The sequence below is a fragment of the Vibrio sp. 661 genome, assembly GCF_033339315.1.
Taxonomy (GTDB): Bacteria; Pseudomonadota; Gammaproteobacteria; order Enterobacterales; family Vibrionaceae; genus Vibrio; species Vibrio alginolyticus.
In genome coordinates this window covers 605,537-720,879 of sequence record NZ_JAWOUJ010000002.1, presented here as the reverse complement: position 1 = coordinate 720,879, position 115,343 = coordinate 605,537, and the positions used below count along the sequence as shown (strand labels likewise).

The following is a 115,343-nucleotide window of genomic DNA, read 5'->3' as shown; positions in this document are numbered from 1 at the left end:
TACGCAGATTTGAATTAATCAGAATATCGCCCTGGCTAACACCTGACGACACAATGGCTCCATTGCCATTCACTTGAGAAATCATGACAGGCACCCGTGTGACAATGTCACCTTCTTTTTTCCACACAAAGAACTCATTCCCTTCACTGCCTGCTTGAAGCGCCGTGACAGGCACACTGTAACCATCGATAGAGGTAATGCCCGCCTTCACCATATCGACCAAAACGCTTACGCTGGTTCCCGGCAATATCTCTGTTTTTGGCTGTGGCATCGTCAAGTACATTTCGTAGGTTTGAGTTTCAGCGTTGGGTTCACTTGTGTGCTCTAAATAGTCCAAAGCAAATCTGCCATCGATGCCGGAGAAGGTTGCTTTAGGCTTGTAGCTCATGCTGTCTGAGTTTGGGTCTACCATCGCTAAAACATTGTCGGAAAGCTCAATACGCACGTAAACCAAATCGTTTTGGTATAGGTTTAACACGGGTTCACCAATTGCCACACGCTCAAAACGTTCTTTGAAAACATCAGATACTTTACCGGCGAACGGGGCGAATAAACGGGTGTAATTCAATTGATTGGTCGCGTTATAGAAAGTAGCCTCAGCTAGCTCTTTATTGGCGGTTAGCTCATCAAGTTCCGCTTTTGAAATCATTTGACGTGCATGCAAGTCTTCACCGCGTTTAAGCTGACGAATTGCAAGTGTGTATTGTGCTTCTGCGTCATTCACGGCTTGCTTCTCTTTACTATCATCTAGCTTTGCGATCATTTGCCCCTGCTTCACAACGTCACCCGCTTTAACCAATACGTGCTGAACTTCCCCAGCGCGGCGAAATGCCATTGGCGTTTGCTCTGCAGGCACTACTATGCCTTTGAACGCGCGATGTTGACTTTGTACTGGTGCATCCACCGAGATAGTCGACACAAAAAGTGGCTGCTCGACGATAGCTTGGTTTTCATTTTTGCACCCTGTTAAAACTGCAAGTGCAATCGCAGAGATCGTAAGTAGAGAACGTTTCATTAAATGCCTCCCTCACGAACCCAAGCTTTCACCACTTGTCCTTCAACCAGTCTCTCAACACCAGCAATAACAACGTAATCATTGTTATCAAGCCCGGCTTTCACACCACCTGCTGCGTCAAGTGACACAGTGACTTTATTGACCTGCTGCGTGCTTCTGTCCATTACCCAAACTTCACCTTGCGTCCCATTTTTGTTGACCCAAGCAGACTGAGGTAACGTCATCGCGTCCGATACATGTTGTTTAGCAATGTGTACCTGCCCAGTCATACCTGTCAGCAAATTGCGATCTTCTGGTCGAGTGATGGTCACGATCGCCTCATAACTATTGGTATCGATGTTTGGCTGCGTCGAAATTTCTTTAAATTGCCCAGGGATACGTTTTCCTGGCTCGCTATCCATCGTCACCCACATATCGGAGTTTTGCAGTGACTCAAGTGATACAGATTCCGCATAACTTACTGGCAAGGTGAAAGATACATCCAACGTCGTGTTATCAATGAGATTCAAGATCTCCTGCTTCTCTGCTACTACTTGAAACGGGTTGACATAGGTATATGACACAATGCCATCAAACGGTGCGTGAATTTTGGTATAGCTCAAATCGGTTTTAGCTTGTTCGTAGTTCGCCAATGCCGCTTTATATTGAGTTTCTTTCTGATCGTACTCATCAGTACTAATGAGTTTTTTTCCGTAAAGGTTTTTCGCGCGGTCCCATTGTGTTTTCGCTAACGCGTACTGCGCTTGAGCGGCATCTAACGCAAGCTGAAGATCTTTAGGGTCTAACGTTGCGAGCACTTCACCTTTTTGGACTTTTTGACCCATGCGTACACGTAATTCATCAACCTCTCCACCAACCTGAAAAGAAAGCTGCGCGCGATGTGTTGCATCAATACGCGCTAAAAAGGCGTGCGAGTCTTCAAGTTCTAGGTCTTTCACCGCCAGTAATTTTACAGGTTTGATTAAAGGTTCAGACGGCTCAGAAATGGCTTTATTACACCCAGTTAGCATCCCAGAAAGACTTAATGTCACCACTGCGCCAACTAAAGTGCGCTTTAAATATTGTTTTCGCACCCGCTTTCTCCGTAGGTTTTATATATTACACAGCCGTGCAGTATAAGCAGAATTTGAAATTGATCAACATATTTTCCAGGTGGATAGCAAATTAATTAGTCAAAGCGTTCGGTTTCTGGTAAAAGTAAGCGCGTGATTAATATTCGGGAAAATTCGAACTATGAATGAAAGAAAGCAGGGGCGTAGAAGTGCTGAAGCAGCAGAACAAACTAAGTGTCTGATCCTTAAAGTGGCAGCAGATATGTTTTGTGAACTTGGTTACGAGCGTGTCTCGCTGCGCAATATCAGTGAAAAGGCTGGTGTTTCACATAGTTTGATCCGTCACCACTTCGGCAGCAAAGAGAAAATCTGGCAAGCGGTTAGCGATGCAATGGACGAGTTCATGCAGTGCTATATGGCTGAACTCATCAATGAAATGCCGGAGAACACACCTTCGAATAGAAAAATTTATCTGTTTATGGTTCGCATGCTAGCATTTGCTCTCGTCAATCCTCATCCAGTACAGATGATCGCCGATGCCATTCGACAAGGCGATGACGGTGCTCTGCTGCAGTATTTCTTAAAGTCAAAAGATGAGTTCGCTGCGATATTTACCGGAATTTTCGAGCAGTACAACAGCGAAAACCCTAATGCACAATTTGATCAGTGGGAATCAAAGTGGCAAATGTTGATCTTCGCACATGGTGCTGTCAGTCTCGCGCCAATGATGCAAGAAACATGGCCGGATATTGCAGATAATCGCGAAAAACTGCTGATCAAGCATTGGGAATTGTTTAATACCATTATGGCCTCTCAATTTGGGATCCCAAAAGAAGAGATGATTCATCCGGAAAAGCTTGAAGATATCGTTATTGATATGTGCTGTACTATTGATGAAGCAGTAAACTAAAAGTAAACAAGCGAAAAGAAGACATAAAAAATGCCGAGCTACAAAGCTCGGCATTTTTGTTTCAATTCGTTTTAACCACGGTAGTAGCGTTGTGGTACGAACGGCATTTTTTCAACTGTCATTGGTAGCATTTTGCCACGCACTTCAGCGAACACTTCAGTACCAATCGCCGCCAAATCCGCACGAACATACCCCATTGAGACTGGCTTACCTGCATTCGGGCCCGCCGTACCGCTGGTTACAACGCCAATTTTAACGCCGTCAGCATCAAACAGTTCAACACCTTCACGCACTGGCGCTTTGGTTTGACCTACTAGACCCACACGCTTACGCGCCACATCTTTAGTCTCAATCTGCTTAAGAATAATGTCTGCGCCAGGGAAACCACCTTCACGTTCACCACCAATACGACGAACTTTTTGGATACCCCATAGCAAGCTCGCTTCAACAGGTGTTGTTGTTGTGTCTAGGTCATGACCGTATAGACAAAGGCCACACTCAAGACGAAGTGAATCACGAGCACCAAGGCCAATCCATTCAACTTCATCTTCCGCAGTCAGTTTACGTGCTAGCTCTTCCGCTTTGTCAGCAGGAACCGAGATTTCGTAACCGTCTTCGCCTGTATAACCACTACGAGAAACAATGCACTCGGCGCCTAAAACATCGACTTTACAAATATCCATGAACAGCATTTCAGAAACTTCTGGTGCAAAACGCGCCAATACAGCTGCCGCTTTAGGGCCTTGGATTGCAAGTAGAGCTCGGTCTTCGATAATTTCTAGCTCAACACCAGATGGTAAATGCGCTTGTAGGTGTGCGATATCTTGTGCTTTACATGCTGCGTTCACAACCACAAACAGATGATCGCCTAGGTTAGCCACCATCAAGTCGTCCATGATGCCGCCCTCTTCATTAGTGAAAAAAGCGTAACGCTGTTTACCAGACTCAAGATCCACAATATCCACTGGGACTAATGTTTCTAGGAACGCAGCTGCACCGTCACCAATTAGGCGAAGCTGTCCCATGTGAGAAACATCAAACAGACCTGCCGCATCACGAGTATGTAAGTGTTCCTTCTTTACGCCTAGAGGATACTGAACAGGCATATCGTAACCCGCGAACGGGACCATTTTGGCACCAACTTCAACGTGAAGTGCGTGTAGTGGTGTTTTCAGTAGTTCTTGAGTCATTTTCGTCTCCATTTAGATAGACCCGAGAATGCTATCGGCATTCGATGTGTTTCCAATAATAAACATGGCTCATTCTATTTTGCACGAACAAGACGTAGATCGACTTGCAAAAGTGTGACTCTTAACATTTTAATCACAACAAATCGTACAAAAAAAGCGCTTTAATGAGTAAGCTCTCATCAAAAAAGCGCTTTTTCATCATAACGACCACCAATAGCAATCGTTTGCTTTCACTATAGGAAATTTACAAGTATTTATCACTATTTGGCTGTCACCCACAAAATGAGCGCATCTTCCTCGCTAACACTGGTCAACATATGTCCCATATTTGCATCGTAATAAACGCTGTCTCCCTCGCTTAAAACAACAGGTTCGTAAAACTCAGAATAGAACATGACCTCACCAGATAAGATAAGTAAAAATTCTTCGCCGTCATGACGAACCCAGTCTTTATATTCATCAAAACTACGAGCTCGAATTTGGCTCTTAAACGGCATCATTTTCTTATTGGAAAGTTGTGTCGCGAGCAGTTCATGTTCATAGGTTTGTGTTGGGTGTGGTTTACCTTCATTCTTCTTGGTAACATCCCTGCGCCCTGTCGCTACCTTTTTTCTAGGTGGCTCAAAGAGTTGTGGCATGTCAATTTGTAAGCCTAGTGCCAATTTTTGCATCGCTTGAAACGTCGGGGAGATCTGCTCATTTTCTATTTTGCTCAGTGTAGATCGAGCAAGCCCGGTTCTCTGACTCGCTTCTTCTAATGTGATACCGAGTTTCGAGCGGATATCCTTAATACGCTGGCCCAGTTTTAACGGCTCGATATTTTGGTCATGTTGCTCTTTTGCCAACGTCATCGATGGGTATTCATCGTAAATACTTTCTGCCATAAATCCCTCTATAGATATCCATATTTTTTGTCTTACTCGCATTGTGCATGAAGCACATAGTGGATAGAAGTCCACCAAGTGAATTAAAGCGTGCTCTTGTTAACAAATTTTGAAATCTTGTTTCCTATAGGAAATTTTTGGTTGATTGTTCCCGCCACAGGCGCTATGTTACCAACTTGTTAGATGTAGAGATGCATATTTCCGTAAGAGATTGGTAAAAGAAACACGCAATCCAACGGAGTTTTTGCCCAAATTTAGGGCCGGATGTTCACTCTGTTCTGCTACGCAGTTCAGCTGTTTTTGAGGACAAATGAACCACAACCGCAAATCATAACTCATCTATTGCGGGTTCATTTTCAGATTTGGAAGGTCAACTACCATGAATAAGAGTTACCCTAACCACAGCTTGGAAAACTTTTTCTCTACCAACCTCTCTGCGACAGATGATGCTGTCTTTGCTGGAATTCAAGCGGAATCCGCTCGCCAAAACGAACAAATCGAACTTATCGCTTCTGAGAACATTGTTTCTAAAGCGGTAATGCAAGCTCAAGGCACATGCCTAACAAACAAATACGCTGAAGGGTACCCAGGTCGCCGTTACTATGGTGGTTGTGAGCACGTAGATACAGTGGAAGCCATTGCTATCGAACGCGCAAAAAAACTTTTTAATTGTGAATACGCAAACGTTCAACCACACTCAGGCGCACAAGCAAACGGCGCAGTAAAGCTGGCACTGCTTCAACCTGGTGACACCATTCTTGGTATGTCTTTAGACGCAGGTGGTCACCTGACGCACGGCGCACGCCCTGCACTTTCTGGTAAATGGTTTAATGCAGTTCAATACGGTGTTGATCGCGAAACACTAGAAATTAACTACGAAGATGTTCGTGAGCTAGCACTTGAGCACCAACCTAAAATGATCATCGCAGGTGGTAGCGCTATTCCACGTACTATCGACTTTGCCAAATTCCGTGAAATCGCAGACGAAGTAAATGCAATTCTTATGGTCGACATGGCGCACATCGCTGGTCTTATCGCAACAGGCGCACACCCTAGCCCACTGCCACACGCACACGTTGTTACGACTACAACACACAAAACATTGCGTGGCCCTCGCGGCGGTATGATTCTTACTAACCACGAAGACATCATTAAGAAAATCAACTCAGCCGTATTCCCTGGCCTACAAGGCGGCCCACTGATGCATGTTATCGCAGCCAAAGCGGTCGCATTTGGTGAAGCGCTTGGCCCTGAATTTAAAACTTATATTGATTCGGTGATCAATAACGCAAAAGTCCTAGCGGAAGTATTGCAAACTCGCGGTTGCGACATCGTAACTGGTGGTACAGACACGCACCTAATGCTGGTTGACCTTCGTCCGAAAGGGTTGAAAGGCAATAAAGCAGAAGAAGCTCTAGAGCGTGCTGGGATCACATGTAACAAAAATGGCATCCCATTCGATACAGAGAAGCCTATGATTACATCGGGCATCCGTTTAGGAACGCCTGCGGGTACAAGCCGCGGCTTTGGCGCTGAAGAATTCAAACTCATCGGTAATTGGATTGGTGACGTACTGGACGGTTTAGTGAACAACCCTGAAGGTGACGCAGAAGTTGAAAAACGCGTTCGCAAAGAAGTAAAAGAACTTTGCAGTCGCTTTCCTCTATACCAGTAAACGATTTTTTTGAAATCATAATAATTCCTGACAAGTTATTCGGAGATTAAGCAATGGACAAAACACTGAAGTTTGCAGATAGCCACGAGTGGGTACGTGATAACGGTGACGGCACAGTAACAATTGGTATTTCTGAGCATGCACAAGAAATGCTAGGTGACGTGGTATTCGTTGACCTACCAGACGTAGAAGACGAAGTTGAAGCAGGTGAAAGCTTCTCTCTCGTTGAATCTGTAAAAGCAGCGTCAGACATCTACGCACCAATCACTGGTGAAATCGTAGAAATCAATGAAGAACTAGAAGACAGCCCAGAGCTAATTAACGAAGAGCCGTACGAAGGTGGCTGGATCGTAAAAGTGAAGATGTCTGATGTATCTGAACTAGATAACCTGAAAGACGCAGACGAATACCTAAACTCTATCGAAGAAGAGTAATTAGGATGTGACGAAAGCTGTTCCCTAGCCTGTTTAGAGAACAGCTTTTTTTCTAGGTTCGGACGTATAATTTAATTTATCAGTAACGCAAATCCGTTACCCGAACCAAGGAGTAGGTAAAGGACAATGACTGAATTACTTCAAAGCCTCAGCACACAAAACGAGTTCGTTGCTCGCCACAATGGACCAAACAAATCTGACCAACAGAAAATGTTGGAAGCGATCAACGCAGTTAGCCTAGATTCGCTTATCGACGAAACCGTACCAGCACAAATTCGCCTAGAGCAACCAATGAGCTTGGCAGAAGCGAAAAGCGAAGCAGACATGCTGGCAGCCATGCGTAAGTTCGCCGATCAGAACCAAGTTAAACGTACATTCATTGGTCAGGGTTACTACAACACCTTCACGCCGAACGTGATTCTACGCAACGTGATGGAAAACCCGGGCTGGTACACTGCTTACACCCCTTACCAACCAGAGATCTCACAAGGTCGTTTAGAAGCACTTCTAAACTACCAACAAATGGTGATGGATCTTACTGGTATGGAAATCGCGAACGCGTCATTGCTCGATGAAGCAACGGCAGCAGCAGAAGCGATGACACTTTGTAAGCGTGCGGGTAAAAGCAAGAGCAACGTATTCTTCGTTGCTGACGACGTTCACCCACAAACCATCGAAGTGGTAAAAACTCGTGCGAAATTCATCGGCTTTGAAGTCTTGGTTGGTTCTTTAGAATCACTACCAGAGCAAGACGTGTTCGGTGCACTAGTTCAATACCCAAGTACAACAGGTGAAGTTCGTGACCTAACGGACATCATCGCTAAAGCGCAAGCAAACAAAACACTAGTGACTGTAGCAACGGACCTTCTTGCTTCTACCCTACTTAAACCTGCAGGTGAAATGGGCGCAGACGTAGCAATCGGTTCAGCACAACGTTTTGGCGTGCCGATGGGTTACGGCGGTCCACACGCTGCTTTCATGGCAACTCGTGATAAGCACAAGCGTACAATGCCTGGTCGTGTTATCGGTGTTTCTATCGATACCAACGGTAACCAAGCACTGCGTATGGCAATGCAAACGCGTGAACAGCACATCCGTCGTGAAAAAGCGACTTCAAACATCTGTACTGCTCAAGCACTGCTAGCGAACATGGCGTCTTTCTACGCGGTTTACCACGGCGCAGAAGGTCTACGCACGATTGCTCGTCGTACGCACCACATGACAGCCATCCTAGCCGCTGGCCTAACTAAAGGCGGCTTCGAGCTTGCTCACAACAGCTTCTTCGACACCATTACTATCAACACAGGTGCACAAACTGAAGACCTATACGCGAAAGCACTAGCCGCAGACATCAACCTACGTAAGTTGGGTACTCAGCTAGGTGTGAGCTTCGACGAAACCACAACCGTGGCAGATGTAGAAGCCCTATTCGCAGTATTCGGTGTGAAAGAAGAAGTCGCAGCACTATCAACTGAAATCGCAGGCAACGAGTTTGCAGCCATTCCAGAAGCATTGCGCCGCACAACAGAATATCTAACACACCCTGTGTTTAACACGCACCACAGCGAAACACAGATGATGCGTTACCTAAAACAGCTAGAGAACAAAGACTTCTCACTCACGCACGGCATGATCCCACTGGGCAGCTGTACGATGAAGCTGAACGCAGCAGCAGAGATGATTCCAGTAACTTGGCCTGAGTTTGGTTCGATCCACCCGTTCGCACCAGCAGAACAAGCAGCTGGTTACGCAGCACTCGCAAAAGATCTTAAAGAAAAGCTATGTGAAATCACTGGCTATGACGCATTCTCACTACAACCAAACTCTGGTGCATCGGGTGAGTACGCAGGTCTTATCGCGATTCAACGCTACCACGAAAGCCGTGGCGAAGGTCACCGCAACGTATGTTTGATCCCAAGCTCTGCGCACGGTACTAACCCTGCGACAGCATCTATGGTGTCAATGAAAGTGGTTGTGGTTAAGTGTGATGAAGAAGGCAACATCGATATCGACGACCTAGCAGCGAAAATCGAGAAACACAAAGACAACCTATCAAGCATTATGATCACTTACCCTTCGACGCACGGCGTTTACGAAGAGAAAGTGAAAGAAGTGTGTGAAATGGTTCATGCCGCCGGTGGTCAGGTTTACCTAGACGGCGCTAACATGAACGCGCAGGTTGGTCTAACATCACCAGGCTTCATCGGTTCAGACGTTTCTCACCTAAACCTACACAAAACCTTCTGCATCCCGCACGGTGGTGGCGGTCCGGGTATGGGTCCTATCGGTGTGAAATCTCACCTAGCTCCTTTCTTACCAGGGCATATTGAAGACGGTGTAGAAGGCGCAGATTTCGCAGTATCAGCAGCAGATATGGGTAGCGCTTCTATCCTACCTATCTCTTGGGCTTACATCGCAATGATGGGCGAACCTGGCCTAACAGATGCAACAAAAGTAGCAATTCTGAACGCAAACTACGTGATGGAAACACTTCGCCAACACTACCCTGTTCTTTACCGTGGCAAAAATGGCCGCGTAGCGCACGAATGTATTATCGACATTCGTCCGCTGAAAGAAGAAACAGGTATCAGCGAAGAAGACATCGCGAAGCGTCTAATGGACTACGGTTTCCACGCACCAACTATGTCGTTCCCTGTAGCGGGCACGCTAATGGTTGAGCCAACGGAATCGGAAGATCTAGAAGAGCTGGACCGCTTCTGTGATGCGATGATCGCTATCCGCGAAGAAATGGAGAAAGTGAAAAACGGTGAATGGCCACTGGATAACAACCCACTTGTTAACGCGCCACACACACAAGTTGATCTTTCAGCTGAAGATTGGGACCGCCCTTACTCTCGCGAGATTGGCTGCTTCCCGTCTAAAGCGACCAAATCTTGGAAGTACTGGCCAACGGTAAATCGCGTGGATAACGTATACGGCGACCGTAACCTAATCTGTTCATGCCCAAGCATCGATAACTACGAAGATTAATTTTTGTAGAATCTAAATAAACAAAGGCGAACCGATTGGTTCGCCTTTGTTTTTGGTGTGCCGCCCTAACACTTGTTGATACATCGAGAAGGAATGATGGCTAGTTATTGTTTGCACAAAAGTGATTTAGAAATACAGTAACTTCTGAGAACCTTTGAATTAGCACTAATATCTCAGAGCCTTAAAGGCTTGTTGGAAACTCCTCATGAACACTATGCTATGCAGGTGCTATGTAGTTTCTAGTTCAGTTGCAGTAAGTCCCATTTATTACCATAGAGATCTTGGAACACCACCACTGTCCCGTATTCTTCTACACGAGGCTCTTCATTAAATACAACACCATTTTTCTTCATCAACTCGTAGTCACGCCAAAAATCATTAGTTTGCAGAAACAGGAAAACACGACCACCTGTTTGATTTCCTACTGCATGCGTTTGCTCCGGTGTACTCGCTTGAGCTAAAAGTAGGTTTGTACCATTGGAGTTTGGAGGAGAAACTTGAACCCAGCGTTTACCACCACCTAGGTTGGTATCTTCAACCAGAGTGAATTGAAGTTTTTGAGTATAGAATTCGATAGCATCGTCGTAATTTTCAACGACTAGAGCAATGTTTCCGATTTGCTGCTGAACAGTTTTGGCCATGATGATTTCCGCTGTGTCAAAACGCTAATTGTACTCTATTTTGAGACTTTTCTAGAAAGCACATAACGCCTTGCAAATGTGTAAGGCACACAATACGAATGCTTACGCACGGCGCCTTTGTCACTAGAACCGACAAACAATATAGCTGCCACCAGTGTCGAATCTTGATTGAGCAACTTATTAAAGCCTTAGCTATAACTCAAGAGCAAATCTCTAACCTAATAAAGAAGGCTGCTCGTATACCACGGTATTATAGTTCTTCTAGTTTTCCCTTAGCTAAATCTTCTTGTTGCTTAAGGAACATGAAGAAGTTTGCCTCACTGATAAACGGGTTACCGCTTGTGCCGAGCTTCTTCCTATTTTCAAAAAGGAAATTTTTATGTGGATGGTTCGAAAGGTTAACGTTCACAATAGGTGCCTGTAGTGAAATTTTTCTAATTTTCTCCATGCTAGTCAGGAACTGGCCAATAACTTCTGGATCATTGCTACTTACGCTATGCCCACCAACGATAAAAGCACGATATTGTTCGCCATTATCTTCAACAGTGAAGTCTAAGGAATAATCACCTTCCGTGTGGCCAGGTGTGAGATAGAACTTAAACTCATGTCCACCAATAGCCATAGAGCTATCGCTTTTTATCTCTATGTCTAAATTTGGAGGAAGGAACTTGTTCTCACCTTCGCTTTTGTTTGATTGCTGTATAGCTAGTTCATGAGCGCTTTTGGTCATCACGACTTTGGAACCATACTTCTCTTGAAGTAACTGGGCGCCTCCAACGTGGTCAGAATGCCCATGAGTTACCAATATGTGCGTTATTGGCTTATCTTTTAGCCCTAGCTTCTCTAGGTTGATAGGTATCCACTCAGAGTAAGGGAAGTCAAGCGTATCAATGATAACGAGTCCGTCGTCTGTAGCAATGGCATATGATGAGACCCACTTGTCTCCTACATAATAGACATTATCAAACATTTGAAATGGTTCTACATAACCGTTCTTATCATTCATTGCTGGAACATATTGACTTAAGGAAGCAAAAGACGAAGCACTGAAAAGTAAACCTACAATAATTTTTTTCACGAAATCACACACAAATATATCCTTAATAATTTCTTATAGAACCTCGCGGATGAGAAAGCTCTAAACGATTTTCAGAGGCAAATACAACTGCAAATACTTTCTACTTAGCTTGAGTTTTAGCTGACCGAATCACTTGTAAACTCGAATCCTATTAACTGCCTATGTATTCATGATTCTTTTAGAGGTTAAATAAATGAACTCAATTGAAGCAGAGTCATGAAGCTTCACTTGAGGTTAGCGGCACAGCACAATGTGATAAACCTCTTTCAAGCAAACATTTGAATGCGATTTTTCCAATTTAAGACATGTTCAATAAATGCATCAACTCTTGCAGGCCTTTTATCGCGGTCTCGATACATAATGAATACTTCTTTACCCGAGCATTGCCATTCTGGCAACAAAGGCAGCAGGTTATGTTGATCATGATTTAGCTCATGAAAGTAATAGGTTGGAATCCAAGCAATTCCTAAACCATGGATGACGGCGTCTCTAACTAGTAGTACATCATTTGAAGTGAATTGAAACTTTAGCGGACGATCAAATGTTTCATTGGTGATTTGATTAACTAATTTCCATTGGCTGTCGTTGTTTACCGTAATTAGGCGATGATGAACAAGTTGTTCTGGATGGGTAATCGGTTGGTGTTGTTCTAAATAGCTTCGTGATGCACAAAGCGCAAATGGAATCGACCATAATTTCTGAGCAATCCAGTCTTGTTCAATAAGATCACCAAGACGAAAACTAACATCGACACGGTTAGATACAAGATTGATTTTTTCATTCTGTACATCTAAATCGATACATATCTTCGGATGTTGCTCTGCAAATTCATAAACGCACCGCTTTAACCACATCTGTGTCATGTTAATTGGCGCTGATATTTTGATCGTTCCGCTTAAAGACTGACGCTCAGTCGCAATTCTCGATGTCACATTATTTAAGCTAAGAAGTAACGGCTCACAGAGTTGATAATATTTTTCGCCATCAGTTGTTAACGCAAAGTGGTGTGCACTGCGGTTAAATAGTCTGCAATTTAAGTTTGTTTCCAGCCTTTTTAACTTCCGGCTTAGCGTGGCTAACGGGACATTAAGACGCTCAGATCCTTGTGTTAGGCTTTGATAGCGAGCAACAGAAACGAATAACAAAAGGTCATCCAAAGAGTGACGTTCCATATTTGGGATTAACCCTCTTAAATTTGGCTATTAAAAATCAAATATGAAATATATAGCATTATCGCGTCAAGTTAATTTTTATCAGGAAGATCTATGTCTAAGCATTTATCAATTTGGTGCGGTGTTGTTGTCGCTATCTTTTTTTGGTCTAGTAACTTTAACGTAATAAAGGCTATTAATAGCGATGTCTCTCCTTTGGATTCAGCGACGTTACGATTTTCCGTTGCAGCTTTAATACTCTTACTGATAAGAGGTACTAAACGCTCTCCATATGGAGCCAAACTCACACGAAAAAGTATGTTGTCGTTGTTTGTTATAGCAACCGTGGGTGTAACTATCCAAAACTTCTCTATTTTCTCTGCAATGAGATTTACTACCCCAGTTAACGCAGCGGTTGTTCAGGCAAACCTACCACTTGTCACTATCTTGTTGTCGGGCGTTATTCTCAAGACTTCCATTTCGGTTAAAACTATTTTAGGTGCACTAATCAGTTTTTGTGGAGTGGTAATCGTCATTACAGGGGGAAATATTCATTCTATTAGCAGCAATAGTAATATTGGTGATCTATACATGTTATTTGCTTTAATTAGTGGGTGTTTATACACAATTCTAGCGAAGCGTTTAACATCTCATATCCCAGTAACTCAGCAGTTACGTTGGGTGTTAAGTATTGGTGCCATTCAAATGGTCGCTATAGCGATGTACCACGGCGACTTTAGCCGTAGCTTAAATGCCATAACATTTAAAGACCTAGCATTAATAGCTTACATGAGCCTGTTTGGAACTTTGATTGCTTATTACTTTTGGATGAAAGGCGCTATCGTTCTTGGTCCAGATAAGATGTCTCCATTATTTAATATTATGCCGGTATTCACTCTACTGATTTCGTTCATTTCTGGTGAGCAGGCTCAATGGGAAAATGTTTTAGGCGTCTTTATCGTTGCGGCTGGTGTGTATATAGGTAACTCAGCACCTTTTGCTCGTTTACGGAAGGTGGTGGAGTAAAAATAGACGCCAACCTTAAGTCGCATTATTTATGCGCAATACTTTGTTAATTGGCATGAGTTTTCTTGGTTTCCAATAGGTACACTTTTTCGCTTTCGTCGTTCACTCTTTTATCTAACTTTATTGAGTGCATGTCGAAAATCTTCAATCTTTTGCTAAGAGCGTTTTTTACTATGTAAAAAACAAAGGAGAATGACCATGAAAAAACGACTCTACTATATTGAAGTAGCGCCAAAGGCAATAGAAATCCTGTACGCTCAGGAAGCTTACTTCCATGAACAATTTAGCCAATCAGAAACCATGAACATGATCATATGGGAACTGGTTAAGTTACGCATATCGCAAATCAATCAATGTGCATTTTGTATCGACATGCATAGTAAAGATGCGCTTAAGTTAGGTGAAAAGCCGGAACGCATATGGGGGCTTAGTGCATGGAGAGATATGCCATTCTACAGCGATGCAGAACACGTTGCACTAGGCTGGGCTGAATTACTAACTGCTGGCCTACCAGTAGATGATGATACCTATCAGCTGACCTTGAATACCTTCGGAGAAGAAGCTATGGTCAACCTAACAATTGCGATCAACGCGATCAATAGTTGGAACCGAATAGTTAAGGCATTTAAGCCAAAGGTTGGAGACTATAAGCCTAGATAATTCTATCTGACAGTTTTTACTTATAAGTCACTGCTTATACCTCAACTTAATATGATGAAAAGTACATGTGTATCACTATCTCATTTTAAGTTGAGGTTAAATAGGATGATTCATTTGAACTTAGAATTTGATATTTTAAAACCTCAAAAGGCTTTAGCTGGCTATGTTCAAGCCATTTGGTCAGCATCCGTCAAACCTGATACGACGCAAGCCGTACGTAAACAATTACTCAGTGATGCTGGTACAGGTGTGGTATTCATTTTACAGAATGAAGTACAAATGGATGGTGAGTGGCAAACACCAGGGGTTGTCCTACTGCCTATAAGCATTCTGGCACATCAGGTCTGCCTACCGCCAGGCGCGGTGATGACTGGCGTACGCTTTCATCCTGCTGTTGGTTATCAACTATTTGGTAAACGTCTAGAACAGCTATTGCGGATTCAAGACGACCACCCTTTGGCTTCTTCTGCACTAGCAACATTTGAGTCTCTGCAAACAGCGCGTTCGCCATATGCAAGGATTTCTACGTTATATCGCTGGGTTCAAACACTGATTGAGGAATATGAACCGCAGTATGTCGGCCACATTATTGACCAACCGACAGGGACCATCAGTCAGCGCCAGAGAGAGCGCAATTTTCAGAAATGGTTGGGGATTACTCCTAAACATTACCAACGCATTAAACGAGTGAAGCACACTTTAGAGCAACTCCGAGCGCAACCCGATCTTACTTTATCGGAGTTGGCGCTGGAGCAAGGTTTTTCCGATCAAGCACACATGACTAGAGAGTGTAAGCAGATTGCGCGCATGACACCGAAGCAGTATGTCCGAAAGAGAAACCTCTAAACCTTATTAGCTTTCTACATCAAACCCCATTGATTCAGAATCGACCATATACTTGTTACAATGTTCGATCATATATCACCTACTTTTTCGATCGCTCATTCCAGCTTGATGTGAGTTGGTTAGCTCGCTTTTGATGCCGCGTGCCGCTCTACCATAAACGCGATCACTTCTTCGCTTAAGCAAGATTTGCTGATGTATTGGCGTTGTTTACCAAGGTGAAGGATAAAGCCCAAATCAGTTTGTTCGAGTTGGTCGATTTCATTGATAGCTAGGTAGAGTTGGTAATCATGCTGTTCAACACGGCCACAGTATTCAGTGCCTCGGTCAGTCAAAATTCTCAGTATTAGCATAGGTCGAGCTCCAACGTCGAAGTATTCTCTCTGAGTGCTTTTCTAAGGTTGTTAGGACTTTTCTTACTGGCTCTAGTCAACTAAAGCTTGTACTTGCCTATCTGTCATCGGACTCTCAGCATCCTTTAACACCGCCCAACGAAGAGCTTTTTGCATGTCATTGTTTTTCGAGCGTCATCAACAGCTCGTGTAAATAAATACACTACATGGAACCAGTCGAGAGTAACATCCGCTTTCGGAAGCTCATCTTTGACACCACTCCAACCTGCCCAGGCACATAGATGAGCTTTATAGTGAACTCGAGGTATTTTCGCTGTGATATAGCAATGGTGCTGAAAAAAGTTGAGATGGCGCCATGTTTTATCGGTTATAAAAAAACAACCATTTTCGCGGTGGCTATTGTTAACTGATCTTCATGATAAGAATTCAGAACGAGACAATGAGTATGCAAGCTTACGAAATGGACGTGGATAAGTACTTTAACGAATAGCTCGGTATTTTTTGCCAGAGGGAGTCTACTTATGTTTAACCCATGAAAGTAATAGACATGTCATTTACATTATTTTTTAAAGTATGCCTAGATATAAGCTTTGACATGACTTATTTTTGAGAATTGGGGCGGTTCTAGGCTAGCACTTGAGAGCATTAGGACATAGTATCGTCTCACGCGTGGATATGGGTTGACCTATGTACAATATTGGCAAACAAATGACTAAAATACTGGTTTCCCTTATGAGTGCCACAATATTATTGCTCTCAACAGGTTGTAACGCAGATATGTTTAATTTCTTCAAATCAAAAAAGTTTCAATACATACTTAGCTCAGAGATCACTGGTCGCTTATACTTAGACGGGAAAGCGTTTACTAGCGAGGTAGTTTATCTACACACGGCTTTTTCTAAAAACCGTTATATTACCGAGACAATTACGTCAGAAAATGGTTATTTTCATTTCGAACCTACATACCACTATCAGACGTTTAAAGAACCTGCCCTTCATGAATCCTCTAGCTACATTGGTATTTACATTTTTGTAGATGGCAAAAAATACTACTTACTAGAGGCTCGCTTTTCTGACGTGAAACCCTATGAATTTATTTCAGATAATCTTCTTGATTTAAGTTGTGAGATTAATTCGGACGAATATCGTTACTTTTTTAAAAATAAATTTGTTGAGAATGGCCTCGATCTTGAAATTATTAGTAGGTGTGATTTGAAAGGATTTTCTGAAAAAATATTACTAAATAAGGACACGTAATGGCAAAGTTAACACCAAAAATGGCTTCAGAAATAGCGGATATTCCTTACAAAGCTTATGAAAATAATGGCCGTTTTATCATGCCGGGCAAAAACAGTTTTTCAAATCACTTTTCTTTTTCTGAAAACGATGTATTTGATGGTTTTACAGGCGGTGTAGCGGGTTTATCCAATGTACCGGTATTGCGTAAAGTTATCCCTGGCTTGATGAGAACTTCAGAGGCGTTTGCAGTGGTTGGCACTGGTAAAGGTTCTACATTTGAGAATGAAATTGTCATTTCAATTCGAGGAACACAAAATGCTAATGATTGGATCACAAATGCGAATATAGGGGTGAAAGGATCACCAAACGGTTCGCCCGCTCATGCTGGTTTCAACAATTGTTTTCAAAGTCTTAGCCCCAAGTTGAAGCAGTATATTATGCAGATGAATCCTAAACCAAAACGTATACATTGCGTTGGGCACAGCTTAGGTGGAGCGCTCGCATCACTTTGCGCTGATTGGGTGCGTAGTGAGATGAAGGTCAGAACCACCTTATACACCTTTGGCGCTCCTAGAGTTGGTCTGGAAGCATACGCACGCTCATCGGAAAAGCTAAACGATGGTGTTTATCGATGTACGCATGGTGCTGATCCTGTACCAAAAATACCGCTTTGGCCATTTATTCATGCTCCAATCTCAACAGGCGAGTACCGCTTGGACTCTGGCACTGGATTAAGCATATCAGCCCATTTGATGGCAAGAAACAAAAATCCGGGTTACTTAAACACTGCTTCCTCGGATTCTTGGGGAGCGTTGAAGAGGAAATCGAATGACCACTTATTTACCCCTATCCGTCTAAAGTATGAGCAACGAAATCAAGCTTCTTTTTCGGAGTATTGGGCAGATAGAATACAGGGCGCACTTATCACCTATTTGAAAGATGTGGCTCTTTTGTCAACGGTAACGATTCAAGCAGGCGTGATTGCTGGCTTGACCTTTTATGATTGGCTTTCAAGAAAGCTAGAAGCCGTTGCTAAATCATCTAAGCGCAATGAAGAGCAACTAAAAGGCTTATTAGGCCATATGCTTGTTTTTGCCGGTCACTATGGGACCATCATTGAGGATCTATCCGCCCGATTCATTAGATGGGTTTTCGAAAGAACCATTGGACGACTAGTCAGAGTATCTAAACAAGCGATATCGTTGCTAAGTTAACCTAACCATTGCAATGGCATAGTAACGTGATTGCTTAGTTAGAGGTGAACTCATCACCTCATAAGTTAACTGGTGACATTGACATAACGCCGCTAAATGGGATTCTTATTAAGCACTTTTTAGATGAAACTTTCTAACCAAATCGGGGCGCGATTTATCAAAACGAATTTGAAAATAATGAATTTTTCACTATTTTCAAATTCGTGATTAGGATCCAAAATGTAGGTTTACAGTTTCAACTGTTTTTGGATTTCTGTTGGAAAAGTAACTTAAACAATTGACATTAAATAGATTTAATGGGAAATAGCTCTTACAAAACCCGAACTGCGCCCCCTTCCAAGCTGATGATGATGTAGGTTCGATTCTCGCTGTACACTCCATTCTCATAGGCTACTTTCCCTAAAACTTCGAACGCCTCCCATGGGGCTCGAATCGCAATTCCATGGATAGCCCCCTCAAATCGAATAAGTTTCTTCCGCATAGAAGTTACCTTTAGACGCATAAGTCCAACACTGGCCACATGAACTTTATTAGGGAAAATCCAACAAACTAACGAATGTCAAACCTTTGCCGAACATAGTAATCGAGCAAAAATGCTTTAGAAGTTGGCGTCATCACTGTAGGCTCACAATAAACTATCTCATTGTCACTTTTTTGGTTCAGTTTACACACTAACTCCGCAGCACACTTAAGGAGTCCATATACTGGAAAGACGCAACCAGAAACACCGAGTGTAGTGGTTCAGATTTTGAGTCTGAATCAGAGCTACCCCATAAGCATCAAACCCTAAGATCAAAAAAGCAAACCCACGGACTCGCTTTTTTTGTTAGCTCGCTTTTGATGCTGCGTGCTGCTCTACCATAAACGCGATCACTTCTTCGTTTAAGCAAGATTTGCTGATGTATTGGCGTTGTTTACCAAGGTGAAGGATAAAGCCCAAATCAGTTTGTTCGAGTTGGTCGATATCATTCCAAGCGAGGCTGCGGTCAACTTTACCGCTTTTGTAGCGTACGCCATCTGCATTCACTTCAAACACCACTTTACTGCCGCGGCTTGAGCTGATGGTTTGACGCCACAGCCACCAAGTTCTTTTGAAGTAAACGCTGCACGCTTCAATCACACTCAATACGATAAAGAACCAACCGACGTAACCGTTAGGTAGCAGTTCAAACTCCAATAAAACCACACCAAAAATTAGAAAGAGGATCCCTTTCAAATACGCTTGCGGGAACTTAACTGGCTGGCTAGTTTGATCATAACACTCAGCAAAAAATGGCTTGTCGAGTGTGTATTCTGTAGTGAATTCGAAATCTTTAGACATGTATGGTTACTTCAAGGCTTCTGTAAATGAGTATTCTTGGTTGCACTCTTGCAACGCGAGCATTGTAGCGCTTCTCTGGCTTTATCTTTAGCCCTTTTGATGCTGTTTTGTAAATCAATGATAACGAAACATTAGAAGGCCTCGGTGCACTTGCCAAGATCAGACAAGGCGAACCACCTGGCTCGCCTTGTGAATTAATGACCTATGTAACTTCTTGAGGTTTTTACTTTAGAGGGTCGTTGTCTGGCAACGCACTGTGTATCCATACTGCCAGTCGGTGTTTGATGCTTGCGCCGTCTAGCTTACTTTCCGGCAATGGCGTGATCTGTTTTGCATCGACCAAGAATAGGTAAATCGCTTTTACTCTTAGAGGTTGTGGTGACTGAGGAAGGTCAAAACCTTGTAGCTTCGCCATCTTCCCACCAATCTCTAGTGCCTTCTTAACCAGTTTGTCTTCATTGTGAAGCTTGGAGCTTTTTGACATTGATAAATCCTCTTCTTCGCTTCAATTAAGAATACATGAAGTGTCACGTATGGCGTGTTAGTAAGCTCGCATATTGATAAGTTTATGCCTTCTTACCGAGTAACTGATTGAAAAACGACCTTAATTCGTCATCACCAAGATTGAGCAGGTAGTCACCAACATACCATTCAACAATCGATTGATTTGGATGTGCCGTGACTTGCGGGTTACCAAACCAAATGCCCTTTTCCGTGGCAAACGTGTATTGGAGTTCTTTCAACTTTTCACAGCTGAAAGGTAGGATCAGGTACAACATGTTTGCTCGAGGTGCTGCCGAACGGCATTGCCGCAGACACTACATAAGGTGTTCTATTAATGATTTATTTAGAACAGAGATCATGCTCACCGTAAACGAGCCACTTTGGCAAATATGCGGTTTCTGGAATTGTCCAGCCATACTTATCGTATGCCAATGCAGCAAGACCAATCAGTTTCAAAGAAACATTCCCTTTTGGCGAATAGCGAACATCTTCATTCATGTAGAACTGGTAATGCGCCTCTAACGCATCCCTCAGTGCTTCTTGATAATGTGCCTCATCGCCATCGATAATGGCAACAAACACATTCACAAATGGAATAAACAAAGAGTGTACATATGGCACCCTGGTTGATTCTAAATATTGTGGGGAGGATTTCTCCATCACCGTTTGCAATAACTCAGGTAACGCTGATGAATTGCTAAATACACCGTTAACGAACTCGACCAGCGCAACATCAAAAGGATCTTTTAAACGCACTAATGACTCATCCATGATGGTCATCAGCTCTATGCAGCGCCAATCTCTCGCGGCCATCGCTAAACAGATTTCATCCAACCATGCATCCATTGTTCCTTCTGCAATAGAACGGTTACCCACTTCCGAAAAGTGTCGGTGCCCAACGGAAAATTCAACCACTTGGTCTGAATGATTGGCCAGCAAGTACACGTTATTCAGTAACTCAAGCGCTCTTGTTATATAAGCTGGCGAGACCTGATGTTGTCCGTATTTTGAAGCAGTGAAGAATGAATCAAGCGAATACCAAGCGTCGCCTTTCATTCTTTTGAGAGGTTGCTGATAAAAAGATTGTTTTTCATCAAGCATTTCTTCCCAGAAGTTGTAAAAATCTTCATCTTCCTCACGAAAAATACGCAATTTTCTTTCTTCAGGTATCTCTAAATAATGATTCTTCATTGCTTCCATCGTTCCCTAGCCTCGCATTATAAGTTGTTCTAATTTTTTGCCGTGATGATATTCATACTCAAAATCAAGCCGTGAATGATGCCGAAGTTAATTTATAAAATCAATTTATAATCAGTATGCTGTATCGAAAGTTAATGCTTAACTGAAATGAATCGAAAAGCCGAAAAACATTTGAAATATAAGGCTACCGCACAAGCCGCGATGGGTAAGCCAGAACGTACCTGTCCATAAACAGTGGACGACGAACACTGACTTTGTGGAGTAAAGATAGACAGATATTCACCATTGTGTTCGCCTTTCTTTTTCTGTCGCTTTCGATAATACTCTTGCGCAATATTACTCAGCTGGAAAATTTTATGCCTCAAGCAAACTCTGTGGTCGTACTCGACTTTGAAACCACAGGTCTCTCTCCTACTTTAGGTGATCGCGCAATAGAAATTGGTGCAGTAAAGTTAGTCAATGGCGAGGTTGTCGATAGTTTTCAGCAACTCATGAACCCCGGTTTCAGAGTGAGTTCTTTCATTGAGAACTACACCGGCATTACCAACAATATGTTGCGATCGGCACCAAGCTGCGAAGAGGTAATGGCGTCATTTAGTGAGTTCATTGCTGGCGAGAACCTTATCGCTCACAACGCGTCCTTCGATAAACGATTTTTAGATGCAGAGCTTGAACGAATCAACTGTGGTTATTCGGGTGAGTTTGCTTGCTCCTTACTGGTAGCAAGACGGCTCATTCAAGAAGCCCCATCACATAAGCTAGGTGAACTTGTTCGCTATAAAAATATCGACAACGACGGTGTTTTCCACCGTGCACTAGCCGATGCGCAAATGACAGCCAAGCTTTGGCTCTTAATGGTCGAAGGGATAGAAAACTCAGGCGTCGAAAAACCAAGTTTTCAGTTGATGCAAACGGTCAGTAAAACAGCTAAAGGAAAAGTCGACCTGCTACTCGCCAAAAGCCGTGCGTAACACCCTCCGAACTAAAAGCGGATTCTAGTCTCTTCGACGTTTAAGTGATTTTCGATATACATGCGATATTGGCTATATCTGTCAATATCGCAGTGCTTCTTATTCAAAACAAAGATCGCCTGGGTCACTCTATCCTCCAAAACTTCTAAAAAAATCGTGAATGATGTCTCACCGATTTAGATACTCGCTATAGTCACTCGAGACAATACGCAACAATTCGAGGTGTATTCACTGACTACTGATTTGTAAGCGATGATCAACAACGTTTTTCTGTTCTTAGAACAGTTTGCAGCTTTACTCATACTCGTACTGATTTCTGTTTTTGCTGTTGGCTTTTTATTTTTTGGTAAGGAAGCTCAAGAGTTTACACCAAGCATAAAAGGACGTATTACGAAGAACGATACCCCCATAAAGAATGCAAATGTAGTACTTACCATTCGGTCAGAAAATCGTTCTTTCGAACGTAGCTTCACCACGAATACAAATGGGGAATTCAAGTTTGATCCTGTTTTCAGAAAAAGGAATAAAGTTCTAAGTATTTTCGACGGTCTATTTCAAACAATATGCAGTGTAGAAGTGACCACAACCGTTGCCAATCAAAAGGTTGTTATTTGGAAAGGAGTTTTCAGGCATCATGTCATCGGTATGAAGGAAAGAGTAAATATGTCTAATTTAAACTGCGAAGCCACCAACCCCATCAGAAAGTTTGAATTTCAATCCCATGGGGATTCCGTAAGTAGTCAATGTGACTTAAGTGATTACTTAAAAGTAAACAGATAGAGTAATGTTTACTCTATCAAACTCCTCAACTTCCTGATCCGAAAGCGGTAGTTCGCTGGTCTCATCAACCAAACTGGCTTACTATGCCAGGTACCTAAAACGCTTTGTGAGTCACTCATGAGCAGAAAAAATAACAAAAATCTCAGCATTCTTCTTAAACTCAGCACCTTTATTGCACCTTATAAATGGCGGGTTGCGGCGGCCTTGGTTGCCCTTGTCGCGACAGCAAGTTTGACGTTATCCGTTGGCTATGGAGTGCGCATTCTTATCGACCAAGGCTTTGCTCAGCAATCATTGCAAGAGCTCACCAATGCGATTCAGTTTATTGTCGGTGTCACATTGTGTATTGCCATTGGGACTTTCTTTCGCTTTTACCTTGTCTCTGCCGTAGGTGAGCGCGTTAGTGCGGATATTCGCCTTGCGGTGTTTAACCATGTGATTACGCTGCATCCGAGCTATTTTGAGACTAACAGTAGTGGCGACATAATGTCGCGCCTGACTACCGATACCACATTGCTGCAAAGCATTATTGGTTCATCGTTCTCGATGGCGATGCGTAGCGCTTTGATGTGTTTTGGTGCCATCATTATGTTATTCGCTACCAACGTTAAGCTCACGCTGATTGTGCTTGCTTCTGTGCCTTTGGTTCTGGTTCCGATTTTGTTTTATGGACGACGCGTGCGTGCTCTCTCTCGCCAAAGTCAGGACTCAATGGCCGATGTCGGAAGCTACGCTGGAGAAGCGATAGAACATATTAAAACCGTGCAAAGTTTTAGCTCAGAGTCGCATGAACGAGCGGCTTTCGCTGTCGAGGTGGAAAAAGCTTATGAAGTAGGCAGACAGAGAGTAAAACAGCGCGCGATCCTGATATCAGGCGTTATTGTGATTGTGTTCAGCGCGATTTCAGGCATGCTTTGGATAGGCGGCAGCGATGTGATTCACGGAAAAATGTCTGCGGGTGACCTAGCCGCATTTGCGTTTTATGCCATTATGGTTGCCTCATCGACTGCAACCATTTCCGAAGTCATGGGTGAATTGCAAAGAGCCGCAGGTGCTACCGAACGGCTGATTGAGATCCTTCAAGTAGACAGTGATATTAAAGCGCCAAGCAACTATTTGCCTGTCCGTTCCGACATGCCTGCTGAGGTTAACTTTAATTCGGTGAGTTTCAACTACCCTTCTCGACCAAATCAACCAGCAATCAAAGAATTAAATCTAACTGCTGAACAAGGAAAAGTGTTGGCGTTGGTCGGCCCTTCTGGTGCCGGTAAAACAACACTATTCGAACTGCTGCAACGCTTTTATGATCCGCAAAAAGGGCAAGTGTTGTTTGGTGGTGAAGATATTCGACAGTTCGATCCAAACGAGCTTCGACGTCAAATGGCGCTCGTACCACAACAACCAGCGCTGTTTAGCCATGATGTTTTCCATAATATTCGCTACGGTAATCCTGAAGCGACGGATGAACAAGTTATCGAAGCCGCGAAAAAAGCCCATGCCCATGAGTTTATTGAGAAGCTTCCCGAAGGCTATCACAGCTTTTTAGGGGAGCGCGGCGTTAGGCTATCGGGCGGACAAAAGCAGCGCATTGCGATTGCTCGCGCGATTCTAAAAGATCCAAAAATCTTACTGCTAGACGAAGCTACCAGCGCCCTTGATAGTGAAAGTGAACATCACGTTCAACAAGCACTTGAAGCTCTAATGAAAGGACGCACAACGCTGATTATTGCTCATCGTCTTTCGACTATCCAACATGCGGATAAAATTGCGGTGCTCGACAATGGCGAGTTAGTCGATGTCGGTAACCACCAATCATTAATGCAAAGCTGTGAGTTGTATCAGCGACTTGTGGCATTGCAATTTAAGCACTTGGAGTAACGCCTAGTTAAGCGTTCAAAAGTAAGCAAAGGCGGACCAAATAATTTAATAACAGGAGTTTAACGATGTTTTTGTGTCAGTCCAGCGAGCCTTGGCGAGACTAAGAATCTAGCTCTGAGTGGTTAATGAGATAATTTAGACCATGAAGAGCTAGGATAGAAGATCCCACATCATGTCCCATCGTCGCTGTACAAGGTGACGAAATACAAAAGATGCCACTCGCAGTTAAACGAGCGGCATTAAACCAAGCAGCTCGCCTTTTAACAAAGGAATTCCAGTAAGAATCCAGTAACCAGCGTATTCTCCCTTCAACTAGAAATACTCGTTCACAACTACCATATAAAACCCAATCAACTTCATTTGTAACAATTCAGGTTTCAAAAATAGGAAATCATTACTGAAAAAGTTTACCGCGTTTTGTGTTGCTATCTATGGTTACAATGTTTGAGACATCAATGCCTTCAAACCAAGCAACACAAAAGCGGCACCGATATGAACAGCGAAGCGAAACAACTATTTTCTTATCTATGTCAGCGATACGATGCGCTTTCTCAAGAGCTTGAGTCTCGCCCTTTTCCTGAATTTTCTGAGACTATTACTCATCCTCTTGGGCACTGTTTAGTCCGTTGCCCAGCAGGTAGCCAACGCTTTTCTATTGTAGCAGTCAACTTTGCACCCTCCGTTCGCGGGCAAGGCGTGCTTACTGCATTTATCGACTACATCAAAAGCAATCCTTACCACTACCAAGGTGTTGAGGTTGCAATCATTGAAAACAAGAACTTAGCTAAACGGCTTTTGTCTCTTGGCTGGAAGTACAAGTCCCTGTTTGGCAAGATTTTCTTCGCTAGCAAGCCGACCCTAGTAAAGGACTTTCAGTCTGCGTAATAGTTATTACGAAACCGCATCGACATCCAAAGTAAAACCATCACTCAAAATCCGTAAGCATGTTGAAAAAAACTTGGCGATCTTCTGCAGTACTTCCTCGATGAGCAGTGTATTCAACGTGCGCGTCTGCGCTGGCTTTTGGGGATAGATTGATGCCCCATAACGCATTAATTTGGTTTGGTACGATGGAATAACGCATATCAACAATTCGCATTTCATTATTCGGATCCGTCGCTACAAAACCGTTTGAAAACCAACGGAAACGTTCGATGTCTCTTGCTTGTTGCGATTGCGGGTTTAGCCACGGAAATTGCTCTTTTATATTTAACTTTGGAGTTGATTCGCCAGGGTAAATTTTTATTGAACGCCCCACCCTTACGGCATCTACATAGTAGCTCTCTTCCGTTTCATAAATTAGTTTCCAAACCAAAAGATTGCTGAAACTTGGTTTGGCTTTTAATTGTATAGCGTTGTGTTGTCGCTCTTTGACGATTTCCCAACCAGCTACTTCTGCTCTATCTCGCTGGATCATTCCAAGACTTAGGTAAGCCAGGCACCATAAAAATGCAATGCGGGCATAGTTTGGGCTTCGCTTCAGTGCAACAAACAAAAGCAATATTAAAATAGGGAGTGTGAAAGCGGGGTCGATTACCGAAATAGTGTTCCAAGCATAACGCGTGTTGCTTATCGGCCATAGAAGCTGTGTTCCATAACTGGTGCATGCGTCTAATAACGCATGGGTACTATAACCAAGCGCGCAGTAAAACCAACTCTGCCGGAAGCTTAGTCCTCGCTTTTTTGCGAACAATGGATACAACACCAAAGCACAAATGAAACTACCAAACGGGATAAACAAGAGCGAGTGAGTAAATTGGCGATGGTATTCCAAATACAGCAAAGGATCAGTTGAAGAACGGATGAGCACATCTAAATCCGGAGCCATCCCAGAGACCACGCCCAACACGCCAACAACTGCAAGGTTTCGCTTGTTGCTCACGGCCAGTGGCAAAGCTGCACCCAATAAACCTTGCGTTAACGGATCCATCGTTCACTTCCTTTAGATAGATGAAGCTCAGCTGGAAAGCGTACACGCTCAATAGTCGGTTCCAATTTAAAAACCAGAAGGTTCTTCGACATAAATTATCCGCATTTAAGTGGAAAACAATACACGACTTAGTCATGCATTTGCTTGTTTAGCAACAAACACCTTGATTTAGTGTAAGAAGGAATCACGCCGTTCGCTAGTGAACGAACAAATCTGAGTCTAGGCTTGTTTGGTATTTCAAACCCGAAGGTTTATCTGACGCGAAAAAACAAGGCGAACCAAATGGCTCGCCTTGTTTCTAATTTACTGAACGATAAACGACAGGTGTTTAGTCTTGAGGATTCTCTTTCGCGTTGATTTCAGCGTAAGTGTGCAGCAGCTCCGTCAATGTTTTTACCCACGCAAAAACATCCGAAGGTGCATTTTCGATTAGTTTTTCCACTAGAGCACAGTGTGTTTCTAGCGTGATGGCCTCTTCCAAACGGAATGAGATCGCGTAGAAATGCCAAAGCACCAATCGCGTCATTCGCTCGCTATTTTGCTTTGCGTTGTCTGAGTCATCAAACGCTTGTTGAATTTCACTCAGTGCGATTGCTGTCATGCGTAGCATTGCATCAAGACGTGCAGACAACATGCGGTCTTCACTATCCACTTCTTCTTGATCAAAAGTGAACAGCTCATTCATCACGTCTTCTGGCACCATTTTACTGATCATACGAGCACTAAACTCTTCCAGCTCATGGCGAGGCATAGTTACAAGACAATCGAAGGTGTAATCACGAAGCATAAAATCACTCTAGGTTAGAAATCAATTTCAGCCTCGTATTCTAAATATTGAAATTTCAATTGCCAGTGTTAATTTCTATCCATCTACGAAAAACTACAAAACACCGTTGATTGCAATACCAACACCAATCCGCTGCTGATTATGATCATAGTCGATCAAGCTCTTACCATAACCCGCTGAGTATTGTGCGTACCCCTGAACTTTGCCCCAAATCGGAAATGACACACCCAGTTCTGCAAAACCCTTATGTGTTTGAAAGTTCTGGCGACCTAAAAAGGTAAACTCGTAACCATTCCACTTGTAAGCACTCGATAGCTCAAAGTGTCCCATATAGTCTTCGATATCCGGGTTATCATCACCTTTGGGATCATTAGGCGATGTCTTTTCATCTTCAGGTATACGCCACCAAGGCTGGATAGAAACCGCAAAATTGTCTTTTGCAAAGGTTAAGTTGGCATAGACACGGTTCCAACTGCGCGATAGCTCCTGTCTCTGACCGTTAGACTCATGTTCAATACCAAAACCTAACCAAGTCGAACCATCAAGTGGTTTCCAGTCTGTTGGGGTGTAGTAAAAAAGCTCTGGACGATAATTGGTTTCACGGAATGGACGAGATGCTGCACCCGTGTATACCTGCCAAAATGATTTAAGAGTCATTCCAAAAAACAGACCATCGCCATCAAACAACAAGTCATCATAGTTCATTGGTACTTTAAAACTGATTTGGAACTCCGCCTCTTCCTTACGCAGTTCATCGCCGTATTTGGTGTCGGCATACGCGCGTTTATTTACACGATCACTGTATGTAAACGGAAGAATATAGTTAACGCGATGCGCGACCAGACTAAACGGTTCGAACGCGTTTTCTCGTTCTGATTCCAAACGCTTGTCGACCAAACTTTCCTGAAGTTCTTCAGGCTCTTCAATTTCTGGATCAGCGGGCACTGTGCTGGTTACTGTGTCAAGCTCACACTGCGCGCGAATGCTCTTTATGGTTTCTTCACCTTTGCTTTGCTTTATTTTGTCTAGCAAACATAAATCATAAGCACTGGCTGTTTCTCCCATCGCAACTGGCGCTGCCAATAAACTCAGTATTGATATCCCTGCCACTTTTGAAGCCATCTGAAACCCTTAATATTCTTTATGTCAAACCAGATAATTTTAGTTTTTCTTGGTAAACCGCTTGCCATTCTGACGTTAAGGCAATGTTAAATGTCCGCCGACTTTACGTCTTGGATAAATGCAACAGACTTTAGACATATCGGTCAACTATGATCAAAGCGCAAAAAACAACCAAGAGTTGAGCATCATAGATAAAAACCACTCGTTTGCATGATGCTCATTTTATCTATGCAAAATACTGGCTCGTAACTTTGATTGCAAACCCGGCTATGAATAAACCCAAACCATAACCCAAATGCGCCAATGTGCTAAGAAAACGGGCTTTCCAAGGTGTTGGGGTTTTACTCGCAGCAAAACCAAATCCTAGACAAGGTTGAATGACCAAAAATGGGAAGATCAACGTTACCACGCCTGTAATTAAGCTGGGCATTAGACTGGGCTCTACCAACCAATGATGACCAAAAACAGTAACGTGAGCCAAAGCGAAAGTAACGCCGATGGCATAATGCAAAAACCAGCCAAGTGACTTTTCTCCCGGCATCGCCTCTGACGCCATAATTGGCGCATGCATAAGCTTTCCTTGGGGCATGTACAAAACCCAGCGCGCAACCAACGCATAGTTTAATGAAGGAATACCAAACACTCTCCTTTGTAACCATGCCCATAAATCCATTATCAAAGTGGCACCAATCCCTATTAGCACCGCTTGCAATCCCATTAAAAGCAGCATTTTTCTCTCCTCATGTTTTTGATTTGTTAAGGTCTTAGTTGCATGCTACAACTTAAAGCCAACTTGAAGTCAATGGGGAATAATATGGATATTGCAGAAGTGGTTAGAAAATCAGGATTGCCGACTTCAACGCTCAGGTACTACGAACAGCTGGGGTTAATTCGCTCGATAGGAAGGAGTGGATTGAGACGCCAATATTCACCAGAGGTACTCAATACACTCAATTTAATTAGTTTGGGGCGTATCGCTGGAATATCGCTTAACGAAATGGCAGAAATGTTGAATCAATCAGAAGTTTCAAAGCCATATATCGATCGTGACTTACTAACGAAAAAGGCACTTGAGATTGATGAGCAAATAAAACGTTTGAAAGCGGTGCGAGACAGCCTCAACCATGTCGCCACCTGCCCTCATGAGTCACATATGGACTGTTCTTCATTTCAGAAGCTTATGAAGGTCGTAAAGCGTTATGTCCCCCAAAAGCAGAGATGAACCGCTCTCCCTACCTTCCTATTCTTGATTTAAAAGGAAGTAACTCGACATGGAGGGTTACTTCCTCTCATATTACTTAGCTTTCGCTTTTACGTACTTCTTCACTTTTTTCATCGCCATTTTTTGCTTCAGCGGTGAGAGGTAATCAATGAACAAGTTACCCGATAGGTGGTCAATTTCGTGCTGCATCACAATCGCCAAGAACTCATCGCTCTCGATTGTAATCGGGTTGCCATCACGGTCTAGTGCAGACACAACAACTGACGTGTAACGCTCTACATCTGCGTAGTACTCAGGAACAGAGAGACATCCCTCTTGACCAAGTGCTTTGTTTTCTCCGCTCACCACTTCTGGGTTAACCAAGATTAAAGGGTCATTGCGTTCGTCAGAGATATCGATGACAACAACCGCCTCTTTTCTGCCTACTTGGGTTGAAGCTAAACCGATACCATTGCCCGTTGCGTAAAGTGTTTCTAGCATATCGTCTATCAGCGTTTGTACTGTCGATACATCAGTGACTTTTTCTGCTTTTACTTTAAGCCTTGGGTCTGGAATGGAGAGAATTTCGAGGACTGCCATACTTACCTTTCATATCTATAAATCGTAATTCGTGGCGAATTATACACACGTTTCTTGATACATAAACCTGCTAAGCTATCTTGCGCACAAGGCATAAACCATTAACTCAAACTACAACACAATCAATGGGTTTGCCTTTTAGACAAAAAATCCTACAAACAGGAAACTAAAACGCCAGCACATTATGGCTGGCGTCTTGTCATGATCCTAATTGAATCGTTTGTTGTATTTTATCTACTGACTTTCCTTGGCTTTGAGTAACACTCTAATCGCCATTTTCTCACCACTTTTTAAAATTAAGTAGGCGATGCCAATCGTTATTAGCATTATGATAGCAATAAAAATACTTACCCCACCGAGCTCAGATAATAAATAAAACGGAGAAATATCTAACGACATTAAGATAAGAGAGAACACTACCAAACTTGCTAAAGTCCACAGTAAAACAGCATACCATCTTGTTTTTGATGGCATTACATCTCCAGTCTTGTAGCCGAAGTAATAACCAACACTCATGGCTGGGATTAACGTGCTAAGAAAGCCTGTACCACTCATTTCTATCCCAACAATATATTCAATGGCCAACAGCAATGCAGCCCAACAAACGGACGCCAGACACAACAGAGACGTAACAAGAAGTACCGATGGTGGCTGGTTTATTTCTGATTCTGAATAGTTATTTTTTAATTCCACTTTCATTTCTTTCCATTTATTTGAATAAAATAAGCGTTTTAGATCATGCTTCCGCTTGGACAACCTAGAGAAACAACACCGCCATAACTCGTTGTTGGCGTAACTACCATGACTAAATCAACAGGAAGAAACACAACGTCCGTTGCTAAAGACAAAGGAATGTCAATCAATGATAGTGGGTATAACGCGATAGAAGTAATATCAGCTCTTAAATAGCAAGGTTGTCGTGCGACTGATAACGCGGTGCCTGAAAACGGCTTTCCGTATCCGCCACCAGCATGCGCATCTATAGACGAACACCCCACCATTAAAGATGCTGACACCACAAGAAATACAACTTGTAGCTTTTTAAATAGTTTTATTTTCATTTAACCTAGATTCCAACTAACTATTATTTTTACAACTAAACCCTCTCTCAAATTGTATGTTCAATGAATTTACTCATATGGGCCAAGTGCAACCATGTTAATACGTTCTATGTATTAGAAACAATTCATTTATTTCCAATGACACTAGTGAGATCATGCGACGTGATTGGAATCTCACTTAAGTTTTCATGGATCTATCGCGCTGAAAATTGAAGCCTCTACCTGTCATAGAATAAAAAGCCGTCAAAACCAGTGGTTCTGACGGCTTTTTGTAAGCGCCCTGTGGGCAATACCTACACCATTACTGCTTGAAGCTTATCTAGTGACAGACCTAGATAGCTAATAGTCGCACTTGCTGTCGGAGGATTTTATTGGCTTTTACGCGGACTTTAACCAACACATCACCATCGACCAACCTAAGGTCGAATATTGGTGAATGTCGCGATGGTGACTCCATCACTTTGTGACGACAACGATTTTACGTCTGCGCTAAAGTAATACGGATTAAGTGGCATTTTACTCTCGGCTAGTCGCGCGTAGTAAAGCTTGGCGGGCTGTTTTGCCATTTGTTGCGCGTACAAATACCCGACCAACGCATGTTCAAACTGGTGGTAACCATTTCCCCAATGGAACGCTTTGGTTGATTTAGGACTCAGACCGACTCCTCCATATTGATGATCCACCCATACGTCCATAAAAGTGGGTAACGTGTATTGAAGCGTTTCTTTCATCGAACCATCGACAAGAGAAACTGTCATTGCCGCTTGATCGAGCTCTGCCCATTCCCAAGACGAGCTATAGTGCTTGTATGGTCTTGATTGCCAAGCAGGAATGCTCTCTTGCGTCCATTTACTCTGCCATTCTGGTGAGAAAAGCGCTTTGACTTGCTCAAAGTTTTGCTGGTATTGCGCTTGCTTAAGCGTGTGTTTCATTCCTTTGAAACCAAACTCTGTCCACTTTGAATTTTCCAACAACTGACCTGTCAGATACGTCATCCAATACGCCTTGATGGTGTGTCCAAAATCATTGTGTTTCGCATCTGGCATCATTACCGCTTTGTGGTGTATCGCGCCATAAAAGCGCTGCTCTTTGACGGAATGGTAGTTATCTATCATCACTTGCGTCAGCCATTGCAGATCTTGCTTCCACTTGGCTTGCGCTGGCGGTGGTAAAAGTGGCGCCGTTAACAACAGATAGCCATTGATCTGGTCAAGTTGAGCGACTAGCTCTTGCTGCTTCGCACTTTCCCCATCACCGTCTTTCAAAACCCACGCCAGACCGCGATCATCGCTTCGTCGGTATTGTTTAAATATAAACGCTTGCTGGTCGATAAGCGCTTGTTCGACCTTTGGATCTTGAGTCAAGTAGTAGTACATCGCCAAACCCACTAAGGCGTATGCTTGGTCTTGAGAAGTTCGTTGTTGCCACTCCATCCCCGGTTTCCCACTACGCGTAAAGCTCACAAAGCCGCCGTTTTTCTCATCTTGTAGATGATCAATCAGGTAATAAGCCCCTTTCTTTGCCAGCTCTAATGCTTGCTTGTCACCCGTAAGATGAAAAAGCACGCCATAAGCGTAAATTTGGCGCGATTTCATGCGGGTGTATTCGCGATCGAAGTGCGGGCTAATCCACCCTTCGTTTAATTCTCCACACGGCTTTTGTGGGTCGAGAATGACACCGTTATCACAACGAAAAGTCGGAAAATTCCCCGCAGGTTGTCCATGCGCGCTTTCCATCATCCAATATGGGGCTAGGCCATTCGTCACATGGTTTAACCAATCATCCCCCGAAGGCAGGCCTACATCAGCAAAGCTGCTCATGCTCGTCGTTGCGAGCAATAAGGTAAGATATTTAAAAGACATAACACTCAATTAAGTTATTGAATTTTATCCAGTATAAATAACTCCCTTTACGCATATTGTTGTCGTGCTCACAATAGCCTTACGCATTTGTTTGCATCAATCATCTTTCAGCCTTGTTCGATGACTGAGCCGAGAATAAACGCTACTCTGTCTTCGACTGACATTTTGGGCACTTCGATCAATTGATAACCAAATTTGTGATAAGCGTTGACCATCTGTTGATACGTAGCCACCGTTTCAGAAAAATCTTGCTTTCGCTCTTCGTCGTTGCTGAATATCGACGTCCACGGTGGAAAAATGAATACTTGAGAATGATAACGAAGCATCTGGCAATGCGTGATGAGCTCATGCGAGATTGGAAGTTGTTCCAACTTACTGTAGCCATATACGTCCACAATACTGCGATCAAAAAACACGTCCCCTTGGTGGGCATTGAAAGCTCGGTAATTACTCACTTCTGCCTTCATCATTTCGTCTCGAAAAGCTTGTTTGTCATTCCAAGGTAATGCTGAACCGTGATTGGCAACCTGCGTTTGTATTATTTGACGGCCGGTTTCTGGCGCGCAGATAAAGCCTTGTGTTTTTAGTTGTTCGATAACCGAGGTTTTTCCTGCACCGGGACCACCAGTGAATACGATGAGTTTGTTCAAAATCTTTTCCTTATTTTTTGTTTGAGTGAAGTAATGCGTGTACAGCCAAGAAAATTGGCATCATTTGGCGTTTGAAATTGGCATGGCATTTGGCACGCCAGCGTTAAGCGAGATCGTTAGTGGAAAGTTTTGGGGTAGAAATGAGCAGTGAAAAATATTGATGAAATGAAAGCTTAAACGGCGTGTTCAGCGTTTATGAAAAACGGAGGAATTTTGAGCGAACCAAACGTACCCAAAATATTGGGTTAGGAAATGGTGCGATTGGTTCTGCTGGTTAACACGTCAATTGGATATCTATATCAAGAAAATGGCACCTAAGCCTAAGAACGCAAAGAAACCGACGACATCGGTAACGGTCGTCAATACTACCGAGCCAGCCACGGCGGGGTCAATGTTAAACTTTTTCAACGTGAATGGTATCAACGTACCCGATGCCGCGGCCGCCAAACTATTGAGGAAAATGGCACAGCAAATAATAAGCGCCAATGGCAAAGAGTCAAACACCATGTAAACGACACCCGCGATCACCAATCCCATAATTAAACCATTAATGGTGGCGATTTTTAATTCCTTATTCACCAATAGCTTCAAGTTACTTTGGTGCAAGTGGTTCAATGCGATACCCCGAATGGCCACCGCTAAGGTTTGGCTACCTGCGATGCCGCCCATACTCGCCACAACGGGCATTAAGATAGCAAGCGCAACGACTTGCTCGACCACATTATCAAAAAGCCCAATAATGGCGGAGGCTACGAAAGCGGTCAGCAAGTTAATCACCAACCAAAGTGCTCTTAGCCTTGTCGCCACGCTTAATGGTGTGAACAAATCTTCTTCGCTTCGTACGTTTTCTGCCACTACAGCTTGTAGGCTGAGTTCGCGCAACGTAATCGCAATGGTCGCCATCGACAAGACGCCCATAATTTTGCCACCAGCCATGATAGGAAACCAATGTGCTCCACCATCAATCGAGACTTGTTTGCTGACGCTTTGAATCGTTTGAATATCTTCTAGAATTGGCGTAACTACGGTCAAGTCGGTAAGTTTGATATGATTTTCGTGCAGCAACAGGGTATGCGGCTCTATCGTACCAATCACACCACTTGCATCACGCACAATAATCAACCGCACAGGACTTTGCCCGCGTTTTAGCAGCTCGGTTTTTATGCCTCCTACGCTGTTTTTAGGGTTTGCGACCAGAAAGTGAGGCTCGGCATAACGTCCAACTTTGTTGTCTTCATACGACAATGCTTGTTGGATATGCGCGACAGACTCTTCACTTTGATCAATAAGGTATTCATCTACAAATTCGGTCGGTAGAAAGTCCGCAAAGATGATCAGTTCTGAATCCGTTATGTACGCCAAGCGTTCATGTTGTAATTCTTTATTGAGTGATTGATGAATGTGCTTGGCGGTGTCGTATCGGAGCAAATTTAATACCGTCCAATACTTCTCAGGCGGCACTACTTCTATGACACGTTTACGGTAAGCAATGTTGACCGATTCCAAAATGTTCGCAATCTGTGCTTCTTGATAGTCTTTCAAAAAGCTCAAGTCTTCGGTCGATTCTATCGCTTTAATGATCTCAGCAAGCAAATGTGGCACTTTGCGGTTAATTTGCAATTGGTTGGAATCTATCATTACTTTTACCTATAGCTTTCACTACCACATTCGCCGCATTGACGATATGTGCTATCCGAAGGCATGAATTCTTGATGTTAAAATTCTAGGCGATAGTTGACTTAATTGCGGAATTTATATTTCGCTCGCAGAAACAAAACGCCTCTGCATCAGTTCATGGTATAGACTTGAATGTGTGTCAGGCTCATTCGCCTTGTTTGATAATGGAGTAATCAATGGCACCTGTATTTTTTCTGACTCAGCAGGCCGCCTTACCAAGTCGTAAGGTGCTTCGTAAAGTGATTCAATTTTCGACAGCGTTGGCTCAGCCTATTGTGGTTTTAGTGGAAGACCATCGCCGAAGTGAAGATCACGCATTCGCTCATTTTCTCAGTTTCAACTCTGACCATATAGAAAAAAGACAAGCTGAGTTTGAAGCTTGGACCTTAAAGTTCAACGCATTAATTTTCGAACTTTGTGAAGAAGAAGAGCTTGAAACACCAACGCTCTCTTACGAGCATTTCAAAGGGAGCCATTGGGTTGAGCAAGTTGCGAAACGACTTGTTGACCACACTGACTTACTGCTCGTGGGACACTTTAACAAACACGAGATTCAAACGATGCTCACAGAACTAGCACAACAAGATTGCGACTTGTTGCTACTGAGTGAGCGGTCATGGCCTTCTCACGCCAACATGCTTTGTGCAATCGACCCACTTCATCGAGGGGATGAAAAGTCGATAGTAGATAAAGCCATCGTCTCGCGAGGCTCAAAATTAGAACAAACCTTAAGCGGGAAAATGACGCTCGTTTACTGCCGATACGTCGCACCATACCTCTCTCGCTATCGTGCAGAGATATTAAGCAATCAAAAAGCAGGCATTACAGATTTTATTAGTGCGCAAAAGTTAACGCGAGTTCCATTACTATTACCGGAAGGAAACCCTGAAACGGCGTTACCAAAAGCAGTTAAGCAATCACAAGCAACGATTTTGATTATGGGGGCATGTAAACGAAGCATGTCATCTCAATTTTGGTCTGGCAGCACTGTAGACACGTTACTTGACCAACCACCTTGTGACCTACTGTTGGTCAACAGTTCCAAGGGCTGACTAGGTATTCCCTATTAACCAACCCTTTCAATACCAAGCGCAGTTATTGGCTCTTTACATCTTCTAACTGCGCGGCTTCATGCTCTGCGTTCAAGGCTTGTTTCTGCTGCTGTTTTATCTCATCCCAACTGCGTCCCGACTCAATCGCAGATACACGCTGATCGTATTTGTTGCAGGCTCTTTCGAGTACTTTCTCAGGATCTATGCCCTTTTCTCTTTCCAGCGCTTTTAATACGTTAAGATAGTTCCACAACACATCGCCTAACTCGTCTTCCAAATGACAAAGGCGATCCTCACGAATCTCTTCGCGGACTTCATCAACTTCTTTGCCAATGGCCTCCAGATAAGTCTCTACGCCTTTAAACCAAGTGTTGGTTTGGTCATATTGAGATTTTCTCGTCGCAATTACATACAGCTCATCAAATTTCTTCATTGCCTCTCCGTAGAACACGTTTTTATTTATGCCTTTTTAGGACGAATAAACTTCCCTTTAGCCGTCACTCTAACTTCGCTTTCGACCCGCAATTGAGCCACCAGTTGATATATACCGCGTCGTTCACCTTCACAGTGTGCAGTAATCGTGACTCGATCATCTAACTGAATAGGTGCATGGTAGCGCACATCCAACTGCGCCGTAAGGGCTTGAATGTCTCTAGATAACAAACAATGCGTCATTGCACCATCGAGAAGCGAACTGGCAATACCACCATGCAACAGGTCTGTGTAACCTTGATGACGCGGTAAAACGTGAAACTCTCCGACAACAGAACCATCGGCTAGGTATTGGTAGTTCACGGCCAAAGAGTTCGGATTCACATTAATTGAAGAATAAACCGCACATTGATGATGAGATTCGTGAGTGTAATGACAATAGCTGTTTGTAGACATGATAGTTACTCGGTTTCTCAAAAGAGTAATTAGCATATGCCAACAATTAAAAAGAAACGGCGAGTAATCTTTGTTTGCATGTTGCAGGGCCAGCAACCTCGCTTTTCATAACACTAAATAATCATTTTAATAATTAACGATAATTTCCAGTTTATTTAGAGTGGCGATATGGTTTGCATAGTGATTACGCAACGTTATGAAAAGGCGACTTATGAAGTTTCTCCACACGATGATCCGTGTAGCTGACCTAGACAAATCTATCGAATTTTATACAAAAGTTCTGGGAATGAGTGTTTTGGATCGTTTTGAAAACCAAGAATACCGTTACTCACTGGTGTTTGTTGGTAACACTGATCAACCAGATGGCGCGACCATCGAGCTAACTTATAACTGGGATACCGACAGTTACGACTTGGGTAACGCATTCGGACACATGGCACTGGGGTCTGAAGATATTTACGCCGCTTGCGAAAAAATTAAAGCGCTTGGTGGCAACGTTACTCGCGAGCCAGGTCCAATGAAAGGCGGAGAAACTCACATCGCCTTCATTAAAGATCCCGATGGTTACCAAATCGAACTCATCCAAACTCAAAAATAACGAGGTTTCCTATGACAGACGCATTATTTCAACCCATTCAACTTGGCTCTCTCTCATTAAAAAACCGTATCGTTATGCCTCCGATGACGCGCTCTCGTGCTTCTCAACCAGGTAATATCGCTAACGATATGATGGCGACCTACTATGCTCAACGTGCTGAAGCGGGCCTAATCGTTGCTGAAGGCACACAAATTTCGCCAATGGGTCAAGGCTATGCATGGACACCAGGCATTTACAGCCCAGAGCAAATTGCTGGCTGGAAAAGGGTAACTAATGCGGTGCACGAGAATGGCGGCACTATCTTCGCGCAATTGTGGCACGTTGGTCGCGTGACTCACCCTGATAACATTGGCGGTGAGCAACCTATTTCTTCTTCTGCGCTAAAAGCAGAAAACGTGAAAGTATTTGTCGATAACGGCACAGACGAACCGGGTTTTGTCGACGTGGTTGAGCCACGTGAAATGACCAAACAAGACATCAAGAACGTTATTGAAGAGTACCGCCAAGCCGCCCTAAACGCGATAGAAGCCGGATTCGATGGTATCGAGCTTCATGCAGCGAATGGCTACTTGGTTAACCAGTTTATCGATTCTGAAGCGAATAACCGCACCGATGAATACGGTGGCTCTATTGAAAACCGTCTGCGTTTTCTTGGTGAAGTGATAGAAGCGATGACGCAAGCTATTGGCGCTGAGCGTGTTGGTGTTCGTCTTGCACCATTCACTTCGTTAAATGGCACCGTTGATAGTACGCCAGTCGAAACCTACACCGCCGCTGCAGCGCTGCTTGATAAACTCAATGTGGTTTACATTCACATTGCAGAAGTAGATTGGGACGACGCGCCAGACACTCCGCACAACTTTAAAACCGCAGTTCGTGAGGCGTACAAAGGTACACTGATTTATGCCGGTCGTTACAACGCTGAAAAGGCGCAACACGCGATCGAAAGTGGTTTAGCTGACATGATTGGCTTTGGCCGTCCGTTTGTTGCAAACCCAGACTTACCAAGCCGCATCAAACATGGCTATCCACTGGCAGAACATGACCCTGCCACATTGTTCGGCGGCGGTGAAAAAGGCTTAGTGGACTACCCTGCGTATCACGCGGGTTAATTCATCTACGTAAAGCTGATTCGCAACTCGCGACAAACCAATAGCTAACCCAAAAGAACCTTGCTCTTCCCCCTGTGACGCCAAGATGCAGGGTTCTTTTTAGGCAAGCCACCAGAATTAACGTCTTTGACAAGATGTACAACCTCGGCACGCAGAGCGCGTCGTTTTACTGAGCAAACGGCGTTGTACTTTACAGTAAGCATTTTTTAAAGCACGACGACCTGAAAACCAATCATCCGGTTTAGTGAGGATTAAGTAGCCGTTAAACCTCTTAACCAACTCGGTTCGGTTGTTTTCGATAAATCGGCTATCAAACTCGATGTCGAAGTAATCCAAAGCCTCTTCGATACAAGTAAAGCTGGCAATTTTTTCCTGAATCGTATTCTCTGTCATCGTTTCTTTAGCGTAATCATTTTCAATGAAGTCTAAGTGCCTCGCGCTTTACGTTCTTTGATTTAGCGCTTCTTAAGATCATTCTTTATGGGTTTTCCATATTGAAATTCAATTTGGGAATTCGTTAACCCACCTAGCATTTTCATTTTGACAATCACTTTAAGGCACTGATTTAAATAAACATTATTTCTGGTTCATATTTTGCTCTACTTCATTAAACGGAATGTTGGAGCAACACGATATGACTTACAGAGCAGAAGTAGACGGATTAAGGGCGATTGCTGTCACGTTGGTGATTTTGTTTCATGCAGGAGTTGAGCAATTCGCTGGTGGCTTTATTGGCGTCGACGTGTTCTTTGTGATCAGCGGCTATTTGATCACTACCATCGTGATTAACGACTTAGAAAACCAGAAGTTCAGCCTTGGTGATTTTTATGAGCGACGCATTCGTCGCATACTCCCCCTCTTACTGGTGGTGATCGCCGTCAGCTATTTGATGTCTTGGTGGCTATTTTTGCCGCAAGCACACAAAGACGTTGGTCAGTTCGCAGTGTCTTCCATTCTTTCCGCATCCAACATTCTTCTGTATTTGAAAGGCCACAATTACTTCGGTTTAGAAGATCAAGCCAACCCGCTGTTCCACACATGGAGCTTGGGCGTTGAAGAACAATACTACATTGTCATTCCTTTGCTACTCATGCTACTCGCTCGTGGAAAAAACGCGTTTTACCTAACTTTTTTCATCGTGGTATTTGCGCTGAGTTTGATGACTATTGTCTACGCGAGCAACGATCCTGATTTCACTTTTTACATGATCTTCTCTCGTGCTTGGGAACTGGCAACCGGTTCATTACTCGCATTAGTGATGAGAAAAGTCCAAGTTCAATCTAACGATACGCTAGCAACCATTGGCATCGTTTTGATATTGGCTTCCGCGCTTTTGTTTGAAAAATCGCAAGATGGCGCGGGCATTACGCTGCTGGTGCCGGTCATCGGTAGCGCGTTGGTGATTTTGTTTGCCTCTAAAGACAATGTCTGCGGTAGATTACTGAGCCTAAAGTGGGTCGTGTTCGTCGGCTTAATCAGCTACAGCTTATACTTGTGGCACATTCCATTATTTGTCTTTTACCGCTACGTGTTGGACACAACACAAGACATCAATATCCCACTTTACGTTGTCACTCTTTTTGTACTTTCTTACTTCACTTGGCGCTTTATTGAAAAGCCGTTCCGTAGCCGAAAAGCCATGAGCATGCGCACTGTGTCCGCGGTTATTGTGTTGTTGACGCTGCCCTTGCTAACGCTCGGCGTTATCGGTCATCAGAACGGTGGTTTTCCAGAAAGAAGCGCATTTTTCGAGGCCATGCGCGTTAACAACGGTTATGGTTTAGATTGCAACGGCAACACCAACGTTAACGATGTGTGTTCGTCTGCGCCGCAGCCCGCCATCGCTGTGTTAGGCAATAGTCACAGCATGGTTTACGTGAAGCGTCTATCCGAAGTAACACCAACTGGCGTGGTGCAACTTACTCAAGATTCCTGTGCGGTCGGTTATGTCGACATCCTAGAAGCTGCTGGCTCAATTTCTTGCCGACAGTTCTTCAATGAGGCTGTCGATACCATTCTAAGTACCCCTTCCATTCGTCGCGTTGTTATCTCTTCTAATTTCAATAAAGAGCTTTCACAAGCCGATTATGAAGCATCATTAACCAAATTATTGAATGAACTGAAAGGAAAGGAAGTGGTCGTTTTCGGTCCAACCCCTTCTGCACCGTTTGCGGTAGGAGAATGCCTTTGGAAAGCGCGTTTGTTTGGCGAGACAGAAGAGTCTGCCTGCGACTTTTCTCCCAAACAACATCACCCTCAAAACGTGGCGAAGTTAGTGAACTACTTTGAGCAATTTGAGCACGTTGAGTTTGTCGACTTGACCGATGCCATTTGCAGAAATGGCGTATGTCGAATGAGAGTTGGAGCAAACAATGCGATGTATACGGATGACAGCCATTTATCTTACAAAGGTGCTGAGTTGGTGCTTGGGCATTACCACAACAGTACAAATGAAGCGCAACAGTTCACTTACGACCGAATAACCAAGGGAATAAACTTTTATGCTTCAGCGCTTATCTCAGGTAAGCGCTGAATGCTTTAAAGCAAGACAAAGCTAGGCGTCTATTTGAAAATGCGCGGATCAAACGCGAAATCGAGCTTTTCGGCTTTCTTGATGATCTCTTTCATTTTGGGATGATTTGGATTCACCACGTAGTTTTTATCACGAGGTGAAATCGTTGAAGGCACTTGCAGCGCGGCAAACTCTGGATGAGGATCATTGAGAAACTGATCACCAATGTACTGCGTAGACTCGCTCGCCGGTATTGCCCGCCACGTCACAGGGAGATCTTCTTCATCTAAGGTGGCGATGAGGTATTCTGGCATTTCAATACGATATAAATCGTAAAGTTTGGTGATAGCAGGATCGTTGTTTACGTGAACAAATACTTCCAACGAGCAAAGGGATTCCGATTCAGAGAAGTAGAGGGCTTCGGTTCCTTTTGAGTTCCATCGCCCTCCAAACAACTTTGCGCCAACGGGGCTGAATGGCGTGTCAGCAAATTTCTTTTGTGTGAGACGATAGAGCTTCATATTACGAGAATACCCCGTGCTCTAAACGGCCGATCAAATCTTTTACGATTTCAAAATCCACCGTAGTCGAGACCATATCAAGTGGACGTTTTCCACCTAAGCCGTACACATTCTCTCTCATCCATTTTAACGCGCGCTCTTCGTCGTCAAACAGTTCTGTCGCGAGTTTCAATAACATCGCTAATCGATAGATTGCATCACTTTCTTGCGTATTGAAGCGCTCATCGTTTTTTAGACGACGCTTGATCGTGCTAACAGGTATCAATGTGACGTTTTGAAACTCACTCTGAGAAAGCTTCACACGCTCAACAATATTGCGATACACCTTTGGCTCAAAGCCTTTGTGAACCGCATCAGTGCGACCTGTTTCAGCGTCTTCAATACCCAACATAAACCAGAAATTGGCTTTATGAGGTTGTTTCGGTTTGAAGCTTTTTAATGCTGCAGTTGCCATATCAAGCTCCTATGGTTCATATGGTCCAGTTATTATGGTTCAAATGAGCTTAACTTTCAATCAAAGTAACAATCAAAGTAAAAAGATAGGTAAAGAAAAAGGCGAGCTTTTCGCCCGCCTCTCTTACTTATTCATCAACCCATTTACCGACGGGCATCGTTTCACTTATTGCAAGTCAAAACGATCCGCGTTCATGACTTTCGTCCATGCGGCGATGAAGTCATGGATGAATTTTTCCTGATTATCATCTTGCGCATACACTTCCGCATACGAACGCAGGATCGAGTTTGAACCAAAGACAAGATCCACTCGAGTAGCCGTCCACTTCACAGCGTCGGTTTTACGATCACGGATTTCATATTGATTAGCACTCACTGGTTTCCACGTATATGCCATGTCAGTAAGGTTCACGAAGAAATCATTCGACAAAGTGCCTACTCGGTCAGTAAATACGCCCTCTTTTCCACCGCCGTAGTTACTGCCTAGAACGCGCATACCACCGATAAGTACCGTCATTTCTGGCGCCGTTAGCCCCATAAGCTGAGCACGATCTAATAAAAGCTCTTCTGGCTTAACCGCGTAGTCTTTCTTCAACCAATTTCGGAAACCGTCAGCAACAGGCTCAAGTACTTCGAACGATTCCACATCCGTCATCTCTTGGGTGGCATCACCTCGGCCTGGCGCGAATGGTACGGAAACATCATGACCTGCGGCACGCGCAGCCAGTTCAATACCTACGTTACCAGCAAGCACGATAGCATCTGCAACACTACAGCCCTCTTCTGCTGCTATTTTTTCTAACACCGCAAGAACACGTCTTAGACGTTCAGGTTCGTTCCCTTGCCAATCTTTTTGCGGAGCCAAGCGAATTCTCGCGCCATTTGCACCGCCTCGGCGGTCAGAGCCACGGTAAGTACGCGCACTATCCCACGCCGTACTTACTAACTCACTAATGGATAGGCCACTTGCTTCGATTTTTGTTTTTACTAAATCAACATCGTAGTCTGTCTTACCTGCGGGCGTTGGGTCTTGCCAAATAAGATCTTCGCTTGGCACATCAGGGCCGAAATAACATGATTTTGGTCCTAGATCGCGGTGTGTCAACTTAAACCAGGCACGAGCAAAAACGTCATCAAAGTACGCAGGGTCATTTTGGAACTTTTCTGCAATCTTACGATATTCAGGGTCCATTTTGAGCGCCATATCGGCGTCGGTCATGATTGGATTGTAGCGCTTAGAACCGTCTTCAACATCGACAGGCTTGTCTTGTTCTTCAATGTCGATTGGCTCCCATTGCCATGCGCCGGCTGGGCTCTTTTTCAGTTCCCAGTCATACTTAAATAGTAGGTGGAAGTATCCGTAGTCCCATTGTGTAGGGTGTGTTGTCCAAGCACCTTCAATGCCACTCGTTACCGTGTCACGGCCAATACCACGTGTTTTGTGGTTAATCCAGCCAAGACCTTGCTCATGAACGTCTGCTGCTTCGGGCTCTGGGCCAAGGTTTGCGGCATCACCATTACCATGACACTTACCCACCGTGTGACCACCAGCTGTGAGCGCGACGGTTTCTTCATCGTTCATTGCCATTCGCGCAAAGGTCACTCGCATGTCATGTGCTGTTTTGAGAGGATCTGGGTTACCGTCTACCCCTTCAGGGTTCACATAGATAAGACCCATCATTACCGCAGCAAGCGGGTTTTCTAAATCTCGCTCACCAGAGTAGCGGCTGTTATCAGCGTCACTTGTGGCTAACCATTCTTGCTCAGAGCCCCAGTAAGTGTCTTTTTCTGGGTGCCAGATGTCCTCTCGTCCAAACGCAAAGCCAAAGGTCTTAAAACCCATGGATTCGTACGCCATGTTACCGGCAAGGACAATCAGGTCTGCCCAACTTAGTTTGTTGCCATATTTTTTCTTGATTGGCCATAAAAGGCGTCGAGCCTTATCGAGGTTGGCGTTATCTGGCCAAGAGTTGAGAGGAGCAAAGCGTTGGTTGCCTGTAGCAGCACCGCCACGGCCATCCGCAATACGATAACTGCCCGCTGCATGCCATGCCATTCGGATCATTAAACCACCGTAGTGTCCCCAGTCGGCAGGCCACCAGTCTTGGCTATCAGTCATTAAATCTTTTAAATCTTTTTTAAGTGCTTCGACATCTAGCTTTTTCAGTTCTTCTTTGTAATTAAAGTCCTGACCAAATGGGTTGGTTTTGGAGTCGTGTTGATGCAGGATGTCTAAGTTCAAGGCATTCGGCCACCAATCCATCACCGACTTATCTGTAGATGTTTGCCCACCATGCATAACTGGACATTTACCTACCGAACCGCCGTTTGCTTTGCTCATATAATGCTCCTTCGTGTCGTGGTTGTGGTAACCACTCTTTGTTATTCAATAAATCGAATATCCACCTCAAACAGCGTAGTTCATACACTGTTTTTTTAGTTAACGCCAAGTCAAAATTTCAAACATTTCAGCGAATAAATAATTGTTATCAAACATGTACCTATATGCAGAAAATATGGATAGAGATCAGTTTAAGTCCATACCTGAATACTTAATCCCAGACAGCTTCGCCATGTTGTGATCCCAGGTCGCTAAATCATGATGACTAAATTCATTCAGAGCGTGATGACCACACGCCCTCGCCATGACTTTCATGAGCTCGACCGAGGATTCGAAGAAATTTTTCAGTTGCTGGGATGACTTTTCAACGTCGAGACGCTGCCTCAAATCGGCATTTTGTGTCGCAATGCCTGCCGGGCAATTATTGGTGTTGCAGATGCGAGCCGCGACACAACCGATCGATTGCATCGCACTGTTTGCTATCGCTACTCCGTCTGCTCCAAGTGCCAACGCTTTGACAAAATCCGTAGGAACTCGCAACCCACCGGTGATGATTAATGTGACGCGGTCACTTACGCCTTTTTCATCTAAGTACTTACGTGCACGAGCTAATGCAGGGATGGTGGGCACACTAATATGATCACGGAACATAGTTGGCGCCGCACCCGTGCCACCACCGCGACCATCTAAGATGATATAATCAGCCCCAGCATCAAGCGCAAACTGAATGTCTTGCTCAATATGGTTGGCACTGAGTTTAAATCCAATTGGAATACCGCCTGTGATGCCACGAACTCTGTCAGCAAACTTTCTGAAATCGTGAGTAGTGTGAAGATCTTTGAACGTTGGTGGTGATATCGCTGGTTGTCCCTCGGGGATGCCTCTCACCTGAGAGATCTTACCTACATTTTTATTTGCAGGCAGATGACCACCCGTGCCCGTTTTTGCTCCTTGCCCGCCTTTGAAGTGAAACGCCTGAACATTAAGAAGCTTAGATTCGTCGTAGCCAAATTGAGCACTAGCAAGCTCATAGAAATACCGTGAATTGGCGGCTTGCTCTTCCGGTAACATGCCACCCTCACCAGAGCAAATCCCAGTCCCTGCCAACTCTGCACCTTTTGCTAGTGCAATTTTCGCCTCTTCAGAAAGTGCGCCAAAACTCATGTCCGACACCAACAAAGGAATGGCGAGTCTGAGCGGCTTACGCGCGTTTGGTCCCACAATCAACTCGGTAGACACAGGAACGTCTTCCAACAACGGTTGTGTCGCCATTTGCGCCACCATGATTTGTATAGCATCCCAATGTGGTAGCAAATGCCTAGGAACCCCCATTGCAGCCATCGGACCATGATGACCGAGTTTAGAGAGTCCCTCTCTCGCTAATTGGTGGATAAACTCGAGGGTTGGTTCTTCTTGAGTAGCAGACGCCGTTGGTTTGTCTCTTTTCTCTCGCTTTTGTTCCGGTCCCTCTTTACCGACTTGCTCTGCGGTAAATCGCTTGTGTGTACCATCACAAAAAGGAGCATTGGCGGTATGCTTACATTGGCAGAGATAGGCATCTTCGTCTTTTTCCGCACTAAAGCTCATTGGCTTTAAGCCGGTTCCCGAATGAGACCCATCGCAGTAAGGTTGATTTTTAGAACGCCCACATCGGCAGAAGTAATATTCTTGCCCAGCTTTCAACTCTACTTTGATCGGCTTGTTATCAGCGATGATTGGCTTGCTCATGTTGCCCCCTATTTATTATTGTTAACCATGCTTTCTCGCTGGCTTGCAATAAGCGTAGAACAGGAGCGTAAAGAGCGTCAGTGTCGCCGAGTAAAATGCGCGATTGTCGCCCGACTAACCTATACTTTTTATGGGTCTCATACACGTGGAGGCTATATGGCGATTGCAACCCGATTAGATGAATATTTGACTGAGCATAACATTCACTTTCAAACCGTGAATCACAGCCACAGTCATAGCTCGCTACAAAGTGGTGTTGCAGCAGGTGTGCCTTTAATGAATATCGCAAAAGGTGTGATTCTTGAGGATCATGAAGGGCGTCATATGATGGCGGTCTTACCTGCCAACAACAAAATCAGTTTGTCGAGATTAAACGACGAATTTAATGCCACCTTCCACTTGGTGAAAGAGCGTATGGTTTACCGACTCTTCACCGATTGTGAACACGGCGCTATTCCACCGATTGGTAGCCCTTACCACATGTCGACAGTTTGCGATGAAAGACTAGCAAACTTGGAACATGTCTACCTTGAAGCTGGCGATCATGAAACTCTGATTAAGCTGGACCGAAAGGCGTTTAAAGAACTGATGAACGACTGTAGATATCTAAGATTCAGCAGTGAAGTTCTGCATTAAACTTGCCAAGATCTCTCGACACTTCCTGAACAAGGCTCTATCAACAAGAGCCTTTCTTTGTTTTGTTGGTAGCACGCGATGGAAGTTTCTCGGACTTTGGTGCCCAGCGTTTCAGAGCATATAGAAACAAAAAACCGCCTATTCGGGCGGTTTTTTATCAATCAAATCATAATTATTATCGAACAAAGATCTTTTGGATCGCTTTTATCGCCATAGCCCTACGGCGCATTAATACGCTCGTTCTTGGCAACCATTTCGGTGTGTGAAGAATGGTTTTCGCATGACTAAAAGTTCTGAATCCTTCCTCTCCGTGATAATGCCCAATACCCGATTCACCAACGCCACCAAAAGGCGCATCTTCAGCGCCAACATGTAAAACCGTATCATTAACGCCGACGCCACCACTGTGGGTGTTGCGTACAATATGTTTGATAGTCGATTTGTCGTCCGACATAACATACAGCGCAAGTGGTCTTTGGTGCTGATTAATGTAGTCAATCGCTTCATCAACGGCATTGTAGGGCTTAACAGGTAGAAATGGCCCGAAGATCTCCTCTTGCATGATTCGCATATTCGGCGACACATCCGTGACCAAATGAGGATACAGAAGTCGTTCCTCTTGGGGCGACGCCTCAACAGTGTGAAGGTTAGCACCTTGCGCTTTTGCATCCTCAAGTAGCGCAGTCAAACGATCATATTGTCGTTGGTTGACAATATGGGTCAGCTTTTGATTCTTGTTGGATTTTAAATAGAGCTTTTCAAAACGTTTTAAGAATAGCGAAATGAACTCTTCGACACGTTCTTGCGGTACAAATGCGTAGTCAGGCGCGACACAAATCTGGCCTGCATTAATGCATTTACCAAACAAGATAGCATCCACGGCTTTCTTCATGTCTGCATCTTTTGCAATGATCACCGGGGACTTTCCACCCAACTCTAACGTCACCGGGGTAAGGTTTTCCGCTGCCGCTTTTGCCACTGCGCGACCAACACTCGTAGAACCCGTGAACAAAAGGTGATCGAATGGCAGTTGGCTGAATGCTTGTGCGACGTCTGCTTCACCCTCAAAAACTTCGACATACTCAGACAACCCACGGCAAATATCGACGATGACTTTATTGGTTTTTGGCGTAAATTCGCTGAGCTTCATCATCACGCGGTTGCCAGCAGCCAATGCTGTCACTAAAGGCGCAAGGCTCAAAATCACAGGAAAGTTCCAAGGTGAAATGATCCCGACGACACCTAACGGTTGATACTGAACGGTGACTTTAGAAGGTGCGAGCAATAAGCCGGATTCGCGCTTGCTGGGTTTGCACCATTTTTTTAGTCGTTTGAGGGTATAATTAATATGCGAGACCGTTGGCAAAACGTCGGTCATAGCGGTATCAAATTCTGAGCGATAGCCAAAATCGTCACTTAACGCTTCAACCAGAGCTTGTTTGTTCTCAAGCAGCGATTTTTTTAACAAAACGAGGCGCTGTTTACGTTCATCTAAACTAGGATAAGGCTCGGCTGCATATGCCGCTTTTAAGCGTTCGAGGCTTTGCTGTAACAAGTTATCTACTTCAACCTCTGTGATTGCGTTCATGATGCTTCTCCTAGCCTAGTTTCTACCAATGACGCCCCAAGTTAACACGAGCGCAACAATGTTACTATTGTAGCGCTCGTGAAGTTAGAGTTCGAACTCTGATTAAAATATCTCTAGGGTGGATACTACGTCAAACGTAGTTCATAAATGCCTAGTCGTTGAGAGCGGTCAAGCATATCGAACTCATGATCAACGTATTCTTTTAATGTGGCGCCTGCACGCTCAGCAATATTGATGCTAGCGATGTTATCTTCCATACAATGGAACTGAATGAATTGTGCGTGCCCTTCCTTCTTCAAGAAAGGGATCAATACTGCGAGTACTTGATCAATCACACGATGGCCTCGCCCATTGTTAGCAAGCCAGTAGCCAATTTCAGTAACACGTGTATGTGAATCCACACCTTTAATGCCAATAACACCCGTAAGCTGCTCATCAAAATAAATTGCAAACCAGTGGGAATCCAGCGCGTTACTGTTCACTCGCTGGGAAATGTAGTTAACGGCCTCTCTATGATTCGTGACAGAATCCGTCCAAGGTAGATAGCCCTCAAGGCTCTCTCGGTGAGTGTTCACAACTTCTAGTAAAGCGGACGCGTGTTTCGTGTTGAGGGGCTCAATTGAGACCCTTTGCGAGACGGAAAAACGCTTCTGTAAGTGATTTCCTTGATACGTCTCTTGGCATGTGACTTCATCCATAGATGTTATTCCTTTTTATTGTGAACGCTCAGCGCAAATCCTAACGCTTCATTTTATGAGAACAAACCTCTCTATAAAAACTAATCAAAGCCGTTGCCGTTCATTTAGCCCTTTTGATCGATCAGCGTAAATGGCGTTAGTGATGCCACATCTACATAATGTTTCCATACATGTTCATATAGGTGATGCTGATTGGCAAACGGAGCCAGCTGCTTAGCTTCTTCAAGCGTACACCAGCGATACTCTGTATGCTCTTCGTTAAGAACAACTGATTGGTTAGGCGGACAAAATAGCACAAAACATGGGATAACCATGATACGGTTATTTTTTGCTTCGTAGAACTGCTCTAGAAAGTCTGCTGTATGTAACTCAACTTGGTCAATTAGTGTCTCTTCTTTTAACTCTCTTAAAATGGTTTGCCACCCGGCTTCACCCGCTTCGATACCACCTGCAACATGGCACCAATAGCCACCTTTTACGCGTTTGAGTAACAGCATTTTTTCTATGCCATCAATTTTTGAAATGACAACGCCTGAAACATGCGTTGCTTTTATCGGGATCATGTAAGCTCCTTAAATATCGAGTTTTTATTGTTACGCTGAGAGAGGCAGATTAATTGCTACGTATTCTACTGTTTATTCATCTTGTCGACAGAAGTGTTTGAGTTGAGAGGATTTAATCGCTAACTAAGTATGCTAAAGTGAGATCTGTCGCAACAAATGAGCAGTAAAATGTCCAATTCATTCAACACTATGATTCCCATCGGTGTGCGCTTTATGGTGCTTTCCGCGTTCGGCTTTGCTCTGATGTCGGCTACAGTAAAGCACGTCGGCAACTACGGTATCCCCGTTTTTGAAATCGTTGCAGCAAGAGCGCTCGTTTCACTTATCATTAGTTATTTCGATGTAAAGCGAAAACGAATTTCTGTATGGGGCAATAATAAGCCATTACTATTTGCACGCGGTGCTGTGGGCACGATGGCTCTGATGTGTGTATATTATTCAGTGACCACCTTACCTTTGGCAGAAGCGACGATATTCCAATATATTCATCCGGTGTTTACTGCACTACTCGCCGTATTTTTCTTGAAAGAGCGCATCCAGCCGTCAACTTTCCTTTGTATTGCGTTGTGCTTACTCGGCATCTATATCATGGTAAGCCCAGAAACGGGGCAAGGCTCAGATAGCGCTTTACCAATGTTTAGCGTCATGATTGCGATCTTAGGCGCATTTGGTAGCTCAATTGCCTACGTCATTGTCAGAAAACTGAGTCAGACAGAAGACAGCTCAGTGATCATTTTCTATTTCCCGTTGGTTGCTCTCCCCGCTTCACTCTTACTGATTGGCGACGATTTTGTAATGCCCGATCTATATCTGACTTTCATGTTGGTTCTAGTTGGTGTCTTTACCCAAATTGGGCAATTGGGGTTAACCAAAGCGATGCAAACTCAACAAGCGGGTAAAGCCTCCGCTTATTCGTATATCCAGATCGTATTTTCTGTGTTGTTAGGCATCATTTTCTTTGGCGAGGTTCCGATCATTTGGACGTACGTCGGTGGCGGTCTGATTGTTACAGGCGCATTAATTAATGCGTTTGGTCATCACTTACGGTTACCTTTTATTAAGCGCAACGCTTGATATACCTACCCAGAACCGTAAACACGACATTTAGAAAAACAGCCAGAGTGACTCTGGCTGTTTTGTGTTTAGCCTAACGTTAAGCTGATATTTTTAACCCTGCGATACCAGCGACAATCATTAGCAAGCTTAAGGCTTTGATCAGTGTTGCTGGCTCATTGAACAGATAAATACTCACGACTGCCGTGCCTATTGCGCCAATCCCTACCCATACGCCATAAGCAATGCCTAAAGGCAAGGTTCTTAACGCAATGCCAAGCAACCAAAAGCTCAATAACATAAAGACAATAGTGAATGCCGAAGCACCGAATTTGGTAAACCCTTGTGAATATTTAAGACCGACAGCCCATGCGATTTCACACAAGCCCGCAATGAAGAGAATTCCCCAAGCCATGTCACATTTCCCAACGAGATGGGGTCGTCCCCGAGAAAAGATAGAGCGGTGAGGTCGTCCTCACTTCTGATTGACTGCTTATTATATACAGAAATTTAAACATAAAAAATAAAACACGGCGATAAGCATACAACTCAAACATCTCATGTACGCTTAAATTCTACGCTTTTCTTTTTAACGGTGGCGGACTCTCTATTTCGCATCAATAACGACACCGTTTTTTAACAATTTACATATAACCTTCTGGTGTTGAAAGTGTTGCATTTATTGCACAAATCACACAAAAACTAATTGAACATGTAAATATGAAAACGTTTGTGTGACTAATATCGCTTAAAACAATGACTGATGACTTTAATATTCAGCCGAATTAATTATAAGGTATGACGTACCCATGAAAGCAATCAAAACCTCTATCGCTGTCCTTGTTGGCGCCGCTCTACTATCTGGATGTAATGACGATACTGAATACGTCAATGTTCAGCCTAAAGAAGTAAAAATAGCGACTTACAACCTCTCTTTTGACCGCGCTACCTTCGAAACTTTGGTAGATGAAATGCAAATTGAACCAACGCAGCAAACTGCGTTGGTCACCTCTTATTTAGACGGTTCAATCGCAGCCGAAGACAAAACCACTGCGGAAAAAGTCATTCAAATTCGTAACGTTGCAGCAATCATTCAAAAGAATCGTCCTGATGTTCTTATGATGGCGGAATACAACAACGACGGAACAGGCGAAAACGAAGCAGCCATTGAAGGATTCCAGAAGAACTACTTGTCTGTCGCGCAAAGCATCAATGGCGCGGGCGGTGAAGCAAACCTTGAGCCTATTGAATACCCTTATGCTGAATCTTACTCAACTAATACAGGGTTGTTGAGTGAGTTTGATCTCGACAACAACGGAACCGCAGGTCAAATGCCAGGTGATGCATGGGGCTTTGGCATGTACCATGGTCAATATGCATTTGCCCTTATGTCTAAGTATAAAATTGACACAGCAAACACACGTACATTCCAAGCATTTAAATGGAAAGATATGGAAGGTGCGAAAATTCCAACCATTACTATCTGCGATGGTTCGCAAAAGATTCCAGACGGCATGAAGTGTGGTGATGAATGGTACTCAGCGGAAGAATGGGATCAAGTGCGTCTATCTTCGAAAAACCACGTTGACGCACCAATCATCATTCCAACTCGCAACGGCGAAGAAGTTGTACACTTGTTGATGTCTCATCCTACTCCACCAGTATTCGACACCGGTAAAAACAAAGCGCAAAACGCAGCAGAAGTGGAGTTTTGGCATCATTACATTCAAGGCAAAGACTATTTTTACGACGATGCGGGTAAAACAGGTGGCTTAACGAACGGCGCTAAATTCGTAATGATGGGTGATCAAAACCTTGATCCAGTTGCTGGTGACGGTATTAGCTCTGTAATGCAAAAGCTGCACAACGATCCATTGGTTAACCAAACCGTGATGAATGGTGAGCTTTACCCAACAAGCTTTGGTGCAGCTGAACACGCTGTTGACCGCAGTTCAACTCACCCATATCCGAATCGCATCACTTCAACGTTTGGCTTAGGGGTAGACTATGCCTTGCCTTCAGCAAATTTGAATGTAATAGACTCTGGTGTGTACTGGTCAGCGTCTTATGAAGAAGGCCGTAAACTATTTAACGATGCACGTATCGGTAAGTATGGTGATGGTAAGGATGTATCTTCCGACCATCGCATGATCTGGATCAAAGCACAGTTCTAGACTGCATAAAAAAAAGCCAACCACAAGGAGTCGTGATTGGCTGTATATATTTGTGAACAAGATGGTTCACTAACAACGTCAGTTGGCTAGGTGACCCTCGGCTTAGAAAGGGTCACTCAAACTAAAGCATGAGGCGTGCCAACTTTTAAGCGCATAAAAACAGGTTATTATTTAATCACTTTCATTAAAACTTAACCAATAGCTACTGTTTGCTCACCGAATAAATTGCAATTTGCAAACTACCATTGGCATTTCGCAATAAACCTGATCTTTAGCTCTTGCTTTTATTGTTTCCTAGCTAAGTCGCGAGCAAGGATTAACGCAAGTCCGAATACTTGCAAGAAGAGTCCGATATTCTTGTACCAAGCGATCTTTTCATCCTGCTTTGCCATTACCTCATTGAGCTCTACATTCTCAATGTAGTAATTATCGATGCGGTCTCTATACGAAGCTTGTGCCTGATTTATCTTTGACATCAGTTGAGGAAGTTGATCAATTTTTATTTCATCCGACTCGTTGAGAACCCAAGAAGATAAATGCCCTGCTAATACCTCTTCTAGCTCTAAAGGTATCGCTACGCTCTGACTTATGTGCACATGCAGCAGTAAAGCTTCTCTTTTCCTTTCTAGGGTTTCCACACTGTTCCATGCGAGTTGGATGGAATACAAGTTTTTTGCTGTTTGCTCTGCGAGCTGCGATTGCTGTTTACCCAACTTATCAAGGACTAAGCTAGTAACGATGATCGCGCCAATATTCAGTACTAATCCAATCAGAACGAGTACCCAAGGTGGTGGAATGTAACGTCGCAGACTTACCATAACTTATCGTATGGCAGGTAAATCATATTTAACACAACCAATGAAAGTATCACCAGAAATGTCACCTGCATCCCTCTAATGCGCTTTTTCAAGTCTTTTTTCAATATGCCTTTAGCATGAATAACTCGACCAATTACAAAAATAATACCGGTGAGATGTATCCATGTTGGGTAAGCACTATTAAATTCTAAAAGTGCCATTAAAATCAGGGTGATGGGGATATATTCTGTCGCATTACTCTGGGCACTACGAGCAATTTGTAGAGCCTCTACCCCACCATCGGCATAAGCAATTTGATTTAAGCGACGTTGCTTAATTACTTGAACAGCCAACCAAATAATGAGTATTGCGAGAATGTTGGCATACAGAGCAGTGATCATATGTCGTCCTTCTTGATCTGGTTTTCACTTATATAAGCGTGTCACTTGGCTATAACTATAGCGGTATCATTATGATAATGCGTCAAATAATCTCAAGTTATGATTTCTATTCGGGCAAAAAACGAAAGCCAATGCTTCATGACATTAAAAATGCCCTCGAATGGAGGGCATAAGAATAAAGAAGCTAATATGTGAGAATATTGAAACCACTATAAGGGGTGTTTGACCAGCTTTTTGCGCCGATGCCCTTTGATAATACTTTCAAAAATTGTTAACAACAGCCCTACCCAAATAAATGCAAAGGTCACCGCTTTCACTTCGTCAAACAACTCGCCAAAAAACATAACTGCCAACACAAACTGCAAGCTTGGCTCGATGTATTGCATTAGACCGACAGTTGATAAATTAGTTATACGTATTGCGATAGAATAAAATACAAGTGGTAAAAGTGTGATAGGTGCACTGCCAAAATACAAAAGCAATGTTGTGGTATCTGTGCCCGAAGCCAGTTCACCAGTTGCCCATTGTTTATAGAGCAAATAGGCGAGTGCAACTGGAGTCAGTAACAATGCTTCAACAAACAAGGTTGTACTCCAGTCATAATTTATCTTCTTCTTGTACAGCCCATACAAAGCAAAGAACAACCCCATCGTTAGTGCAATAACGGGCAGCTGACCATAGTGAATCACTTGGTACATAACACCAATTGTTGCCAGCACGATTGCAATAAGTTTGCCTTTTGAGAGCTTATCCCCAAGAATAAATACGCCTAGTGCAACAGATACTAATGGCCCAATAAAGAAGCCTAAGCTGGCATCGATGACCCGATGATGGGTCAAAGCCCAAGTGAACGCACTCCAAGAAATACACATCAAACTGCTCGCCACAAACGTGTACCACAAGGATTTTTTATCAAGCCAGATTTCTTTCCAATTCAGCCCTCGACGGCTTATCCCAAGTACAATTAGAAACCCGACAGGTACAGACCCAATGATTCGCCATGCTAGCAACTCATCCATAGAAGCATTTGGTAAATAACGATAATAAATTGGTAGCAATCCCCAGATCACAAAGGAGAATGCTGCCATAAAAGTGCCATAACGAGTGTTATTCATAAAACTATCGCCCATCTAAACGACCAATTTGGCATAAGTAAACAAGTCCGCCATACATAAAAAGGAATGCAATCCCGCAGTGACTTTATGATGCAGATGGCATTATTGGCTCAACGCTTGTACGACGGCGGTAAAGCCACTTACAAAACACAACATAAGTGCCCCAAACCGAATCTTTTCTTTTGGTAACGACTGGGTAGTTTTCATTGCTAGCCAGTAACCAAGCGCCGCAGCAGGTAATAGAGGAATAGTAATGACCAAATGATGCAATGTGAAGAAGCCCACTGGGATTTGTACTATTAGTGAAATAATCGAACTGAAAACAAAAAAAGCCGATAAATTACCGCGTAACTGATTCGCTTCTTGATGCTGCAACAATAACGCCATCGGAGGGCCTCCAATCGCAGAACTGGTACCAAACAACCCAGAAAAGAAACCAGCACATGTCATACGCGAAGGCGTAGGCTCAACCCGAAACGGTAAAACACTCACCACGACTGCAAACAGCACCAACAAACCAATCCAAAGCGTGAGAGTTTGTGTAGATACAAAAAAGAGTAGCAAGCCACCAGCAATTGATCCCGGCACTCGCCCAATCAACGCCATCTTTAAACCGCCGATTTCAACACTACTGCGGTGCTTCATCGCATTCATCAACGAAATAAACAACGCGACTAAACAGATTGGCGCAGGAACATATTCTGGTGCCCAAAGAATCAGTAAAGGTGCGGCAACAATAGCCAAGCCAAAACCGATTGCGGTCTGGACATAAGAGCCAAGAAATATCAAACCTATTGCAAGGAAGTTTATCGAATCGAATTCCATTTAGATTATTCTTATATTTGAAAAATAAACACAAAACCAAAGCACATTCGCATGATGAATACCTCAGGCATACTGCGATATGAATTCCGCGTAGCATTCATCAAAGTGAATAAAAAGACAATCCATTTGTGCGGTTCGCCCTCATTTGCATTTTGTATTTCATTCCGCTGATGTACATGTTTGCTTACATCGAAGAGGATTCATGCTCGCCTGTTCACGCAGCATTTCTTCAGCGGAATTAATGACCTCTTAAAATCTAGCCGAATTAGACCCGTGAATTCTCCGTAGCATTTAATGGATTCAGTCAATTAGTGCGGCGTCGGTATAGCACTTTACAACTCACCTCTTTATACTATTAATCGATTTATCATTACCGTACTTATTTACACAATAGACAAGTGTACGGTCAGTGTTTTTCTACCTTTAACTTGCTGTGAAAATAATATGAAAAAACAAACGGGATTTACTCTAATAGAGTTAGTCGTAGTTATTGTCGTGCTCGGTATTCTTGCTGTCACTGCCGCGCCACGCTTTTTAAACCTTCAAAGTGATGCACGTGAAGCACGTTTGGAAGGAATGAAAGGCGCTATTGCGTCAGCATTAGGCGTGGGTTATGGGAAAATGGCGATTGCAGGGTTGGAACATTATCCATATATATCAAATAAACACACCGACGCAGGTTCAGGTAAGGGCCCAGAAAGTCTGCCTTTCTCAAGCTGTGAGTTAAATGGCTCTCTTAACTGTACATTTAGGTACGGTTACCCAGATGCAGATGAAACAAGCTTAGCTCTATTAGTCTCGGAACTTGAGAATCAGCATGGTGATAGTGACTGGAAAATTGTTCAGACTAACAACATTAAAGTCGTCATTTCAGCAAGAGATGATAAAAATAGTAGCCTAACTCAATGCGGAATTTTATATGGGCCACCGCAGACTCCAAACGAGAGTTACACCTTAGATATTCTTCCCTGCCCTCAATAAAAATAAGGCTGCCAATCGGCAGCCTTATTTGTTTCATCTGATCGGTTTTTTACGCAAAGTTAAACACGTATTTATCCATCATATTCACCATGCGGCCAATCTCTGGCTTGGTAATCGTATCATTTGCGCCAAGAGATAGTGCTTTCGCTCGGTTATCCTCACTCATCAATGACGAGAACATAATGATCGGCATTTCATGAAACGCTTCGGTATCTCGTAGTCTCTTCACTAAGTGCATACCATCCATTCGAGGCATTTCTACGTCCGTAACCACCGCATCTAATAGCTCTTTAACTGGCAAGTTTTCTTCTTTCGCAACCTCGATCAAGCTCATCAACTTCTCATGCGCCTCACCACCGTCTTTACATGTGATCACATTGTAGCCTGAAGAAGCTAATGTATCTTGGATCAAAGAGCGAATAAATGCTGAGTCATCCACCACCATGATCGTTTTAGCATTACGCTTACCGACCATTCTCTGGTTGAGATCCACCGACTTGTCCCCTTTCACATCGTATTTTTCCATACTCAATTCTGGGTTGATGTCTGCGATGATTTTTTCAAAGTCGAGAATCATGATCAGGTTGCCTTCTTTACGGACAACGGCTACTACACAATCTTGTTCGCCCGCTTCCAAAAACTGACTTGGTGATTCCACATCATTCCAAGAGATGCGATGAATACGCGAAATGCTGTCAATTAAGAAGCCGTTGGTCATTTTGTTGAAATCCGTAACGATTACAAACTTGCGCTCCAGATCTTGTCGTGTTGGTACACCTAACCAACCAGCTAAATCCACTAAAGGCGTCAGTACATCTCTGGATGAGAACACACCAATCATATGAGGTTGTGCGTTTGGATAATCGGTTGTTTCTGGCACGCGAATCACTTCTCGTACTTTCGCAACGTTAATGCCGTAATAACAAGTTTTTGTGCTGCCATCTGGCAATGTTTTTTCTAAATGAAACTCGATGATTTCAAGCTCATTGGTACCACTTTCTGTCAAAATGGTGCTGGTTACGTTACTCATAAAGCCAATTATCCAACCAAAAATACGCATCAGAAAAAGTTTGATGCAAACGCCATGAGAAGCCATTCTCTGGCTAAAAATCCAAAAGTCCTTTTTAGTCGTTACAACAAAATTTGTAAACCATCAAAAGGACGGCTAACGCACATTTCCATACCAAACCATGTAAAATTGTCTCATTTTTGAACACGAAATTATGAGTGGCCAAAGTGCGAATTAACACCTCCACTTTTAGCGGCCGAGTCAATGAAAAGTTTAGAAATAATTTGAAGTGATGTTCAGCGTCAATAGCCAAACCTATCCAACAGATATCAGTGCAAAGTTGGCTAGCGTGCTCATGCCTGGTGTAGAACAAGCTCTCTTCAAGTGGCATGGTATAAAACTGCGCTTGTGAACACGGGTTTAAATCGAAGCGCTAGAGGCATCGCAAGAAAATCTGAAGGCATAGAACACTGAAAGAACACTTTCAGTTTGTTAGTTTTCTGTCAGCGTAAGTTTTAAGCAATCATCCTATCACTAGGTATTTCAATACCTGACATCGCTATTCCCATAATCAAGACACTGATTTTCACTTTTGGAAAGAGTCATTTTCCTTCCTCTTAGCAAGGTTTTTCCTACAATCTTATTCATCCAATTGCGCTGTCGCCTGACAGCACACTAGTTGATGTATTAGGTGAGGTTAACTTTGAATAATGTTCTTATTATCGACGCTCAACCATTGTATAGCGAAGCACTTGCTTCTCTAGTTGAATCTGTAATCAACGCAGCTGAAGTGATTCAAACCACTGACAGTGCGGAAGTGATGGATCTTGTTCGAGGCCAAAAGATTGATTTGATTATTCTAGACGTAGTGCTTGGCGATCGCGATGGTATGCGTTTAGCCAAAAACATTTTAGCGACGGGATATCGTGGCCGACTGTTATTTGTTTCTTCACGCGACTACTCGAGTCTTTCTAAAGCAGCGTACGAAATGGGTGCAAACGGCTTCTTAAGCAAACATGAAACAAGAGAGACCATTATCGACGCAATTGTGAGTGTTTCACGCGGTTACTCAATGTTTAAGTCGACTCACACACCATCGTCGGGTAACGTAACACTCTCAAATCGCGAAGCCATGGTGTTCCATTATCTTGTACAAGGCTACTCAAATAAGAAGATTTCTGAACAACTTTCACTCAGCGCTAAAACAATCAGCACCTACAAAACGCGTATTCTGAAAAAGTACCATGCGGACACGTTGATTGAACTTCTGCATACTATTCCTCAGTCAGAAAACATTGAGTTTTGCCGCTAAGCGCTCATGTATTTTGCAATAGCACCGATTAACAACTGGTGCATTGCATCATGTCTTAAGCTTTGCTTCACCTGTACAACCACTTTTGGCCAGCCATCTGGGTAAAAATGCTCTGGCACTCTTATAAATTTATATCCATCAATTGGCGCCTGATATTCAAGTAACACGGTTGCGGCGCTTTTTTGCTTAATTAGCTTCAATACGCTGCTTACGTTGTCTAGAGCCGCAATACGGTTGATGACCATACCGTGGCTTTCCATTGCACGCTTAACGAGCTGCTCTTTCTCTTTCCAACCGATAATCTCTAACATGATAAAGGGAAGTTTGGCCGCTTCTTCCAGAGTGGTAATTCCCAGCTCTTCAGGGACAACTACCACAGCAGGCGCATAGCCGATGAACTTCTGATAAACAGATTTCGGAACATCCTCGTTGAAGTAATGTAATTGCGCATCCACTTTGCCTAGGATTATCTCTTCTATCGTATACTCTGTAATCGTTGCTATCGAAATGTGCGCCTTGGGAAACAGCGCCATTAAATCCATTGCAAGTAAATGCCCAAATGAGTATTGAGCGGTTTGCGGTAAACAAATGGTGATGTCTTTTTCGTAATTTTCCGGTTCAAACTCATCTCTAATTAGACAAGTTTCAAGCTTCTCGAGTGCATCGGAAATTTTAGGTAATTGACGTTTTAAATAGTCCGTTGGTTCCATGTGATGAGGATGCCGAATAAACAATTCATCGTTTAGCTGGAGTCGCAATCGGGCAAGGTATTTGCTAATTGACGCTTCACTCTTCCCCATCGCTTTAGCAACGGGTTTGAGCTGACGGTGCTTATCCAGTAAGACAAGTATTTTAAGTAAGTTTAAGTCGAGATCTTTGTTCACGTGCGACACCAGATGTAAGGTCGAGAATAAATAGAGCAATCACTATTTGTTGACTGCTCTAATATAAAAGACCAGTCATTCTGTTTGGTCAAATTAATCAAACAGTTATGTCATGGTTATGTTCCGTAACTTAACATTGAGTCAATACTAGCGCTGCTTAATGGGACTTTTGTCTGTGTTTTTTCATCTCATAGAGATCTTCATCTGCACGTACAATAACGTCCTGAAGCGTTTCGTGTAATGCATTCGCCGCGATACCAGTACTCACACTAACTTCGATATCCAAGGTCTTTAGTCGGTTATCTTTAACGACACTACGAAGCTTCTTCGCCAATATTGAAGATTGACTGATACTGCAACCCGGCAGAATCGCAACAAACTCATCACCACCAGTTCGAACTAGATAATCACTATTTCGAAACACTTTAGACATAGCATCAGCAATAATTCCAATAACTTCGTCCCCTACATGGTGACCGTAATGGTCATTGATTCGCTTGATCCTATCGCCATCTATTGCAATGACGGAATATGGCGCGGTTTCCAAACGACGTTTGAATTCGCTATCTTGAAAGACTCTGCGGTTAAACAATCCCGTTAAATCATCTTTCGTCACGTTCGTCAGTGCTTTCGCGAGGCGAAGTTTGCTCTCTTTAGATTCATAAGCTTTGTTGTAATACGCTAAAGTTACGAAAAAGAAGATGATAAACAAGAACACGTAATCCAGTACAATTTTACTGAATGGGTACATGTAAACAATGAGATTGTTGTTGTCTGCGACATATGATTGGGTGTACGCGAATGATGGAAAGGGGTAGCCAGCGAAGTAAATCACCATTTGCTTGTTCCCATTCGCAATTTGAACATCCACCGCTTTCCCATCATTATAAAGCGGCGAGAGGTACAATTGTTCCGAAAACTCTCCCACTAACTCACCTTGAAAGTAAACCGGACTCATGATGCTTATCGCCATGTCATCGGAGTATGTCGTTTTAAATGGTAGGGAAAACAATACCCGGTCCGTTAGTTGCTCTTTCCACGCGGCTAACACACAAGAATAGTTACTTTTACACCAATCAACATCAAATGTGGCTTTCACTCCCTCTAGCGCTTCAATCGGTCTCTCTAAGATGAGTTTGTTTCCAGTATAAGAACGAAAATACATAACGGCATTTTGTCGATTGAACGCATTTGATAAATACGCTTCAGCCTGATGAAGCGATTTCCGTGCAACAGCTTCAACGTAATTAAGTTTTTCATAACGTGACAGGGAGTAAATCGCATCTTGAAAGCTCAGCTCTGTTTGCGCTTCTACTTCACTCACGCTCATGCCTTTGTATTGCTCGAGCTGCGCTTCCGTCAATAGCCCCATGAGAATTACTTTTTGTTTTATTTTGGCTAAATTATTCGCGTAAGTGTTGAACTGCTTTACTTCATAAGAAATTAACACCGCACCAATCATTGTGACAGAAGTGACGAATAGTAATGTTGCGATGAAAAGAGACAACGCGATACTTTTAAGTGTCATGATGCGGTCTTACGCCCCCGCCACTCTTGTTAGCTCAACAATGTTCTTTACGTTAAATTTATCCAATAGACGACGTTTGTATGTGCTGACTGTTTTGTCACTTATTGATAGCACTGAAGCGATTTCTCGATTGGACTTTCCTTGTAATAAATACTTCATTACTGCGCTTTCTCTGCTTGAAAGTTGTGGCATTTCTCGAACGCTATTAACAACTTGCTTAAATTTGAAGAAGGTATACCCCTTCTCTACCGCTTCTATCGCGTCTTTAAGAATGTCGTGATTTTCCGATTTACACACATAGCCATCAGCGCCAGAACGAAAAGCCATTTGGCTGTACATTTGGCTAGTTTCAGCGGAGAAGAAAATGACTTTGCCTTCATAACCATGGGATTTGATACGTTTGTAGAAATCAAACCCATCGCAATCTGCCAAGTTCACATCTAAGATCAACAGTTGAATTTCTTCCTTTTTCAATATTTGTAATGCCATCTTCGCTGATGTTGCAGTAAATACCCCATTTGTTTTACCTAACTCTTCCAGCAACGACTTGATTGCAACACAAACGAGAGGATGATCGTCAAAGATCAAGTAATTCAATTTATTCATATCTTTCATTTAGTATGGTTATGGCTTCTAGTGGCATGGGTTTATCAATGTAGAAGCCTTGGCAAAGATCAATGCCATACTCACGTATCGCTTGCAGTGTGACTTCGTCTTCAATACCTTCCGCGACCAGTCGTATATTCAAACTTTTCGCTAACGCGCAAATAGCAACAACGATGTTGCGTTTTTTGATATCGCATTCGACACCTTGTACAAACGAACGATCGATTTTTAACTCGTTGAATGGCAGTTGAGCCAGTTTTTCAAACGTCGATGACCCCGTGCCAAAATCATCTATTGAGACAGTGACACCGTTCATCCTCAACTTGAGTAAATTCTTGTACAGGGACGCGCTAGTCTGAAATGTATCTCGCTCTGTAATTTCAATGGTGATTTGTGATGGGTCAATCTCGCTCTCTAAACATTGCTGTAAAAAGTAATGAGAGAACGCCGTATCTTCTAAATTTTCATGGTCTACATTGATGGATACGTTTTGCGTCAATCCGCGGTGTTTCATGTCATAGATAACATTACTCAATACAGCTTGAAACAACTCTCCAGAAAGGCGGCAACGCTCTACAATTGGCAAAAAATAATGAGGGGGTAACACACCATAAATAGGATGATTCCAACGCGCGAGCGCTTCATACCCAAGCACTTCCCCACTTTGCACATCGACTAAAGGCTGGTAATAATTTTTCACGCGCCCTTCAGCCAGAGCAAACAGGAATTCTTGATCTTCCACTTCAATAGGTTGCGCAAAGCTGACTTGTTTCGCTTTTTCATCTTTTATTTTACCCAACAAATCAACGACTTCATTTTCATCGTATGGCTTAGGCAGCTTCCCTAATACTTCAAAACTAAATCCCTCGCACATGGCTCTTACCGCAGAAATAATGGTCAATTCCATTGCACTGACCAGTACAACTTGCCCCTGGTACTGGACTTTATCGAGCATTTCCATCATATCGATGCCGTCTTTTCCGGGCATTTGGATATCACAAAAAATCACGTCAAAATATTGTTCCTGCACACTCTGAATAGCGGCATCCACACAGTTAAAAGGGATGACTTGCGCGCAATAGCGTTCCAATATTTGCGTAAGTATTGTGGTTTGTAGCGGATGGTCATCAATCACCATCACATTAAATTGTGTATTCATTTGTCTCTACCCAATAGTTTATGTTTTCGATCTCCTGCTCGATTCGTAAAATTAGCTCCGCTGTTCGCCTGTCAAACTCCGCAGCAGTAACTCGTTCTGCCTCAATACAAAGCTCAGCCAGCATGCTTACCCCTATCGTCCCAACCGCTCCTTTGATGCCATGAATGACCCGTTTTTTGTCTCGCTCAGTCGATGCGGCGTTTAAGTTTTTTATATCTGTAGACATTGATTGACTAAACACGCGCGCAATCTCTTTTGCGTCCTGTGCTTTGAACCGTTTAATCCAGCCGGGCAGCCTCCCCCTCTCTTTTTCGCCAATAAATGGAACCAAAACGGTTTTTAATTGATTAAGGTCATAGGGCTTGTAGAGCACGTCATCAATGCCGATATCTTGTGTACGTTCAATGGCAAGACGAGCATCTTCTGCTGTCACACCGATGATTGGAATTGCTTTAAATTCGGAGCTTTTCACGTACCTAACAAGCTCATAGCCATCCATTTCTGGCATATGAAAATCGGTCAGCAGCAACACAACGCTTTCATCTTGGTTGATGTATTCCCATGCTTCGCGGCCGTTGTTCACAATGACAGGTTCGATTCCAAGTTCATGAAGCTGCATTGCTATCACACTTTGGTTAATGGGATTATCTTCTGCGACCAGTACCGTGCCGAGAACCCAAGAAACCACTTCTTGATTTACGTCACTAAGCTTGGTTTCTTGCTGCGTTTGGCTGAGCAAATTGAACAATGTATCTGGATATTGAATCTCTCTTAGCGTAAGACTGCCAAGTACCCTTTGTTCGTCACGCAGCATTAGGCCATTAAAACTGGCATCGCTGTCGTGTATAGGGTGAAGGTTCGCCACCATTGTTTTTAACGTCGCTGGACGCATTTTCCACGCGTCACACCACTGGCGAATATTAAGTGGTAAGCTCTCGCTATACGTCCAGTTCAAACAAACGTCTGGCTCAGAGTCGCAATGCTCAATTGGCAGTCTGACAGTAATCGTCGTGCCCAAGCCAAATTGTGAATCGATGCAGAGCACGCCGCTCATGCAGTCGATCAATCGGTCAACAATGCTTAGCCCCAATCCAGTACCGCCATATTTACGCGTAATAGTGTCATCCGCTTGAACAAAAGGATTGAGAATGCCTTCGAGTTGGTCATCCGTCATGCCGATACCTGAATCCGCCACTTTCAAAATAAGCTGCTTTTCATGAAGAATGACACTGATTCCAACTTCTCCTTCGGCAGTGAACTTCACCGCATTGGAAAGTAGATTGGTGGTAATTTGCACCAATCGCAGCGCGTCGATTTCAATGAAAGCATTCGAAAATGGTTTGATTGTCACTTTGTAATCCAAACCTTTCGCGAGCGCTCGTGGTTCAAAGCTTCGAAACACATCGCACAAGGTTTTAAGCAAGTCGGTCTTAACTGGGGCGACGGTTAAGTGCCCTGCCTCTAACTTTGAATAATCCAGTACTTCGTCTACTAACGTATTCAAATGATTGAGCGAGCGTATGGCTTGGGCAATTAACTCGCGATTTGAATCTGCCGTCACTTGGCGATTTAGCAAATCGAGGATGCCGTGTGCTGCCGACAATGGCGTTCTTAATTCGTGACTCATGGTTGCCAAAAAGTTTTCGCGCGCACGTACCGCGGTTTGCGCTTCTTTTTGCGCATCGATTAACGCCTGCTCACGTTCTTTTTGCTGGGTAATATCTTGAATAACAGTCAGTACAAACTTGTTCTTACCGCTAGGAGAAGCGATGACTTTGCGTTCTCGATATACATGTTTAATATCAAGTTCACAGCCCGACGAGGCAACCTCTTCTGAAATACGCTTTCCAGCAATAACAGTGGTCAGTTCATCAAAATTATTCACCAGAGGAACGTGCGCAGAATCACTTTTCAAACTACATTGTTGGCACTGTTTACTGTTGTAGTTCGCACAATTGCTCATCTCCATATGGTTATTTTCACTATGGATAAAAACCAAGCTATTGATCTCTTTGATGATGTCCATCAGCCATTGCTTTTCCGCTTCCTCATTGTCAGCATTAAATTCGGCTAACCTCACTTTAAGTCGCATGTGAGATAAGATGAAATACGCCGCAATCAACATGAGACAGAATATGAATGAACCAGCAACAACAAATGTAGCGATCTGCTCCGCGTCATAGCCATAAGTCAGTTTGAAGCTTCGGTGAGAACGCAGCAGTTTTTCGATCTCGTTAGAATCAATGGTTTCGATGATGCTGTTCAACATGTGTTGCAGTTGTGTATTGTGGTTTGCAACCGCAAATGCATTAGAGATCGTCAAAACGTCCTCCGCATTGATCACCAAGTCATCGACTTGATCTTGTGCAATCATGTTGTGAACGATGTCGTCAGGAATATAAGCCACATCCAAAACGCCCGATTTCAAATCGGTAAGCAGCTTCTTCAAATCATTATAATGATCAACTTGGCCTTGCTGCAAAGTGCCCAAATGAACTAACCCTTGCTTTTTCAAAGTGAGCAGAATACCCGCTTCTTTCAGTGCAGATTTATCGCGCTTGCTCTGCTCCGCTTGGATAGCCACGTAATTACTGTGCATGAATGGTTTAGTGAACAACCAATCTGACTTAGGTAGCTCACCCACATAAGAAACGGGGACTATATCGGCATCAAATGCCGTTAATCCATTAGAAAGGCTCGACGTCGGTTTCACATACTTAAAGCTCAAGCCAGTACGAGACTGCAATAAGTCGATGAAGTCTGGAAAGAAACCGTCTAGCTCGCCCGTTTGCGAATCTCGGTATAGAAACGGATAAGCTTCGTCACTGCTGCTGTAAGTTATCACTAGTTTGTTTTGATGATTACGTCGGTAATCTACCAATAACTTATCACTGATATGGTAAGGATTTTTCGAGGCGACGGAGCGAATGTTTTTTCCATTTTGCTCCCACTGAAGGATTTTGTTGATGTCATCGATCAGACTCTGTTTGTCCAACGAAGCGATAAAACTCACCTCTTCGTTTTTCAACCAACTGGGAATATCGACAACCCCTTTTACAATGTCATTCAAATCCAAATATTGGGTAATACCAACGTAAGTGTAAATCAGCGCGTTCGCTTTACCTCGCTTAACTTCATTAAACGCCTCTAAACGTGTTTTAACGTAATGTATCTTATCGATACCGCGTTCAGTGAGGTTGTCACAATACACACTGCCCTCAACACACACCCATTTAAGATCACGCGCATCACTATCTCGGTAAGTGGCATTCCGATACCAAACAGCGATAGTGCTCGAAAAGAAAGGCATCGAAAACAAGAAACGCTTTTCTCTTGCTGCTGTTTTACTAAATCCAACCGCACCATCAATCTTCTTGCTTTCGACATCCGCAAGTAAAGACGGAATATGCTTGTAAGTCCGAAGTTCTAACTCATAATCCAAAGCTTTAGTAATGTTAGACAAATACTCAAGACTAATTCCGTACGAAGGACCAACGCTACCGTCAAACGAGTCTTTAGCTTCGTCTTGCGCAATAACACCAACGATGACCTTCGGTTTAGGACTCTGTTTGGCAGTTGAGCAAAAAGAACTCGCTAAAAAAATTAAGGCGACGGACGATACCGTAATACTTCTAAGAATACTGAGCATGACTGCTTCCTCTGAATGGAAGCTCAGACTAGTTTTTGTCAGATAAAAGTCAAACTTCGCTCAATAGCGAAATAAAAATAAAGCTTTGATATAAAATCAAAAAACCAAAATCCGTCAGAACAATCTGACAACACAATCCACCTTTGACTACACAGCGTTTGCGTTCGGTCTCTCACCCAGACGGATATTCACTGCGAGTCGGTATATATAAGAGATGTGTGCTTTTAGGTTTGCACGCCATAGCTTTTTACTTTCATCTTGAATGATTCATCATCATTCCATGATAAACTGACGTATTAACATGAAAGAAAGCTCAACTCCGCGGTTTCGAGCAGCTTGAAGTAAACACAGTTTTAGAAAATGCGTTCTAGTATTGTATTACTCAAGATTCACATTGCTACTTTACAACCGCTGGAGCATTAGAAAAATTAAGGTATTAAATTCAAATGGTTAATAACTCAATCCAGTGGTTTCCTGGCCACATGCACAAAGCACGTAAAGAGATCGAAGAAGCAATCCCTCAAGTGGATGTGATCATCGAAGTACTGGATGCTCGTATTCCTTTCAGTAGTGAAAACCCTTTGATTTCTCAAATCCGTGGTGACAAACCTGTCGTTAAAGTTTTGAACAAACGTGATTTGGCCGATCCAGAATTAACTCAACTGTGGATTGAGCACTTGGAACAAGAGCAACATGTAAAAGCAATGGCGATCACGACTTCTGAACCACAAGAAGTGCATCGAATCATGGAGCTTTGCCGCAAACTTGCCCCACACCGAGAAGAAATTGGTAAAAACATTCGCACCATGATCATGGGCATCCCAAACGTTGGAAAGTCGACGATCATTAACACCCTCGCAGGTCGAACAATCGCTGTAACAGGTAACCAACCCGCGGTTACACGTCGTCAACAACGTATCAATCTGCAAAATGGCATCGTATTATCTGATACTCCAGGAATTTTATGGCCAAAAGTGGAAAATCCACACAGTGGCTTCCGCCTTGCGGCTACTGGCGCGGTAAAAGATACAGCGATGGAATATGACGAAGTCGCATTCTATACCATTGAATACCTAGCAGCTCATTATGCAGATAAGCTTAAAGAGCGTTATCAAATTGAAGAGCTTCCAGAATCAGATATCGAGATCATGGAAGAAATTGGTCGTCGCCGCGGTGCACTACGTGCAGGTGGACGTGTTGACTTGCACAAAGTATCAGAGATCTTATTGCACGAACTTCGTCAAGGCACTTTGGGCCAAATTACATTAGAACGCCCAGAAATGATCACTCAAGAGCTGATTGAAGTCGAGATTGAAACCGCCCGTAAAGAAGAAGAGAAAGCGAAGCGTAAAGAAGAGCGTCGTAAGCGCTATTTACGTAATAAGCGATAAGCTTGTCTCTTATCTACTCATGTTTCAAGGCGCGATTTTCGCGCCTTTTTTGTTATCTAATGCGCCCATTTTTTTCACTTTTCAAACTTTATATTCCTCATCCAAAATCCCAGATATGAAGCACGAAAAAACACCGCAAAATCGCCGTATAAACTTTAAGCACAAACTAGTTTAGACCCCGGGCCCCTATAGAGTTACAGCCACCATCCAACCCTCAAATGTCGAGTTTGCAAGGGTCTGCAAACTTATGCAACCTGGTTAGTGACACTCTCCCCAAAATCCGCAATATGAATAAGTGTCAGCGCTGGCGTTTTTCCATATGAAGAAGAGATTTATTATGAGTGAAACTATACAAAGCAAACCACTTCCCTCCTTTATCGAGGAACGCCTAGATTTTTATATTCAAGATCTAATCGAACCGAATGAGAACAAAAAACACCTTGTTCTTGGTAAACGCCCACCGTGTAATGCCGTTGTCCTGCAAAGCAATGATTACCTTGCACTGTCTCATAACAAGGAGATTCAAAACGCGCATCGTGATGCGATTTCCCAGCACGATGACAACGTCGTGATGTCCGCGATTTTCTTACAAGATGATGAATCGAAACCTGCATTTGAAACGCAACTAGCCAGTTTCGTTGGTATGCCTAGTTGTCTACTTTCTCAATCTGGTTGGGCTGCGAATGTCGGTTTATTGCAGACTATTTGTGCACCGAACATACCTGTGTACATTGATTTCTTTGCACATATGTCTTTGTGGGAAGGCGCACGTATTGCCGGAGCACAAATTCATCCGTTCATGCATAACAACACCAGTCACCTAAGAAAACAGATTTCACGTCACGGTTCAGGGATCATTGTTGTGGATTCGGTTTACAGCACTATCGGGACCATCGCTCCTCTACGTGATATCTACGAAATAGCACAGGAGTTTGACTGCGGCCTGGTTGTAGATGAATCACACTCTTTAGGTACACACGGTCCACAAGGTGCGGGGATACTGCAGGGTCTTGGCTTAACTCATAAGGTAGATTTTATTACCGTTAGTCTTGCCAAGACATTTGCTTATCGTGCTGGCGCGATTTTAGGCCCAGAAAAACTGGCGAAGACGCTTCCATTTGTGGCGTACCCTGCAATATTTAGTTCTACCGTATTACCGCAAGAGATCATTCGGCTAGAGAAAACACTGGACGTCATAAGAAAATCAGATGATAAGCGAGATATTCTGTTTGAAAGAGCCAAGTCTTTAGCCGTTGGTTTAAAACGCATTGGATTTACTATTCGCAGTGAATCACAAATTATCGCATTAGAATGCGGCAACGAGAGAAACACTGAGCGAGTCCGCGACTTTCTCGAAGAGCGAAATGTTTACGGCGCAGTGTTTTGCCGCCCTGCAACTGGAAGGAACAAAAACATCATCCGTTTTTCAGTCAATGCAGACATGACAGCTGCTGAAGTTGATCATGTACTCACTGTCTGCCAACAAGCATTTGCACACCCTGACTTAGAGTTTGTGTAAGTTAGTGTGTAGATAAAACTAAAGAGCTCAACAGTTTTGCTGAGCTCTTTATTCGTGTTATTCGTTGTGAGCAACTCGCCTCAAGAAAACAAGTCGCGAATGATTAGATCCAGTTTGCGATTTTATCGAACAAACGATTTTTATCCGCCGGTTTTACGATGAAGTCAGACATACCCGAAGACCCAATTTTGTCCAACGTGACAGGTGAACTATCCCCTGTATGCGCAATAATAGGTACCGACGCATAGTTTTTATCCGAGCTTCGAATTCGCCTAGACGCTTCTACACCATCCATAATTGGCATTTCGATATCCATCAGAATGAGATCAACATCTTCTTGCTCTAGTGTATCCAGAGCCTGCTGCCCGTCTTCTTTCTGAATCACTTCAAAGCCTTGCTTTTCAAGTAACATTGCCGTGAATTTACGCAAAGATTCATTATCATCCACGACCATAATTGTGCGCTTATTTGAATTATCTAACGTCACCGAGGCCGTTGGTGTCGATACATAGCTTGAATCATATAAGAGACGCTCAATAGTTGGTTTAGTATTCAATAACCAGGCTTGCGTTTCGATCCAAATAGGTTCATATGCAGCCTTACGTGCTATCTGAGTCGGATGATGCTCAAAAAGATAAACTATGCGTGCTTCAGTGAAAGACAAGAGAGATTCTAATCTATCCAATTGGTTTGCTCTTGGATCTAAGCTCTCAAGATCGATAAAAATCATATCGAATTCGAACTCGTACTCTTTCTTTTTGAGTACTTGGTTGACATCTAAAATTGTCGAGTCAAAGCCCATAAAACGGCTAATATCTGTTACTTTAGACACCAAGATATCTTGGCTAGTCACCGTTAGAATGGTTTTGAGTTTAGTCAGATCGTTTTTGATTTCAGTAACGGTATCAGATGTCGTTAGTGGGAAAGTTAACGTAAATTGAGACCACTCCCCTAACTGAGATTGACACTCAATGTTCCCCCCAAATGAACGCATGACTTTTTTACAAAACGGTAGGCCCAAACCATAACTTCCTGATTTGCCGGTGGTGTAAAAGTCTTGAAAGATATTGCGTAGAACATCAGGAGCAATACCAGCACCATTATCGGTTACAACAATTTGATTAAAGCGTTCTGAACTTATCATGGATACATGTATGTGAAAATCTTCAGATTTACGGTGATGGAAGGCATTCTTGAAAAGATTATACATAACGTATTTAAGCAGCGTATCACTACCTAGAAACTCAAACTCACTTCTCGCATCCAACGATATGGCAAATCGATCAGTGGCACGTTTGTAACTGAAGCTTTCAATTGCCTGTTCAACGACCGAGTGAGCTGAATATTTTTTGAAGCTAGAACGAGAAACTCGATTTTCATCAATCGAAGTCAGCAATAAATCGATGGTTTCATTACCCGATTGGATAATGTTCATTGCATCCTGACTCACTTCACGTAATAAGGTGACATCTTCTACACTCATGACGTACTGCTCTTTTCCTGCCTCTTTCATGTTGGGCAAGATCGACTGGATAACATCTATTGAAGTGCAAAGCCCACTCAACGGGTTACGCATTTCATGTGCAATCCCTGCCCCGAATGATTTTGCCAGCGAGACTTTCGCTTCATGTTCAACTTGGTTACGAAAATAGAACAAATTACCGAAGACATAAATAAACAGAAAGATTGGCACATGAGTCCAATCCATGGTCAAGTCAAGATGGAACCCTTTTGCAACCCAAGCGAAGAATGTTGCTAAACCTATCCCAGCAAAGGTTTGAGCAAACATGACCCTAGTAACATGAACCAGTAAAATGTGTAAGAAAATTGCAGACATAAACGACATAACCCATACATTGGACCAGTCATTCATCAGTAACATATAAAAAAAGAAAAACGGTAAGCACAGCGTTATCGTCACTTGGTAGTAAATAGGAACATAATCTCTCCAAGTCGATGATAAGCGGTTTCTAAAAATGATGCCGAAAAACAATAACGAGCAAAACAATCTAAGAGGTAAATTTTCATAAGCCTGTGGAAAGGCAAACTCCCAGACAAAGTAGTACAGCGGAAAGCCAAGAAACCCCATCCAGCCAACGAGAGTTAGGTTTGGTTCTGCATATTGATAAACCTTACGTATCGAGTCCATATAATCTGTTTTGCTTACTCCGCCTGACGCACAACAATGTGATTTTGATTCACTTTTATCATTTTATTATTAACTAATTATATATTAATCATCATTTATAAGCAGCGCGAAATGACGTAAACAGCTCGCAATACTTATCTTTAGTTTCAATCTTTTAAGACAGCTGCACTTGATTTACAACCAAATAAACAAAGTTGCATATAGTTTAGTGTAATTTTGCGATAATCGCTCTGTATCCAATTGGATGTTAATCTCATTTTGTGCAAGAAACTTAAGTCGCGCCTTTGGCACGACTTTCCAACGATTCAAAAACAGTACTCACCGCATATAGCGTGGTGAAGAACAATTGGCTTGGGATGTGTTATGAATTCTGTCCAGATAAAAAATGTCATTTTTGATGTAGGTAATGTATTGGTACGCTGGTCTCCAGTAGAAATCGTTCGCTTAACATTTGGTGGTTCCGTAGAGTCAGAGAAAATGGCTCAGATGCTATTTTCATCACAAATCTGGAAAGATTTAAATAAAGGGACGATCTCCGAAAGGGAAGCAAAACAGCGTTATCAACGTGAACACCAAGTAACGACGGAAGAAATGGGCCGCTTCTTTTATTATGTAAAACACACTCAAATATTACTTTACGGCAGTATAGAGCTGTTAAAACGAGTAAAAAGAGCCGGATATGGCGTATATGCGCTCACAGACAACATCAACGAAATTGTGGAACACCTTCGTACTACTTATGAGTTTTGGCCACTGTTTGATGGAGCAATCATCTCTTCTGAAGTTCAATTACTAAAACCACAAGCGGAGATCTACCAAACTCTACTTTCAAAGTATCAGCTTAACCCCGAAGAGACAGTATTTCTTGATGACATGCCTTACAATGTTGAAGGTGCCCGAGCAGTTGGCATGGCTGCTATTCAGTTTGAAAATGCTCAGCAATGTGAGCTCGAACTAAAAGCCATGGGGGTTAACTTCTAGAAAGCTTTTAATAAAAACATAACGTTAGGGTGCATAAACAAAAAAGAGCAGTGTTGAGACTGCTCTTATCTAATGTTTTAGAACGCTAGGTTAGGAGTAAATCACGTTTTCCTCAATCCCACTAACTAATGACTGGGCGTTCTTCCAACGGAATACTTTTTCTAACACCTCTTTGCCATCAGGTGCGCGCCAAGTTCGCTCTTGATCCTCTTGTCCACCAATGTGGCGATAGAATTCAATCGCAGAAATGTTTTGCGACACAACTTCTAAATAAAGACCTGTGTCTTTAAAGTACTGCTGTTGCCATTCTGCGACAGCAAGTAATAGCTGCTTACCAATACCACGACCACGGTAACTGTCATCAACATGCAATGCGTCAATAAAGGTTCCACGCTCGAAATCATGGTTGCCGAACACACAAACAAAGCCAAGTAGCAAACCTCCCTCCTCCGCCAAGACAATGTGCTGATTGAATGGTGGGTTGGTCAAACGGGTTTGCCAAATCAGTAGTTTGTCGTCAATCGCTTCTTTCTCAAGATAGTTATCACTAAGAATGCCACGGTAATGACGCTTCCAGCTATCCGCATGAAGATGCGCAATGCGCTCGTAGTCCTTATATTCCGCTAATCGTAAATCCATTACGTATTCCTATTTTCTTACATTTTTGCTTCTTTATAGAGTCTCGGTATATTCCACCTTTATAACACTTGTTTCTTGGCAGATTTTATACACCTTAAGCCAGAGCTCATTTTTTAATACTACTCATTATTCAATTAAAAGCAAAATATCCCATCAAGTTCCTTAATCTACACCCAAAGGAATAGTCACATTTGTCTAACTTTAATTTGACTTACATGTGTACGCTGATATTCTGGCGAACAGTTGTTAGCTCAAAGTTAGGGATACACCTGTGACTCAAAACAAACCACCTGTTATCTGGTTGAATACATTGATATTTTATGCCAGTTTTGTTCTGACTTTTATTGTAATGCCTTGGTATGCATATCATTTTGGACTGGGTTGGGAACATCTAATTTGGGGAGTGATTGCATTTAGTTTTACTAACCTTTCTATTACAGCAGGCTATCATCGTCTCTGGAGCCACAAAACGTACGAAGCTCATCCTATTTTGCGCGCCATTTTTGCGATTGGAGGAGCATTTTCTTTGCAAAATAGTGCATTACATTGGTCTTCTGATCATCGTGTGCATCACAAACATGTCGACAATAACGATAAAGATCCGTACTCAGCCAAGCGGGGTTTTTGGTATTCTCACATTGGGTGGATGTTACGTGATTACAATAAATCAAAGGAAAACGAATATACAAACTGCCGTGACCTAAAGCGCGACAAAATCGTCATGTGGCAGCATAAGTATTATGTTCCACTTGCCCTACTGACTAATATTGGTTTCCCAGTCATGCTCGGACTGATCTACGGTGATATCTGGGGGATGTTATTGGTCGTTGGTGCGGCTCGACTCTTTATGAGTCACCATACGACTTTTTTCATTAACTCCCTCGCACATATTTGGGGTAAGCAAACTTTCACAGACAAAAACACTGCTCGCGATAATGGTGTACTCGCCTTTTTCACATTTGGAGAGGGTTACCATAATTTCCATCATATTTTCGAGAATGACTATCGCAATGGCGTGTATTGGTGGCATTACGACCCAACGAAGTGGTTGATAAAGTCATGTTCTTGGCTAGGACTCACATCTAAGTTGCGCACAACGCCTACATTTAGAATTGAAAAGGCCCGTGCGAGTCAACTTTTGAAGAAAGCAAGAGAAAAGCTAGAATCGAAACCGAACACGCAAACGATCCTCGATCAGCTACAGCACGAGTTTGATACTCTAGTTCATCACATGCAGGAATACTACGAGATGCGCAAAGAAGTACTCGGTGCCAAAACTGCCAGTGTGGTAAAGAAATACGAATGTTCTGTAACGAAAATGAAGTACCAGCAAATTAAAGCAGAGTTCGAACGGCAGCAACGTAGTTGGAACCTTATGGTTCGTCGATACACATAGTTTATCCTCATTCTTACGATTACTTAGCTTCGCTTCGGCGAAGCTTTTTTGTTGTGAAGAGTGTTTTCCAATAATTGCTTACTGAGTAAAGTCTTTTTCCTATTGTGAATCAATTCACTCTTTATTCATTCACTTTCCTAGTCATATTTTCCTTCCTATAAATAGCTTCAAACCAGCACATAACACTTAGAAAACCAAATTCCAACAATACAATCTAACGAAATTATTTATTAAATTATTATTTGTCTCAGATCATGCAAGCCCCATATTTGTCTCGTGCCACAGCTAAGAATTCTGTAAATTCCTTGTCATAAACTGAAACAGTTTCTTTCTTTTTTACATAACATTCGGAGATCCCTATGTTAGAGCTCTTAATTGGCTTAGTGGTTACCATTGCGGTGGGTTACTTTATTGTCAAAGGCTATAAAGCTGCGGGCGTGTTACTGACAGCTGGTATTGCTTTACTTCTTATGACTGGCGTTTTGGGGCACGACGTGCTGCCGTCAAAAATCACCTCAACTGGTAACATGGTGACAGATGCGCTTGAATACGTGAAATACATGCTTCAATACCGCGGTGGCGGTCTTGGTATGCAAATCATGCTGCTTTGTGGTTTTGCGTCATACATGACTCATATCGGCGCGAACAACGTGGTAGTGAAACAGTTCTCTAAACCGCTTTCTGTCATCAAGTCTCCTTACGTCCTTTTGGTAGCGGCTTACATTGTGGCGTGTTTAATGTCTCTTGCGGTAAGTTCTGCAACAGGCCTTGGCGTACTATTAATGGCGACACTATTCCCTATGATGGTCGCGATGGGCATTTCTCGTCCAGCAGCCGTTGCAGTGTGTGCCTCTCCAGCGGCAATCATTCTTTCTCCTACTTCTGGTGATGTTGTTATCGCAGCAGAAAAGTCTGGTTTAGAGCTTGATGTGTTTGCGGTACAAACTGTGTTGCCTGTTTCTATTTGCGCAATCATCGTCATGGCAGCGGCAGCGTTCTTCTGGAACAAATACTTAGATAAGAAAGAAAATACACCAATGGAAAAAATTGATGTATCAGAGATCAAAGCTGACGCACCAGCGTTTTATGCAGCTCTTCCATTTCTACCTATCATCGGCGTTTTCCTATTCAACGGTCGTACCATTCCAGGACTTAGTCTAGACATCTACACTATTGTGGTTGGTTCGATTTTCCTTGGAGCTCTGATCCATTATGTTGTAAATAAGTTCGATGGTAAGAAATCACTAGAAGATTTAGATTCTTGCTACGCAGGCATGGCTGACGCGTTCAAAGGCGTTGTGATGCTTTTGGTTGCCGCTGGGGTTTTTGCACAAGGTCTGATGTCTATCGGTGCTATCGATAACCTACTTCATCTAGCAGATAATGCTGGTGCAGGCGGCGTTGCTTTAATGCTTATTCTAACTGCATTGACAGTTGCAGCAGCAATTGCAACGGGTTCGGGTAACGCGCCTTTCTATGCGTTCGTGGAGTTAGCACCATCTTTAGCTGCTAAAATGGGATTAAACCCTGCGTTCCTAATTATCCCGATGCTTCAAGCATCAAACCTAGGCCGTACTATCTCACCAGTATCTGGCGTAATCGTTGCGACATCAGGTATGGCAAACATCAGCCCGTTTGAGGTTGTAAAACGCACATCCGTTCCAGTTCTAGCAGGCCTTATCACGGTGATTATTGGTACTATTGTGCTTGTTCCAATGAGTGCCTAACGGTATTGCCACGATCAAACTAAAAGCAATATCCGAACAAAATTACGTTTAATTAAAAACGCCAGCAAATGTGCTGGCGTTTTTTTATTCTAATGTGATGATTTACGCTGACTTAAATCGGTCAGGAATCTTAGTGATGCTCTCTCTGTAGCTAAACCATAAGTAGGTAACGGCAAGCGAAAAGAATAAATATGAAAGTGCGAATACGATTGGAGACGTGATTAATTCCGCGGACATTCCCCACATCACACCGACTACGGTTATCGTCAACTTAGAAAGCATACCGCAAATGAGTAGGAATAAAGCAAGCTGTGGAAAGCGCGAGCTGCGAAATGCGAAGAAATAACAGCTACCTACAGCTAAAGAAGCAATAGATAAGCCCAACATAAATGAATGGATGTGGTCTGCTGATGCGATACCAGCGGATACCGAAGCCATGAGTAATAGGAACAGTTTCATAAGTCACCTCACAACAAATCTAAAAAGCATCCCTTCATAAATGAAAACTCATTTTTCACTATATTCTGCGCCTAAAATCAGCAATTACAAGTTACTTTTTTGCTCACTTAATGTACATAAAAGCTAATCAGCTTCAATTATTACAAAAGGTTAACAATTAAGAATTAAGAAACCCTTTGCATCTGATACTTACGACAGTCAGATGATAAGTTCGCCATTTTTGTTACAGATGGTTAACATGGAAACATTTAGAAATTTTTTATTTGAAATGTGAACTGTGCACTCAACAGCGTAAAACCTCTCTCTCTTGACTCATCATTCGTTATTAGTGAACAAAAAAATGTCACTTTTTTACAACGTTCTTACTACATACAAAACCATGAATTCACATCCACTTTTAATGTTGCAAATTATTTTATCAGTAACCGTAAAAAGAGATTCCAATCACATATTTATTGGTTATAATCCGCGCTCATTGCGTTAAACGTTGAAAAACGCAAACTAATTTTGAGAAAAAACATCTTTAAACCAACCTTCTTTGCGGCATTGCCAATAAGAGGAAAAACTGAGAATAAAAATGAGCAAGATTGATAAAGCTATGCGCATCCTGTTAGCAGGGTTCTGTATCAACCTTTGTCTTGGCATCCTGTATGCTTGGAGTGTATTCAACAAGGCACTGGTAACTGAATCAGGCTGGAGTGCTGCAGAAGCTTCTGCACCTTACGCAACTGCAACCATCACTTTCTCTATCTGTCTTCTTATTGCAGGTATTCTCCAAGACCGCATGGGCCCTCGAATGATCCTTATCCTAGGTACTGTTCTTACAGGTCTGGGCATGATCGCGTCTGGCTTTGTTGACACTCCACTCATGCTGAACATTACCTTCGGTGTGATCACAGGTGCAGGTATCGGTTTTGGTTACGCATGCCTATCACCTTCTGCGATGAAGTGGTTCCACGCTTCGAAGAAAGGTATGGTTAACGGCATTATTGCGGCAGGTTTTGGTCTAGCGGCTATTTACCTTGCGCCAGTAACTTCTGCGCTAATAGACAGCATGGGCATTCAAACTAGCTTTATGGTTCTTGGTGTTGGTATCCTAGCGATTGCGGTTCCTCTTGCAGCAACCATCAACAACCCACCAGCAGACTACACACCTGCGGAGCCTAAAGTAAAAGAAGGCCAAGCACCTAAAGCGGTGAAAAAGTCAGATGACTTAACTTGGAAAGCAATGTTGAAAACGCCACAGTTCTACTCTCTATGGATCATGTACGCGTTTGCAGCTTCTGTTGGTCTAATGATCATTGGTAACATCACGACAATCGCAAGCGTTCAAGCAAACTTGCCAAACGCGGTTTACCTAGCGTCTATTCTTGCTGTATTTAACTCTGGCGGTCGTGTTGCCGCGGGTATGCTTGCAGATAAAATCGGCGGTGTTCGTACGCTTCTACTTGCGTTCGTTCTACAAGGCGTAAACATGGTGCTGTTCGCGACGTTCGACTCTGAGTTTACACTGATCATCGGTACAGCAATCGCAGCGGTAGGTTACGGCACACTTCTAGCGGTATTCCCTACTCTAACGGCTGAGTTCTACGGTCTGAAAAACTACGGCACTAACTACGGCGTGCTTTACACAGCATGGGGTATCGGTGGTGCAATCGGCGCAGCGGTTGTTGGTTTCTCGATGACAAATGGCGACGGCTACACCTTGGCTTACACAATTTCTTCGGCAATGATGGCAGTATGTATCGTACTTGCGTTCATCACTAAGCCATTGTCTGATGCGAAAGTAGCACAGCTAAAAAACGCATAATTGCGAATTGATTTGATAGCAAAAAGGCTTAACCTATGGGTTAAGCCTTTTTTGTTATCGGTCGTTTATGGAAAGCCCTATCGAACTTGCACCAGACTACTATCTAGAGAACTTCTTTAAGCTGACTCATCACGCAGTAACTTGGTACAGCGATTTACTGACCAAGGAAGAACACGCATGGCTTTGCTCGTTTGATTCTTTGAGCAAACACGCCCAGTGCCTTTTGGTGCGTTTATACAGCCGAAAGGGATGTTGGTTTCGAAGTGATAAGCTGAGTTATCAAGAAATACCTTCTATCAATGAAGCACTGGCAGAATTGAGTCAGCATGAGTTTGTAGCCCTTTCCCCACCCCTTTCTCATCAAGAGTTAGCGGCTAATTTACTGACCAAACCAGAAATCTCCGCGCTTTATCCCGAACTGCCGAAATCACTCAAGAAAGACGCCCTTGTCGAACATTTGAGTAATACGGAATTTGATCGTATAGAGCGGCTTGAGTTTACGATCGTCAAACTCAATTCTGCTCATATGATCGACGTGTTACTCACTCTGTTTTTTGCCAACACCCATCAAGACTTAAGTCAGTTTGTGCTTGATGACTTAGGTTTGCATCAGTTCGAGCAATATCAATTGAGTAAAGTGCGCCGTTTCTTTGATTCACGTGAGCAAATAGACCGCTTAATTGAACTGAGCCAGTTGGCCAACCTGTACTGGCAATTTGACCGAAAAGACAAAGCCAATCTCGACTTATTAATTGAGGCAATGCCTCAGCCCGTTAAACACCGTTACGTAGATCGTAAACGCGAGCACATGTTGAATGACATAGCACGTGATTACGAACGGCTTAATGATCTAGAGACCGCCCTGTCTCTATTTGGCCAAACTCAACTCACACCGAGCCGAGAACGACGCGCACGTATCTATGACAAATTAAACCATGATGATTTATTTGGTGACATTGTCACAGATATGCTTAACTCACCGATCGATGTGTCTGAGCTCGAAGTTGCACAAAAACTTGAGCAACGGTTAAAACGAAAACAAGGCGAGAAAGTGCCAAGAGTGACGAAGCCAACCTATACGGAATACCGCCTTGAACTGGATTTATCTCAACAGAGAGTCGAACTCGCCAGCAAAGCGTATTTTGAGTCCTTAGGCTGGACTGTATTTTACGCCGAAAATGCACTGCTTAATGCATTACTTGGTCTCACTTTTTGGGATGCGATTTTCGCTCCCATCGAAGGCGCATTCATCAATGCCTATCAACATCGTCCTCTGGATTTGTACCATTCTGATTTTGTTACCAAACGCCAAGCTTTGATAGATGCGACGTTTGATATGTTGGAAACGGGCAATACTTATACGTTGTTAACTAGATACGATGAGAAGTTTGGTATCAGCAATCCATTTGTGCATTGGAGCTTAATAAGTAAAGAGCTACTCGAAATGGCACTCGATACAATCCCAACTAACATGTTGATGGCGCTATTTAAAATACAATTGAGTGACCTAAAGCTTTACCGCAATGGGATGCCTGATCTGATTGCTTTTAAAGGAAACGAGTTCGAATGGATTGAAGTAAAAGGGCCAGGCGATAAACTCCAGGATAACCAATGGCGTTGGATTAAAGAGTTTACTCGCCTTAATGTGCCATTTGCGGTGTGTTACGTCGCCGCAAGTTAACTCTCTTTATATAAAGAGCTTGGCGCATATTCATTAAAACAATTTCTTTTTTACCGCACCTTGCTCTTTTTCTGAAATATTTTTGTTTCTTCACGATCACTTCACGCTTCATCACACACAATGCGCTTCTACTCATTAAGTTGATTTGAAGAGGCAAAATAAAATGAACAAAACACTTCTTGCGTTACTTGTTACCTGCTCAGTTTCGGTATCTGCGGCTCCTTATGTAGGTCTGGAATATGGACTAGGCACCACTGACCATGATTTGGAACCTCACTTTTCAACTGACAACGTAACACTCAACCCTGAGCTTGAAGACGGTATTTTCTCAGGCTTTGTCGGTTACGCATTTAATGACAACTGGGCATTGGAACTGGGTTACAGCCAGTTTGACCTTGATGATAGTCGTTCAAAAAACCTAGGTATCAAGTCAATCGATGGCAAAGATTACCATCATGAAATGGATTGGGATGCGTCAATCAAAGCCAAGCAAGTGTCGTTGGCTCCTGTGTTTAACTATGCATTAAATGATAAATGGACAACAAAATTCAAAGCGGGTCTAACGTACACGGAATACAACGCCAAGGTTTCTAAACATCAAGAATACGAACTTGTCACGAACGACGATGTGGAAATGACCAACACGCTTTTCCATAGCGCGGAGAAAAACAACGAGCTAGGCGCAATGTTCTCAGTGGGTGCGGAATACAGAATTTTCCCGCAGCTCACCATAGGTGTAAACGCAAAATATCAACTAGACCGATACGCGAACACTGCATCCTTTAACGTAGGCACAACTTATTACTTCTAATATAAGGAGATGATAATGAAAAGAGTATTGTTAACATCCATGCTTGCCCTACTTTCAAGCTCGGTTTTCGCCGTGTTTAATGGTCCAGAAGTCAGTGCAATCAATACGGTGAAAGAGGCGCGCAACGCAACCGACGACAGCGCTGTAGTGCTAACCGGGCATATTGTTCAATCATTTGGTAACGAGACTTACTTGTTCAAAGACAACACTGGTGAGATCGAAGTAGAGATCGACAACGAAGATTGGATGGGTCAAGAAGTGACACCAAAAGATACCGTAATGATTCGAGGAGAGGTTGATTCAGATTGGACAACTACGCAAATAGACGTTGAGACCATTCAAAAACGTTAAGAAGTTGACTAATACCTCAACACAAATAACACAGCCACATTTTAGTGGCTGTGTTACGCAATAATCATGGAAAACGCTCGTTTAGCTAGTCAAGCAAGGGCAATCTTGCGGTACGACTAATCGTATACTCTTAGGCTGAACATCAAATCTAATGGTTCTCGAATGATAAGGTTCTCCATCTAAATTAAGAGGCAATGGATTCGGAAAATCTATCTCCAACCAGCTTGCTTTAGTGTACTTCACAAACTCTCCTTTCTCACTCGGGTTATTGATCTCGTCGATTACTTTAGGCAGCTCATGAGGTAAAAATGGGCGCACCAATGTTAGATCCATCATCCCATCATTAATCATCGCTTTTGGAGCTAACTCTTGCCCACCTCCAGCAAGGCGCCCATTACAAAACGCACCGAGCAACATTTCTCCCTGATACGCGCCACCTTCAATCTTTATTGTTCCGTCATATGGTTTAAAGCCAAGTGCTTTTATAACACCAGTTAACGTGTAAGCTCCGCCGCCAAGAAAGTTTTTGAGTTCAACAGGCGTTTCTGCTGTAACTTCTGCACCAAACCCTGCTGTTGCCACGTTAATAAAGCAGCGATCGTTCGCTTTGACGCAATCGACCAAAGCGGACTGCCCCTCAACAGCAAGAGATAAAGACGCCTTAATGGAATTAGGTACTTGAATAGCGGTAGCAAAGTCATTGGCGGTACCAAGGGGAATAATGGCTAACTCAGGGCGTTTTTCTTTGTCAATTTGAATAATCGCAGAAGCCGCCTCATTGACGGTCCCATCGCCACCAGCGACAACAATACGTTCAATGCCTTCATCAACCGCTTCTTTAACTAGCCGCGGCATGTCTTGAGATTCCCACGTCACACGCACCTGTACGTCGATGCCTTTTTCTCTCATTTTCATGATTGCATCTCTTAACTCTGGATTCCCAGCTTTTTTTCCGTTAAGGATGGCACGTATTGTCTTTTTCATTGCACTTCCTATTGGTTGATGACTTTTCCTGCTTGCTTAATCTGTGAACGTAACCACTGATGGGCGCTGTCGTTTGTGCGACTAGGATGCCAGATTGTACAAAGCTCATACATTTGTTCATCAAATGGCATTGATAAAGATTTAACATGATAGGTGTTATTGAACAAGTTGATCATCGACTCTGGCATTAAACCAATGTATTCACTACCACAAATAATTGGGAGCATTTCTAGTACGCCTGAGGCTCGATACTTAATCTTTCTCTTATCCAAGTCGACAATGTCATCGGCGTTTAACAAGCTCTTACGACTCTGCCACTGCGAAACCACTACGTGTTCTTCTTCAAAAAATTGTTCAGCCGTAATCTCGTCATTCAGGCGTGGATGCGCTTCGCTACATACCACCACCAAACGCTCCGTAAGTACAGTTTCCAGTTTTAACACCGTTCTTGCTCTTGGTGTGATATCAATGATCAAATCGTATCGTTGTAACCGCAGATCACTTTCAAAATCTTCCGTAAAAAGCGGATGTACTTCTAATGCAACATTTGGCGCCGACACACGGATTTGTTTCATGACTTGAGGTAGCAACTCAAAGCTTGCAACGGACACACAGGCAATAGAAAACACTCTATTCGACACTTTAGGGTCAAACTCACTAGAGGCCGATAATGTCGAAGTGAAATTTTGTACTGAAGCTAGAAGAGCAGGATAAATATCCATTGCAAACGAGGTAGGCTCGACACCTTTAACGCAACGATGAAACAATGGATCATCGTAGATATCACGTAGCCTTGCTAGCGCTTTACTCACCGCAGGCTGGGTGATGTTTAAACGCGCCGCCGCCCGAGACAAGTTACGCTCTTCATAGATGGCAGTGAAAATGGGAATAAGATTAAGGTCGGTCGGTTTCATGCTATTAAATTTTTCAAAAGTCACTTTCTCTATTTTAATCTAACAGCATGATCCTTCACGTAGCCAAGTGCAATAAATGGGCGGTATCGCTTGTTTTAATGAGTTTTAACTCAATTTTGACGCACTTCATTCACCACATAAACTGGCACCATAGTGCAACGTAAAGCTTGACTTAGGCTTTGCCTAGGTAAGGGGTAAGAAACTCGCTGACTTCCTCGCCGCATAAACCAGTTTCTACCTCTATACTTGCTTGTTTTAGAATCTCGATACCTCGACCACTGTTGCGCGGGTCGGGGTCCAATATGGCTACGACGACTTTGCTTATGCCGGATTTGACTAATGTCACCGCGCAAGCTGGCGTGCGACCAACAAACGAACACGGTTCCAGCGTAACGTATGCCGTCACCGATTCTAACGAGCCTTGATACGCATTCAGCGCTTCCACTTCCGCGTGATTGCCACCAATCGCTTGAGTATGACCTTCAGAAACGATTTGATTGTCTTTCACTAACACGCAGCCAACCGGCGGGTTGGGTTGACATTCAGGAAGCGCATTTTTGGACACTTCTAATGCGCGGCGCATAAACTCTTGGCTCATTTGAACTCTATTCTCTAATAAAAACGAGGCGCTATATTAGCGCCCCGTTTTATTCATTGCCATCTCTTCCAATGACTTTGTCCAGTTCTGGTAACGCTCGCGGAATACGGAATTTAAAGCGTTTTTGTTTGGTCTGGATTTTGCGCCACATCGACTTCAGTAAATGAGCGCTATTTTCACCATTTTGCATTCGCGACGCACTTTTTTGCCACGATTCACTCGTATCGGCTTTGGTCATTTCTAGCTCGGCCGTATTTAAACGCAATTGTTTGTACAATATGGTCCTTGCTTCAGACCAACGTTTAGCCTTTAACAAACGGTGGAACGTCAGCCATGCTGGTGTCGGTCTGTTGCGGTAGTAACGTTTAATGGCTACCAATGAAATAATCACAAAACCCAGCAACACAAGCGTGGAAACAATCCATTCAAAGTACGTTCTGATGAAGGACTTCAACGTGTGCTTCGCGGCAAAAGTTTTGCCCTCTAACATCACCATTTCCACTTGCTGAGTCTTACTGTTCCACCAACGGAACTCATAATCCGGCAGGGTTAATTCACCACCTTGTTGAATCACGTACACGCTCTCTTCTGTGCGTGTTGACTGGTAATCACCACGTGTTTGCGTATCTGTCAAACGGTGGGGTTGAGGATACGCTTGATAACGGGTTGTTGATTCTCCTTTCAACAAGTCTGGTAGCAATACAGATAGTGAATCTTGAGCCGAAATGGTGATTTTACGCGTGATTGCATCCCCAACTTTGAGTGACTCAGTGGAGGTATCCCACTCTTGCTTTACCTCTACATCTGTTGCAGAAAACCAAGGTGTCTCACCACTCAGCAGGCCCGATGGCAAGACGGTTTTGAACTTAATCGGCTGCGTGTAAAGTGTGCCTGATACCTTCTCGCCGTCCGGCGCAGACACCTGAACGCCCACTGCTACAGGTGGAATCACAAAATCACCAGAAGCTTGAGGATACAAAGTCACTTCCCAGCGTTGACGCGACCAAGTTTGCCCCTCTTTTTGCTCAGTAAAGTTGGTTGCTAGTTGATTACGCTGTTTGGCGATAACATTGGGTATTTCAATATTGCCAATTCTCGTACCACCCGTAAACCAACGCGGCGTTGCCACTTCGATGGTTAAAATAACTTGCTCATTGACGCTAAAGCTTGGTGTTTTACGCTTCTCTCCAGCCGTTGGTTGTTGACCAACCCACGCTTGTAACTCTACACCATGCTCTCGTTGAACGTCACGAATATCTTGAGCTAACACACTACTGCTCAGGAGGAAACCGAAACAGATAACTACCCACAAGGGTAAAGCAAAGGGCGTAAAACGGTGACTTTTCATCATTGCACCGCCTCCTCTGTATTTTCGCTCGCAGTAGAGGTTGATTCTCCGGTTTCTATTGAACGCAATTGAATCTGAAACTTCGCATTTAAGAAGTATTTAGGATCCGCTTCGACTCGCTTTAACCATTTGTCGGCTAATTCTTGGCTACCTATGATGTCGTCTGCACTTAACGTCTCTTTAATCATCAACTCCGCTGACGTTTTTTCATCCGCCCCTTCTGCGGTTTGAGGGTTATCGCCTAGCTCGGTTGATGCTTCTTGCTCTGTTCCTGCCTGACTCTCACTCATCCGGTTGATGTCCTCTACAATACCACCAATCACTTTCAAGTTATGCTCAACATCCGGTCTTAGCCTCTCGCTTAATGTTGGCTTGTTGGCTAGGGATTTTAACAAGTCACGTGCAGCCAAATATTCACGCTGACGCGCCAATGCACTCGCCGCATTATAAAGACCGTAATCTCGAACCTCTTCGGACGGGTCGTTTTGCATTTCCAAAAACGCACTGTGGGCGAGTTCAAACTCGCTAGCGTAGTAGTACGCCGTCCCTTTGCGTAATGGATCGACAAAGTGTTTCGCGGCTTCTAAATACGCTTGTTGGTTGAACAAACGCTGTCCTTGTTGATCTGGCGTTAGCCACAAATCCCACCACCATTGCGTCACCTTGTCGAAAGCCGTCACTTTTTGCACAACTTGTGGTTGCTCGGCTTTAACTGAAATGTTCTCGGCCAATGCACTTGTTGGCATCAATAACGTGCCGCTCACCATTACAATCACGCACCACTGCACTAACCACCCTTTTCTAAACCACAGCATCATGATCAGCGCGATTGGGAACAGAAGTTGATACCCCATGTCTTTCCAAGGCATTGAAGATTCGCCATTAAGCTGCATATTGCGCTCAACGTATCGATTCAGTTGCTCGATATCACTATTATCGACGGTCACTTCCACCAATCGACCGTTAGTCTGACTAGCCAGTTTTTGTAGAGAATCCAAATCCATTGGGTTGTTACTCACAATGTCAGCATTCCCTGCCGCAAGAATTAACAGTTGATAAGGTTTGCCCGAGAAATACGCTTGGTATTGCTCAATCGTGGCTGGATTAACGCCATCACTCACCAACAGAACAGTGGAGCCTGGTTGACCTTGCAATTGTTGGTCAATTAACGGCAATGCTTTTTCGGCAAGCTTACCTTGCACGGGCATAATTTCTGGCGTAATGGCCGCCAAAAACGGGTCAAATACTTTGCTGTCTTGAGTTATAGGCATCGCGACATGAGCACTGCCCGCGAACACGACTAAACCCGTTTTTCCGCCTTTTCGCGCGGCTAGCAAATCGCGTATTTTCTGTTTGGAACGCTCAAGGCGGCTTGGTGGGAGATCTTTTTGCAGCATCGAGTCACTGTTATCAAGCACCACAAGCATAGAGGCTTTATCTTCGCCAAAGGGGGAAGATTCACGTTGCCACGTTGGGCCTGCACAAATCACAATGGCGATGAACACAATCAGCATCAAGAGCTTAAGCGGCAGTTGCTTACGCCAGCCTCGCTCACCTATCGTCAAAGCATTGCGTAAATGTTCGGGCAGAATATCCTTCCAGCTTGGCTTGCTTTCTTCTCGCCAGCGTAACCACACCAAGAAAAACATGGGGACCAAAGCCAGTAACCACTGTGGTCGAATAAAATGAAACTGCGTAAAGAATTGCGTCCAACTAAGAGAATCAAACATCGCTCTCTCCTAATGATGATCGTGTAACAGCCCTTCTTTTGAGTGTTGCGACGCTGAACGCGAGCAAATGCATGATGACCACTAACGCCATCAAGTAATGATGAAGGATTTGTTTTGGGCGGTATGTAGTGCTTTCGTAAAGTTGAGGTTCCAGTTTGCCAATTTCGTCGTAGGCAGCCGATAGTTCATCACGGTTGAGTGCTTCAAACGCTTCACCGCCGGATTCTTTCGCAATGCGATGAATCGTGTCCATATCCAACGCGGTTTCACCTATCGTTTCCGGATCGCCCATCGCAATGACGTGTACTCTCACGCCTTTGGCTTTCGCAACTTTCGCCGCATCAATCGGTTCAACAAAACTACCCGTGTCGTTACCATCGGTTAATACAATCGCGACTTTTTCACGGTTTTGGTCTTGTTCTAAAGCACTACGCGACTTATCGCTTTGCTCAAAAACTTTAATCGCTAAGCCAATCGCATCACCAAGATGGGTACTCTGCCCTGCCATTGCCACATCGGTTTGGTTAAGCAGTTCGAGCCACACTTTTTGGTCTGCGGTAAATGGCGTTTGCACGAAAGCAGCATCACCAAAAAGCACCAAGCCTAATCGGTCACCTTTACGAGACTGAACAAACTCCGACAGCACTTCTTTTGCCGCATCAAGACGAGAAATTTTTTCGCCTGTACGTGAGGTGAAATCTGGCTCGGCCATGGAACCCGAAAGATCCACCACCACCATCACATCGCGACCTAAACTTTCGCGAACTTGAGGCTCGCCTAACACGGTGGGTTTTGCCATCGCACACACCACCAAAAGCCATGAGAGAATTAACGTTGCTCGTTGCCACCAACTCGGGGTCAACTGGCTTGCACCTTCTGATGGCGTCTCGCCAATCGCTTCCACCAGCTGACTAAAAAACGGCACTTTGATCGCCATTTGCTTAGTGCGATATGCAGGCACCAAGTAGTACACCACCAACGGCAAGGGCAAAACCAGAAACCACATTGGGTGAGCAAATTCAAAACCAGACAAACCGGTTATCGATGCAAGAAGATCATTCATGTTGACCTCCCTGATGTGCTTTGCGTTTCAATCGTGGTGATTTCTTTGCCGCGCTTTTTTGAGCATCACCACGGTGTTCACTCACCCAGTTTTTCGCACGAGCAATTAGCGTTACACGATCTTCGTTGGTTAGCGTAACGCTTGGGTCGACAATACTTTGTAGCCAGCGCTTTGAAAGCTCATCGTTAAAGACCACAAGCGAGTTTGCTTGAGAATCTTCGGTTTGCGGATACAGCGCATCGAGCTTGCGCAGAAAGGCGGTATCAAACAATTTCGCGTTGCGGCTATCAATATGAATCAGCACTACTTTAAGCACCGAGAACAATGCTTTAGGCATGTCTTTGTCGCTCGATTTGATTTGCGAAATCGCCATTAGAGCTTCTTTTCGGTAACGATTATGCCACCATTGCCGAGCCAATCGATATGCGAAATATACCAATGCAATGAGCACAACCGCCGCTAAAATTTTCCAGCCAATAGTTTGCGGGTACCAACTCACGCTGGGTGGTACAGCCACATCATGCAGCTCTCTGAGTATGTAGGTACTCGGAGGCGTAGGAAGATCACTCATTTAACGCCCTCCTACCAGTTTTTGGAATTGTTTAATGTGCTCACCTGTCGTATCGAGTTCGATGTGCGGAAGGTGTTTCATCGCCATAAGTTGAGAGAGTGATTGACGCTGTAAGCTAGTTCGAGCCTCAAGCTTTGCGCTCGCAACTTCTACCTTTGCTTTGCTGTCTAAGTTGAGTTGATACTGCCCATCACCAACCACCCATTTCGATTTTGCCAAATCGTCTGGTAACGTTTGTTCTAATGGGTCACTAACCATCACTGCGAGAACATCATTGTGCTGTTGCAGCTGTTTAAGGTGATCAAGATGGTGCTCCTCGCAGTCGCTCCAGTCGCTGATAAAAATCAAAGTGGATTGCTTGAGCTTCATGCGTTTAATAAGCTCAATCCATTGACTGAACGTTACTTTTTCGGAATTGCGGGAGTCCACATTGAGCGATTGATTGGCTTTAGCGAGACGTTTAAGTTGCGCCAGAATATCGTTTTGCGAACGCTGTGCCTTGCTGTGAAACAACGCCTGCTGGGATGCGATGACAAAACCGACTCGGTCGCCATCTTTTAATACTCGCCACCCACACATCGCTGCGATCTCTGCCGCGACAACTGATTTCATTACTTGCGTCGAAGCAAAAAACATTGTGCTTCTCTGGTCGACACACACGATTACGTTGCGATCTTTTTCTTCTGTATAACTGCGTACATGCGGCTTACCCGTACGCATCGTAACTTTCCAATCAAGGTTACGAATATCGTCACCCAATTGGTAATGGCGCAGCTCTTCGAAGTTCAATCCACGACCGCGAAACAACGAATTGTGTCGGCCAGAGAGTACGCTACCCGCCTTTAGGTGAGGAAGTAAACTGAATGATCCTGCTTGTGCTTGCAGACGTACTAAACGAGCGTAATCGCAGTACAAGCGGGGATCCATCCCCTGTGATTTTGGCGCAAGAGTTGGCTTAGCCATAATGCCTCCCACTTACCCAATTTCTACACAATCTAGCAGCTCTTGTACGACTCGTTGGTGATCGACTCCGTCTGCTAGTGCGTCGTAGGTCAAAGAAAAACGGTGGCCCAATACAGACGGAACCATGGCACGCACATCGTCAGGAGTCACATGGTCACGTCCTTGCATCCACGCATACGCACGAGCGCATTTGTCGAGTGCGATGGAAGCACGAGGACTAGAGCCAATCTCAATCCATTTTGCTAAGTTTGAATCGGCATAACGCTCTGGCTTACGAGTCGCCATCACTAACGCAACGATGTAGTTTTCCACTAGGTCCGATACCACGATGTTTGGTAACTGACGGCGCGCTTCTAGCACCACGTCTGGCTCAATGTGTTTTGGCGTAATAATTTCGCTGCTGGTTTCCGCACCCAATTCTTCACTGCGCACCAAACGAATGATGTCACGTTCGGCGTCATCTTCTGGATAATCGACGGTAACCTTCATGATAAAGCGGTCCATTTGCGCTTCTGGCAGTGGGTACGTGCCCTCTTGCTCTACTGGGTTTTGCGTTGCAAGCACCATAAATAAGTCCGGCAATACGTGAGTTTTATCGCCTACCGTGATTGTGCCTTCGGCCATGGCTTCAAGCAGTGCCGCTTGTACTTTGGCAGGTGCACGGTTGACCTCATCAGCAAGTACAATGCTGTTAAAAATGGGCCCAGGTTGAAAGTGGAGTTGCGGCTTACCATCCAGCTCTTGATAAACCTCAGTACCCGTCACGTCAGATGGTAAAAGATCCGGCGTAAACTGGATTCGACCAAAACTGGTGTTTAACAAGTTCGCCAACGATTTTACGGAACGTGTTTTTGCCGTTCCCGGTAAACCTTCTAGCAGAATATGCCCATTTGTTAATAACCCGATGACTAAAGCTCGAACCACGTGGCTTTGTCCAATGACGCTTTTTTCTGTTTGTTCGATGAGTTCTTTTATCGCTTGTTGTGCGTGGTTCATAGGATACCTTTTCAATGGTTTAAGCCGTCTTTTCGATATTTAAGTATAAGAACAAATGAAATAACTTAAGGTTATATTCACTATGTTATCTTTGCGGTTCTTGAGATTGGAGAAGTTGTGCAAGACCAACCAACATCGGTAACGCATAATCAAAGAACATTTTGATTCCCGAACACAAATAGTTTAGACCACTCTCACCATTCGGCGTTTTGATCAAACGGTTTTTTGGGCACTCACCCCAACAATAAGGCAAGTAAGGGCATTGCTTACAATACGTCGGCAATGAATCGCGTTTTGCCATGCCAAAAGTATATTGTCTTGTAGAGAAGGCCATTTCATTCAGTGAGTGTTCATGAATGTTGGCGAGTTTGTATTCTGGATACACATAGTGGTCGCAACTGAACACGTCGCCATTGTGCTCAATCGCCAACCCTTTGCCACAAAACTCCGCCGTCACGCAAAGCTGAGACGGTTTCCCCATTACTTGCGCCACCGCGGTTTCAAACAGATTAACCAGCACACGGCCAAGATCGTTATTCACCCACTCTTCAAAGGTCGCCATTAAAAAGCGTCCCCAGTCTTCAGGATCGACTGACCAATCCGTTACAATCGACATTGGATGCCCCGGTTTAGCCAGATCACTGCCTTTGGTTGGGATCATCTGTTCGTTCCAAAACTGCGGCGCGGTTGTTTGGAAGTTGTTGGCTTCTACCACCGGCGCAAACTGAATATAAGTCACACCCAATTCTTGGGTTAAAAATCGATATACTTCGAGCGGGTATTTCGCATTGTGACGATTCACCGTGACCAACGCGTTGAATTTCACGCCATGCGCTTTGAGCTTATCTACCGCTTTCATCACGAGATCAAACGTTGGCTTACCGCTGCGGGTTTTGCGATATTTGTCGTGCAGCTCTCGTGGTCCATCAATCGACAAGCCAACTAGGAAGTTGTGCTCTTTTAAAAACGCACACCACTCATCGTTTAGCAAAATGCCGTTGGTCTGAAGGTCGTTTTCAATGCGAACGCCTTTCGGCTGATATTTCTTTTGCAAAGCTACGACATTGCGGAAATAGTCCAACCCAAGCAGCGTCGGCTCCCCGCCCTGCCATGAGAATACAATTTCTTCGCCATCCTGACTTTCGATATAGCTTTTCACGAACGCTTCCAGTGTTGCGTCGTCCATTTTTGGCTGCTTTTCTTGGTGCAGTAGATTTTCTTTATGCAGATAAAAGCAGTACTGACAATCGATGTTGCACTTTGCTCCGCCTGGCTTTGCCATCACATGGAATCGACGGTCATACGCGCCCAAAACCGGCGCTTTAGACGCCGTTTTAAGAGGAACAATAGGCATAGTAGTAGAATGGCGAGGGGAAATCTTACTCATACGTTTCTCACTATTACATATACCCAAATAACCTCGTGAGCGCTGTACAGCAAAAGTGAAGCTATTTGGGTATATAGCGCTCCAAAAAGCGCTATATAATCTTAATTTACTTAGAAGACTTAGGTACGAACGAACCTACTTCCATACGAGGCGGGAATTCTTTGAATGTACCCATCACCTCTTTCACTGTATCCATTGCTGGCATCATTAAGAATGAACGCTCGTACATCCAACGAGAATAACCCATGCCTTGATCGCCTCGTTCAAATGGATCAATGCTCAAGTCAAAGATCAGTGGCACACGAAGTTTAGTGAACGGCTTACGCCATACATCCATACCCGTTTCATTCTCTTGAATCATAAAGTGGAACTTGTACTTTCCTTGGCGCAATGCCACAAGATCGCCGTCGTCGCTCCAGTAAACGAACTCATTTCGTGCGGATTTGTCTGACTTACCCGTTAAGTATGGCAATTGGTTGTAACCGTCTAGGTGAACTTTGTAGTCCACATCGCCAACTTTTTTGCCTTTTAGTAATTCGTCTTTAACTTTGGTATCACCTGCCGCAGCAACTAGTGTCGGGAAAAAGTCCTCTAATGACATCATGCCGTTGAATGTTTTACCTGCCTCAATTTTTCCAGGCCATTTAATCAACATTGGCACACGGAAACTCCCTTCCCAGCCAGTGTTTTTCTCTGAGCGGAACGGTGTCATCCCAGCATCCGGCCACAAATCAACCATAGGGCCGTTGTCAGTGGTGTAAACAATGATTGTATTGTCATCCACACCTAACTCTTTGATCTTGTTAAGTAGCTGACCGATTTGGTCATCGTGCTGCTTAACACCATCCGCGTAGAAACCGGCACCTGTTTTACCTTGGTATTCTTCTGGAACATGTGTGAAGTTGTGCATGCGAGTGGTGTTAAACCAAGTAAAGAACGGCTTGTCCGCTTTTACTTGTTTTTCTATGAAGCTTTCTGCGGCATCAAGAAACTCACCATCAACATTTTCCATACGCTTACGCGTAAGTGGACCGGTATCTTCGATTTTACCGTCAGCGTAAGAATGGATAACGCCACGAGGACCAAATTTCTTCTTGAACTCCGGATCTTTAGGGTAATCCACGTTCTCTGGCTCTTCTTCTGCGTTCAAGTGGTATAGGTTGCCGAAGAATTCATCAAAACCGTGGTTGGTAGGAAGATGCTCGTCTCGGTCACCTAAATGGTTCTTACCAAATTGTCCGGTTGCGTAACCCATTTGTTTAAGCACGGTTGCAATCGTCGGATCTTTTTCCGAGATACCTTCCGGAGCGCCTGGTAAGCCCACTTTTGATAGACCTGTACGTTTTGGCATTTGACCAGTGATGAATGCAGAACGGCCTGCTGTCGAGCTTTGCTGTGCGTAGAAGTTAGTGAACTTCGCACCTTCTTTAGCAATGCTATCGATGTTTGGCGTGTTGTACGCCATCATGCCTTGGTTATAGGTACTAAGGTTCCAGTAACCAACATCATCACCAAAGATGACAAGAATGTTGGGTTTGTCCGCTGCATGTGCAACTGCAGATGCAGCGCCCAAAGCTAACGTACATGCGTTAAGTACGAGTTTTTTACTGCTCGTTTTGGTCGCATTTTTCATATTATCTCCAAGAGTTCGCTAGTGCGTAAAAAATGGTATTCGCTTTTCAATACCATTGTTGATATAAGATAAAGCACTAATTTCAGGCGATAAATGCAGTCAAAATTAGTTAACCTATAAATTAAATTTATGAGTGACGTTATGGACTTGAATTTGATCCAAACTTTTCTTGTTGTTGCGGAGTTTCAATCTTATACAAAAGCCGCGGAACAATTAGGGCTTACACAACCTGCTGTGAGCGCTGCAATAAAGCGTTTAGAGCAAGTCGTCGATAAGCAATTATTCGTTAAAAAAGGGCGAGGTATCGCACTAACCTCCACCGCTTATCAATTACTGCCGCAATTCCAGCAAGCGGTTAATATTATTGACAATGCGATATCTGATAAAAATCATTTTGAAGTGTGTTGTTCGGAAATTTTGTTGCACATTATGGACCCGATAAAGAACACTATTTTTTATGAATCACCACCCGAAAAATTCCTATTATTTGAGCTGTTAAGACAACAAAAAGTCGATCTAGTAATCGATACGGTGATCACGAAAGATGCAGCGTTTATTATTGAAGATGCCTATGAGGAAGAAGCCGTGGTTATCTGTCGTGAGAACCATCCCCGTGTACACGGCACGCTCACAAAAGAGCAATTTTATGAGGAAACTCACTGTTTATTTTCAGGAAAATGGAACAACATGTCGGGGTTCGAGCAACTAGCAAAGGAAACAATTCAAGAAAGAAAAGTCGACTTGATCACATCTTCGCTAGCGGGCATGGCGCTGTATGTCGCCCAAAGAGACAGTTTAGGGATCGTGTCTCAATCTTTTGCAAACAAGTGGAGCAAAGCGCTCAAACTTCAAATTTTGCCCTGCCCCATTTCGATACGCTCTATCCCTTACAAGTTCGTCTACCATAAGCGAGAGGTAAACAACCCAACCCACATCGCTCTACGTGAAAAAATCAAAGCCAACTTAACGGCAGCCCACTACGAACCAATTTGTTTATAAATCTTGTCAATTGAAGCGTTAGGCGTTTTCGTCATCAAGCTTTCTACAAACCTTAATAGATAGAATTTTACAGATAAAAAAAGAGGCTCACGTTAATGAGCCTCTTTCTAGATGTGGAACTTCACTTAGCTTTTCTTACTTATTTGGGTTCTCTTTTAGTTTCTCCATCACTTGATCGAGCGAGAAGCTTGCTGCTTTTTGCCTTGGTGGGAACTCTTTAAACGTTTCAAGGAATCTGCCAACGTAAGCTTGCGCAGGAACAAGCATGTAAGCACGGTCTAGCATCCAATCATAGTAAGTGTTAGAAGTGATATCAGCCACTTCGTAAGGATCCATACGCAAGTTGAAGATCTTAGGAACACGAAGTGTGGTGAATGGTTCAGCCCAAATACGCAACGTGCCTTTTGCTCGTTGCTCCATAAAGACCAGCTTCCATTTGTTATAACGAAGTGCAGTTAAGTCTCCATCATCTGAGAAGTAAAAAATTTCTTCACGTGGGGCCTTATCCTCTTTACCAGTCAAATATGGTAGGAAGTTATAGCCGTCTAGGTGAACTTTGAATTTCTTACCATTCGCACTATAACCTTTGAGCAATTTCTCTTTGATATTGTCATCACCCGCGGCAGCAACGAACGTTGGCATCCAGTCCATGTGATGCATGATATCATTCGAAACAGAGCCAGCTTTAATTTTACCCGGCCAACGTACCATCGCAGGAACTCGGTACGCACCTTCCCAGTTGGTATTTTTCTCTCCACGGAATGGCGTTGTGCCTGCATCTGGCCACGAGTTCATGTGTGGGCCATTATCGGTGGAGTAAAAGACGATTGTGTTGTCTTTAATACCCAAATCATCCACTTTTTTCAGCAGCTGACCTACATGATTATCATGCTCGACCATACCATCTGCATACTCGCTGATGCCTGTTTTTCCAGAGTTCTCTTCTTTCACATGAGTACGGAAGTGCATACGAGTTGCGTTCCACCAGACAAAGAAAGGTTTTTCAGCCTTGACTGCACGATCCATAAAGTCGAGTGCCGCATCTAACGTCTCTTCATCCACGGTTTCCATGCGCTTGCGGGTTAGAGGTCCTGTATCCTCAATTTTGCCATCAGCGTACGAACGGATAACGCCGCGCGGACCGAACTTTTTACGAAACTCAGGATCTTTAGGATAATCGACGTTTTCTGGCTCCTCCTCGGCGTTCAAGTGATAAAGGTTGCCAAAAAATTCATCGAAGCCGTGATTAGTAGGAAGGTGCTCATCTTTATCACCTAAGTGGTTTTTACCAAATTGCCCTGTCATATAGCCCATCGGCTTCAGCATTTCGGCAATGGTTGCGTCCTCTTCCTTCAAGCCAAGATCAGCACCTGGAAGCCCCACTTTACTCAAACCTGTTCTAAGAACGGTTTGGCCCGTAATGAAAGTAGAACGGCCCGCTGTACAAGATTGCTCACCGTAATAGTCAGTGAACATCATGCCTTCTTTGGCGATACTGTCTATATTTGGTGTTTTGTACCCCATCAAGCCAAACGTGTAAGCACTGAGATTGGACTGGCCAATATCATCACCCCAAATGACGAGAATATTTGGTTTCTCTGCTGCGATACTGCTACTTGTCGCACCGATTAAAGCGGCGGCAAGAATCGCTAATCGGCGTTTAACGCCATATTTCGCTGTCATATAAACCTCTGTGTGTATTAGAAAAGTGCTTCCTGCAACAGAATGTATAGTTCACAAATAGCGGATAAGCGAATTTACTAAATGAGAATTCTTTCTATCTTCGCCTAACATTACACCGTTATTTGTAGCTAATACGCACTCCAATAGCACTTTAGTTCAGAGCGCCATCGCACCATTCATCACTACTGTTAATCTCAAATATTAAGATTGTCTACGCATATCACAGTGCCCATAAAGTACCTGATTGCTTTTATATAAATATTAATGATAATACGTTTTACTACTATTAATAATTAAGGTACCCGTGTGCTTGACTCCAAGGTTTCAAATGGAAAAACTTACCAATGCCAACACAACGGCGTTCACCATAATGATGAGGAGCTATTACTAGATAAGCGCACTCACTCTGTGGTACTCAATTACTTGCCAAACAAGAAATCTGTTCAGTTAACAAGCATTCAATTTAAGCTGCTGCAAACTCTCACTCACCATCAAGATCAAGTACTAAGTAAGCATTTTCTTTACGAAACAGTACTAAAACGTGAATTTACTGAACATGATCGAGCACTCGATATGCACATGAGCAGAATGAGAAAGCGTCTAGTTCACGAAGGCGTTCCAACAGACAGAATTCAGACAGTCCACCGCCAGGGTTACATTTTCAAGCGCTCAGACAATCAACAGAAAAATTAACGCTAATTGGCCCAACTTTTGGTAATTGACCGCTTATTTTGCTTTAATTAATGCAAATTCGAATCACGTAAAATAACTCAATGAATTTGCGCTTAATTTTTACACTTTGCATTGCTACTTTGTTTGCCGGCTGTGCAACCTATGCTGGTCTTAACTATGACCAACTGTTTGGTCCACAGCTCGTGCGTGAACGCACAGTTGACGTGGAAACCCCTCAAGCAAACTTCTTCCAAAGCGAAGTTAAACCCATTATGGATAACCGCTGTGTCGTCTGCCACGCGTGCTACGATGCACCATGTCAACTTAAGCTCTCTTCTGTTGAGGGCATTGACCGTGGTGCGAGTAAAGCACTGGTATATGAAGGAACAAGACTCACAGCCGCAGCACCAACACGCTTATTCGAAGATGCAGAAACAACCCAAGAGTGGCGCGATGCGGGTTTTCATCCGGTTCTCAACGAACGTGATCAAAGCATGGCAGCCAACATTGATGCAGGCCTTATCGCACGTTTGCTACAACAAAAAGAGCGCCACCCATTGCCTGACCAAGTCCAGTTAGAAGGCTTTGACTTTTCGATAGACCGAGAGCAAACCTGTCCAACGATTGAAGAATACGAGCAATACGAAAAGGATAACCCGACCTGGGGAATGCCTTTTGGTATGCCAAACCTATCAAACAGTGAATACCACACACTCATGACTTGGTTGGAAAACGGCGCAATAATGAACGTTCACCGACCTGTTAGTGAGAAAGAGCAAGCGCAAATAGATAAGTACGAAGCATTACTTAACCACTCTGATTTGAAAAATCAGCTGATGGCTAGGTATATATATGAGCATTTGTTTTTATCTCATCTCTACTTTTCGGAACTCGATGAAGATCCCCGATTCTTCACGCTCGTCCGCTCTGCTACACCACCAGGACAGCCCGTCAAACGTATTTCAACGCGTCGCCCGTACGATGATCCAGGGGTTGAACGTGTGTTTTATCGAATTATTCCAGAGCAAGGGACCATCGTAGATAAAACTCACATGCCATTCGCGTTAAACAAGCAACGCATAGAGAACTGGAAAACTTGGTTTATTGATGCTGATTACATGGTTAGTCAGCTACCGAGTTATGAACCAGAAGTTGCTGCAAACCCGATGACATCATTCATCGACCTTCCAGTGAAGTCGCGCTTTAAGTTCATGCTAGATAATGCACAAAATACAATAATGGCATACATCAAAGGCCCAGTTTGTCGTGGCCAACTGGCATTGAATGTTATCAATGATCGCTTTTGGGTGTTTTTCCTTGATCCAGATAAAGCAGACATCCCAGAAGTAAATGAGTTTTACCGATCTCAGGCTGATAATCTAAAACTACCGGCAGAACAAGAAAGTAACACGCTACCTGTTACCAACTGGGTCAAGTACGCGCGCCAGCAAGCTCGCTACCTAGAGGCTAAATCTGAGTTCACTAATAACTGGTTTAAAGAAGGTGAAAACCTATCCACCGATGTAATTTGGGACGGTAATGGCACCAACCATAATGCGGCATTAACGATATTCCGCCATTTTGATAGTGCTTCTGTTGTTCAAGGGTTAGTTGGTGAGCAGCCTAAAACAGTGTGGATTCTTGACTACGCGTTACTAGAGCGTATCCACTATTTGCTTGTTGCTGGGTTTGACGTTTACGGTAACTTCGGCCATCAGCTCATGACACGAATGTTTATGGATTTCTTGCGTCTAGAAGGCGAAAGTAACTTTATCTCGTTGTTACCCGCCGATATGCGCCATGAACTGCAATCTAGCTGGTATAAAGATCAAAGCCCGCAGTTGAGTGACTTTTTACAACGAAATGTGAAGCCGTTTAACCAACCAACCAGCGTTCAGTATAAGAGTGACGCTCCAAAAACGGAGTTGGTGGAGTTGTTGAGCGAACATGTTTCAGATGTGCTTCTGCCTCGCTACGAAATTCAAGACACGGCTCTTTCTGCGAGTAGTGAAAAGCAACTAAAACGTATTGACCACGTTCGTGGTGAAGGCCTAAAAACCGTTCCGCAAATCACTATGCTTATGGTGAGAAGTCAATCAGGGGAAGATGAACTGTTCACCTTACTTCACAACAATGCACACACAAACATCTCTAGCTTGTTTGATGAAGAAAGTAACCGTGACTTTGCTAACGATGACATGACCATTGTACGCGGCGTTGTGGGAAGCTATCCTGCAGCATTTTTCTCGATCAACGAAAACCAAGTAAAAGATTTTGTCGATCAATTTAGTGCCATCCAAAACGAGTCCGATTACGTTAAGTTATTGGATAATTTTGCGATTCGTAGAAGCTCAGAAAAATTCTGGTCATTTAGCGATCGTTTACACAGTTGGTACCGTACAAAACAACCGATCGAATTTGGATTACTTGACTATAATCGTTTTGAGAATCGATGATGATTTAAGGGGGTTCTCATGGGTATCCGAGATAACATTGCCGCTCTTGAACAACAGATTTACGTTGCTTGTTCTGAGGGAGACTACGAAACGGTCAATATGCTTGAGCATCAACTCGAATACTTGCGTGGCAAAGTGGAACATCCTTTTGATGATGACCCTTATGCCCTAGACACTCGATTCGAGTGGGAAGATGACATGACCGAATAGAAAAAACCTCCGGAAAGCCGGAGGTTTTTTTATTTTCAATGCTCGATGGATTACTTCGCCATTAACTCATCCAGAGCTTGAATTGATGCAGACACTTGAGAAACTAAATCATCTTTAGTCGCATTATAGGTATCTAGAGGTTGAGGCGCGGCTTCAATTGCTTGGCAAGCGTTCATTAGCGCAGTTAGTCCTAAACTTCCTGCACTGCCCTTTAATTTATGGACAAGGTTCTTTACTTCTTTACTATCATTGTCCTCAGCAGACGCTTGCAGCTTGCTTAATACATCGGTGCTGGTGGCTCTAAACAGATTAATAATGTGCAACATCTTATCTCTGCCCAATATTTTCATATCGGACTCAATCACGCTCGGATTAATGATAACCACATCGGGTTCCTTTATTTTAGGTGCTTGAACGACCTTTGATTGTAGCTCTTGTTCTTGAGGTGAAATTTGATCAAACGGGGTACAGTCGGCATTTTGTGGCAACAACAACGGCTTTCCGTCTAGCGCATCCTGAATCAATGCCGCGAGTGCCTCTTTTGCTAATGGCTTAGGCAAGTATCCGTCAAAACCAGCGGCTAGATAGCGCTCAACTTCTTCCGCAAAAACGTGTGCAGACACTGCAATCATTGGCGTGACGGCAAGCGCTTTATTGGCCGGCTTATTACACTCAATCCGCTTTAAGCGTTGGATCAACTCAGTTCCATCACAATCAGGGAGGTTGATGTCGACCAAAGCGATATCAAAATCTTGTGTGCTGATCAGTTGCTCTGCTTGTGAGCCGTTTTCTGCCATCACGACTTGATGCCCCATGCTTTCTAGAAAGCCTTCCGCGACCACTCGGTTGACTTCATTATCTTCTACTAGCAAGACCTTTGCTTTCACTTTGCAACGTGCGGTTGCCACGGTTCCTGTTTCAACAGGTTCGCTTTCCTCTAACGGAATAGAGAACCAGAATCGGCTACCATTTCCCTCTTCGGAATCGACTTCTAAAACACCGCCCATCGCTTCAATGATTCGCTTACTGATGGCAAGTCCAAGCCCCGTACCTCCAGTTTGGCTCATCCCACCTTCAGCTTGCGTGAAGGCATCAAACAACGTTCTCTGATATTTTTTGGCAATTCCTATTCCAGTGTCTGATACTTCAAACAGGACTTGCGACTCGTCCTCAGGGTTCAGGCTAACGTAGATATCAATTTCTCCTTCGTCAGTGAACTTAATCGCGTTACCAACAAGATTGTTCAGCACCTGACTGATTCTGGTGACATCCCCTTTCCAGTAGCGACTAACATCACTTTCAATATGGTAGGAGAACAGTAGCTTCTTCTCTTGTGCTCGACTGTTCATTAACTGGAAAGTGTCCTCCACCATTTGGTGTAAATCAAAGCCCATGTGACGAATTTCTAAATGCCCCGCTTCAATCTTGGAGTAATCCAGTACATCATTAAGGATCGCGAGCAACGTTTTACCACTACGATTAATGATTTCCGCATAACGCTTTTGAATTGGGTTGAGGCCTGAGTCAATCAACAAGCGTGCTGTCCCCAACACTCCGTTCATTGGCGTTCTTATCTCATGGCTCATCGTCGCCAAGAATGCCGATTTTGCTCGGCTCGCTTGCTCTGCTTGCTTGCGAGCTTTAGCGTGATTCAAAACCTCTTCATTCAAACGGCGGTTTGCTTGTTTTAACTGCGAAGTGCGCTGCTCAACGAGCTCTTCTAAATGCTCTTTATGCTCCTCAAGCTCTCGCTTGGCTTGAGCTTCACCCTCTGCTACCACTTTTAGTGCTTGCGCGGTATTACGAGCCGTGATGATGGCCTGCCCCATATGCGCCAACTCATCTTTGCCTTTCACTTCCAACTCAACCGCTAAGTTACCCTGCGCCACAGACAGCAACGCAGCGGAATATTCAGCTAACCGCTTCACAACAGAAAGGTACACCACACGCCATAAAATCAGCACCAATACAATCAAACCAACAATTGAAATAACGGTTAAAGACCACTGAGCGAATTTCAGTGTGCTGGTCAATTGGTCTACAGCGACGGTAGTGGTTTTGTTTGAATCATCAACCAATTTGTTGACCGTGCCATTCAGCTCTGAGAACAACTCTAATGTCTTTTGCATCAGTTGTTGTGACTGTTCGTTATTCTCGTATTGCTGCATCAGTATAGAAAATACGACCTGACGCTTACCAAGCTCTATGAGCAGTTGGCTCATTTGCTTAGAGCGCGTAGGATCTTCCACAGCGAGTACACGGCGTTGCATAATTTTGAGGTTGCTATCGAAATCACTTTGAACCTGTTGAATTCGCTCAATATTCGTTAATGTCCGAGCCTCTTCAATCTGATTCAACATTTTAAAGGCCAACAAGTGCAGTTCATGCAATCGCTCAGTCAGATCAAGATCGACCTCCACCAGTGCATCTAGCGCCTGATAAACTTGCGATTTTTTATTCGATTCTAATAAGTCATAAATATGCGTGACGTTAGCAACAGCAATGGTGCTTGTATTCTGAACTTGCGTACGAGTTAGTTGTTCTAGCTCTTCACTGAGCAGACGCATTTCTTCAACACGAGTATCTATCTCTTTTGCAAGCCACAGCTTTTTTTCAACCGAAACACCGAGTTCTGCCAAATTGTCGATAACGTTCTGGACGTTATTCTCTAAAGCTTCTAACAATTGAGAATCGAACGACTCACTCCCGAGCTCCTTGATGTGAGTGAGTAAAGACTCGAGCTGTTCGAACAGCACTCGCCCTGACTCCTTTCTTTCCTGCTCGTTTCTTGCGTTCGACAACATTTGTACAGACGAAATAATACGAGTACTCAACTCAGAGACTTGCCTCGCCTCAATCATGGCGGGAATCGCAGAATCCACGACATTTCTTTCGGTTTTGGCAACCAAAGAAAATCCAGACACACCAATAAGTGCCGATAACATGACCAGTATTGCCATCGCAATGAAAGACAACAAAAGTTTACGACCGATGCTTGCAGTTGCTAGCAGCATATTTTCATGACCTTAATGTTCGTGTTCAGCGACATATTACGTTATATTTTGCAGTGTTTACTTAATCTATGCCAACGAACTTCATTTCATGGTTAAAAATCAACACGCATTTCGCACATTTTTCAAACATTCTGCAGCCACTTTAACCCTCGTTGCTTCTTTGCCAGCGGTTGCCGCAGAGAAAATATGTGCAATATACCCTCACCTAAAGGATTCATACTGGTTGTCAGTAAACTATGGAATGGTGTCCGAAGCGAAAAGAGAAGGTGTCGAGCTACGAGTTCTTGAAGCGGGCGGCTACCCAAACAAAACCCGTCAAGAACAACAACTCGCACTGTGTAACCAATGGGGAGCAGATGCAGTTATCCTTGGGACCGTGGACCCACAGGCTTACGAGCATTCACTTAAAAATTGGGTAGGGAATACTCCCGTTTTTGCTACTGTGAACCAACTCGACTTGGATGAAGAACAAAGTGAGTTGCTAAAAGGGACTGTCGGTGTTGACTGGCATTGGATGGGATACGAAGCGGGTCAATATTTGGCAGCTCGTCATCCAAAGGGGTCAGGAAAGACCAACATTGCCTTACTTTTGGGGCCGCGAACTCGTGGTGGTACGAAACCCGTTACTGCCGGATTTTATGAAGCGATACAAGGAAGTGATATCAACATTGTTGACTCATTTTGGGCAGACAACGACAAGGAGTTACAACGTAACCTAGTTCAACGTGTGATCGATACGGGAAATATAGATTACATTGTTGGCAGTGCAGTGGCGATTGAAGCGGCCATCAGTGAGCTGCGCAGTGCCGGCAAAGCTGAGGAGATCGGTTTAGTTTCTGTGTACTTAAGTCATGGTGTATATCGAGGCCTGTTACGTAACAAAGTGCTCTTCGCACCAACAGATAAAATGGTGCAGCAAGGTCGGCTTTCCGTGATGCAAGCAACGCATTACTTAAGGGGTGAAGCTTATGACAAACATGCCTCACCAACCATCAAACCACTGACTCCGAAGACGCTTCATGACGACACGATCGAAGAATCGTTATCTCCGTCAGAATATAGGCCGACATTCCGTGTTAAGGCTGTTGATTGAAAGACCAAAAACGTGTTCTATTGAGTCACAACAATTTTAAAATCATATAAACGGAAACATCTTGATGCAAAAAACCATTCGTACCATGCCAACCCATAAACATGTGGCTTTGGTCGCTCACGACAACTGCAAACCTGAGCTACTTCGCTGGGTAAAAGAAAACAAAGAAAAGCTACAGAGTCACTTCCTTTACGCAACTGGCACGACAGGACACATGCTGAGTAAAGAAACTGGACTTGCGATCAAGAGCATGATCAGTGGTCCGATGGGCGGTGATCAACAACTAGGCGCTCTCATTTCAGAAGGCAAAATCGACGTTCTCGTTTTCTTTTGGGATCCACTGAATGCCGTACCTCACGACCCAGATGTTAAAGCGCTTCTTCGTATTGCTAGTGTTTGGAATATTCCTGTAGCAACGAACCGAGCCACCGCTAAGTTCCTGTTTAACTCCCCTCTTCTTGAGCAAGAAGTAGACATCGAAGTTCCGGATTACGAAGCCTATCTTGCTGAGCGCATGTAAGCTTTGATGCCAACCAAATAAAGCAAAGGCGATACCAAGTATCGCCTTTGCTGTTTTTAACATTCTAAACGTTGCATTTAACGGGAAGTCACGATGGGATAATCACCATTAACGAGCTCTTGAACGAATGCAGATCCCGCGCCAGTATGCGTGATCCAAACCTTCTCTTTCGCACGTGTAATCGCCACGTAAAATAGCCTGCGCTCTTCTGCGTAAGGGAATTTGTCTTTGGATTCCGTCAACGCACCATCAATGTGAATTTGCTTCTTCTTAGCGGGGAATTGCCCCTCATCCACAGAAAGAATAATCACAAAGTCAGCTTCGCGTCCTTTACTCGCATGGCAAGTCATAAAGCGAATATCGAGATTAGGGAAACGTCGCAACCAATCGTCGAACAAATCGGGCTTATGATAATGGTTACGTCCTAGCAATAAAACTGACTTGGTTTGCTTGGCTTGTTGATTCAAGTGGTCCAAGATCTTTTCCACTTGATTGCTCGGCGCTGTATGTACGCTCTTCTGCTTGCGTTGTTTGTGGCTGTTTAGTGTTTTCGGCAACTGCGATGGGTTTTGCTGCACGAATGTATTCGCTACATCACCAATCTGATTGTTGAAACGATAAGTTGTATCTAAGTGATGAACGGTAGAGTGAGCAAAGCGTTCTTTAAAGCCAGTGATAAGATCGACATCCGCTCCTGCAAACTGATAGATCGCTTGCCAATCGTCGCCAACAGCAAATAACGTGGCACCTGCTTGTTTCTGAGTGGATTCACACAGTGCTTCAATCAATGCCAGACGATCTGGAGAGATATCTTGATACTCATCGACCATAATAAAGCGCCATGGCGAGACAAACTTCCCTTTATTCACATAATCTGTCGCACGACTGATCATGGTTGGGAAATCCACTTGGTTGCTTTCTTTAAGCATTTTTTGCCACGCTGTAAAACATGGCCAGCATAAGGCGAGTTCACTATTTAAACGCGTATAGTCTTGGTGGTTTACGAGCTTTTCTTGTACTTGCTTTTTGGTCAACCCTACCGCCGCTAAATGAGACAGCTGCGAATCTAGCCAAGCGATCAGTTTTGGATTTTCTGAATGGCTTCCTAACTCATCATCCCCTTTTAGGTACGCAATCGGCCATTTGTCTAAATGTTTTTGCCAACGTTTAAAGTTAGTGGGTGTCATCCAATGTTTTTTCAACCAGTCTACACACCATGCTGTTCGTTGATTTTCGTCCAACGCTAAAGGACTAATTTCGACAGGTTGCTCTTCGACTTGTTTAAGAATATACAAACCCAACTGATGGAATGTGTTGACGCGCACACCGTCTGCCGCCATGCCCACTTTATCTACTAAGCGTTCTTTCATTTCAGTCGCCGCATCACGACCGAACGCTAACATGAGAAGCTCTTCTGCTTGAGCCTGATGGCTTTGCAACAAATAGGCAACTCGTGCGGCTAAAACGCTGGTTTTGCCCGAGCCGGCACCAGCAAGAACTAAGTTGTGGTCGTCGTTGAGCAATACCGCATATTGCTGGGATAAATTCAAAGGAGAGGATTCAATTTGATTAAACAGCACTTCCCAATTTGGACGTTCTGCTTCTAGCCAATCGCGATTACGCTCACCAAGCGCCTCAGAGGTATCAATGAGCCAAGGCTCTATTTGCGACATACGATTCGGCATTCGCATTTTGGCTTCTTCTAGGGTGGTTTTCATCTCGCTTAACTCTTGGTTAAGGCTTTCAACCCAGGAGACCACTTGAGAATGCGATAAGTAAGCAGGCAAGTGCTTTAGTTTGTAAAGCTCTTCTTCCCACTTAGGTAGATACTCAGCCAGTTTTCGGCACTGAGTGTTGTGCCACTCTTGATATTGACGAACGGCCTCAAGCGCGAACTTTCGGCATTGTGGCCACGGTAAACCTTGGACTAGCCAGCTTTGTTGTTTGCCTTCGTGTTCATGAGCAAAAAACTGTAAAGAGCTCCATAATAACCCACGCTTTACGCTAACTTTGCCATTCCAGATCGTAAAAGGAATATGTTCTTCACTGCCTATAGAGCTTAATAAAACACTGTTCTCTTTTATTTCGACGTGATGGTACTCATTTTGAATAAAAAACTGTGCTTTGCTAGTGGCAGTAAGCTGCATGAAACGTGCGCCTTTTAGTTTAGAAGTTGTCGATTTATATCATTTTAAGGTGCTAAATTGTAGCAACGGCGAGCACCTAAGTAAGCTTCTTCTTCTATTCTTTAATAAAATTCACATTACTGTCGATTTAATAACCTAAAGCTGAGGTTATTTGAAGCTGGCTTTACAATCCTCAATACATGACCTGGCAGCTTTAATATAAGTCAATGACATCCCTGCTGATTTTTTCAGCAACCACGAATTTTTCTTAAAGTAAATCATAAACGCGCTATAGTGGGTCTGGTAGTATTCCCCCTGTTCTTCATCGGAAACATAAGGCGCATTGTGCAAGCAACTTCTAAATTTCGGCTATATTGGGCAAACAAGACGATAAATTACAGCGTTCTTATCCTCATTACCTTACTGGGTGTGGTTATCCCAACTTGGTACTTCGAGCAAAACACGCTGATAACGCCATTAATATTAGGCGTTATTGCTGCTGCTTTGGCTGAAAGTGATGACAGTTTCACTGGACGCATCAAGGCTCTGATTCTCACCGTTCTCTGTTTTGCGCTTGCTGCTTTTTCAATTGAAATCTTGTTCGATACCCCATGGGCGTTTGCGTTGGGATTATTTATCTCAACCTTCGGCTTCATCATTCTTGGGGCGATAGGTCCTAAGTACGCGAGTATTGCTTTTGGTTCGTTGCTGATCGCTATTTATACTATGCTTGGCGCACATGAAAGCACCAACATTTGGTTTCAGCCACTACTGCTTTTGACTGGTGCCGCCTGGTATTACTTCATGTCCATGATTTGGCAGATATTTTGGCCTCTTCAACCGGTGCAACAAAGCTTAGCCAATGTGTTCTTCCAAATGGCGAATTATCTTGATGCGAAAGCCAAGCTTTTTCACCCTGTGACCAACTTGACGCCACAACCGCTGCGGATTGAAGCTGCAAAATGCAATGCTGCCACGGTTACGGCACTAAACGCTTGTAAAACCACATTACTTAACCGATCGAAACGGGGTCACATTGATGGGCCTAGTGACCGATTTTTAAATATTTATTTCATCGCTCAAGACATTCACGAACGCGTCAGTTCTAGCCATTATCGCTATCAGGATTTAGCGACCGAATTTGAACGTTCTGATGTGCTGTTTCGTTTTAAATATCTTTTGGAGTCTCAAGCCCAAGCGTGTCGTGATATTGCACTAGCCATTCAGCTAGGAAATGAATACTCCCATACCGATCAATCTATTCTGGCATTAGCTGAAGTACAAAACTCTCTTGCTTATCTAGAAGAACAAAAGCAAGGGCACTGGAAACGTCTGCTGATGCAGTTAACATATTTATTCAATAACTTAGCGACGGTAGAAAAACAACTTAATAACATTAACAACCCAGATGTTGAAGGCCTCGAAGAAGATACCCTCGCCGATACCAACCCACACACGCTAAAAGCGATGTGGCAGCGTATATCAGCAAATTTACACAAAGATTCGATGCTGTTTCGGCATGCATTACGTATGTCAATTGCCTTAACGATTGGCTATGGAATCATTCAAATATTCAACATCGACCGAGGTTACTGGATACTCTTAACCACTTTATTCGTATGCCAACCGAACTACAGTGCCACTCGCCAAAAATTGACGGCGCGAGTAATAGGTACATTAGCTGGTTTGTTGATTGGTGTACCATTGCTGACTTTTTTCCCTTCTCAAGAAAGCCAGTTAGTATTTATCGTTATCTCTGGTGTGATGTTTTTCGCCTTCCGGATGAACAACTATGGGTACGCGACTGGTTTTATTACACTGCTCGTCCTCTTCTTATTTAATCAACTAGGTGAAGGTTACGCAGTTGTCCTTCCTAGACTAGCAGATACCCTCATCGGGTGTGTGCTTGCAGTAGGAGCTGTATTAGTTATTTTGCCCGACTGGCAGTCGAGAAGGCTTCACAAAGTTATGTCGGATGCGATAGAGGCGAACAAGCAGTATCTCGATCAGATCATTGGTCAGTATAGAATCGGCAAGAAAGACAATTTGAGTTACCGTATCGCTCGCCGCCAGGCCCACAATAATGATGCCTCACTCTCTTCTGCGATTAGTACGATGCTGGCGGAGCCTGGCAAATATCGCGCAGCTGTTGATGAAAGTTTTCGCTTCCTAACGTTAAATCACGCAATGTTGAACTATATTTCTGCATTAGGCGCGCACAGAACTCGCATCGAAGATGAGTCAATTCATAAACTCGTTTTAGATGCTCACCGTTGTATTCATCAGCATCTGGATGTACTTCATAAACAGCTTCACCAGCATTGTGAGGAGTGTGACCTATCTAATATTGATGATGCTGGACTCGAGCAACGCTTAAACGAATGGCGCGATGAAGACGACAGCTCTGCCCGCATGGTATTGCAGCAACTTCATCTTATCTATCGCATGCTCCCAGAGCTTCATTCACTTGCTAGTAAGTTTGCCGTCAGGGTAAGTTAGTAACATTCAAACCATATGTAAGAGGGAAGCGCTATATCGCTTCCCTTTTTCTTTTTACGTTTCCATCTACCCCAAAGTGGGTAATTATGTACCTTCTTAGGAAAGATCTGACGTATCACTTAACACACCTTGACAATATTCGGACAAAAAGCAATCGATCAAATTCTAATCTATTTTGGTTGAATAAATATGTTGTATCCAAAGGATGAAGAATTTCGGGCAACGACGGATAAACCGAATCACGACGAAGGTATTGAGATGAACGCACAACAATTTAATGAACTTAAGCAAAAGCTCAGTGATTTAACGGCAAGTCAGTTAAAGTCATTACAAGGTGAGATCAGCGTGAAACTAAATAAAGCGCAAAAACCGGTTCTATCTGGTGAAGAAAGAGAAATGCTTGCCAAACTGTTTGCCTAATCAAGTCATTGATATAAAACACTTGAACGTTTTATAAACTCCACCTATGCTCTCACTATCATAATGTTGGGAGTAGTGATATGCCTGTATCGGGAATTCAATCTGGATACCACATCGTTCAGATGTCACAACAAATGGCCGAGAAAGCTGCACATGGCATTAGCAATAATGTAAGTAAGGTAAAAGAAAAGCTTTCTGATCACAACATCGATTTAGCTGCGGTTGCGGATGTCGCAATAACAGCCTCAACACCTAGCCTTCCCTCTCAAAAAGTTGAATCTCTCAGCAACCTCGCACAAGCCGCTGGTTATAACCGAGTTGGCGCGTCTGTCATAGAGAAAAACAATGAAATCATTGGCAGCTTGCTAGACATCCACGTTTAGGCGATTTAACGTCAAATTATCGCTATTTTAATTTCCAACTATCACTATAACGTCGTAACAAGATAACCCCTTTGCTTCGCTCTTTATTTCTATTTCGATTCAAATACTCCTGTTTAAAATCAAGCTTTCCCGAAAAAAATGGGCGGCTTATCAGAGCCGCCCATTTTTGTGTTGTATACAGGTTTATCCGTTATCAATAACACCGTTGTTGAGCAATGACTCTACAATCTCATTGGAGCTGAGACCGTTGAAGTCGATTGAAGTACCTAAGTTTTCCACGACAATAGTCTGTTGAACATTTGCATCCGTCGTAATGTTCAGAGAAACACTTTCCGTCGATGCATCGTAGTCTGCCGAAATGTGACCAAGCAGATCATCCATGTCGATCATTGAGTTATTGAGATCAGAGATAACTTCACGTAAATCGATGCTGTCTTCGTTAACAGTGAAGTCAGTAATGGTATCCACTGCCCCTTCATCAACGGAATCTACCGTCCACTTGAAGATATCGCTGCCGTCTCCACCCGTTAAGATATCTGAACCTAAGCCACCGATAAGCACGTCATCACCATCACCACCCAGAATAACGTCGTCACCGTCTCCACCAATCAAGTTGATACCTGTGTCTCCGCCGACTAAATAGCTGTCGTCCACTGCGGTTGACTGGTCAATATCGTCGCTATCACTACTCACATTCAAACTAATTTGGACAGGTGAAGACTGCGCTTCATCGCCATTAGATTCCGTTGATATCGCCGTAAGCGAAATATCGTAAGAACCGACATCAATACCACTGTTAGTATCTGTTGCGACAATTTCTAGCGTATCAATTTCATCGCTTGGTACTGTCCAAGTGGTACCATCGAAGCTAATGCCTGATGGAGAAACGCCACTTGTTACCTCAGCACTAGCTGGTACGCCCGTTAGCTCCAAAGACAGCACCTCGTCAATATCAGTAAGCGCCGCCATGATTCCGACAATCGCTAAACCTTGACTGCTCGCGGTTTGGCTAGCCGCAATTTGACGAATGTAATTAAACTGAGGATTGATACTCAATGTAGGTGCATCAGCTACAGGTGTCACATTGATAGTGAAATCTTGATTCGCTTCCAATGCGGTACCCGCATTTTCGAAGTACACGCCGTTGTCTTCGACTTTCACCGATAAAGTGATTGAAGCTGCGTTGACATCTCCTGCATCCACAAATACACCCTCAGAAGCGTCTGTTGCTCCAAGAACAGAGTTAATATTATCTGGTGTGCCCATTAGGGTTATTTCACCAGCCATCCCCGCCCCAACAGTCACACCACTACCTGCTGGCGGCTCGACACGAAGGTCGCCCTCGGTAACTGTAAGAGTCACGGTCATGCTTTCATTTGCTTGTGCGCCCGCAAAGTCGACGTCACTCACACTAATACCCGTTACTTTCTGGCCATCAGCTTCATTGATCGTATCCGTTACCGACGTTGCAGTGATTTCAGGTGCGTCATTGGTAGCTTCAACATTCAACACTGCTGTGCCCGAGATTGTAATTGGGTCTGGAGCGCCGTTAGTGGTTCCGTCATCTGTGATTTCATAAGTGAAATTAACGTCACCAAAGAAATCTGCTGCGGGTTCAAACGTCCACTCTGTCGCACTCACTTGAGTCAGCGTGCCGGAAGCTGGATCCACTAACACAACATTATCGACGGTCAAGTTGTCTGACTCAGGATCACTTGCGTTGCTCAGCAACTCAGTAGCCGTAATAGTTACCGAACCACCATCTTCTTCCGTACTACTCAACGTTACCTCTGATGTTACCGGTGCATCGTTCACCTCAGTGACTTCGAAGGTCGCCGTTCCTGACACCGTTTGAGGATCAGAAACACCGTTCGTTGTACCGTTGTCGGTAATGTCGTAGGTCAGATCGACCTTGCCGTTGTAGCCAGGCGCAGGAGTAAATGACCATGTACCTGTTACGTTGTCGAAATCCAATGTGCCGCTGCTTGGGTCAACCAACTGGACATTACTCACCATCAAGGTGTCGTTTTCAATATCAGACGCATTCGCCAACAAATCAGCTTGGGTAATATCAACCGCCGTACTGTCTTCTGCGATATCAGAAAGTGTCACTTCAGACGTCGTTGGAGCATCATTGACTTCCGTTACGTTGAACGATGCGCTGCCGTTAACCGATTTAGGATCGGATGCACCATTTGTCGTGCCATCATCTGTAATGGTGTACGTGATTTCAACTGGACCGTTGTAATCTGGTGCTGGGGTAAATTCCCACTCTCCCGTGCCACTGTTGAAAGTAATGATGCCCGAATTCGGATCCGTTAACTGAACATTGCTGACCGTGAGGTTATCGTTCTCTACGTCTGTCGCATTCGCAATAAGATCCGCTTCAGAGATGGAGAACACACCACTATCTTCTTCAATATCCGGTAGCGTCACTGGCGTAGTTTCTGGGGTATCATTCACCGCTGTCACTTCAATATTGAAGCTGCTGCTGTTGGTATTTAGGGTGTCATCTACCCCACCAATTACGATACCTTCATTACCTTGGTCATCGACTGTCACGTCCACCTGAACGTCACCAAAGAAGTTCAGGTCTGGATTAAACTCAATCAGACCGTCTGCAATGGCATTGTTTAGATCGGCCACTGTGCCTTTCAGTTCAACGGAGTCCGTACCATCACCGCTCACGGTTAGGTTGTAAGTAGTGATGAGCGTTGGATTAAGCTCCAAGATACCGCTGTCGACGTTCACATTGAGTACGTATTCAGCATTCGGATCATCGAGTACGGCATCAATATCGGTAATGCTGAAACCATCAAGCAGCAATGGCGTATCTTCTGGTGTTTCCACATCCACGGTGTTGACGAACTCTGGACGATCGTTCACTGCTTCAACATCAACAGTGACATCAAACTCCTCTGCGGAGCCCAAGCTTTGACTGCCATCGAGCCCAGTATCAACGGCTTGCACTTTGAAATGCAGCGAACCATCCCATGAGTTATCGTTGCGATCCCCAGAATTAAACACCACTTGATCCAAGTCTTGAGCATTGATTTCTAAGACAAAAATGCCGCCGCCTTGGTCAGTAAACACGGTCCCATCAGGTAATGAAACACTCGCCCCATCAGGGACATTGGAGACCTCAACTCTCAGCGTCTCTGGATCATTTTCCTGGTAGTTTGCACCATCTCCGATGGACTCTTTGTTATCAACCACTAACGCATTTACATTAATAACAATGTCTTCGCCCTCATTACCTGCAGCCGAAGTATCGGGATTCACATCAACATCATCACCAATAGGATTGACAATAAGCGTAAAGTTGTTGTTTCGTTCCGTTGGAACTTGTAGCAACTCCTCTTGAATGAAGACCGTAATACCTATCTCAGCCTCGCCACTAAAGTGTTTTGGCGGTTTAATTTGGATGTCACTCAGGTCAATGGACGTCTGAGTGAGATCTTTTAGTTGAATACTCCATTCGCCCCCACCGTTGTTCTTAACAACATAATCAGAGGAATTGGATTTAACGATAAAGTCATCAGGAAGCCCCGTTAACTTGAGTGAAACGAAACTCTCAGAACCGTCATTATCGTTCAGGCTGATCGAAACACCAGACCCTGATTGATTAAGCGAAATTAAAGTATCTTCGTCGCCAATCACCGTGATTGGCTGCGTCGGATCGGCACCTGTAATGGTAATGTCATCAACGACTGGCGTAACTTCAAATGTGACATCGTCAGTGAAGGTTCTTACATCTATATTATCGCCAGAGTTATTCAAGATAGACTGATCAAACACAGCTTCATCAGTAATTTCTCCCTCGATATTAATCTTGACGGTATTTTGGCCACCACCTACGGGGTAATTTTCTTTTGGCTTAAACAGAACATTGTCAAGCGCACCAGCTAAAATCTCAGCTTCATTAAACTCAATACTGGTTCCTAAGCTGTTACCATTGGCATCAACAAACTCACCTAATGTTGTGTCATCAAGCTCTAACTTGATGTTCGTTAGTGTTTCTCGACCACCTTGAGTGTTGTTAAATTGATCGGCAAAATCAACACTCAAGTTAAGTTGGATTAAG

At 43.7% G+C, this 115,343-nt stretch carries 102 protein-coding genes and 2 pseudogenes (2 of these 104 running past the window's edge); 41 read left to right on the top strand and 63 right to left on the bottom strand.

Features of this window, described 5'->3' with window-relative positions; all coding sequences use genetic code 11:
• A protein-coding gene (locus R7P69_RS07330; protein ID WP_182016999.1) for an efflux RND transporter periplasmic adaptor subunit crosses the window boundary here: on the bottom strand, nucleotides 1–1,015 show its 5' portion. The gene continues 47 nt to the left of window position 1, outside the view; 1,015 of the gene's 1,062 nt are visible here — the first part of the coding sequence; it begins with the start codon at nucleotides 1,013–1,015; the stop codon falls past the left edge of the window.
• The gene (locus R7P69_RS07325) at nucleotides 1,015–2,088 is read right to left on the bottom strand and encodes an efflux RND transporter periplasmic adaptor subunit (RefSeq protein ID WP_017820965.1); all 1,074 of its coding nucleotides are present in this window, start codon (nucleotides 2,086–2,088) and stop codon (nucleotides 1,015–1,017) included. The genes R7P69_RS07330 and R7P69_RS07325 overlap by 1 nt, the downstream gene beginning before the upstream one ends.
• A gap of 160 nt (nucleotides 2,089–2,248) precedes the next feature.
• Here R7P69_RS07325 and vdeR point away from each other — a divergent pair, with 160 nt between their 5' ends.
• Complete coding sequence (gene vdeR / locus R7P69_RS07320; protein ID WP_005376423.1) at nucleotides 2,249–2,977, top strand: efflux transporter transcriptional repressor VdeR; 729 nt, start codon at nucleotides 2,249–2,251, stop codon at nucleotides 2,975–2,977.
• A gap of 71 nt (nucleotides 2,978–3,048) precedes the next feature.
• Here vdeR and gcvT read toward each other — a convergent pair whose 3' ends face one another.
• Nucleotides 3,049–4,167 carry a glycine cleavage system aminomethyltransferase GcvT gene (gcvT, locus tag R7P69_RS07315; RefSeq protein WP_053303572.1) on the bottom strand — a complete coding sequence of 373 codons (1,119 nt, stop codon included), beginning with the start codon at nucleotides 4,165–4,167 and terminating at the stop codon, nucleotides 3,049–3,051.
• Between the two features lie 260 nt (nucleotides 4,168–4,427).
• On the bottom strand, nucleotides 4,428–5,051 hold the full coding sequence (locus tag R7P69_RS07310) for a helix-turn-helix domain-containing protein (protein ID WP_005376429.1): 624 nt from the start codon (nucleotides 5,049–5,051) through the stop codon (nucleotides 4,428–4,430).
• 379 nt (nucleotides 5,052–5,430) lie between these two features.
• Between R7P69_RS07310 and R7P69_RS07305 the strand changes: the two genes are divergently transcribed.
• The 3 genes from R7P69_RS07305 (at nucleotide 5,431) to gcvP (ending at nucleotide 10,151) form a co-directional block, all read left to right on the top strand.
• Nucleotides 5,431–6,726 carry a serine hydroxymethyltransferase gene (locus R7P69_RS07305; protein WP_005376430.1) on the top strand — a complete coding sequence of 432 codons (1,296 nt, stop codon included), beginning with the start codon at nucleotides 5,431–5,433 and terminating at the stop codon, nucleotides 6,724–6,726.
• 53 nt (nucleotides 6,727–6,779) lie between these two features.
• Nucleotides 6,780–7,160: a glycine cleavage system protein GcvH gene (gene gcvH, locus R7P69_RS07300; RefSeq protein ID WP_005376432.1), complete on the top strand. Its 381-nt coding sequence runs from the start codon at nucleotides 6,780–6,782 to the stop codon at nucleotides 7,158–7,160.
• Nucleotides 7,161–7,286: 126 nt separating this feature from the next.
• Complete coding sequence (gene gcvP, locus R7P69_RS07295; RefSeq protein ID WP_042520777.1) at nucleotides 7,287–10,151, top strand: aminomethyl-transferring glycine dehydrogenase; 2,865 nt, start codon at nucleotides 7,287–7,289, stop codon at nucleotides 10,149–10,151.
• Between the two features lie 239 nt (nucleotides 10,152–10,390).
• On the opposite strand, the gene R7P69_RS07290 is transcribed toward gcvP, so the two are convergent.
• The 3 genes from R7P69_RS07290 to R7P69_RS07280 all read right to left on the bottom strand — a co-directional run bounded on the left by R7P69_RS07290 (nucleotide 10,391) and on the right by R7P69_RS07280 (nucleotide 13,042).
• Nucleotides 10,391–10,792: a VOC family protein gene (locus tag R7P69_RS07290; protein ID WP_005388788.1), complete on the bottom strand. Its 402-nt coding sequence runs from the start codon at nucleotides 10,790–10,792 to the stop codon at nucleotides 10,391–10,393.
• 250 nt (nucleotides 10,793–11,042) lie between these two features.
• Nucleotides 11,043–11,870 (bottom strand): MBL fold metallo-hydrolase, encoded by an 828-nt coding sequence (locus tag R7P69_RS07285; protein WP_025767808.1) that lies wholly within the window; start codon nucleotides 11,868–11,870, stop codon nucleotides 11,043–11,045.
• 266 nt (nucleotides 11,871–12,136) lie between these two features.
• The gene (locus R7P69_RS07280) at nucleotides 12,137–13,042 is read right to left on the bottom strand and encodes a LysR family transcriptional regulator (protein ID WP_025767809.1); all 906 of its coding nucleotides are present in this window, start codon (nucleotides 13,040–13,042) and stop codon (nucleotides 12,137–12,139) included.
• A 93-nt stretch (nucleotides 13,043–13,135) separates the two neighbouring features.
• Between R7P69_RS07280 and R7P69_RS07275 the strand changes: the two genes are divergently transcribed.
• From R7P69_RS07275 to R7P69_RS07265, 3 genes are all read left to right on the top strand, one after another.
• Nucleotides 13,136–14,047, top strand: coding sequence for a DMT family transporter (locus tag R7P69_RS07275; protein ID WP_025767810.1), 912 nt, complete (start codon nucleotides 13,136–13,138; stop codon nucleotides 14,045–14,047).
• A gap of 198 nt (nucleotides 14,048–14,245) precedes the next feature.
• Nucleotides 14,246–14,707 (top strand): carboxymuconolactone decarboxylase family protein, encoded by a 462-nt coding sequence (locus R7P69_RS07270; protein ID WP_238952675.1) that lies wholly within the window; start codon nucleotides 14,246–14,248, stop codon nucleotides 14,705–14,707.
• Between the two features lie 105 nt (nucleotides 14,708–14,812).
• Nucleotides 14,813–15,553: a helix-turn-helix domain-containing protein gene (locus tag R7P69_RS07265; protein WP_025767812.1), complete on the top strand. Its 741-nt coding sequence runs from the start codon at nucleotides 14,813–14,815 to the stop codon at nucleotides 15,551–15,553.
• A gap of 119 nt (nucleotides 15,554–15,672) precedes the next feature.
• Here the strand turns inward: R7P69_RS07265 and R7P69_RS07260 are convergent.
• Both R7P69_RS07260 and R7P69_RS25380 read right to left on the bottom strand, forming a co-directional pair.
• A pseudogene (locus tag R7P69_RS07260) lies at nucleotides 15,673–15,825 on the bottom strand (YcxB family protein); the annotation flags it as partial.
• A gap of 203 nt (nucleotides 15,826–16,028) precedes the next feature.
• Nucleotides 16,029–16,211 (bottom strand): transposase, encoded by a 183-nt coding sequence (locus R7P69_RS25380; protein WP_372082027.1) that lies wholly within the window; start codon nucleotides 16,209–16,211, stop codon nucleotides 16,029–16,031.
• Nucleotides 16,212–16,590: 379 nt separating this feature from the next.
• On the opposite strand from R7P69_RS25380, the gene R7P69_RS07255 reads away from it, so the two are divergent.
• Together R7P69_RS07255 and R7P69_RS07250 are read left to right on the top strand one after the other, a co-directional pair.
• Nucleotides 16,591–17,160, top strand: coding sequence for a DUF6795 domain-containing protein (locus R7P69_RS07255; protein ID WP_115386626.1), 570 nt, complete (start codon nucleotides 16,591–16,593; stop codon nucleotides 17,158–17,160).
• On the top strand, nucleotides 17,160–18,356 hold the full coding sequence (locus R7P69_RS07250) for a lipase family protein (protein WP_104980635.1): 1,197 nt from the start codon (nucleotides 17,160–17,162) through the stop codon (nucleotides 18,354–18,356). Before R7P69_RS07255 ends, R7P69_RS07250 begins: the two co-directional genes overlap by 1 nt.
• A gap of 310 nt (nucleotides 18,357–18,666) precedes the next feature.
• Here R7P69_RS07250 and R7P69_RS07245 read toward each other — a convergent pair whose 3' ends face one another.
• The 5 genes and pseudogenes from R7P69_RS07245 to R7P69_RS07225 form a co-directional block, all read right to left on the bottom strand.
• Nucleotides 18,667–18,837 (bottom strand): hypothetical protein, encoded by a 171-nt coding sequence (locus R7P69_RS07245; RefSeq protein WP_170960426.1) that lies wholly within the window; start codon nucleotides 18,835–18,837, stop codon nucleotides 18,667–18,669.
• 345 nt (nucleotides 18,838–19,182) lie between these two features.
• Nucleotides 19,183–19,677: a YcxB family protein gene (locus R7P69_RS07240; RefSeq protein WP_033906521.1), complete on the bottom strand. Its 495-nt coding sequence runs from the start codon at nucleotides 19,675–19,677 to the stop codon at nucleotides 19,183–19,185.
• A 223-nt stretch (nucleotides 19,678–19,900) separates the two neighbouring features.
• Complete coding sequence (locus R7P69_RS07235) at nucleotides 19,901–20,161, bottom strand: DUF5062 family protein (RefSeq protein ID WP_005376453.1); 261 nt, start codon at nucleotides 20,159–20,161, stop codon at nucleotides 19,901–19,903.
• An 82-nt stretch (nucleotides 20,162–20,243) separates the two neighbouring features.
• A pseudogene (locus R7P69_RS07230) lies at nucleotides 20,244–20,468 on the bottom strand (hypothetical protein); the annotation flags it as partial.
• 52 nt (nucleotides 20,469–20,520) lie between these two features.
• On the bottom strand, nucleotides 20,521–21,381 hold the full coding sequence (locus R7P69_RS07225; protein ID WP_238952676.1) for an immunity 49 family protein: 861 nt from the start codon (nucleotides 21,379–21,381) through the stop codon (nucleotides 20,521–20,523).
• A 356-nt stretch (nucleotides 21,382–21,737) separates the two neighbouring features.
• Here R7P69_RS07225 and R7P69_RS07220 point away from each other — a divergent pair, with 356 nt between their 5' ends.
• From R7P69_RS07220 to R7P69_RS07205, 4 genes are all read left to right on the top strand, one after another.
• A complete protein-coding gene (locus tag R7P69_RS07220) occupies nucleotides 21,738–22,352 on the top strand; it encodes a PolC-type DNA polymerase III (RefSeq protein ID WP_005376459.1) in 615 nt (204 codons plus the stop codon).
• Nucleotides 22,353–22,604: 252 nt separating this feature from the next.
• Nucleotides 22,605–23,132, top strand: a complete 528-nt coding sequence (locus R7P69_RS07215) for a DUF6795 domain-containing protein (RefSeq protein WP_033906518.1) — start codon at nucleotides 22,605–22,607, stop codon at nucleotides 23,130–23,132.
• Nucleotides 23,133–23,249: 117 nt separating this feature from the next.
• Nucleotides 23,250–25,010 (top strand): ABC transporter ATP-binding protein/permease, encoded by a 1,761-nt coding sequence (locus R7P69_RS07210; RefSeq protein WP_258618675.1) that lies wholly within the window; start codon nucleotides 23,250–23,252, stop codon nucleotides 25,008–25,010.
• A 492-nt stretch (nucleotides 25,011–25,502) separates the two neighbouring features.
• Nucleotides 25,503–25,895 carry a hypothetical protein gene (locus R7P69_RS07205; protein WP_005376463.1) on the top strand — a complete coding sequence of 131 codons (393 nt, stop codon included), beginning with the start codon at nucleotides 25,503–25,505 and terminating at the stop codon, nucleotides 25,893–25,895.
• A 40-nt stretch (nucleotides 25,896–25,935) separates the two neighbouring features.
• Here R7P69_RS07205 and R7P69_RS07200 read toward each other — a convergent pair whose 3' ends face one another.
• The 4 genes from R7P69_RS07200 to R7P69_RS07185 form a co-directional block, all read right to left on the bottom strand.
• A complete protein-coding gene (locus R7P69_RS07200; RefSeq protein WP_154204330.1) occupies nucleotides 25,936–26,940 on the bottom strand; it encodes a metal-dependent hydrolase in 1,005 nt (334 codons plus the stop codon).
• A gap of 328 nt (nucleotides 26,941–27,268) precedes the next feature.
• Complete coding sequence (locus R7P69_RS07195; protein WP_005388759.1) at nucleotides 27,269–27,727, bottom strand: hypothetical protein; 459 nt, start codon at nucleotides 27,725–27,727, stop codon at nucleotides 27,269–27,271.
• A gap of 93 nt (nucleotides 27,728–27,820) precedes the next feature.
• Nucleotides 27,821–28,849, bottom strand: a complete 1,029-nt coding sequence (locus R7P69_RS07190; RefSeq protein WP_017820977.1) for a phospholipase A — start codon at nucleotides 28,847–28,849, stop codon at nucleotides 27,821–27,823.
• 226 nt (nucleotides 28,850–29,075) lie between these two features.
• The gene (locus R7P69_RS07185; RefSeq protein ID WP_005376471.1) at nucleotides 29,076–29,579 is read right to left on the bottom strand and encodes a DUF2938 domain-containing protein; all 504 of its coding nucleotides are present in this window, start codon (nucleotides 29,577–29,579) and stop codon (nucleotides 29,076–29,078) included.
• 84 nt (nucleotides 29,580–29,663) lie between these two features.
• On the opposite strand from R7P69_RS07185, the gene R7P69_RS07180 reads away from it, so the two are divergent.
• Nucleotides 29,664–30,071, top strand: a complete 408-nt coding sequence (locus tag R7P69_RS07180) for a helix-turn-helix domain-containing protein (protein ID WP_238952679.1) — start codon at nucleotides 29,664–29,666, stop codon at nucleotides 30,069–30,071.
• Nucleotides 30,072–30,143: 72 nt separating this feature from the next.
• Here the strand turns inward: R7P69_RS07180 and def are convergent, their stop codons facing one another.
• The 6 genes from def to R7P69_RS07150 form a co-directional block, all read right to left on the bottom strand.
• On the bottom strand, nucleotides 30,144–30,650 hold the full coding sequence (gene def, locus R7P69_RS07175; RefSeq protein WP_017635324.1) for a peptide deformylase: 507 nt from the start codon (nucleotides 30,648–30,650) through the stop codon (nucleotides 30,144–30,146).
• Between the two features lie 234 nt (nucleotides 30,651–30,884).
• Nucleotides 30,885–31,349, bottom strand: a complete 465-nt coding sequence (locus R7P69_RS07170; protein ID WP_017635325.1) for an ABZJ_00895 family protein — start codon at nucleotides 31,347–31,349, stop codon at nucleotides 30,885–30,887.
• Nucleotides 31,350–31,381: 32 nt separating this feature from the next.
• Nucleotides 31,382–31,711, bottom strand: coding sequence for a YceK/YidQ family lipoprotein (locus R7P69_RS07165; RefSeq protein WP_017820979.1), 330 nt, complete (start codon nucleotides 31,709–31,711; stop codon nucleotides 31,382–31,384).
• 416 nt (nucleotides 31,712–32,127) lie between these two features.
• Nucleotides 32,128–33,573 carry an AGE family epimerase/isomerase gene (locus R7P69_RS07160; RefSeq protein WP_238952680.1) on the bottom strand — a complete coding sequence of 482 codons (1,446 nt, stop codon included), beginning with the start codon at nucleotides 33,571–33,573 and terminating at the stop codon, nucleotides 32,128–32,130.
• A 107-nt stretch (nucleotides 33,574–33,680) separates the two neighbouring features.
• Nucleotides 33,681–34,223: an AAA family ATPase gene (locus tag R7P69_RS07155; protein ID WP_054577844.1), complete on the bottom strand. Its 543-nt coding sequence runs from the start codon at nucleotides 34,221–34,223 to the stop codon at nucleotides 33,681–33,683.
• 294 nt (nucleotides 34,224–34,517) lie between these two features.
• The gene (locus R7P69_RS07150; RefSeq protein WP_054577843.1) at nucleotides 34,518–35,861 is read right to left on the bottom strand and encodes a magnesium transporter; all 1,344 of its coding nucleotides are present in this window, start codon (nucleotides 35,859–35,861) and stop codon (nucleotides 34,518–34,520) included.
• 215 nt (nucleotides 35,862–36,076) lie between these two features.
• Between R7P69_RS07150 and R7P69_RS07145 the strand changes: the two genes are divergently transcribed.
• Nucleotides 36,077–36,952 (top strand): universal stress protein, encoded by an 876-nt coding sequence (locus tag R7P69_RS07145; RefSeq protein WP_238952681.1) that lies wholly within the window; start codon nucleotides 36,077–36,079, stop codon nucleotides 36,950–36,952.
• A gap of 43 nt (nucleotides 36,953–36,995) precedes the next feature.
• On the opposite strand, the gene R7P69_RS07140 is transcribed toward R7P69_RS07145, so the two are convergent.
• Nucleotides 36,996–37,385, bottom strand: a complete 390-nt coding sequence (locus R7P69_RS07140; RefSeq protein ID WP_238952682.1) for a MazG nucleotide pyrophosphohydrolase domain-containing protein — start codon at nucleotides 37,383–37,385, stop codon at nucleotides 36,996–36,998.
• 26 nt (nucleotides 37,386–37,411) lie between these two features.
• Nucleotides 37,412–37,840 carry a PaaI family thioesterase gene (locus tag R7P69_RS07135; RefSeq protein ID WP_238952683.1) on the bottom strand — a complete coding sequence of 143 codons (429 nt, stop codon included), beginning with the start codon at nucleotides 37,838–37,840 and terminating at the stop codon, nucleotides 37,412–37,414.
• A gap of 211 nt (nucleotides 37,841–38,051) precedes the next feature.
• On the opposite strand from R7P69_RS07135, the gene gloA reads away from it, so the two are divergent.
• Both gloA and R7P69_RS07125 read left to right on the top strand, forming a co-directional pair.
• Entirely contained in the window at nucleotides 38,052–38,438 is a 387-nt protein-coding gene (gene gloA, locus R7P69_RS07130; protein ID WP_017635331.1) for a lactoylglutathione lyase, read from the top strand.
• Between the two features lie 11 nt (nucleotides 38,439–38,449).
• A complete protein-coding gene (locus R7P69_RS07125) occupies nucleotides 38,450–39,550 on the top strand; it encodes an alkene reductase (RefSeq protein ID WP_206958814.1) in 1,101 nt (366 codons plus the stop codon).
• Between the two features lie 117 nt (nucleotides 39,551–39,667).
• Here the strand turns inward: R7P69_RS07125 and R7P69_RS07120 are convergent, their stop codons facing one another.
• On the bottom strand, nucleotides 39,668–39,943 hold the full coding sequence (locus R7P69_RS07120; RefSeq protein ID WP_017635333.1) for a nitrogenase-stabilizing/protective protein NifW: 276 nt from the start codon (nucleotides 39,941–39,943) through the stop codon (nucleotides 39,668–39,670).
• A gap of 241 nt (nucleotides 39,944–40,184) precedes the next feature.
• Here R7P69_RS07120 and R7P69_RS07115 point away from each other — a divergent pair, with 241 nt between their 5' ends.
• Nucleotides 40,185–42,083: an acyltransferase family protein gene (locus R7P69_RS07115; RefSeq protein WP_104976131.1), complete on the top strand. Its 1,899-nt coding sequence runs from the start codon at nucleotides 40,185–40,187 to the stop codon at nucleotides 42,081–42,083.
• A 29-nt stretch (nucleotides 42,084–42,112) separates the two neighbouring features.
• On the opposite strand, the gene R7P69_RS07110 is transcribed toward R7P69_RS07115, so the two are convergent.
• The 4 genes from R7P69_RS07110 to R7P69_RS07095 all read right to left on the bottom strand — a co-directional run bounded on the left by R7P69_RS07110 (nucleotide 42,113) and on the right by R7P69_RS07095 (nucleotide 47,105).
• Nucleotides 42,113–42,583: an RES family NAD+ phosphorylase gene (locus tag R7P69_RS07110; protein ID WP_005376497.1), complete on the bottom strand. Its 471-nt coding sequence runs from the start codon at nucleotides 42,581–42,583 to the stop codon at nucleotides 42,113–42,115.
• A 1-nt stretch (nucleotide 42,584) separates the two neighbouring features.
• Nucleotides 42,585–43,037, bottom strand: coding sequence for an antitoxin Xre/MbcA/ParS toxin-binding domain-containing protein (locus R7P69_RS07105; protein ID WP_017820987.1), 453 nt, complete (start codon nucleotides 43,035–43,037; stop codon nucleotides 42,585–42,587).
• Between the two features lie 165 nt (nucleotides 43,038–43,202).
• Nucleotides 43,203–45,377 carry a catalase/peroxidase HPI gene (katG, locus tag R7P69_RS07100; RefSeq protein ID WP_017820988.1) on the bottom strand — a complete coding sequence of 725 codons (2,175 nt, stop codon included), beginning with the start codon at nucleotides 45,375–45,377 and terminating at the stop codon, nucleotides 43,203–43,205.
• Nucleotides 45,378–45,563: 186 nt separating this feature from the next.
• A complete protein-coding gene (locus R7P69_RS07095; protein ID WP_238952684.1) occupies nucleotides 45,564–47,105 on the bottom strand; it encodes a glutamate synthase-related protein in 1,542 nt (513 codons plus the stop codon).
• A 156-nt stretch (nucleotides 47,106–47,261) separates the two neighbouring features.
• Here R7P69_RS07095 and R7P69_RS07090 point away from each other — a divergent pair, with 156 nt between their 5' ends.
• Complete coding sequence (locus tag R7P69_RS07090; RefSeq protein ID WP_054577838.1) at nucleotides 47,262–47,741, top strand: aminoacyl-tRNA deacylase; 480 nt, start codon at nucleotides 47,262–47,264, stop codon at nucleotides 47,739–47,741.
• Between the two features lie 175 nt (nucleotides 47,742–47,916).
• Here the strand turns inward: R7P69_RS07090 and R7P69_RS07085 are convergent, their stop codons facing one another.
• From R7P69_RS07085 to R7P69_RS07075, 3 genes are all read right to left on the bottom strand, one after another.
• Complete coding sequence (locus R7P69_RS07085; RefSeq protein ID WP_017820990.1) at nucleotides 47,917–49,329, bottom strand: coniferyl aldehyde dehydrogenase; 1,413 nt, start codon at nucleotides 49,327–49,329, stop codon at nucleotides 47,917–47,919.
• A gap of 125 nt (nucleotides 49,330–49,454) precedes the next feature.
• Entirely contained in the window at nucleotides 49,455–50,027 is a 573-nt protein-coding gene (locus tag R7P69_RS07080; RefSeq protein WP_238952685.1) for a GNAT family N-acetyltransferase, read from the bottom strand.
• Nucleotides 50,028–50,131: 104 nt separating this feature from the next.
• Nucleotides 50,132–50,590: an NUDIX hydrolase gene (locus R7P69_RS07075; RefSeq protein WP_005376504.1), complete on the bottom strand. Its 459-nt coding sequence runs from the start codon at nucleotides 50,588–50,590 to the stop codon at nucleotides 50,132–50,134.
• A 168-nt stretch (nucleotides 50,591–50,758) separates the two neighbouring features.
• On the opposite strand from R7P69_RS07075, the gene R7P69_RS07070 reads away from it, so the two are divergent.
• Nucleotides 50,759–51,664 (top strand): DMT family transporter, encoded by a 906-nt coding sequence (locus tag R7P69_RS07070; RefSeq protein ID WP_005376505.1) that lies wholly within the window; start codon nucleotides 50,759–50,761, stop codon nucleotides 51,662–51,664.
• 79 nt (nucleotides 51,665–51,743) lie between these two features.
• On the opposite strand, the gene R7P69_RS07065 is transcribed toward R7P69_RS07070, so the two are convergent.
• On the bottom strand, nucleotides 51,744–52,058 hold the full coding sequence (locus tag R7P69_RS07065; RefSeq protein WP_005376506.1) for a DMT family transporter: 315 nt from the start codon (nucleotides 52,056–52,058) through the stop codon (nucleotides 51,744–51,746).
• A 394-nt stretch (nucleotides 52,059–52,452) separates the two neighbouring features.
• On the opposite strand from R7P69_RS07065, the gene R7P69_RS07060 reads away from it, so the two are divergent.
• Nucleotides 52,453–53,817 (top strand): endonuclease/exonuclease/phosphatase family protein, encoded by a 1,365-nt coding sequence (locus R7P69_RS07060; protein ID WP_238952686.1) that lies wholly within the window; start codon nucleotides 52,453–52,455, stop codon nucleotides 53,815–53,817.
• Between the two features lie 284 nt (nucleotides 53,818–54,101).
• On the opposite strand, the gene R7P69_RS07055 is transcribed toward R7P69_RS07060, so the two are convergent.
• The 4 genes from R7P69_RS07055 to R7P69_RS07040 form a co-directional block, all read right to left on the bottom strand.
• Nucleotides 54,102–54,635, bottom strand: coding sequence for a hypothetical protein (locus R7P69_RS07055; RefSeq protein WP_054574616.1), 534 nt, complete (start codon nucleotides 54,633–54,635; stop codon nucleotides 54,102–54,104).
• Entirely contained in the window at nucleotides 54,629–55,015 is a 387-nt protein-coding gene (locus R7P69_RS07050; RefSeq protein WP_005376510.1) for an MAPEG family protein, read from the bottom strand. Before R7P69_RS07050 ends, R7P69_RS07055 begins: the two co-directional genes overlap by 7 nt.
• Before the next feature lie 209 nt (nucleotides 55,016–55,224).
• The gene (gene rarD, locus R7P69_RS07045; RefSeq protein WP_154204317.1) at nucleotides 55,225–56,130 is read right to left on the bottom strand and encodes an EamA family transporter RarD; all 906 of its coding nucleotides are present in this window, start codon (nucleotides 56,128–56,130) and stop codon (nucleotides 55,225–55,227) included.
• 102 nt (nucleotides 56,131–56,232) lie between these two features.
• Nucleotides 56,233–56,955, bottom strand: coding sequence for a sulfite exporter TauE/SafE family protein (locus R7P69_RS07040; RefSeq protein ID WP_042520743.1), 723 nt, complete (start codon nucleotides 56,953–56,955; stop codon nucleotides 56,233–56,235).
• Between the two features lie 444 nt (nucleotides 56,956–57,399).
• Between R7P69_RS07040 and R7P69_RS07035 the strand changes: the two genes are divergently transcribed.
• A complete protein-coding gene (locus tag R7P69_RS07035; protein ID WP_154204316.1) occupies nucleotides 57,400–57,936 on the top strand; it encodes a prepilin-type N-terminal cleavage/methylation domain-containing protein in 537 nt (178 codons plus the stop codon).
• 49 nt (nucleotides 57,937–57,985) lie between these two features.
• On the opposite strand, the gene R7P69_RS07030 is transcribed toward R7P69_RS07035, so the two are convergent.
• Nucleotides 57,986–58,966, bottom strand: coding sequence for a chemotaxis protein (locus R7P69_RS07030; protein ID WP_025998672.1), 981 nt, complete (start codon nucleotides 58,964–58,966; stop codon nucleotides 57,986–57,988).
• A 682-nt stretch (nucleotides 58,967–59,648) separates the two neighbouring features.
• Between R7P69_RS07030 and R7P69_RS07025 the strand changes: the two genes are divergently transcribed.
• Nucleotides 59,649–60,257 carry a response regulator transcription factor gene (locus R7P69_RS07025; protein WP_017821556.1) on the top strand — a complete coding sequence of 203 codons (609 nt, stop codon included), beginning with the start codon at nucleotides 59,649–59,651 and terminating at the stop codon, nucleotides 60,255–60,257.
• Here the strand turns inward: R7P69_RS07025 and R7P69_RS07020 are convergent.
• The 5 genes from R7P69_RS07020 to R7P69_RS07000 form a co-directional block, all read right to left on the bottom strand.
• Complete coding sequence (locus R7P69_RS07020) at nucleotides 60,254–61,141, bottom strand: LysR family transcriptional regulator (protein WP_017635345.1); 888 nt, start codon at nucleotides 61,139–61,141, stop codon at nucleotides 60,254–60,256. The two genes, R7P69_RS07025 and R7P69_RS07020, sit on opposite strands and share 4 nt — an antisense overlap.
• 157 nt (nucleotides 61,142–61,298) lie before the next feature.
• Nucleotides 61,299–62,669 carry a GGDEF domain-containing protein gene (locus R7P69_RS07015; RefSeq protein ID WP_238952687.1) on the bottom strand — a complete coding sequence of 457 codons (1,371 nt, stop codon included), beginning with the start codon at nucleotides 62,667–62,669 and terminating at the stop codon, nucleotides 61,299–61,301.
• Between the two features lie 9 nt (nucleotides 62,670–62,678).
• Nucleotides 62,679–63,275, bottom strand: coding sequence for a response regulator transcription factor (locus R7P69_RS07010; protein ID WP_017635347.1), 597 nt, complete (start codon nucleotides 63,273–63,275; stop codon nucleotides 62,679–62,681).
• The gene (locus R7P69_RS07005) at nucleotides 63,268–64,434 is read right to left on the bottom strand and encodes an EAL domain-containing response regulator (protein WP_054576033.1); all 1,167 of its coding nucleotides are present in this window, start codon (nucleotides 64,432–64,434) and stop codon (nucleotides 63,268–63,270) included. Before R7P69_RS07005 ends, R7P69_RS07010 begins: the two co-directional genes overlap by 8 nt.
• Complete coding sequence (locus R7P69_RS07000) at nucleotides 64,418–68,083, bottom strand: ATP-binding protein (RefSeq protein ID WP_318121539.1); 3,666 nt, start codon at nucleotides 68,081–68,083, stop codon at nucleotides 64,418–64,420. The genes R7P69_RS07005 and R7P69_RS07000 overlap by 17 nt, the downstream gene beginning before the upstream one ends.
• 446 nt (nucleotides 68,084–68,529) lie before the next feature.
• Here R7P69_RS07000 and ylqF point away from each other — a divergent pair, with 446 nt between their 5' ends.
• Nucleotides 68,530–69,474, top strand: coding sequence for a ribosome biogenesis GTPase YlqF (ylqF, locus tag R7P69_RS06995; protein ID WP_005376521.1), 945 nt, complete (start codon nucleotides 68,530–68,532; stop codon nucleotides 69,472–69,474).
• Between the two features lie 337 nt (nucleotides 69,475–69,811).
• Nucleotides 69,812–70,993 carry an alpha-hydroxyketone-type quorum-sensing autoinducer synthase gene (gene cqsA / locus R7P69_RS06990; RefSeq protein ID WP_053349163.1) on the top strand — a complete coding sequence of 394 codons (1,182 nt, stop codon included), beginning with the start codon at nucleotides 69,812–69,814 and terminating at the stop codon, nucleotides 70,991–70,993.
• Between the two features lie 103 nt (nucleotides 70,994–71,096).
• On the opposite strand, the gene R7P69_RS06985 is transcribed toward cqsA, so the two are convergent.
• The gene (locus R7P69_RS06985) at nucleotides 71,097–73,142 is read right to left on the bottom strand and encodes a response regulator (protein WP_238952689.1); all 2,046 of its coding nucleotides are present in this window, start codon (nucleotides 73,140–73,142) and stop codon (nucleotides 71,097–71,099) included.
• Nucleotides 73,143–73,505: 363 nt separating this feature from the next.
• Here R7P69_RS06985 and R7P69_RS06980 point away from each other — a divergent pair, with 363 nt between their 5' ends.
• On the top strand, nucleotides 73,506–74,123 hold the full coding sequence (locus tag R7P69_RS06980) for an HAD family hydrolase (protein WP_025767847.1): 618 nt from the start codon (nucleotides 73,506–73,508) through the stop codon (nucleotides 74,121–74,123).
• Nucleotides 74,124–74,213: 90 nt separating this feature from the next.
• Here the strand turns inward: R7P69_RS06980 and R7P69_RS06975 are convergent, their stop codons facing one another.
• On the bottom strand, nucleotides 74,214–74,762 hold the full coding sequence (locus R7P69_RS06975; protein WP_005376525.1) for a GNAT family N-acetyltransferase: 549 nt from the start codon (nucleotides 74,760–74,762) through the stop codon (nucleotides 74,214–74,216).
• Between the two features lie 271 nt (nucleotides 74,763–75,033).
• On the opposite strand from R7P69_RS06975, the gene R7P69_RS06970 reads away from it, so the two are divergent.
• Together R7P69_RS06970 and dcuC are read left to right on the top strand one after the other, a co-directional pair.
• Entirely contained in the window at nucleotides 75,034–76,158 is a 1,125-nt protein-coding gene (locus tag R7P69_RS06970) for an acyl-CoA desaturase (RefSeq protein ID WP_238952690.1), read from the top strand.
• 359 nt (nucleotides 76,159–76,517) lie between these two features.
• A complete protein-coding gene (gene dcuC, locus R7P69_RS06965; RefSeq protein ID WP_053349164.1) occupies nucleotides 76,518–77,885 on the top strand; it encodes an anaerobic C4-dicarboxylate transporter DcuC in 1,368 nt (455 codons plus the stop codon).
• Between the two features lie 102 nt (nucleotides 77,886–77,987).
• On the opposite strand, the gene R7P69_RS06960 is transcribed toward dcuC, so the two are convergent.
• Nucleotides 77,988–78,344, bottom strand: a complete 357-nt coding sequence (locus R7P69_RS06960; RefSeq protein WP_005376535.1) for a hypothetical protein — start codon at nucleotides 78,342–78,344, stop codon at nucleotides 77,988–77,990.
• Nucleotides 78,345–78,921: 577 nt separating this feature from the next.
• Between R7P69_RS06960 and R7P69_RS06955 the strand changes: the two genes are divergently transcribed.
• From R7P69_RS06955 to R7P69_RS06940, 4 genes are all read left to right on the top strand, one after another.
• Nucleotides 78,922–80,154: an OFA family MFS transporter gene (locus tag R7P69_RS06955; RefSeq protein ID WP_053303514.1), complete on the top strand. Its 1,233-nt coding sequence runs from the start codon at nucleotides 78,922–78,924 to the stop codon at nucleotides 80,152–80,154.
• A gap of 67 nt (nucleotides 80,155–80,221) precedes the next feature.
• Nucleotides 80,222–81,835 carry a VRR-NUC domain-containing protein gene (locus R7P69_RS06950; protein WP_238952691.1) on the top strand — a complete coding sequence of 538 codons (1,614 nt, stop codon included), beginning with the start codon at nucleotides 80,222–80,224 and terminating at the stop codon, nucleotides 81,833–81,835.
• A gap of 163 nt (nucleotides 81,836–81,998) precedes the next feature.
• On the top strand, nucleotides 81,999–82,646 hold the full coding sequence (locus tag R7P69_RS06945; protein ID WP_005376538.1) for an AcfA family outer membrane beta-barrel protein: 648 nt from the start codon (nucleotides 81,999–82,001) through the stop codon (nucleotides 82,644–82,646).
• A gap of 15 nt (nucleotides 82,647–82,661) precedes the next feature.
• A complete protein-coding gene (locus R7P69_RS06940) occupies nucleotides 82,662–82,997 on the top strand; it encodes a YgiW/YdeI family stress tolerance OB fold protein (RefSeq protein ID WP_213885834.1) in 336 nt (111 codons plus the stop codon).
• Nucleotides 82,998–83,078: 81 nt separating this feature from the next.
• Here R7P69_RS06940 and yegS read toward each other — a convergent pair whose 3' ends face one another.
• The 11 genes from yegS to R7P69_RS06885 form a co-directional block, all read right to left on the bottom strand.
• Entirely contained in the window at nucleotides 83,079–83,981 is a 903-nt protein-coding gene (yegS, locus tag R7P69_RS06935; RefSeq protein WP_005376540.1) for a lipid kinase YegS, read from the bottom strand.
• A gap of 8 nt (nucleotides 83,982–83,989) precedes the next feature.
• Nucleotides 83,990–84,895: a LysR family transcriptional regulator gene (locus R7P69_RS06930; protein WP_005376541.1), complete on the bottom strand. Its 906-nt coding sequence runs from the start codon at nucleotides 84,893–84,895 to the stop codon at nucleotides 83,990–83,992.
• A 172-nt stretch (nucleotides 84,896–85,067) separates the two neighbouring features.
• Nucleotides 85,068–85,493 (bottom strand): bifunctional diaminohydroxyphosphoribosylaminopyrimidine deaminase/5-amino-6-(5-phosphoribosylamino)uracil reductase RibD, encoded by a 426-nt coding sequence (locus tag R7P69_RS06925; RefSeq protein ID WP_167416072.1) that lies wholly within the window; start codon nucleotides 85,491–85,493, stop codon nucleotides 85,068–85,070.
• A 49-nt stretch (nucleotides 85,494–85,542) separates the two neighbouring features.
• The gene (locus R7P69_RS06920; protein ID WP_238952692.1) at nucleotides 85,543–86,844 is read right to left on the bottom strand and encodes a BatD family protein; all 1,302 of its coding nucleotides are present in this window, start codon (nucleotides 86,842–86,844) and stop codon (nucleotides 85,543–85,545) included.
• Nucleotides 86,841–88,571: a VWA domain-containing protein gene (locus tag R7P69_RS06915; protein ID WP_238952693.1), complete on the bottom strand. Its 1,731-nt coding sequence runs from the start codon at nucleotides 88,569–88,571 to the stop codon at nucleotides 86,841–86,843. The genes R7P69_RS06920 and R7P69_RS06915 overlap by 4 nt, the downstream gene beginning before the upstream one ends.
• A complete protein-coding gene (locus tag R7P69_RS06910) occupies nucleotides 88,564–89,634 on the bottom strand; it encodes a VWA domain-containing protein (protein WP_318121537.1) in 1,071 nt (356 codons plus the stop codon). The genes R7P69_RS06915 and R7P69_RS06910 overlap by 8 nt, the downstream gene beginning before the upstream one ends.
• Nucleotides 89,627–90,205 (bottom strand): DUF4381 domain-containing protein, encoded by a 579-nt coding sequence (locus tag R7P69_RS06905; RefSeq protein ID WP_238952694.1) that lies wholly within the window; start codon nucleotides 90,203–90,205, stop codon nucleotides 89,627–89,629. The genes R7P69_RS06910 and R7P69_RS06905 overlap by 8 nt, the downstream gene beginning before the upstream one ends.
• Nucleotides 90,206–91,168: a DUF58 domain-containing protein gene (locus R7P69_RS06900; protein ID WP_238952695.1), complete on the bottom strand. Its 963-nt coding sequence runs from the start codon at nucleotides 91,166–91,168 to the stop codon at nucleotides 90,206–90,208.
• Nucleotides 91,169–91,180: 12 nt separating this feature from the next.
• A complete protein-coding gene (locus R7P69_RS06895; RefSeq protein ID WP_005376549.1) occupies nucleotides 91,181–92,164 on the bottom strand; it encodes an AAA family ATPase in 984 nt (327 codons plus the stop codon).
• An 85-nt stretch (nucleotides 92,165–92,249) separates the two neighbouring features.
• On the bottom strand, nucleotides 92,250–93,551 hold the full coding sequence (locus R7P69_RS06890) for an anaerobic sulfatase maturase (RefSeq protein WP_033906479.1): 1,302 nt from the start codon (nucleotides 93,549–93,551) through the stop codon (nucleotides 92,250–92,252).
• 106 nt (nucleotides 93,552–93,657) lie between these two features.
• Entirely contained in the window at nucleotides 93,658–95,184 is a 1,527-nt protein-coding gene (locus tag R7P69_RS06885; protein WP_318121535.1) for an arylsulfatase, read from the bottom strand.
• 141 nt (nucleotides 95,185–95,325) lie between these two features.
• Here R7P69_RS06885 and R7P69_RS06880 point away from each other — a divergent pair, with 141 nt between their 5' ends.
• Nucleotides 95,326–96,183, top strand: a complete 858-nt coding sequence (locus R7P69_RS06880; RefSeq protein ID WP_238952696.1) for a LysR family transcriptional regulator — start codon at nucleotides 95,326–95,328, stop codon at nucleotides 96,181–96,183.
• A 135-nt stretch (nucleotides 96,184–96,318) separates the two neighbouring features.
• On the opposite strand, the gene R7P69_RS06875 is transcribed toward R7P69_RS06880, so the two are convergent.
• A complete protein-coding gene (locus R7P69_RS06875; RefSeq protein WP_005376560.1) occupies nucleotides 96,319–97,866 on the bottom strand; it encodes an arylsulfatase in 1,548 nt (515 codons plus the stop codon).
• Nucleotides 97,867–98,172: 306 nt separating this feature from the next.
• On the opposite strand from R7P69_RS06875, the gene R7P69_RS06870 reads away from it, so the two are divergent.
• From R7P69_RS06870 to R7P69_RS06860, 3 genes are all read left to right on the top strand, one after another.
• Nucleotides 98,173–98,559: a winged helix-turn-helix domain-containing protein gene (locus R7P69_RS06870; protein WP_017635365.1), complete on the top strand. Its 387-nt coding sequence runs from the start codon at nucleotides 98,173–98,175 to the stop codon at nucleotides 98,557–98,559.
• Nucleotides 98,560–98,639: 80 nt separating this feature from the next.
• A complete protein-coding gene (locus tag R7P69_RS06865; RefSeq protein ID WP_238952697.1) occupies nucleotides 98,640–100,994 on the top strand; it encodes a fatty acid cis/trans isomerase in 2,355 nt (784 codons plus the stop codon).
• Nucleotides 100,995–101,012: 18 nt separating this feature from the next.
• Entirely contained in the window at nucleotides 101,013–101,204 is a 192-nt protein-coding gene (locus tag R7P69_RS06860; RefSeq protein ID WP_005376565.1) for a hypothetical protein, read from the top strand.
• Nucleotides 101,205–101,254: 50 nt separating this feature from the next.
• On the opposite strand, the gene torS is transcribed toward R7P69_RS06860, so the two are convergent.
• The gene (gene torS / locus R7P69_RS06855) at nucleotides 101,255–104,218 is read right to left on the bottom strand and encodes a TMAO reductase system sensor histidine kinase/response regulator TorS (RefSeq protein ID WP_238952698.1); all 2,964 of its coding nucleotides are present in this window, start codon (nucleotides 104,216–104,218) and stop codon (nucleotides 101,255–101,257) included.
• A gap of 43 nt (nucleotides 104,219–104,261) precedes the next feature.
• Here torS and torT point away from each other — a divergent pair, with 43 nt between their 5' ends.
• On the top strand, nucleotides 104,262–105,311 hold the full coding sequence (gene torT, locus R7P69_RS06850; protein ID WP_225452561.1) for a TMAO reductase system periplasmic protein TorT: 1,050 nt from the start codon (nucleotides 104,262–104,264) through the stop codon (nucleotides 105,309–105,311).
• A gap of 64 nt (nucleotides 105,312–105,375) precedes the next feature.
• Nucleotides 105,376–105,831, top strand: a complete 456-nt coding sequence (locus R7P69_RS06845; RefSeq protein ID WP_005376571.1) for a methylglyoxal synthase — start codon at nucleotides 105,376–105,378, stop codon at nucleotides 105,829–105,831.
• Between the two features lie 77 nt (nucleotides 105,832–105,908).
• Here the strand turns inward: R7P69_RS06845 and helD are convergent, their stop codons facing one another.
• The gene (helD, locus tag R7P69_RS06840; protein ID WP_238952699.1) at nucleotides 105,909–107,978 is read right to left on the bottom strand and encodes a DNA helicase IV; all 2,070 of its coding nucleotides are present in this window, start codon (nucleotides 107,976–107,978) and stop codon (nucleotides 105,909–105,911) included.
• A 324-nt stretch (nucleotides 107,979–108,302) separates the two neighbouring features.
• Here helD and yccS point away from each other — a divergent pair, with 324 nt between their 5' ends.
• The 3 genes from yccS to R7P69_RS06825 all read left to right on the top strand — a co-directional run bounded on the left by yccS (nucleotide 108,303) and on the right by R7P69_RS06825 (nucleotide 111,259).
• The gene (gene yccS / locus R7P69_RS06835; protein ID WP_042520714.1) at nucleotides 108,303–110,456 is read left to right on the top strand and encodes a YccS family putative transporter; all 2,154 of its coding nucleotides are present in this window, start codon (nucleotides 108,303–108,305) and stop codon (nucleotides 110,454–110,456) included.
• Nucleotides 110,457–110,645: 189 nt separating this feature from the next.
• Nucleotides 110,646–110,876 carry a hypothetical protein gene (locus tag R7P69_RS06830; RefSeq protein ID WP_005376575.1) on the top strand — a complete coding sequence of 77 codons (231 nt, stop codon included), beginning with the start codon at nucleotides 110,646–110,648 and terminating at the stop codon, nucleotides 110,874–110,876.
• Between the two features lie 80 nt (nucleotides 110,877–110,956).
• A complete protein-coding gene (locus R7P69_RS06825) occupies nucleotides 110,957–111,259 on the top strand; it encodes a hypothetical protein (RefSeq protein ID WP_042520711.1) in 303 nt (100 codons plus the stop codon).
• Between the two features lie 183 nt (nucleotides 111,260–111,442).
• On the opposite strand, the gene R7P69_RS06820 is transcribed toward R7P69_RS06825, so the two are convergent.
• A protein-coding gene (locus R7P69_RS06820) for a retention module-containing protein (protein ID WP_318121533.1) crosses the window boundary here: on the bottom strand, nucleotides 111,443–115,343 show its 3' portion. 14,717 nt of this gene lie beyond the right edge of the window; 3,901 of the gene's 18,618 nt are visible here — the last part of the coding sequence; the start codon falls outside the window, past its right edge — the gene reads right to left on this strand; the stop codon is at nucleotides 111,443–111,445.

Bases quoted from the DNA above. Each gene is read 5' to 3' on its own strand.
- R7P69_RS07165 (WP_017820979.1), bottom strand. From the start codon at position 31,711: ATGAAAATAAAACTATTTAAAAAGCTACAAGTTGTATTTCTTGTGGTG.
- R7P69_RS07115 (WP_104976131.1), top strand. From the start codon at position 40,185: ATGACTTACAGAGCAGAAGTAGACGGATTAAGGGCGATTGCTGTCACG.
- R7P69_RS07160 (WP_238952680.1), bottom strand. From the start codon at position 33,573: ATGTCTTTTAAATATCTTACCTTATTGCTCGCAACGACGAGCATGAGC.
- R7P69_RS07270 (WP_238952675.1), top strand. From the start codon at position 14,246: ATGAAAAAACGACTCTACTATATTGAAGTAGCGCCAAAGGCAATAGAA.
- R7P69_RS07015 (WP_238952687.1), bottom strand. From the start codon at position 62,669: ATGACACTTAAAAGTATCGCGTTGTCTCTTTTCATCGCAACATTACTA.
- R7P69_RS07125 (WP_206958814.1), top strand. From the start codon at position 38,450: ATGACAGACGCATTATTTCAACCCATTCAACTTGGCTCTCTCTCATTA.
- R7P69_RS07005 (WP_054576033.1), bottom strand. From the start codon at position 64,434: ATGAATACACAATTTAATGTGATGGTGATTGATGACCATCCGCTACAA.
- R7P69_RS06975 (WP_005376525.1), bottom strand. From the start codon at position 74,762: ATGGATTTACGATTAGCGGAATATAAGGACTACGAGCGCATTGCGCAT.
- vdeR (WP_005376423.1), top strand. From the start codon at position 2,249: ATGAATGAAAGAAAGCAGGGGCGTAGAAGTGCTGAAGCAGCAGAACAA.
- gloA (WP_017635331.1), top strand. From the start codon at position 38,052: ATGAAGTTTCTCCACACGATGATCCGTGTAGCTGACCTAGACAAATCT.
- R7P69_RS06925 (WP_167416072.1), bottom strand. From the start codon at position 85,493: ATGAGCCAAGAGTTTATGCGCCGCGCATTAGAAGTGTCCAAAAATGCG.
- R7P69_RS07070 (WP_005376505.1), top strand. From the start codon at position 50,759: ATGTCCAATTCATTCAACACTATGATTCCCATCGGTGTGCGCTTTATG.
- R7P69_RS07120 (WP_017635333.1), bottom strand. From the start codon at position 39,943: ATGACAGAGAATACGATTCAGGAAAAAATTGCCAGCTTTACTTGTATC.
- R7P69_RS06940 (WP_213885834.1), top strand. From the start codon at position 82,662: ATGAAAAGAGTATTGTTAACATCCATGCTTGCCCTACTTTCAAGCTCG.
- R7P69_RS07090 (WP_054577838.1), top strand. From the start codon at position 47,262: ATGGCGATTGCAACCCGATTAGATGAATATTTGACTGAGCATAACATT.
- R7P69_RS07205 (WP_005376463.1), top strand. From the start codon at position 25,503: ATGAACAGCGAAGCGAAACAACTATTTTCTTATCTATGTCAGCGATAC.
- R7P69_RS07245 (WP_170960426.1), bottom strand. From the start codon at position 18,837: ATGCGGAAGAAACTTATTCGATTTGAGGGGGCTATCCATGGAATTGCG.
- def (WP_017635324.1), bottom strand. From the start codon at position 30,650: ATGGCAGTCCTCGAAATTCTCTCCATTCCAGACCCAAGGCTTAAAGTA.
- R7P69_RS06825 (WP_042520711.1), top strand. From the start codon at position 110,957: ATGCCTGTATCGGGAATTCAATCTGGATACCACATCGTTCAGATGTCA.
- R7P69_RS07010 (WP_017635347.1), bottom strand. From the start codon at position 63,275: ATGAATAAATTGAATTACTTGATCTTTGACGATCATCCTCTCGTTTGT.
- R7P69_RS07240 (WP_033906521.1), bottom strand. From the start codon at position 19,677: ATGTCTAAAGATTTCGAATTCACTACAGAATACACACTCGACAAGCCA.
- R7P69_RS06865 (WP_238952697.1), top strand. From the start codon at position 98,640: ATGAATTTGCGCTTAATTTTTACACTTTGCATTGCTACTTTGTTTGCC.
- R7P69_RS06910 (WP_318121537.1), bottom strand. From the start codon at position 89,634: ATGAATGATCTTCTTGCATCGATAACCGGTTTGTCTGGTTTTGAATTT.
- gcvH (WP_005376432.1), top strand. From the start codon at position 6,780: ATGGACAAAACACTGAAGTTTGCAGATAGCCACGAGTGGGTACGTGAT.
- R7P69_RS06845 (WP_005376571.1), top strand. From the start codon at position 105,376: ATGCAAAAAACCATTCGTACCATGCCAACCCATAAACATGTGGCTTTG.
- R7P69_RS07085 (WP_017820990.1), bottom strand. From the start codon at position 49,329: ATGAACGCAATCACAGAGGTTGAAGTAGATAACTTGTTACAGCAAAGC.
- R7P69_RS06885 (WP_318121535.1), bottom strand. From the start codon at position 95,184: ATGAAAAATGCGACCAAAACGAGCAGTAAAAAACTCGTACTTAACGCA.
- R7P69_RS07200 (WP_154204330.1), bottom strand. From the start codon at position 26,940: ATGGATCCGTTAACGCAAGGTTTATTGGGTGCAGCTTTGCCACTGGCC.
- R7P69_RS07030 (WP_025998672.1), bottom strand. From the start codon at position 58,966: ATGAGTAACGTAACCAGCACCATTTTGACAGAAAGTGGTACCAATGAG.
- R7P69_RS07190 (WP_017820977.1), bottom strand. From the start codon at position 28,849: ATGGCTTCAAAAGTGGCAGGGATATCAATACTGAGTTTATTGGCAGCG.
- R7P69_RS07220 (WP_005376459.1), top strand. From the start codon at position 21,738: ATGCCTCAAGCAAACTCTGTGGTCGTACTCGACTTTGAAACCACAGGT.
- R7P69_RS07310 (WP_005376429.1), bottom strand. From the start codon at position 5,051: ATGGCAGAAAGTATTTACGATGAATACCCATCGATGACGTTGGCAAAA.
- R7P69_RS07140 (WP_238952682.1), bottom strand. From the start codon at position 37,385: ATGAAGAAATTTGATGAGCTGTATGTAATTGCGACGAGAAAATCTCAA.
- R7P69_RS06960 (WP_005376535.1), bottom strand. From the start codon at position 78,344: ATGAAACTGTTCCTATTACTCATGGCTTCGGTATCCGCTGGTATCGCA.
- torS (WP_238952698.1), bottom strand. From the start codon at position 104,218: ATGCTGCTAGCAACTGCAAGCATCGGTCGTAAACTTTTGTTGTCTTTC.
- R7P69_RS07255 (WP_115386626.1), top strand. From the start codon at position 16,591: ATGTACAATATTGGCAAACAAATGACTAAAATACTGGTTTCCCTTATG.
- R7P69_RS06875 (WP_005376560.1), bottom strand. From the start codon at position 97,866: ATGACAGCGAAATATGGCGTTAAACGCCGATTAGCGATTCTTGCCGCC.
- R7P69_RS06945 (WP_005376538.1), top strand. From the start codon at position 81,999: ATGAACAAAACACTTCTTGCGTTACTTGTTACCTGCTCAGTTTCGGTA.
- rarD (WP_154204317.1), bottom strand. From the start codon at position 56,130: ATGAATAACACTCGTTATGGCACTTTTATGGCAGCATTCTCCTTTGTG.
- R7P69_RS07225 (WP_238952676.1), bottom strand. From the start codon at position 21,381: ATGGAAGCAATGAAGAATCATTATTTAGAGATACCTGAAGAAAGAAAA.
- R7P69_RS07035 (WP_154204316.1), top strand. From the start codon at position 57,400: ATGAAAAAACAAACGGGATTTACTCTAATAGAGTTAGTCGTAGTTATT.
- yegS (WP_005376540.1), bottom strand. From the start codon at position 83,981: ATGAAAAAGACAATACGTGCCATCCTTAACGGAAAAAAAGCTGGGAAT.
- R7P69_RS07235 (WP_005376453.1), bottom strand. From the start codon at position 20,161: ATGTCAAAAAGCTCCAAGCTTCACAATGAAGACAAACTGGTTAAGAAG.
- R7P69_RS07180 (WP_238952679.1), top strand. From the start codon at position 29,664: ATGGATATTGCAGAAGTGGTTAGAAAATCAGGATTGCCGACTTCAACG.
- R7P69_RS07275 (WP_025767810.1), top strand. From the start codon at position 13,136: ATGTCTAAGCATTTATCAATTTGGTGCGGTGTTGTTGTCGCTATCTTT.
- R7P69_RS06860 (WP_005376565.1), top strand. From the start codon at position 101,013: ATGGGTATCCGAGATAACATTGCCGCTCTTGAACAACAGATTTACGTT.
- R7P69_RS07250 (WP_104980635.1), top strand. From the start codon at position 17,160: ATGGCAAAGTTAACACCAAAAATGGCTTCAGAAATAGCGGATATTCCT.
- R7P69_RS07185 (WP_005376471.1), bottom strand. From the start codon at position 29,579: ATGCTGCTTTTAATGGGATTGCAAGCGGTGCTAATAGGGATTGGTGCC.
- R7P69_RS07080 (WP_238952685.1), bottom strand. From the start codon at position 50,027: ATGGATGAAGTCACATGCCAAGAGACGTATCAAGGAAATCACTTACAG.
- R7P69_RS07195 (WP_005388759.1), bottom strand. From the start codon at position 27,727: ATGCTTCGTGATTACACCTTCGATTGTCTTGTAACTATGCCTCGCCAT.
- ylqF (WP_005376521.1), top strand. From the start codon at position 68,530: ATGGTTAATAACTCAATCCAGTGGTTTCCTGGCCACATGCACAAAGCA.
- R7P69_RS07215 (WP_033906518.1), top strand. From the start codon at position 22,605: ATGATCAACAACGTTTTTCTGTTCTTAGAACAGTTTGCAGCTTTACTC.
- R7P69_RS06905 (WP_238952694.1), bottom strand. From the start codon at position 90,205: ATGAGTGATCTTCCTACGCCTCCGAGTACCTACATACTCAGAGAGCTG.
- R7P69_RS07170 (WP_017635325.1), bottom strand. From the start codon at position 31,349: ATGAAAGTGGAATTAAAAAATAACTATTCAGAATCAGAAATAAACCAG.
- helD (WP_238952699.1), bottom strand. From the start codon at position 107,978: ATGCAGCTTACTGCCACTAGCAAAGCACAGTTTTTTATTCAAAATGAG.
- R7P69_RS07135 (WP_238952683.1), bottom strand. From the start codon at position 37,840: ATGTCTACAAACAGCTATTGTCATTACACTCACGAATCTCATCATCAA.
- R7P69_RS07145 (WP_238952681.1), top strand. From the start codon at position 36,077: ATGGCACCTGTATTTTTTCTGACTCAGCAGGCCGCCTTACCAAGTCGT.
- R7P69_RS07040 (WP_042520743.1), bottom strand. From the start codon at position 56,955: ATGGAATTCGATTCGATAAACTTCCTTGCAATAGGTTTGATATTTCTT.
- R7P69_RS06830 (WP_005376575.1), top strand. From the start codon at position 110,646: ATGTTGTATCCAAAGGATGAAGAATTTCGGGCAACGACGGATAAACCG.
- R7P69_RS07060 (WP_238952686.1), top strand. From the start codon at position 52,453: ATGAAAGCAATCAAAACCTCTATCGCTGTCCTTGTTGGCGCCGCTCTA.
- R7P69_RS06955 (WP_053303514.1), top strand. From the start codon at position 78,922: ATGAGCAAGATTGATAAAGCTATGCGCATCCTGTTAGCAGGGTTCTGT.
- R7P69_RS07150 (WP_054577843.1), bottom strand. From the start codon at position 35,861: ATGATAGATTCCAACCAATTGCAAATTAACCGCAAAGTGCCACATTTG.
- R7P69_RS07280 (WP_025767809.1), bottom strand. From the start codon at position 13,042: ATGGAACGTCACTCTTTGGATGACCTTTTGTTATTCGTTTCTGTTGCT.
- R7P69_RS06900 (WP_238952695.1), bottom strand. From the start codon at position 91,168: ATGGCTAAGCCAACTCTTGCGCCAAAATCACAGGGGATGGATCCCCGC.
- katG (WP_017820988.1), bottom strand. From the start codon at position 45,377: ATGAGCAAAGCAAACGGCGGTTCGGTAGGTAAATGTCCAGTTATGCAT.
- R7P69_RS07265 (WP_025767812.1), top strand. From the start codon at position 14,813: ATGATTCATTTGAACTTAGAATTTGATATTTTAAAACCTCAAAAGGCT.
- R7P69_RS06950 (WP_238952691.1), top strand. From the start codon at position 80,222: ATGGAAAGCCCTATCGAACTTGCACCAGACTACTATCTAGAGAACTTC.
- R7P69_RS07075 (WP_005376504.1), bottom strand. From the start codon at position 50,590: ATGATCCCGATAAAAGCAACGCATGTTTCAGGCGTTGTCATTTCAAAA.
- R7P69_RS07065 (WP_005376506.1), bottom strand. From the start codon at position 52,058: ATGGCTTGGGGAATTCTCTTCATTGCGGGCTTGTGTGAAATCGCATGG.
- R7P69_RS06980 (WP_025767847.1), top strand. From the start codon at position 73,506: ATGAATTCTGTCCAGATAAAAAATGTCATTTTTGATGTAGGTAATGTA.
- R7P69_RS07290 (WP_005388788.1), bottom strand. From the start codon at position 10,792: ATGGCCAAAACTGTTCAGCAGCAAATCGGAAACATTGCTCTAGTCGTT.
- gcvP (WP_042520777.1), top strand. From the start codon at position 7,287: ATGACTGAATTACTTCAAAGCCTCAGCACACAAAACGAGTTCGTTGCT.
- gcvT (WP_053303572.1), bottom strand. From the start codon at position 4,167: ATGACTCAAGAACTACTGAAAACACCACTACACGCACTTCACGTTGAA.
- R7P69_RS07305 (WP_005376430.1), top strand. From the start codon at position 5,431: ATGAATAAGAGTTACCCTAACCACAGCTTGGAAAACTTTTTCTCTACC.
- R7P69_RS07210 (WP_258618675.1), top strand. From the start codon at position 23,250: ATGAGCAGAAAAAATAACAAAAATCTCAGCATTCTTCTTAAACTCAGC.
- R7P69_RS07055 (WP_054574616.1), bottom strand. From the start codon at position 54,635: ATGGTAAGTCTGCGACGTTACATTCCACCACCTTGGGTACTCGTTCTG.
- cqsA (WP_053349163.1), top strand. From the start codon at position 69,812: ATGAGTGAAACTATACAAAGCAAACCACTTCCCTCCTTTATCGAGGAA.
- R7P69_RS06915 (WP_238952693.1), bottom strand. From the start codon at position 88,571: ATGTTTGATTCTCTTAGTTGGACGCAATTCTTTACGCAGTTTCATTTT.
- R7P69_RS06880 (WP_238952696.1), top strand. From the start codon at position 95,326: ATGGACTTGAATTTGATCCAAACTTTTCTTGTTGTTGCGGAGTTTCAA.
- R7P69_RS06930 (WP_005376541.1), bottom strand. From the start codon at position 84,895: ATGAAACCGACCGACCTTAATCTTATTCCCATTTTCACTGCCATCTAT.
- R7P69_RS07095 (WP_238952684.1), bottom strand. From the start codon at position 47,105: ATGAGCAAGCCAATCATCGCTGATAACAAGCCGATCAAAGTAGAGTTG.
- R7P69_RS06895 (WP_005376549.1), bottom strand. From the start codon at position 92,164: ATGAACCACGCACAACAAGCGATAAAAGAACTCATCGAACAAACAGAA.
- R7P69_RS06920 (WP_238952692.1), bottom strand. From the start codon at position 86,844: ATGATGAAAAGTCACCGTTTTACGCCCTTTGCTTTACCCTTGTGGGTA.
- R7P69_RS07000 (WP_318121539.1), bottom strand. From the start codon at position 68,083: ATGCTCAGTATTCTTAGAAGTATTACGGTATCGTCCGTCGCCTTAATT.
- R7P69_RS06890 (WP_033906479.1), bottom strand. From the start codon at position 93,551: ATGAGTAAGATTTCCCCTCGCCATTCTACTACTATGCCTATTGTTCCT.
- R7P69_RS07110 (WP_005376497.1), bottom strand. From the start codon at position 42,583: ATGAAGCTCTATCGTCTCACACAAAAGAAATTTGCTGACACGCCATTC.
- R7P69_RS06985 (WP_238952689.1), bottom strand. From the start codon at position 73,142: ATGGACTCGATACGTAAGGTTTATCAATATGCAGAACCAAACCTAACT.
- R7P69_RS07050 (WP_005376510.1), bottom strand. From the start codon at position 55,015: ATGATCACTGCTCTGTATGCCAACATTCTCGCAATACTCATTATTTGG.
- R7P69_RS07105 (WP_017820987.1), bottom strand. From the start codon at position 43,037: ATGGCAACTGCAGCATTAAAAAGCTTCAAACCGAAACAACCTCATAAA.
- dcuC (WP_053349164.1), top strand. From the start codon at position 76,518: ATGTTAGAGCTCTTAATTGGCTTAGTGGTTACCATTGCGGTGGGTTAC.